Origin of the sequence: Sphingomonas endolithica, assembly GCF_025231525.1 — a bacterium.
Taxonomy (GTDB): domain Bacteria; phylum Pseudomonadota; class Alphaproteobacteria; order Sphingomonadales; family Sphingomonadaceae; genus Sphingomonas; species Sphingomonas endolithica.
The window spans coordinates 1,054,432-1,168,865 of record NZ_CP103057.1 but is presented as its reverse complement, the minus strand read 5'-3'; the positions used below and the strand labels follow the sequence as shown (position 1 = coordinate 1,168,865).

Below are 114,434 nucleotides of genomic sequence, written 5' to 3'. Positions count from 1 at the left end.
GAGATCGGCTGGGTCATGAAACGTCCTCAGGTGGCAAACAACATCGCATCATCGGCGAACGCCTTGAACTCCAATGCGTTGCCGGACGGATCGCGAAAGAACATCGTTGCCTGTTCACCCGGCTGGCCCTTGAAGCGGATATAAGGTGCGATGCCGAACGTGACGCCCGCCGCCGTGACACGATCTGCCAGCGCCTGCCAGTCCGGCATGGTCAGCACGACGCCGAAATGCGGCACCGGCACGGCGTGGCCATCGACGGCATTCTCCACCGCGACGGGCTTGGCCGAGGGATCGAGATGGGCAACGATCTGATGCCCGAACAGGTCGAAGTCGATCCAGCTGTCGGAGCTGCGGCCCTCGGCGCAGCCCATCGTGCTGCCATAAAACGCGCGCGCGGCGGCGAGGTCGTGGACGGGGAAGGCGAGGTGAAAGGGGCGTATCATGGCAGCATGATAGCCGCTAACACCCCCACGCGTCACCCCGGACTTGTTCCGGGGGCCAACGCACCGCATAGGCTGGCGCCTCACGTATTGGCGGCACGTTGGATGCCGGAACAAGTCCGGCATGACGGGTTGAGGTGAAGGTGATCCAGGAACGAACTCGCGTGGCAGCATCGCGCTACGCCTCCATTCTGTCGCTCGGCTTTGGTGCTCTCGCCGCCACCGGCTTCGCCCCGCTCGATTGGTGGCCGGTCGCGCTTGTCTCGCTCGCCGCCTGGATGTGGCTGGTGCATGACTCAGCGAGCCTGAAGCATGCCTTGTGGCGCGGCTGGCTGTTTGGGGTCGGCCACTTCGCCATCGGCAATGCGTGGATCCAACACGCCTTTACCTTCCAGGACAAGATGCCGCACGCGCTCGGCTACATTGCGGTCATCCTGGTCGCGCTGTATTTGGCGATCTATCCGGCACTGGCGGCCGGGCTGGCATGGCGGTTCGCCAGCCCACGGTCGGTGGGCGATCTCGCCTCTCCACCGGCACCAGGGTTCGCGTTGGTCTTTGCCGCGGCATGGATCGTCACCGAATGGCTCCGCGCCACCATGTTCAGCGGCTATGCCTGGAACCCGATCGGGGTCGTCTGGCTGCCGCTCGGCGGCGTTGCCAATATGGCGGCATGGATCGGGACCTATGCGCTGTCGGGCGTGACGATCCTGATTGCCGGCGCGCTCTTGCTGGCGGTGTTCAGGCGATGGCGGTTCGCGGTGGCCGTGCTTGGCGCGACCGCGCTGCTCGCGCTGTTCAATCATCATGCCGTCCCCGAGGCAGCGAGTGATCCTAGGGCGCCGCGCGTCCGCGTCGTCCAGCCGGACCTTGCGCAGGAGGAGCGGCCCGAGGATGATTATGCGGAGGAGAATTTACGCGCGCTGCTGGCGCTGAACGGCAAGCCCGGACCGGCACCGCGCCTCATCGTCTGGCCGGAAGGTGCGGTGCGCTACATGCTGGAGGATGGCTATCCGTCGGACGCGTATTGGCAGGCCAGCGCGGCGTTCACGCGACTACGGATCGCAGCTCGGCTCGGGCCGAACGATGTGGTGCTGACCGGCGGCACCGCATCGCAATTCGACCGCGCCGGCAACATGGTGTCGGCGTCGAACTCGATCTTCGGGCTCGATCGCAAGGCGCGGCTGATCGGCCGCTACGACAAGGCGCATCTGGTGCCGTACGGCGAATATCTGCCGGCGCGACCGTTACTGTCGCAACTCGGGCTCAGCCGACTCGTGCCCGGCGATATCGATTTCATCGACGGGGCCGGTCCTGGCGGCTTTGCGGTGCCGGGCTTCGGCCTGGTTGGCATGCAGATCTGCTATGAGATCATCTTCTCAGGCAATGTCGCCGATCGCGCGCACCGGCCTGCCTTCCTGTTCAATCCGTCGAACGACGCCTGGTTCGGCCCGTCCGGCCCGCCTCAGCATCTGGCGCAAGCACGGCTGCGCGCGATCGAGGAGGGATTGCCGGTCATCCGCGCCACGCCGACCGGTATCTCCGCGATCATCGGCCCCGATGGTGCGTTGCTGGCGACCATTCCGCTGAACGTCGCCGGCGCGATCGAACTGCCGCTGCCGCGCGCTTATGCGCCGACCCTGTTCGCACGCACGGGCAATATCATGGCGTTCGTCGTGGCGCTGGCGTTGCTGGCGTTGGCATTTGCGTTCCGTCTTCGCGCTCGTTAGGGCGCTATATAAGGAAAGCTTTATATCAGGCATGGCAACGGCCGAAGCTCTCCTCCAACCGTGAGGATCAAACATGCGTTCCAGTTTCCTATTTACGTCCGAGTCCGTGTCCGAAGGCCATCCCGATAAGGTCGCCGACCAGATCAGCGACTCGGTGGTCGACCTTTTCCTGTCCAAGGATCCAGAGGCGCGGATCGCGTGCGAGACGCTGACCACCACCAACCTGGTCGTGCTTGCCGGCGAAATCCGCTGCAAGGGCGTGTACGAGGACGGCAAATGGGCCGATGGCGCGCTCGAAGAGATCGAAGCGACCGTCCGCGCGACCGTGAAGCGCATTGGCTATGAGCAGGACCAGTTCCACTGGAACACGTTCGAGTTCATCAATCGCCTGCACGGCCAGTCCGCGCACATTGCGATGGGCGTCGATGAAAGCGGCAACAAGGACGAGGGCGCCGGCGACCAGGGCATCATGTTCGGCTATGCGACCGACGAGACGCCTGATTTGCTGCCTGCCACGCTGTATTACTCGCACCGCATTCTCGAGCGGATGGCGCGGGATCGCCACGACAAGGTCGTCCCCTTCCTCGAACCGGACGCCAAGAGCCAGGTAACGCTCGAATATCGGGACGAAAAGCCGGTCCGGGCGACGGCACTGGTCGTCTCGACGCAGCATGCGCCGGGCTATTTCTACCATGATGGCGAGGGCGATCCCGCGCTCTACAAGGAACTGCGCGACTATGTCGTCGGCGTTTTCAACGACGTGCTGCCGGATGGCTTCATCACCGATGATACGGCGATCTACGTCAACCCGACCGGTCGTTTCGAAATTGGCGGGCCGGACGGCGATGCCGGTGTTACCGGGCGCAAGATCATCGTCGACACTTATGGTGGTGCCGCGCCGCATGGCGGCGGCGCCTTCTCCGGCAAGGATCCGACGAAGGTCGATCGCTCGGCCGCCTATGTCGCGCGGTATCTGGCCAAGAACGTCGTTGCCGCAGGGCTCGCGCGCCGCTGCACGATCCAGCTGAGCTATGCGATCGGCATCGCCGAGCCGCTGTCGGTCTATGTCGACACGCACGGCACGGGCAGCGTTTCCGAAGCGAGGCTCGAAGAGGTCCTCCCGACACTCGTCCGGCTGACCCCGAAAGGCATCCGCGAGCATCTGAAGCTCAACGCGCCGATCTACCAGCAGACCGCGTCCTACGGTCACTTTGGCCGCAAGGCGGAAGGGGACAGCTTTACGTGGGAGAAGACGGATCTGGTCGATGCACTGAAGGCGGCAGTCGCCTGATCGCGCTGGCAAGCGCCGCTTCGCCGCGACTGAGCGCGGCGCTTGCCACCACTTCGCCGACATAGCCGACCACGGCGCCCGCGAGTGTGTCGAGCAGGTAATGCTTGCCGCTGGGCAATTGCGCCGCGGCAACCGCGCCGGCGGCGGCGTTGAGCGGTAACGCCATGCCCGGCGCATCGTGCGCCACCGCGCGGGCGATCGCTACCGCACCGGCGGTATGCCCGGACGGGAACGAGTTTTGATCGTGCTCGTGACTGTCGCCCTTTTCGAACCGCTCTTCGCCGGTATCCAGCGCCTTGGCGGGACGCGTGCGATCGACCGACCGCTTGATGACGGTTTTCAACCCCGTGGCGATCAAATGACTGGCAAGCATCCGCATGCCGCTGCGCACCACTACCGGCTGGCGGAGCACGGCGCCGGTCAATATCGTCACCACGCTCAGCACGATGAGCGGTGGTTGGTCGGCCACCTCGCTCGTCGCCTGGACACCCTTGACCAGCGGACTGTCGCGGTGCGCGGCCGCGCGGCGGCTAAGGTCGCGATCGGCCTTCACTGCCTTCTTGGCAGCCTGTTTGGTTTTGCTCATGACGCATCAACCATCGCGCGGCCCGATGGCTCCACTGGCTGGACGTAGCCCAAGGGAGCGCTAGAGAAGCCGCGATGAACGATCCGATCACTATCCGCAGGTTGTATGGCCGCCGCCAGGGGCACAAGCTCCGCCTGGGCCAGGCCGAACTCGTCGAGGAATTGCTGCCCCGCATCAGCGTGGCCGATACGGGGCCGCTCGACGCGCACACCCTGTTCGGCGCCGATCTGCCGCTGCAGCTGGAGATCGGCTTTGGCGCGGGCGAACATCTGGCCGGCCAGGCGACGGCGCATCCGGGCACCGGGTTTATCGGCTGCGAGCCGTTTCTCAACGGCGTGGTGGGTGCGCTGAGCCATGTGCGGGACGGGGAGCTCGGCAATGTCCGGCTGTACATGGGGGATGCGCTGGATGTGGTCGAGCGGTTGCCGGATGCGAGCCTGGAGCGCGTCTACCTCCTCCATCCGGATCCGTGGCGCAAGGCGCGGCATGCCAAGCGGCGGATGGTCAATCATGGTCCGCTCGACCTGATCGCCGCCAAGCTGAAGCCGGGTGCCGAGTTTCGATTGGGGACCGACGATCCGACCTATTGCCGCTGGGCGATGATGGTGATGAACCAGCGGCGCGACTTCGTGTGGCAGGCGAAACATCCGAGTGACTTCCTGACCCGTCCTGACGACTGGCCGGAGACCCGTTACGAACGCAAGGCGCGGCGGCAGGGGCACGAGGTGTGGTATTTCAGGTATCTGCGGGTGTGACCTCCGCGGCAGAGGCAGGTGCCTGGCCGCTGCGTTCCCACACCTGCCGTAGTGCGCGGCCGAGCATGGCGGGCAGGCCGGGGCGCAGCAGCAGCCAGTCGCGGATCGCGGGGCCTTTGGCGGCGCCGATGACCCGCTTGTATCCGCTGTCGCCTGCACCCCAGTCCACCGTGCGCATGCCATCGTCCAGTGCTCGCACGAGGTTGCGGTAGTAGAGCAATTTGCCCGGTGAATGCTTGGCGAAGGCGGGATCGTAGCTGTTGGCGATGGCGTATTTGAGCACGCCGGCATTGATGTCGAAGGAAAAGGCGGCAGGCGTTCCTTCGACCCGCAGCAGTGCTGCCCACATCATCCCAGCGAGCACGGGATCGATTGCCGCGGCGCGCCAAAAGGCGCCGTGGCCGCTCTGGGTGAACTTGGCGTCCGAGCCATCGGTGCGCGCCGCGATCCAGCTATTTTCCTCGACCGTGGCGAGCGCGTCGAAACCGCCTGCTTCCCAGTCGGGCCTTGACAGGAACTGCCAGTCGAGGCTGCCATGTTCGCCGAGATGCTTTTCGTGGAAGCGGTTCTTGCGCAGCGTGGAGTTGCGGGGCCAAGTGCCCTCCTCCTGCGCCGCTGCCATGTCGAGCAGGTAGCTGTCGGCCACGAAACGGCCGAGCACGGCCCAACCGCCGGCGCGCGCCGCCTGCAGCAGCGGCGTTAGCGAGGTGTCGCCGTCATAGACCGGGCCGATGCGCAGCGCGTTCACCTCACCTGCCAGCGCCGACAACAGCGCCGCAAAGGCCGGCGCATCAGCGGCCTGGCTCGCCGGGAAGCTGCGGAACGGCCAGTAGCAGCCGGGCACCGCCGCCAGCCGCGCCGGTCCGGGGCCGAAGCGCACCATGGGCAGCGCGATGACCGGATCGCTGTCGTGCTCCACGACGATGGTGCGTGCCCGCCCGCCATAGGCCGAGAGCGCGGCGGCATACCATTGGAAGCGCAGGAAGCGATGGCTGTCGGGGCCGTGTTCGGCGACCGCGTCGATCGAGCCGGACAGGCCATCCAGCGCGACCGCCCGCGTCACCGGATGACGGGCCGGCGGCAGGCGCTCGAAATCGGACAGCAGCATCGGCTTGGTCATAGCCGCGGCTATAGCGAGGAGGCGTTACCAACCGGTTCGCGCTTGACCATGAAGCGCTGCGCCCGCCACAAGGCTGACCATGTTCTCCTATGCTGCCGTCACCACGATCGCCCAGACGATCCAGCTGTCGCTGAGCCCGGTCTTCATGCTCGCCGGAATTGGGGCGTTGCTGAACGTCCTTGCCGGGCGGCTGTCGCGCGTGGTGGACCGCGCGCGGGCGGTGGAGGCACTGCATCCGCGCTCGTCCGGCCCCGAACATGTCCGTCATGTCTGGGAGCTGCGACTGCTCGACCGCCGCATGTCGGTGATCAACGCCTCGCTGGTGCTGGGCGTCTCCAGCGCGGTGATGACGTGCCTGCTGGTCGCGTTGCTGTTCGTCTCGGAACTCATCAAGCTGCACATCGGCACGATCGTCGCTTTGTCCTTCATCCTCGCCATGGCGCTGCTGATCGCCTCGTTGATCTCCTTCCTGGTCGAAGTCCGCATGTCGCTGATCGCGATCCACATCCGCCCCGAATTGCTCGAGAAGGGCGCGGATTAGCGGGCGCCGTCCAGCCCCGGCCCGGCATCCGCTACCGGCAGATAGCGCGGGGCCACCCGCGCGCGGCTCGCCTGTTCGTAGACATAGCCAGCGTCGAGCACGGCCTGGTCGCCGCCCGCGGTGGCAATGAACGACAGGCCGACCGGCAACCCTTTGACCAGCCCCATCGGCACGGTGAGGTGCGGGTAGCCGGCGACCGCGGGCAATTCGCTCGCGCTCGGCCCCTCGGCATGATCGCCGCTGACGCTGTCACTGAGCCACGGCAGCCCGTAGGTGGGCGAAACGAGGATCGTCGCCCTGGCCGTCTTGAGCATGGCATCCACGCCCTCGGCACCCGCCAGCCGCAACGACTTGGCGCGCACGCCGAGATACTCCGCATCGGATAGGCCCTTGGTCTTGGCCGCCTGTTCGAACAGCTCCTGCCCGAAGAACGGCATCTCGGTCGCCTTGTTGGCGGTGTTGAAGGCGATCACTTGGTCGAGCGTGCGCGTCTTCACGGCCGCCGGCGTGGTTGCGAGATAGGCGTCGAGATCGGCTTTCAGCTCCGTCTTGAGCACGTCGAGCTCGGTCTCGCCGAGACCGTCCAGCTTGGGCTGATCGGCATCGACCAGCACCGCGCCGGCGCGCTTGAGCACCAGAAGTTGCGCCTCGTAACGCTCCTTCAGCGCGTCCGGCATTGGCGGCCGCAAAACCGCCAGCCGCATCCCGCGAAGCGACGCACGGGTCAGGCGGCGATGGTAATCCGCCGCCGCACCGGTGCCGGACGCCATGTTCGACAGCATGATCGCTGCATCCATGACGCTGCGCGCCATCGGCCCCGGCGTGTCCTGGCTGTGGCTGATCGGCACGACATGCTGGCCGCTGATCAGGCCGAGCGTGGGCTTCAGCCCGACCAACCCGTTCATCGCGGCCGGGCAGACCACCGATCCATCAGTCTCGGTGCCGACGGCCGCCGCGGCGAAGCTGGCGGCGATCGCCGCGCCGGAGCCGCTCGACGAACCGCAAGCCGTGCGATCGAGCGCATAGGGGTTGCGCACGAGGCCGCCGACGGCGCTCCACCCGCTCATCGAGGCGGTGGAGCGGATATTGGCCCATTCGCTGAGGTTGGTCTTGCCGAGGATGACGGCGCCGGCGCCCCGCAGCTTCGCCACCACCGGCGCGTCGCGGTGCGTGACATTGTCTTTCAGCGCCAGGCTGCCGGCGGTGGTCGCCATCGGATCCAGCGTCTCGATATTGTCCTTGATCAGCACGGGCACGCCATCCAGTGGCCCCAACGTCTTGCCGGTCCGGCGTCGCGCATCGCTGGCACGCGCCTGTGCCAGCGCATCGGGGTTGGTGGCGATGATCGCGCGGAGGGTAGGGCCGGTGCGATCCATCGCCGCGACTCGCGCGAGATAGGCAGCAGTGATCGCAGCACTGCTCGTGCCGCTGGCCATCGCCGCCTGCAGATCGCCGATCGAGCGTTCCTCGACCATGGGTGTTTGCTGCGCGCCGACGGGGCCGGCAAGGGTGGCGAGGGCGGCAAAGTTGAGGAAGTTTCTCTGAAATCGCTTCATGTTTCGCCTTTCACCCTCGTTTGCAGGGTGGAGCGAGGCTGGCGTGGGCGCGAATGTTGAGAACGTTGAGCGATGCGCCGGGGCGTTCGGGACCTTCGCGATTGAACGCGGCGGTGGTGAGGATTGGGCTGGGGCGCTCATGCTCGGAGACTGGCATGGGATGGCTGTTGTAGGACAGCGAAATTGTGTCGGGCGATGTCGTTGATGGGAGGCGGGTACTTGCTGGGCCGGCTGATCCAGGCGGAACGGTTCTATTGCGGCAGCAGGGGGTACAGCACCCAAACGTCACCCCGGACTTGTTCCGGGGTCCACTGTGCCGCACGCTCAGTGCTCACATCATCATTCATATCGAAAGCCGCTTGGTGGAGCCCGGAACAAGTCGTTGATTGTACCGCTTGGACATGTCCCACCCGTCATCCCCGCGCAGGCGGGGATCCATACTGGCTTGCTTCGCGCCTAGAGCCCGGACGCCCGAGCTTATGGATCCCCGCCTGCGCGGGGATGACGAATCGTGCTTGAACGAGATCGTCGCCGAATAAGCCGGGCGTGATGGCGTGGGTTGATGCAAGTACGCCGAACGAAATAGCTCCGGGATGTGGCCGCGACGGCGCGCTACTGCGCCGCCCGCACCCGCCAGATCGTGTTGCCCACGTCGTCCGCGACCAGCAGCGCGCCGGTCTTGTCGGTGATCACCGCAACCGGGCGGCCCTGTGCGGCGCCGTCCTGGTCGAGGAAGCCGGCCAGCACGTCGATCGGCTTCACGTTCTTGGCCGGATAGCCATTGTCCGCGAACGGCACGTAGACCACCTTGTAGCCCGAAACCGGCGAGCGGTTCCACGAGCCGTGTTCGCCGACGAACGCGCCGTTGGCGAACCGCGCGCCGAGCTTGGCGTCCGCTGCAAAGCTCAGGCCCAAGGCCGCGACGTGCGGCCCGAGCGCGTAATCGGGCCGCTTGGAATATTCCTGCAGCGCCGGGTTGGGCGGATCGACGCGCGTGTCGGGATAGCCGCCCCAGTAGAACCATGGCCAGCCGAAGTGATCGCCCATCTCGACCTGCGTCAGGTAATCGGGCGCGAGATCGGAACCGAGCATGTCGCGTTCGTTGACGACCGTCCACAGCCGGCGGGTGTGCGGTTCGATCGCCATGCCGTTGGGGTTGCGCAGGCCCGCGGCATAGACGCGGTAGGTTTTCGCCTCAGGATAGACCTGCAGGATGTTGGCGCGGTATTTCTCGCGCTCGATGCCGTTCTCAGCGATATTGCTCGACGATCCGACGGTGACGTACAGCGTCTTGCCGTCCGGATTGGCGATCACGTTGCGCGCCCAGTGGTTGCCGCCGCCCTGCAGCTTGACCACCGTCTCCGGCTTGGCGGTGATCGTCGTGTCGCCGGCCTTGTAGCGCACCCTGACCAGGGCGTCGGTGTTGCCGATATAGAGCCAGTCGCCCATCAGCGTCATGCCGAACGGCGAGTTCAACCCGGTCATGAAGGTGGATTTCTGTTCCGCCACGCCGTCGCCATTCGCATCGCGCAGCAACGTGATGCGGTTGGCCGATGGCACGCCGGCACCCGCTCTCCCCATCAACACGCCCATCACCCAGCCGGTGATGCCACCGCCCTTGCGCGGCGGGCTGTTCGATTCGGCGACCAGCACGTCCCCATTGGGCAGGCGATAGAGCCAGCGCGGGTGATCGAGCCCGGCCGCGAACGCGGCGACCGACAGGCCGGCGGCGGGGGTGGGCTTGGCGCCCTGCGGCCAGCCGATCGCCTTGGCGACGGCGACCGTGGGGATCATCTGCGTGCGCGGTTCGGAGATGGTGGGGCGGGCGCCGCTGACCGCGGCAAGATCGAGCTTCGCGACGTCAGGGCGGCTGAGCCAGTAGAAGATGCCGCCAGCGACCAGGACGATCAGCAGCAGGACGATCAGGATGTGTTTGCGCATGAGGGCAAGGATAGTCGGGGCAGGGTGCGTGGGCAATGCCCCTCACCGTTACCTCAGCACAAGCCGGGGCGACGGAGAAGAGAGCGATCTTATGCTACGGCGAGTTCGCCCTCGACATGCCCGGAGGCGACATCGAAGCGACCGCGCGGACCCATGTCGCGGCGCGATTGGTGCGGCCGAGCAGGGTGCGGAGCGGCGCTGGCTCCTTGCTCGGATCGCTTATCGGCTGCCTTCGGTAGTGGCGTCCGTATCCTCACTCCTCGTCTACGTCTTTTCTCAATCCCGCCGAGCGCGATCGTTGCGGCACCTTGCTGGACCCCGCAGGCCGATCCGGCAATGACGTACGCATGCTTAAACTGATCTTACAGTGAGCGCGTCGATCAGCGATCAGCTTTGCATTTCTTCCGGCTCGGGGCGGGGCGGGTGGAGGCGCAATTTCGTGACGCGGCGCGTGTCGGCGTCGAGCACTTCGAGCCGCCAGCCACTGGGATGATCGAGGCATTCGCCTTTCTGCGGCACGTGCCCGGCAAGCAACGCGGCCAGACCGCCGAGCGTGTCGATATCTTCCTCGACTTCCGCCAGGCGGGGATCGATCGTCTCGCCGACATCTTCCAGCTCGACGCGCGCATCCGCATCCCAGGCGCCGCCATCCAGCGGCACGAGCAAGGCCTCGGGCGCTTCGTCATGCTCGTCCTCGATGTCGCCGACGATTTCCTCGATCAGATCCTCGATCGTCACCAGGCCTTCGGTGCCGAAATATTCGTCGAGCACCACCGCCAGATGCACGCGGCTGGCGCGCATGTCGGCCAGCAGATCGAGCACGCCGCGCGACATCGGCACGAACAAGGGCTGGCGGATCAGGCCTTCCAGCGTTGCGGGATAGTCGGCGCCGGTGGCGAGGATCGCGAACACGTCCTTGATATGGACCATGCCGATGATCGTATCGAGCTTCTCGCGATAGACCGGCAGGCGGCTATGGCCGGCCTCGGCGAAGATCTTGACCAGGTCGGCAAAGCGCGTCTGCTCTTCGATCGCGACGATATCCGCGCGCGGTACGCCGACATCGCCGGCGTCGCGCTCGCCGAAGTGCAGCAGGTTGCGCACCATCGTGCGTTCGAGCGGGGAGAGATCGCCCTTGGCGTCGGGCGCGGGATCATCCTCATGCGCATCGATCGCTTCCTCCAACTGGTGGCGCAGCGAATCGTCGCCCTGCTCGCCGAAGATCATGGCGCGCAGCGAGCGCCATATCGATCCCTCGTTATTGGTACCGGCGTCTCCGGCGTCGATCGTACTTTGGCCCTCGGGCATAGGAGCAGTTCAGTCCTCTTGTATAAAATAGGGGTCGGCAAGGCCGAGCGACTTCAGCGCATCGATCTCGATCGCCTCCATCGCTTCGCCCTCGTCGTCGTCCAGGTGATCATAGCCTAGCAGGTGGAGCGTGCCGTGCACGATCAAATGCGTTGCGTGATCCTCGACACTGATGCCTTTTTCCGCGGCCTCTGCCGCGCATACGCCGTGGGCGAGCACGATGTCGCCGAGCAGCACCTCGCCATCGTCCGAATTCTGCCCAACCGTGTCGAGCAGATCGGCCTGCACCATCGGGAAGCTGAGCACGTTGGTCGGCTTGTCCTTGTGGCGATATTGCGCGTTGAGCGTCTGGACCTCGGCGTCGGTGGTGAGCCGGACGGAGATCTCGACGGCGGCCGCGCCGGTGGCGAGTTCGCCGTGGGGGGTGCGCTCGACTGCGGCTTTGGCGGCACGTAACGCGAGTGCGTCCCAGTAAACAGTTTCGTCCCAAGGGAATTCGACAGACAGGGCGGTTTCAAGCATCAGGCGAGATCGGTCTGGGCAAAGTCGTTGCCTTTATAGAGTAGGTCGGCGTCGCTGGTTTTAGCGCTGGCATAGGCAAAACAATCGCCCATATTGAGGCCGGCAGGATCACGCCCCTTTCCATATCGTTTGTAGGCAGAAATCGCTTCCTGCGTCTCCAAAAACGATATTGGATTTATTCTGATCACGCGAGCGTCAATGAAATTTCTCACAACGTCGCTGGCTACGTCAGGAGCATAATTGTGCGAGCGGCTGAGTGCGACCACCGTTTCCCAATAAGCTATTGCCGACGTCATCTTTTCCTCGTGGGCATCGAGCCGCTCAGAGAGCGTTACGGCGTCTTCTTCGCCTGCGATCATCGAGACCATAGCCGACGCATCAAGAAAGATGCTCATAAGTCATCGGACAAGGCGTCAAAAAACGCTTTATCCGCCTTAAGTCCCGTCGGCGCGGGTAAGGGATGCTCACGCCAAAACTTTTTCAACCACGCTGGCGCTTCAGGATGGCGATCCGCACGATCGAGGTTTGCTTCAATTGCTTGTAGCGCTTGTTTCACAGCAGCAGTTTTACTGGTGCCCAAGCGCAGCGCCAAACGCGTGGCAAGCTCGGTGGTAGCTGTGTCTTTGATATATAGCGATGCCATTTCAACCTCGGTATATCCTTTGTCTAGAAATAATCTATACAACTAGTCCGCGATTTTCAAGCATCCACGCCCTCATATGCTTCGACGATCCGGCCGACGATCGGGTGACGTACGACGTCGCCCGAGCCGAAACGGCACATCGACATGCCCTCGACACCCTCCAATCGCACCACCGCATCGTTCAGGCCGGACGCATTCATGCCGCCGGGGAGATCGGTCTGCTTGGGATCGCCGCACACGACCATGCGGCTATTCTCGCCGAAGCGGGTCAGGAACATCTTCATCTGGCTCGGCGTGGTGTTCTGCGCTTCGTCGAGGATGATGAACGCATCGGCGAGCGTGCGGCCGCGCATGAAGGCGATCGGGGCGATCTCGATCTCGCCACTGGCGATGCGCCGCTCGACCTGCTCGGCGGGCAGGCAGTCGTTGAGCGCATCGTAGAGCGGACGCAGATAGGGATCGACCTTGTCCTTCATGTCGCCGGGCAGGAAGCCCAGTTTCTCGCCGGCCTCGACCGCAGGGCGCGACAGGATCAGGCGCTGCACGCTGCCGGTGATCAGCTGCGCCACGGCTTGCGCGACGGCGATATAGGTCTTGCCGGTACCTGCTGGCCCAAGCGCGAAGATGATGTCGTTATTGACCAGCTCGCGCATGTAATGCGCCTGCGCCAGCGTGCGCGGCACGATCGTCTTCTTGCGCGTGCGGATCATGATCTGTGGCGCACCGCTATCGGCGGAGATGATCCCGGCCAGTGTCGGTTCGGTCGACATCGCGATCACTGCGTCGACCATACCCTGATCGATCCGCTCGCCCCGCGAAATGCGATTGTACAGGCCCTGTAGCACGTCGCGGGCCTCGGCCACCGCCTCGGCGCGACCCTCCAGGCCGATGCGGTTGCCACGCGCGGTGATGTAGACGCCGAGCCGGCTTTCAAGTTGCAGAAGGTTCTGGTCGAATTCGCCAAACAGTTGCGACATGAGCTGCGGCCGGTCGAAGACGAGTTCGGCGCGGCTACGCTCGCCGGACTGGGCGGGAACGGGCTTTCTGCTCATGCAATTCCTTCGTGTCGGGGGCTGGCATGGAATGTGGGGAGGCGGCCCGCCGTCGCAAGGAAGGTGGGCAAAGTTACATCGCGGCTATGCCGGAGCCGCTTCGCCGACGGGCGGGCGCAGCGGTTGCCACCGCGAGACGTGCTGGAGAGACGAGTCGGCTGCATCCACGGCAAGTCTGGCAGAGCGGGGGCACGGAGGACAGCGGGAAATCGCGCGTCAGGCGGCGATCTTGATTCGCTCCACGCCCGACAGCGAATTGGGATCGCCGCGGACGATATCGACCTCGACCAGCGCGCCGATCGGCGCATCCGTCAGCAGATGGACCGATTGCAGCCAGGGCGATTTGCCGAGCATCTGCCCGGGCAGCTTGCCCTTGCGTTCGATAAGCACCTGGCAGCTGCGCCCGAACGTGTTCGCGTTGAACGCCGCCTGGTCGCGGTTGAGCGCCGCCTGCAATTGCTGCAGCCGTTCGTCCATCACATGCGGCTCGACCTGATCGGCCATGCCGGCCGCCGGCGTGCCGGGGCGCGGGCTGTACTTGAAGCTGAACGCCTGGGCGTAGCCGACCGCGTCGATGAGGCTCAGCGTCTCGGCGAAATCCGCATCGGTCTCGCCGGGGAAGCCGACGATGAAATCGCCCGACAGCGCGATATCCGGGCGGGCGGCGACGACGCGTTCCAGGAGGCGGAGATAGGAATCGCGGCTGTGGCTGCGGTTCATGGCCTTCAGGATACGATCGCTGCCGGATTGCACGGGGAGGTGCAGGAACGGCATTAGTTTTCCGACATCGCGGTGCGCATCGATCAGGCCCTGCGCCATGTCGTTGGGGTGGCTGGTGGTATAGCGGATGCGGGCCAGCCCCTCGATCTTGTCCAGTTCGGCGATCAGGTGATGCAGGCCGCGGGCGCCGTCTTCCCAGGCATTGACGTTTTGCCCGAGCAGCGTGAGTTCGCGCGCGCCGGCATCGACCAAGGCCTTGGCCTCGTCGACGATCTGGCCCCGGGGGCGGCTGACTTCGGCGCCGCGCGTGTAGGGCACGACGCAATAGGTGCAGAATTTGTCGCAGCCTTCCTGCACGGTAAGGAAGGCCGAAGGCCCGACGCGGCGACGGCCGGGCAAGTGGGCAAACTTGGTTTCGACCGGCATGTCGGTGTCGAGCGCGCTTTCGCCGCGCGCGGCCTTCGCCACCAGATCGGGCAGATTGTGATAGGCCTGCGGGCCGACGACGACATCTACCCCGGCGCGTCGCACGATCTCCGCACCTTCGGCCTGCGCGACGCAGCCGGCGATGGCGATCATCGGTGCACGTCCGAGCTTGCCGGCGTCCTTGCGGATGCGGCCGATGTCCGAATAGACCTTCTCGGTCGCCTTTTCGCGGATGTGGCAGGTGTTGAGCACGACGAGATCGGCGCTGGCGGGGTCGGCTGCGGTCAGCCCCTGCGCGGTCATCAATTCCGCCATGCGATCGCCGTCATAGGCGTTCATCTGGCAGCCGAAGGATTTGACGGCGAAGGTCTTGGGGGCGGGTTTCATGATCGAGGCGCTATAGCAGCGCCAGCGGCAATCGTCATCCCGGTGCAGGGTTGGACCTTATACATAGCCGTTCTCCTGCGCACGCAGGAGCCCAGAGCCGCAGGCGGTATCGTCTTTGATCCTGGGCTCCTGCGTTCGCAGCAGAACATCAAATGTCAGCACGCGACTTCTTGGACCTCGCTCAGGAAGGGGGCAGAGCCGCGTTTTCCGGCACGAACTTCACGGCTTCCACCGTAAATCCAAACGGCCGCAAGGGTTTGCCGAGCGTCGCGATCAGCGCTTCCTCGATCCGCCGCCGGCTCTCGGCGCCGATCGCCTTGCGGCCGGGGAAGTCGGCGGGCAGGAACGGATCGAGGAAATGCACGCGCAGCGGAAAGCTGCCCTTGCGGGCCAGCAGGCGCTTGGCATTGTTCACGCCGGATTCCTCGCCGATCCAGCCGATCTCTTCGGCGACCGCGCCGTAATCCAGCAGCACGGGTTGCACGAGCACGCCGGACGGCGGCGGCTCCAGCACGCGCAGCATCGATGTCTTGAACGGCAGCAATGATTGCCCGTCCGTAGTCGTGCCTTCGGGAAACACCGTCACCGACCAGTTTTCGGCGAGTGCATCGCGCAGTTCGTTGATCTGTTCGGCGACGCCCAGCCGGTTCTCGCGCTTGACGAACACCGTGCGGTTCAGCGTCGAGAGCCAGCCGACCACCGGCGCGGCGCGGATCTCCTCCTTGGCGACGAACGCGGTGCCGCTTTGCCCGGCGCTGGCCAGGATATCGATCCAGCTCAGGTGGTTGGAAATGAAGAACACGTCGCGCCTGAGCGGCACGCCGACCCGGCTGACGCGCGCGCCGGCCAGCCGCGCGGCCCAGCCGAGAAAGATCCTGGGCCAGGGGGAGGACAGCCGCAGCAAGCGCCAGAGATAGTGCAGTGGGACGGTGAGCAACAGCGACAGGATCAGCCCGGCAGCGCGGATCGTGATGCGCAGGCGACCGCGCGCGTCGATCGGGGGCGGGGTGCCGGCGGCGATCTGCGCGCGCTGTTCGGGGGTCAGCATCGTGCGACAGCCGGACGGATCAGACCTTGCGCTCGAGCGCCACGCCGTACAATTCCATGCGGTGATCGACCAGGCGGAAGCCCAGCCGTTCGGCGATCGCCTTCTGCATCTGTTCGAGTTCGGGATCGACGAATTCGATCACCTTGCCGCTTTCCACGTCGATCAGATGGTCGTGATGCGCCTCGGGTGCCGGTTCGTACCGCGCGCGGCCGTCGCCGAAATCGTGGCGGTCGAGGATCCCTGCTTCCTCGAACAGCCGGACCGTGCGGTACACGGTGGCGATCGAGATGCCGGGATCGACGGCGGACGCGCGGGCATAGACCTTCTCCACGTCGGGATGGTCTTCGGCCTCGGAAAGCACGCGGGCGATCACGCGGCGTTGCTCGGTGATGCGCAAGCCCTTTTCGTTACAAAGGGCTTCGAGGTCGATCTTGCGGGGCATGACCGCTATGTAGGCGCTCGCTCTTTATTGATAAAGGAGAGAGTTGTTCGCAATAAGCAATAGCGGCGGTGGTGCCTACCTCACTCAACCGTCACCCCGGACTTGTTCCGGGGCCACTGTACCGCACGCTCGGCCATCAGGTCAGGCAGCGCCTGCAAAGCCGCTTGGTGGACCCCGGAACAAGTCCGGGGTGACGGCAAGGAGGATCGAGTGCCAACGGGACAGATGAGGCGCCAGATCGGCACTCACGTATTCAAGATGCACCCAGCGCTCGTCAGGACAGCGCCAGGCGATAGGTGAACGCGTCCGACACCTGCCCGGCGGTGCCGCGGTAATAATCGCGGCGCTGGCCGACCTTGGCGAACCCGGCCTGCTGGTACAATTTCACCGCTTCGTTGCCGTCGCGGACCTCGAGATGCACCGCCGCAGCGGCCTTGTCGCGGGCATCGGCGATCACCGCGCGCAGCAGCGCCGCGCCGACGCCTTGCCGGCGATGGGACGGCGCGGTTGCCAGCAGCAGCAATTCGGCCTCGTCGACGACGATCCGCGACAGCGCGAAGCCCGCAGGCTCGTTGTCGACGCTCGCAACGGTGAGCCATACGCCGGGCAGCGCCATGATCCCCAGGCATTGGCCGCGCGTCCACGCCTCGCCGAAGCGGGGATCGAAGGCGTCGGCCATCAGCGCCTCGACCACCGCCAGATCGGCCGTCCCGCCGGTGTTGAGCTCGATCACGGTCTGGCGCCGGCTCATGCCGGTACCTTCCGTTCGCCGGGGATCTTCGCGTCGGGCGCGCGGCCGTAGATCGGGCGGGCGGGGAGTTCGGCCAAGTCGGGTGGCAGCAGGATCGCCGCCGCGGCATCGGGCAGCAGCTCGGTCAACGTGCCTGCGGAATCGAGCGGCGCCAACCGATGCACGCCGTTGCCGTAGGCGGGCAGGCCGGCGATAAAGGCGAGCGCCGGGGCGGGTTGCAAGGACGCGAAGGCACAGGTCGCGCGCAGCGGTGCGGCATCGAAGGACTGCACGAAGACCTCGCCATGCCCGCCTTCGAGCACGATCGCGACGCGTGGCGCGGGATCGTCGCGCAATGCCGCGGCGGCCAGGATCGCCAGTGAGGAGAAGCCGTACACTTCCGCCCCCCAGCCGAATGCCAGCCCGCGCGCCGCGGCGATGCCGACGCGCACGCCGGTGAAGCTGCCCGGCCCGCAATCGACCAGGATCCGCCCGGCGCGCCCGCCGTCCGGCAGCTCCGCGATCATCGGCACCAGCCGCTCGGCATGGCCGCGACCCACGACGTCATGCGCCGCGGCGATGACGGCGCCATGCTCCAGCAGCGCGACCGAACAGGCGGCGGTCGACGTCTCGATGACTAGGGTGCGTAAGGACGGCAAGATCTGAGGAGGCTGCCGGTCAAGCGATCGTGTTGAACTTCGCGAACGCCGGACGGGGCAGGCGGTCGTGGACCGATGCCGGATCGCCATGGCCGAGCGTCGAGATGAAGTTGCTGCGTACCGACGGCGTATCGGAGAAGAACGCCGCATCGACCTTGCCATTGTCGAAGCCGGACATCGGCCCGGTATCAAGCCCCAGCGCGCGGGCGGCGATGATCAGATAGGCACCCTGCAGCGTGGAGTTGCGCATCGCGGAGACAGCGCGCAGTTCGGCATTACCATCGAACCATGCCTTGGCATCGGTATGCGGGAACAGTTCGGGCAGATATTCGTGGAAGTTGGTGTCCATGCCGACGATCACCGTGACGGGCGCCTTCAGGATCTTGGGCGCGTTCGTGGCACTGGTGCAGTCGGCCAGCTTCTGCTTGGCTTCGTCGCTGACGCACCAGATGAGTCGCGCCGGCAATTGGTTGGCCGATGTCGGCCCCCACTTCATCAATTCCCAGATCGCTTCCAGCTCAGCCTGCTCGACCGGCTGGTCGGTATAGCCGTTATACGAGCGCGCGGTGCGGAAGATCGTATCGAGCGCCGCGTCGGACAGCTTCTCGGTCATGGCAGAACCTCGTGCGTAGTGGAGATCAGACGGCGCGGACTTCGGTCACTTCCGGCACGTAATATTTCAGCAACTGCTCGATACCGTTCTTGAGCGTCGCGGTCGAGGAGGGACAGCCGGCGCAGGCGCCCTGCATGCGCAGGAACACCTTGCCCTGGTCGAAGCCGCGATAGATGATGTCGCCGCCGTCATTGGCCACTGCGGGGCGCACGCGCGTATCGATCAACTCCTTGATCTGCGCGACGATGTCGGCATCCTCGGGGTTCTCGGCAAAGGCGCTGTCATCGGCCGGTACGCTGAAGCCGCCGGCGTTCCCGGGCTTGAACAGCGGCATGTTGGCGCTGAAATGATCGAGCAGCAACGCAAGCACGTCGCCCTTGAGGAACGACCAGTCGACGCCCGGTGCGGCGGTGACCGAGATGAAGTCGCTGCCGAAGAACACGCCGGTGACGTCGCCCAGGTCGAACAATTGTTCGGCAAGCGGGCTCGCCTCGGCCTCTTCGGGGGTCGCGAAGTCGCGCGTGCCGGCGTCCATCACGGCGCGGCCGGGGAGGAACTTCAGCGTTGCCGGGTTCGGCGTGGTTTCGGTTTCGATCAGCATGATCGTCATGTGGCGCGCGTCGCCGCCGCGCGCAAGTCGGAGAAGGCGAAACGAACGGTTGCCCATGCGGCGATGCAGATTTGCCGCTGTTACTGGCGGGTTCAGCGAAAGGAGGATAGTGAGGCGACATGCATGTCTCTTCGCGCGCTCTGCGCCGTCCGCTGATTCTCTCCCTGCTCATCGGTTTGACGCTGCCGGCCAGTGGCCAGATGGCGGCGCCGCAGCCGAACGCCGCGGCCAGCGCGCCGGTCCAGGTCGATCGCAAGAACTGGCTGTACGTCGGCAGTGACATCACGCCCGATCCCGAATGGCATTTCGGCACGCTCCCGAACGGCGTGCGGTACGCCGTGCGTCGCAACGGCGTGCCGCCGGGCCAGGTCGCGGTGCGCGTGCGGATGGACGCCGGGTCGCTGATGGAGAAGGACAGCGAGCGCGGCTATGCGCATCTGATCGAACATTTGTCGTTCCGCGGATCCGAATTCGTGCCGGACGGCGAGGCCAAGCGCATCTGGCAGCGCATGGGCACGACCTTCGGCTCCGATACCAACGCTCAGACCACCTCGACCGGCACGACCTACAAGCTCGATCTGCCGAGCGCGACCGAGGCAGGGCTCGACGAGAGCCTGAAGATCCTGGCCGGCATGGTCGACAAGCCCAACATCACCGCCGCCGCGCTCAACGCCGAGCGACCGGCGGTGCTGGCCGAACAGCGCGAGGCACCTGGCCCGCAGGTGCGCTACACCGAGGCGTTGCTGAAGACCTTCTTCGCCGGGCAGCCGCTCGCCGACCGCTCGCCGATCGGCACGGTCGAGATGCTGAACGCGGCGACCGCCGAGAGCGTGCGCGCCTTCCATGATCGCTGGTACCGCCCGGAGCGCGCGGTGGTGGTGATCTCGGGCGATTTCGACCCCGAGATGTTCGAACGGCTGGTGATCAAGAATTTCGCCGGTTGGCAGGGCACCGGGCCCAAGCCCGCCGAGCCCGATTTCGGCAAGCCCGATCCCAAGCAGCCGGCAACCGCGGTGATCTCCGAGCCGACTCTGCCGCCGGTCGTCTCGATGGCGGTGCTCAAGCCATGGTTCTACAAGGACGACACGATTCTGATGAACCAGAACCGGCTGGTCGATTCGGTCGCCGCCCGCGTGATCAGCCGCCGCCTGGAAACGCGCGCGCGCGCCGGTGGCAGCTTCCTGCAGGCGAGCGTCAACACCGATGACGAATCGCGTTCCGCGACGATGACCACCGTGTCGATCGTGCCGATCGGTGACGATTGGGCCGCCGCGCTGAAGGACGTGCGTGCGGTGATCGCGGACGCGCAGGCGGCACCGCCCAGCGCCGCCGAGGTGCAGCGCGAGCTGGCCGATTTCGACACGATCATGCGCACCCGCGTGGAGACCTCGCGTGCCGAGGCGGGCGCGGCGCAGGCCGACGACATGGTGCAGGCCGTCGACATCCGCGAGACGGTGACCGCGCCGGCGACGATCTACGCCGTGCTGAAGGACGCGATCGCCAAGAAGATGTTCACGCCGGCGACTGTGCTCGCGTCCACCAAGCGCATCTTCACCGGCGATGCCACGCGCGTGCTGGTCAACACGCCGACGCCCGACGAGGGCGCGGCGGCCAAGCTGGCGCTGGCGCTGAAGGCCGATGTCACCGGCCTTGCCGGCAAGCGCAGCGCGCAAGGCAAGGTCGATTTCTCCAAGCTGCCCAAGCTCGGCAAGCCGGCAACGGTGGTCAGCCGCGAAAAGGTGCCCGACTTCGACATCGAGAAAGTCGTGCTGTCGAATGGCGTGCGGCTGATGCTGCGCACCAGCCCGGCCGAGGCGACCCGCGTCTATGTGCGCATGCGCTTCGGCGGCGGCTACAATGCGCTGCCGGCGGATCGCCCGACTCCGGTCTGGGCGGGTGAGCTCGCGTTGGTCGATGGCGGCATCGGCACGTTGAAGCAGGGCGACATCGAACAGCTGACCGCGGGGCGCCGGATCGGTCTCGGCTTCGACGTGGACGAGGATGCGTTCGTCTATGGCGCGATGACCTCGCCCACTGATCTCGCCGATCAGTTGCGGCTGATGGCGGCGCGGATGGCGCAGCCGGGCTGGGATCCCAACCCGATCGCGCGTGCCAAATCGATGGTGCTGGCGGGCTATGCCGGGTTCGATGCGTCGCCGACCGGCGTGATCACGCGCGATCTGGAAGGGCTGCTGCATGACGGCGATCCGCGCTGGGGCACGCCGACCCGCGATCAGGTGAACGCGACCACCGCGCAAAGCTTCCGTGCCTTGTGGGAGCCGCTGCTGACGCAGGGGCCGATCGAGGTGCAGATTTTCGGCGACATCGATGCCGAAGCCGCGATCAAGGCAGTTGCATCGACGATCGGCACGCTGCCGCCCCGCGCCGCCCCGACGATGGCGGCACCGCCGGTGCGGTTCCCGGCACACAATACGACGCCGGTCGTGCTGACGCATGGCGGCCCGGACAGCCAGGCAGCGGCAGTGATCGTCTGGCCGACCGGCGGCGGGACCGAGCTCGAATCCGACAGCAATTATCTCGACGTGCTGGCGGCGGTGTTCAGCGACCGTCTGTTCGATCGCTTGCGGTCCGAAGCGGGTGCGAGCTATTCGCCGAGCGTGCAGAGCCAGTGGCCGGTCGGGATGACCGCCGGTGGCCGGCTGTTCGCGATCGGGCAGGTCGCGCCGCAGAATGTCGATCTGTTCTTCAAGATGTCGCGCGAGATCGCCGCCGATCTGGTCGCGCATCCGATCGGCGAGGACGAGCTGCAGCGGACGGTGAAGCCGATGAAGGAGCTGATCCTGCGCCAGGCGACGGGCAACCAGTTCTGGCTCAACCAGCTGCAGGGCGCGAGCTACGATCCGGGGCGTATCAAGGCGTTGCGCGACATGTTCCGCGAAGTCGCTCAGGTCACCGCGCCGCAGATCCAGGCCGTGGCGGAGCGCTACCTCCGTCCGGAGAAGGACTGGACGATGGCGGTGATGCCGCGCGGCAAGGACGGCAAGGCAGTTGCAATCCTGCCGGCGGCCGCGACCGGTGCGGCAGTAACGCCTGCTGCCGTGCCCGCCGCTAAGCCGAAGGCCAAATAGTCGGATCGATCACAGCCGTAACAGCTTCGAAACGATAAAGAATCCTGCGGTACCGGACCTTCTGGCGGGCATCCTCGTTTGATGCGGGCCCGCCACCGGGCTGAACGAAGGGATCGACAATGGCCGTCAAATTCGCCGGAACGATGAACGCGATCAATCGCGGTCTTGATGCGACCAAACCCGACAAGGGCGCGGACATGATCGAGGATTGGGAAGCCGCACTGGCCGACGTCGATGTGTCTGGTGCCAAGGGCATTCTGCGCGACCTGGGATCGTTGCGCAAACAGCTGGAAAAGCCGGAGCCCGACGCCGACCGCATCCATTCCTTGTTGCATCGCCTGGGCGTCGCCACGACCAAGATCGCCGACAAGGCCGACAAGTCGCAGGAAAAGTTGAAGGCGCTGGGCGAAGCGCTGACCGAAGCGGGCGAGGATTCGCCGGACGAAGCGGAAGACACCGAAGCTGCAGCAAACCCGAAGCGCGCTCGCAAGAAGTGATGTTGGCTGGGGGCGGGCTGCGGCTCGCCCCTGGTTGCTTGGGCGGAGCCCTCTTGATCTCAATACCCAAACCCCACTGCTCCCCGGCGAAGGCCGGGGTCCAGTAGCGGAACATGTGTGAGGAGTGGCGCGCGTCGTCACGGCGACCTGTCCTCCTGGGCCCCGGCCTCCGCCGGGAACGAAGCACCAACGATCAGTGACTTAGCCGCTCACGGACGGTCTGGTTTTACGGTGACCGGCTAAGGAAACGTTGTCCTACCCCTTGTACAACCCGTCCAGCCGCGCGCCGTAAACGTCCTTCAGCACATGACGCCGGATCTTCAGCGATGGCGTCAGCTGCTCATTCTCGATCGTGAAGCCGGAATCCGCCAGGATGAAGCGGCGGATTCGCTCCGTTACCGACAAATCCTTGTTCACCTGCTCGACGGCGTGGCCGATCGCGGTGCGATATTCGCTATTTTCTGCCAGCCGCTTGAAGTCGCACATGTCGCCATTTTTCGCGCACCATTGCTGCGTCCATTCCGGATCGGGCACGATGACCGCCACCATATACGGCTTGCGGTCGCCATAGATCATCGCCTGCACGATCTCGTCGCGCAGCGTCAGCATGCCTTCGACCTTTTGCGGCGCGACATTGTCGCCCTTGTCGTTGACGATGATGTCCTTCTTGCGATCGGTGATCTTGATGCGCCCGGCGGCATCGATCTCGCCGATGTCGCCGGTATGCAGCCAACCGTCCTGCAGCACGCGGGCGGTCTCCGCTTCGTTGCGCCAATAACCGTGCATGACGAGTTCGCCGCGCACCAGGATCTCGCCGTCCGCGGCGATCTTCACCTCGGTGTTGATCAGCGGCGGGCCGACCCCGTCCATGCGCACGCCCGCGGCGGGGCGATTGCAGGAGATGACCGGGGCCGCTTCGGTCTGGCCATAGCCTTGCAGGAAGGTGAGGCCGAGCGACTGGAAGAAGATGCCGATCTCCGGATTGAGCGGCGCGCCGCCCGACACCATCGCCTTCAACCGCCCGCCGAAGCGCTTGGCGATGCGCGGCTTGAAGATCGTGCGGATAAGGAGCTGCTTGGGGCGATCGCTCAGGCGCAGCGTGCCGGCATATTCGCGCGCGCCGACATCGAGTGCGATCCCCAGCATATAAGCGGACATGCCGCCCTGCTTCTCGATCGCCTTGCTGATCCGCGTACGCAGCACCTCGAACAGGCGCGGCACGACGAACATGATCGTCGGGCGCGTCTCCTCGATATTGGCCGCGAGCTTGTCCAGCCCTTCGGCATAATAGATCTGCCCGCCCAGGCTGATCGCGAAATGCTGTCCGCCGGTATGTTCGTAAGCGTGGCTGAGCGGCAGGAAGGACAGGAACACCTCGTCGGTCCAGCCGAAATCCTCCGAGATCACCGTGGCGCAGCCGGCGCAATTGTGCAGGATCGCGCCGTGATGCTGCATCACGCCGCGTGGGCTACCGCCGGTACCGCTGGTATAGATGATGCACGCGAGATCATCGCGGCCGAAATCGGCGGCGGCGGCGCAGGCATCGGCGGTGGCGGGATGCTGATCGATCAGCGCCTGCCAGCGGTAGAAGGTCGGGCCCTGCGTGACGCGGATCTCGTCGATGCCGATGACGATCTTCGGCTCCGATGCGCGCAGCACGGCGGGAAGCAGGGTGCGCGCGAGCTTGGCGGTGGACACGATGATCGCGCGCGCACCCGAATTCTCGATGATGTGCGCATGATCGCGTTCGGTGTTGGTGACATAGGTCGGCACGGTGACGCAGCCGGCCGCCATGATCGCGAGATCGCTGATGCACCATTCGGGGCGGTTTTCGCTGACCAGGATCACGCGGTCGCCGCGCTGCACGCCGATCGCCTTCAGCCCGGCGGCGAGGCTCGCGACCTTGGTCGCGGCATCGGCCCAGCTGAGCGACACCCAGCCGTCCCCCGATTTGTGCCACAGGAACGGCTTGTCGCCCTGGCTCTTCGCGCGCGTGAAGAACATGGAGACGAGGTTGGGGAAATATTCGAGGGCGCGTGGCGTGTTGGCCATGATCTCTCCTGATAGCGATTGCGGCCTTTGCGGCCTTTCTGCTCTTTTACCCCGTTCGTGGTGAGCTTGTCGAACCGCGTGCCCGTGGCACGTCCTTCGACAAGCTCAGGACGAACGGCGCTGGATGCTACTCGCTCAGCGCCGTTCCCACGCTCCGCGGGTCCGCCGCGCCGACCCAGCCGGATGGTGTCAGCTCGGCCGCGTTGGCCTTGAGCCCGAGTTTCGCGACGACGACCTTGTGCCCTAGCTTTTCCAAGGGAGCGAGCAGGCTTTCGCGCGCGGTGCCCTGTTCGAGGACGAGGCCGTCGGCGTTGAAGAACACCAAGCCCTCGCCGAGCGCGTCGCGCGCGCTCTCGTTCCAGTCGAGATGGGCGATCAATGCCTTGGCGACCTGCATGATGATAGTCTTGCCGCCGGCGGCGCCGACCGTGAAGATCGGCTTGCCTGTGGCATCATAGACGATCGTCGGCGCCATCGACGATAGCGGGCGCTTGCCAGGCTCGACCCGGTTGGCGACGGGCATGCCGTTCTTTTCGGGCGCGAAGGTGAAGTCGGTCAGTTCGTTGTTGAGCACATAGCCGTTGGCAAGCAGCTGGCTACCGAACGGTCCTTCCACGGTGGAGGTCATGGTGACGATGTCGCCGCCCTTGTCGATGGCGATGAAGTGCGTCGTGCCGGGCACTTCGGCCTGCACCGCGTTGGTGCGCGGCTCGGCCCCCTGCGGCGTGCCGGGTTCGTACTTCGTCAGCGTCCGCCCGGCCGAGATCAGCCGCGACCGGCTACGCACGTAAGCGGGATCGATCAGCCCGCTGACCGGCACGGACACGAAGTCGCGATCGCCCAGATATCTGTCGCGATCGGCGTAAGCGAGCTGCATCGCCTCGCCGATCAGATGCCAGGCGACCGGCGAATCCTTGCCGAGCTTCTTCATGTCGAAGCGCTCGAGCATGCCCAGGATCTGCAGCACAGTCGTCGCACCGGAAGAGGGCGGACCCATGCCGCAGATGCGGTAGACACGGTAGCGGCCGCATACCGCCGGCCGCTCCTTGGCCTGGTAGGCGGCGAGATCGGCCAGCGTCAGGTCGCTCGGCGCCACCTTGCTGCCAGTGGCGGCGGCGATGATCTCGCGTGCGTTGTCGCCGGTGTAGAATGCCTCGGCACCTTCATCGGCCAGCCTGCGCAGCATTCGGGCAAGCTTCGGGTTCTTGACTGTCGTGCCGATGGCGAGCGGCTTGCCGTCGTCGCTGTAGAGCTTGGCGATGTCGGGGAAATTCTTCCACAACGGCGCTGTCAGCGTCATGCCCGCGTTCATCGGCCGGGTGACCTGGTACCCATTCTCCGCCAGCTTGATCGCCGGCTGGAACAGGGCCTTCCATGGCAGCTTGCTCCAGCGCGCATAGGTCATCGCCATCAGCCGCATGTTGCCTGGCACGCCGACCGACTTGCCGCCGGGGAAAGCATTATAATAGCTGAGGGTCTTGCCGTCCGCGCCGACGAAGCGGGCAGGGGTGGCGGCGGCGGGCGCCGTCTCGCGGCCGTCGATCGTGTCGATCAGCCCGGTCGTGCCGTCGTGGTGGACCAGGAAGCCGCCGCCGCCGATCCCGCTCGATTGTGGCTCGACCACGGTCAGCGCGAGCATCATCGCCATCGCGGCGTCCGCCGCGCTGCCGCCCTGGCGCAGGATCTCCTGCCCGGCGAGCGTCGCGCGTGGATCGGCGGAGGTGACGACCCCCTGCGCGGTGGCGGCGACAGGAAGGACAAGGGCGGTGAGCGCGAGCAGCAATCTTTTCATCGCCGCCGACCGTAACGCGGTGGCCGCCCCGCGCAAGCGTCCGCTAGGCGCCGATCGCCTCGCCTAGTGCCGTGAAGCCGTCGCGGCGCAGCAATCGTGCAAGGCCGGTCGCCATTCGCCGCGGCAGGCCGGGCCCTTCGAACACCAATGCCGAATAAAGCTGTATTAGGCTCGCGCCCGCGCGGATGCGGGCATAGGCCTCCTCCGCACTGTTGATCCCGCCGACCGACACCAGCGGCAGGGCGGCGCCGGTGGCGGTACGGAAATCCGCCAGCCGGGCGCGTGCCAGCACGGCGAGCGGCGCGCCGGAAAGGCCGCCCGGCTCCTTGGCATTGGCCGAGCGCAGTGCCGGGCGCGACAGGGTCGTGTTGCTGACGATCAGCGCATCGACATGATGGTCGATCGCCGCCCGCGCGATGCCGTCGATCTCGCGCGTGGTGAGATCGGGCGCGACCTTCAGGAACAGCGGCCGTCGCACCGGCGCCTGCCGCGCGGCATCGGCCGCAGCGAGCAATTCTGTCAGCGCACTGCCATGCTGCAGGTCGCGGAGACCCGGCGTGTTGGGCGAGGAGATGTTGATCGTAATATAATCCGCCACGACCGCGGCCTTCGTCACGCCGTTCACATAGTCGGCGACCCGATCGGACGCATCCTTGTTCGCACCGACATTGATGCCGAGCATGCCCCGGCGCTCGGCAGCGGCGGCGCGTGGCAATGCGACGTCGATGCCACCATTGTTGAATCCCAGGCGATTGATGATCCCCCGGTCCTCCGCCAGGCGGAAGATGCGCGGGCGGGGGTTGCCCGGTTGGGCGACCGGGGTCAGCGTTCCGATCTCCACGCTGCCGAACCCTAGCCCGAAGAAGCCGCCGATCGCGTGGCCATCCTTGTCGACGCCGGCTGCCAGCCCGATCGGATTGGCGAAGTGGAGCCCCGCGACGGTGCCGTGCAGCACGGGATCGTCGACCGGCGCCCTGCCGCGGCCACCCCAGGCGGCCAGCATGGTGATCGTCAAGCCATGGGCGCGCTCGGCCTCCAGCGCGAACAAGGCAGGGCGGAGCAGGGGGAACAGCATGGTAGCTGCATGGCATTGGAGAACGGACTGGTCAAAGGCTGCTTTGTCGCCGGCAATCGTGGCGAAGCGCGAGCCTCGCGCGCGTGGGCGGTTGACTAATACCGCATCCTTCCCACATTAATCGGAACGATCCGATCCGATTTGAGAACGCCTCGCAACTATGCGCTTCCCGTCATGAAATTATCGAGCCTTGCCGACTATGCGATCATCATGATGTCCGCCTCGGCGCGTCATTGTGGTGGCGTGGCGCGGCTCAATGCGACGGCGCTAGCGGGCGAGACCGGTCTGCCGTTGCCGACGGTGCAGAAGCTCGTCAGCCGGTTGTCGTCGGCGGGGCTGATCGAAAGCACGCGCGGGATCGGTGGTGGGTTTCGCCTGTCGCGTCCCCCGGCGGCGATCTCGCTGGCCGATATCATCGAGGCGATTGAGGGGCCGATCGCGCTGACCAGTTGCGTCGACGAAACCCGGCACGATTGCCTGCTCGACGGCAGTTGCCGGGTGCGGCCGCATTGGCGGGTGGTGAACAACGCCGTGCGTGGTGCGCTGGCGGACGTGTCGCTGGCGACGCTTGCCGGGCTCGGTTCGGCGCCACGGCGCGAGCCGGTGGGCGCACACGACTTTACTCTAGTAGATGTGGCGCCTGGCGCTGTGGTTGGACATTGAACATGGCGACAAACCTTGAAGCACACGCTGCGGCGAACAAGGCGTATGAATGGGGCTTCCATTCGGACATCGAACAGGAATTCGCGCCCAAGGGATTGAGTGAGGATACGGTGCGCTTCATCTCGGCCAAGAAGGGCGAGCCGACATGGATGCTCGATTGGCGACTGAAGGCATATCGCCTGTGGCTGACGCTGGAGACGCCGGACTGGGCGAAGCTGCAGATCGATCCGATCGACTACCAGGACGCTTATTATTACGCCGAGCCCAAGGCCAGGCCCAAGCTCGGCAGCCTCGACGAGGTCGATCCCGAGATCCTGCGGGTGTACGAGAAGCTCGGCATCCCGATCTCCGAGCAGAAGATGCTCGCCGGCGTCGAGGAGACCGAGGCGGACGGCACGCCCAAGCGGCGCGTGGCGGTGGATGCGGTGTTCGACAGCGTGTCTGTCGCGACGACGTTCCGCAAGGAGCTGGAGGCCGCGGGGGTGATCTTCCGGTCGATCTCCGAGGCGATCAAGGAATATCCCGAGCTGGTGCGCAAGTGGCTGGGCCGGGTCGTGCCGATCCATGACAACTATTTCGCGGCGCTCAATGCCGCCGTGTTCAGCGACGGTACCTTTGTCTATATTCCCGAGGGCGTGCGCTGCCCGATGGAGCTGAGCACCTATTTCCGCATCAATGCCGAGAATACCGGGCAGTTCGAACGCACGCTGATCGTTGCCGACAAGGGCTCGTACGTGTCGTACCTCGAAGGCTGCACCGCGCCGATGCGCGACGAGAACCAGTTGCATGCCGCAGTGGTCGAACTGGTCGCGCTGGACGATGCCGAGATCAAATATTCGACCGTGCAGAACTGGTACCCCGGCGACGAGAACGGCAAGGGCGGGATCTACAATTTCGTCACCAAGCGCGCGTTGTGCTCGGGGCGGAATTCCAAGGTCAGCTGGACGCAGGTCGAGACGGGCAGCGCGATCACCTGGAAATATCCGTCCTGCGTGCTCTCGGGCGAGAACAGCGTCGGCGAATTCTATTCGGTGGCGGTGACCAACAATCGCCAGCAGGCCGATACCGGCACCAAGATGATCCATCTCGGCAAGGGTTCGCGCTCGACGATCGTGGCGAAGGGCATTTCGGCAGGGCGCTCGGACAACACGTATCGCGGGCTGGTCCGCGTCGCGCCAACGGCGGAGGGCGTGCGCAACTTCACGCAGTGCGACAGCCTGCTCTTGGGCGATCAGTGCGGCGCGCATACCGTGCCGTATATCGAGGTGCGCAATCCGAGCGCGCAGATCGAGCATGAGGCGACGACCTCGAAGATCAGCGACGACCAGATGTTCTACGCGATGCAGCGCGGGCTGGATTCGGAAAGCGCGGTGGCGCTGATCGTGAATGGCTTCGCGCGCGAAGTGCTACAGCAATTGCCGATGGAGTTTGCGGTTGAGGCGCAGAAGCTGCTGGGGATTTCGCTGGAAGGGTCTGTTGGGTGATCAAGGCATTTGTGCAGGCTGATGAAGACGGAAAGCCGCTGATCGCCGATCATTATGAATTTGAGGTTTTTCCTCGTGTTGGTGATGAAATCGTTGTCGACAACGATGATGGTGAACAGGTTATGCTTAAAGTAACAGCTGTTTTGCATTTTTCTCAACCGAAGGCAGGACAAAATGTCTTGCCGACGCCTTCAATACTTAACTGTGACGTGATCGGTTCTTATGCTTAAAATTGAAAACCTTCATGCCGAAATCGACGGCAAGGAAATCCTCAAGGGCCTGTCGCTCAGCGTCAATGCCGGCGAAGTCCATGCGATTATGGGTCCCAACGGCGCGGGCAAGTCGACGCTAGGCTATGTGTTGGGCGGTCGCCCCGGCTACGAAGTCACCGCCGGCTCGGTCGAGTTTGCAGGCCAGGACTTGCTCGAGATGGCGCCGCACGAGCGCGCCGCTGCCGGGCTGTTCCTGGGCTTCCAATATCCGGTCGAGATCCCCGGCGTGTCCAACGTGCAATTCCTGCGCGAGGCGCTGAACGCGCAGCGCCGGTTGCGTGACGAGAAGCCGCTGTCGGGCGCCGAGTTCCTCAAGCTCGCCCGCGCGCAGGCCGATGCGCTGAGCATGGACCAGGAGATGCTCAAGCGGCCGGTGAATGTTGGTTTCTCGGGCGGCGAGAAGAAGCGCAACGAGATGGTGCAAATGGGCATCATCGGCCCGAAGCTGGCGATCCTCGACGAGACGGACAGCGGGCTGGATATCGATGCGTTGCGCGTCGTCGGCGATGGCATCAACCGCATCATGCGCGCGCCGGACAAGGCGGTGCTGCTGATCACGCATTACCAGCGGTTGCTCGATTACGTGAAGCCGGACTTCGTGCATGTCCTGGCTGGTGGGCGGATCATCCGCAGCGGTGGCGCGGAATTGGCGCTGGCGCTGGAGAGCGAAGGCTATGCCGGGGTGATGGCGTGACCTTGCTTCACCAAATTCGCCGTCATGCCGGACTTGTTCCGGCATCCGCCGTGCCACAATGCCGGCTCGTTCGAGCGGACGAGTGGACCCCGGACCAAGTCCGGGGTGACGGTGTATATTGTGGCTGAGCTTCTGGAACTCCCCACCCGCCGAGACGAAACCTGGCGCTACAGCGATCTTGCGGCCGTCGCCTCGGTCTGGCCGGTTCCGGCCCCCGAACTGATCTACGTGCCCGCAGGTGAAAGCCTGTCGCGAGTCATCGTGCAGGATGCTGCGCTGGATGACGTGGCGATCCGAGACTTTCGGGTGATCCTCGAGGCCGGTGCGACCGCCACGTTCCATGTCCTCAACATTGGCGGCAAGCTCGGCCGCGTGGCGATCGATGTGGTGTGTCATGAAGGCGCGCATTTCGAGCTTGGCGGTGCGATCCTCGGCGGCGGGGAACAGACGCTGGAGATCGTCACCACGCTGAACCATATCGAACCCAATGCGACGTCCAACCAAGTCGTCCGCTCGGTGCTCGCGGGCAAGGCGACGGGGTCGTATCTTGGCAAGGTCGCGGTGGCGCGGCATGCGCAGAAGACCGATGCGTCGCAGAGTGTGAAGGCGATGCTGCTGTCGCGCACCGCGACGGCGAATGCCAAACCGGAACTGGAAATCTACGCCGACGACGTGAAGTGCGCGCACGGCGCGACGGTCGGCGAACTGGATGCGAATGCGTTGTTCTACCTCGCGTCGCGCGGGATCGCACCGGCCGAGGCCAAGGCGCTGCTGCTGCGCGCGTTCATCGCCAGCGTGTTCGACGGGATCGAGGATGCCGGCGAGCGGGAGCGGGTCGAGGCAGCGGCGCAGGCTGCGTTGGAGCGGATGTTGTGAGCACGACAGCTAGCCGTCACCCCGGACTTGTTCCGGGGTCTACTCCTCATCCCGGGAAGTCGCGCATTGTTGCACGGTGGACCCCGGAACAAGTCCGGGGTGACGGGTTGTGAGTGTGGCGCTCGACACCCGCCCGCTCGACCGCGTGGCCGATTTCCCCGCCATCCCCGCCGGCTGGGCGTACCTAGACACCGCCGCCACCGCGCAGAAACCGCAAGTCGTGATCGATGCGATCACCCGCGGTTACGACACCGATTACGCCACCGTGCATCGCGGCGTGTATCAGCGCTCTGCCGACATGACGCTGGCCTATGAGGCGGCGCGCAGGAAGGTGGCCAGCTTCATCGGCGCGGGCACGCCGGACGAGATCGTCTTCGTCCGCGGCGCGACCGAAGGGATCAATCTGGTCGCGCAATGCTGGGCCGGGACGCAGTTGCAGGCGGGCGACCGTATCCTGCTCTCGCAGCTCGAGCATCACAGCAATATCGTGCCTTGGCAGATGGTCGCCGAGCGCGTCGGCGCCGAGATCGACGTCATTCCGCTCACCGCCGACCATTGCATCGATCTCGACGCGATGGCACGCATGATCACGCCGGCGCACAAGCTGGTCGCGCTGGCGCATGTCTCCAACGTGCTCGGCTCGGTGCTGGACGCGCGCCAGGCGGCGGATATCGCGCATGCGGCTGGCGCGAAGATCCTGCTCGACGGGTGTCAGGCCGTACCGCGGATGGCGGTGGATGTTGCCGCGCTCGATTGCGACTTCTACGTCTTCTCCGGGCACAAGCTCTACGGCCCGACGGGGATCGGCGTGCTGTGGGGCAAAGCGGAATTGCTCGAGGTGATGCCGCCCTACCAGGGCGGCGGATCGATGATCGATCGCGTGACTTTTGAGAAGACCACCTACGCCCCGCCGCCGGGCCGATTCGAGGCGGGGACGCCGCACATCGTCGGCGTGCTCGGGCTGCACGCGGCGATCGATTATGTCGAAGGCATCGGGCTGGCGGCGATCCACGCGCATGAGACCGCCTTGGTCGCAAAGACACGCGCGGCACTGTCGCAGGTCAATTCGGTCACGCTGTTCGGGCCGGAAGACAGCGCCGGGATCGTCTCTTTCAGTATCGAGGGGGTGCATCCGCACGACATCGGCACCATCTTGGACGAAGCGAAGGTGGCGATCCGGGCAGGGCACCATTGCGCGCAGCCGCTGATGCAGGCGCTGGGCGTGGATGCGACGGCGCGGGCCAGCTTCGGCGTCTATAATTCGGCCGCCGACGTGGATGCGCTGGTTGCTGGCATTCATCGAGTAACGAGGATCTTCGGATGAACGAAGAACACAGCATTGCGATCGAAGAAGTAAGCGCGGTCGACGCGCCGCCGCGCGCGCGGGTCGAGGCAGCGGAGCCGTTCGCTGCGCCTGCCGAGCGCAAGCGCGACTATCTCGAGGGTTTCCTGGCGCAGAAGCCGGCGGGCGACGCGCCGGGCGAACCCGGCGGCGCGCTGTACGAGGCAGTGGTCGATGCGCTGAAGGAAATCTACGATCCGGAAATCCCGGTCAACATCTACGATCTCGGGCTGATCTATGGCGTCGACGTCACGACGGACGGCCATGCCGTGGTGACGATGACGCTGACCACGCCCAATTGCCCGGTCGCGGAATCGATGCCGATGGAAGTCGAGCTGCGCGTCGGCGCGGTGCCGGGGATCGGTACATCGGAGGTCAACCTGGTGTGGGATCCGGCCTGGGACCCACAGAAGATGTCCGACGATGCGAAGCTCGAACTGGGGATGTTGTAATGGCCACCACGCTTCGCCCGCGCCCAGCGGCGCTCAACTTGACGGCGTCCGCACATGCGCGGATCGCCGAACTGATGGGGCGCGCGCCCTCCGACGCGATCGGGGTGAAGCTGTCCACGCCGCGGCGTGGCTGTTCGGGCCTCGCTTATTCGGTCGATTACGTCACCGACGCCAAACCATTCGACGAGCGGATCGATACGCCGGGCGGCACCTTGTTCGTCGATGGCGGATCGATCCTGTACCTGATCGGCAGCACGATGGATTGGGTGGAGGACGATTTCGCCGCCGGCTTCGTGTTCCAGAATCCCAATGCCAAGGGCGCCTGCGGCTGCGGCGAGAGCTTTACGGTTTAGGCCGCCGTTGCAGCAAGGCGGTGCGCAGGCACTGGCAGACCACTTCGTCGCGCTGGTTGATCAGGTGATGCGCGAAGGTGACGATGCCGGCATTCGGGCGTGACTTGCTGTCCTTAAGGTCCGTCACTTCGCTCTTGGCGCGCATCGTGTCGCCGATGAACACCGGGTTCGGGTGGATGAGCTTGTCGTAGCCGAGATTGGCGACGAGCGTGCCGAGCGTGGTGTCTCCCACCGACAGGCCGACCATCAGCGCGAAGGTGAAGGTACCGTTGACGAGGATCTGGCCGAACTCGCTGGCTTTGGCAGCCTCGGCATCGAGGTGCAGCGGTTGCGGGTTGTGCGTCATGGTGGAGAAGAGGAGGTTGTCGGTCTCCGTCACCGTGCGGCGAATGTCGTGGGCGAGGCGGTCGCCTATCTGCCATTCGTCATAGTAGCGGCCGGCCATATTCTTGTTCCTTGCTTCGCTGGCCAAGGCTGGGCCTGGGCGGGAGGTGGTGGTACGAGGCGCGGCATCCGCCAACGCGCGTGCCGCGACTGGGCCTCGGCCTGCGCCGGGGAGCATTAGGCGGTGGCGGTGATCTTCGCCAGCACTGCGCCTTCCGATACCTGACCGCCGATCACCGCCGCGAGTGTCTCCACCGTGCCGTCGAACGGGGCGACGAGACTGTGTTCCATCTTCATCGCCTCCAGCGTAACGAGTTTCTGGCCCTTGGTGACGGTTTCGCCTTCGGTGACATCGACTGCGATGATGCGGCCGGGCATGGGCGAGAGGATCGCGCCGTCGGCGGCGGTGCCGGCGGCGGAGCCATATGCTCTGTCGCCGCCAATGACGAACGCCGCGCCATCCTCAAAATAGGTGGTGAGCGGTCCGTCTTTGACCGTCGTGCGAGTATGATCGTACCACAGCGCATGATCGCCGACCTCGACTGCGGAAACATGGCCATTAACGCTGAGTCGAACATCGCGACGCGGTGGTGCATTCAGGCGGAATCCAAACCGGGTTTGGGTCAGCTCGAAGAGAGCACTTCCGAACGCCGCCGACATGTTCGAGGCGTCGAAAGCCAGATCGTCTGCCGCATATTGCAGTAGCGCACCGGAGGGAAGTGGAGGTTCGCAAAGATCATCGATATGCTCAGCAATGAACCCGGTGGTGACATCTCCCACGCGAAACTCGGGATGACCGAGCAATCGCGCAAGGAACCAGGCGTTGGTCTTCACCGGTTCGCATTCGACAGCCCGGCAGGCTTTTTCGAGATCAATCAACGCAGTCTCGCGTGTGTCACCCCAGCTGACGATCTTGGCGATCATCGGATCGTAGAATGGTGAGATGGTGTCGCGCTCTTCTACTCCCGTCTCGATCCGCTCGTCCGATGGGATCATGAGATGGTCTAGCCGCCCTGTTGACGGCAGAAAGCCGGTAGCGGGATTTTCCGCATACAGCCGCGCTTCCATCGCCCAGCCGTTGATCTTGAGCTCCTCCTGCCGCTTGGGCAGTACTTCCCCACTCGCCACGCGGAGCTGCCACTCGACCAGATCCTGGCCGGTAATCTCCTCGGTGACCGGGTGCTCGACCTGTAGCCGGGTGTTCATTTCCATGAACCAGATGCGGTCGGCGCGCAGGCCTTCGCTGGTATCGGCGATGAACTCGATCGTGCCGGCGCCGACATAGTCCACCGCCTTGGCCGCTTTCACGGCTGCGTCGCAGATCGAGGCGCGGGTGGCCTCGTCCATGCCGGGCGCGGGGGCTTCCTCTATCACCTTCTGGTGGCGGCGCTGCAGGCTGCAATCGCGTTCGAACAGGTGGACGACGTTGCCATGGCGATCGCCGAACACCTGCACCTCGATATGGCGCGGCGAGAGGATATATTTCTCGATCAATACGTCCGTGTTGCCGAAGCTGGACGCGGCCTCGCGCTGGCAGCTGAGCAAGGCGTCGGCAAAGTCGGCGGGATCGTCGACGCGGCGCATGCCCTTGCCGCCGCCGCCGGCCACCGCCTTGATCAACACGGGATAGCCGACTTTATCGGCCTCTGCGGCCAGCCGCTCGGGCGATTGGTCCGCGCCGAGATAGCCGGGGGTCACCGGCACGCCGGCGGCGATCATGCGCTCCTTGGCGGCATCCTTCAGCCCCATGGCGCGGATGCTGTCGGGGTTGGGGCCGACCCAGATCAGGCCGGCGTCGAGCACGGCTTGCGCGAAATCGGCGTTCTCCGAAAGGAAGCCGTAGCCGGGATGGATCGCCTCGGCCCCCGTTTCGAGCGCAGCGGCGATGATCTTGTCGCCGACCAGATAGCTTTCGCGCGCCGGGGAGGGGCCGATATGCACCGCCTCATCGGCCTGCCGGACGTGCAGCGCCTTGGTATCGGCATCGGAATATACCGCGACCGTGCGAATTCCCATCTTCCGTGCGGTACGGATGATGCGGCAGGCGATCTCGCCACGATTGGCGATCAGCAACGATTTCAGCATCTTGGCTCCGCGAATGTTGAGAAGGTTGAGACGCGGGCAGGATTCCGGCCGAGCCTCTCAACATCCGCCGGGCATAGCGGCAGGCAGGCGAGAGGACGCGTGGCAGTCATCAAACCCGAGCCTAACGCGATTGCGGGTGTGTAGGACAGCGTCTTTATCACAGCGCCTCGCAGCCGGTGGTACGCATCGAATAGCTGAGGTTAGCGATCTTCCACCGTCCGCCGTCGCGCACCAGATCGACGTGATCGTAACCGCAATGCGCGATCTTGCCGTCCACGCGGAAGTCGTAGCGGCCCCATACCATCGCGACATCGCCGTCGATCTCTACCGCCGGATCGTAGAGGCGTTGTTCGTAGCGCTCCGTGCCCGGGGTGATGCTGGCGACCCAGGCCGCCCAGCCGGAACGGCGGACGGCGCGCGCGCCATCGGGCTTTTCGCTGGCGACCATGATACCACCGTCGGCGAGGACGTAGGGCAGCACGGCGGCACCGTTGCGCGTGGCAAGCGCGGCCAACAGCGCGTTGACGGGTGCCATGACGGCAGCTTCCTCGGTGCCGGGGGGCGGCAGCCCGGTACCCTTCGGCATTGGCTGGATCGGCGTGGTCTGGGCGAGGAGAAGGGCGAGCAGAAGACCCATGGCTTACCTTTCATTCCTCCCCGAGCTTGTCTCGGGGAGGGGGACCACGCGAAGCATGGTGGAGGGGTTGGTGCGGCGCTTGGGGGCGGGCAGATGATCAGGGGTACCGGCAAAGCCTATCACAGAGCGCGCGAACTGCGGCGGGAGATGACGCTGCCCGAAGTGTTGTTGTGGCAGCGGCTTCGCCGTTCGCAGACCGGGCTTAAATGGCGCAAGCAGCATGCCGCGGGACCGTATGCGCTCGATTTCTACTGCGATCGGGGGAAGCTTTGCATTGAAGTGGATGGCGAGGCGCACTCGCGGGGCGATCGGCCGGCTCGTGATGCTGCCCGGGATGCTTGGCTTGGCGCGCGCGGGATCGAGACGTTGCGCATTGCGGCTGCCGATATTTTGAACAACCTCGAGGGTGTTCTGCTCTTCATTGCGGAGCGTGTTGGGGAGCGCGCACCCCTCCACCCCCCGGCTGCGCCGGGCGGTCCCCCTCCCCGAGACGAGCTCGGGAAGGAATTTTAGGGGCGTGCTAAGCTTCACATCCGGAACACGCCGAACGCGGGGCGTTCGGGGATCGGAGCGTTTAGCGTCGCGGCGAAGGCCAGGCCCAAGACATCGCGGGTTTGCGCGGGGTCGATGATGCCGTCATCCCACAGGCGCGCCGTTGCGTACCAGGGGTTGCCTTCGTTTTCGTATTTCTGGCGGACCGGGGCCTTGAAGGCTTCGGCTTCCTGATCCGACCAGTTTTCCGCGTCGCGGTGCACCGTCGCCAACACGCTTGCGGCCTGTTCGCCGCCCATCACGCTGATGCGGCTGTTCGGCCAGCTGAACAGGAAGCGCGGGGAATAAGCGCGGCCGCACATGCCGTAATTGCCCGCGCCGAAGCTGCCACCGATCAGCACGGTGATCTTGGGCACGCTCGCCGTGGCGACGGCGGTGACGAGCTTGGCACCGTGCTTGGCGATGCCCTCCGCCTCGTATTTGCCGCCGACCATGAACCCGGAGATGTTCTGCAGGAAGAGGAGCGGGATACGGCGCTGGCAGGCCAGCTCGATGAAATGCGCGCCTTTCTGCGCACTCTCGCTGAACAATACGCCATTATTGGCGAGGATCGCGACCGGGACGCCCCAGATATGTGCAAAGCCGCAGACCAGGCTGGTGCCGTACAGCGCCTTGAACTCGTGGAACTCGCTGCCGTCGACGAGCCGCGCGATGATCTCATGCACGTCGTACGGCGCGCGGACGTCTTGCGGCACGATGCCGTACAGGTCCTCGGCGTCAAACTTCGGCGGCCGCGGGTCCTTGAGGTTCAGGTCTCCTCCGGCTTGCGGTTGCAGCGTGGAGACGATGTCGCGGACGATGGTCAGTGCGTGTTCGTCATTCTCGGCGACGTGATCGACCACACCCGATCTACGCCCGTGCGTGTCGGCGCCGCCCAGTTCCTCGGCACTGATCACTTCGCCGGTTGCGGCCTTCACTAGCGGCGGGCCGGCAAGGAAGATCGTGCCCTGGCCGCGGACGATGATCGTCTCGTCGGACATGGCAGGGACATAGGCGCCGCCGGCGGTGCAGCTGCCCATCACGCAGGCGATCTGCGGGATGCCCTTGGCGCTCATATTGGCCTGGTTGAAGAAGATGCGGCCGAAATGATCGCGGTCGGGGAACACTTCGGCCTGGTGCGGGAGGTTCGCGCCGCCCGAATCGACGAGGTAGATGCAGGGCAGCATGTTCTGCTCGGCGATCTCCTGCGCGCGGAGATGCTTCTTGACGGTCAGCGGGTAATAGGTGCCGCCCTTCACCGTCGCGTCGTTGCACAGGATCATCACCTGGCGGCCGGAGACGCGGCCAATGCCGGCGATCACCCCCGCGCCGGGCACCTCGTCGTCGTACAGGCCATTGGCCGCGAGTTGGCCGATTTCCAGGAACGGGCTGCCAGGATCGAGCAGCCGCTCGACACGATCGCGCGGGAGGAGCTTGCCGCGTGCCGTATGCCTGGCGCGGGACGCTTCGTTGCCGCCGAGTGCCGCGGTGGCGACATCGGTGCGCAGTGTCGCGGCGAGCGTGCGGTTATGCGCTGCATTGGCGCGGAACGTCGCGTCGTCGGGGTTCAGCTTGGTGTCGAGCACCGGGGCGCTCATCGGCGTTTTCCTCTTCCTAGGCCCTGCTGCCTAACGGGCCGGGAAGAGATTGGAAAGCGGGCAGGCACGTGCGCGCGTCGACGGGTTCCGGGCCGAGCGGGCACGGCGCCCCAGAAATCGTGCTGCTGCAGCGGAGCGACCATGCTCGATGGGTGGAGCGCCGTTGAGCAAAGCGGTTCAGTTTCCCTGCGAAAGCAGGGACCCAGAGCCCCAAAGGCGCCTGTTGTGGCCCCGAGCCTCTGCGTGCGCAGGGGAACAGGCGCGTTTATCGAGCTACGCTAATCCCGGCGGCGGCGGCCTGGTCGAATTCAGTCCGACGTTACCGACACCACATTGTCGTCGCCGTTGCGGTCCACGTACATGTTGTAGGGATCGATGCCGGCAAAGGCGGGCTTGCGCTTCGTCACGACCCGTATCGTCTGCACGCCCGAGACGATTGGCCGGCGTTCCTTCAGGATGACGTCGCGCGCGGCGAAATTGCCCAGCCCTGGGCGCTGATCGAAGACGCCGATGTCGATCGTGTCGGCGAGTGGCGCGGCCTTTTCGACACCGGTGCCGCTGGCATAGAATTTGGCGGCATCGACGGTCAGTGTGGTTTCGTACGTGCCGTTGGCCAGCTTGCGGGTCTGCGCGGTCTTTGTCTTCAGGTCGTACACCGTGATGCGATCGAGCAGGTCGCTCACCAACTGCCGTTCAGCGGGGGTACGGGCGAGCGACAGGAAGCCCTGGACGAGATCGAGCGAGCGCGGATACGGCTTGCCCTTGAAGCGATAGCGGTCGAGCAGCAGGCGCAACATGGCGTTGACCCGCGCCTCGCCAAGCCGATCCTGCAGCAGGTACATTACCAGCGAGCCCTTGCGGTAGTGAATGTACCCCTGGCCCTCGACACGATCGAGCGGCAGTTCCTCGATCACCTCGCCACCACGTGACCGGAGGTAGGAATCGAGTTCGTACTTGAGGAAGCGGCGGATCTTGTCCTCGCCATATTGGTGCTTCATCACCATCAGCGCAGAATATTGCGCCATCGTCTCGACCAGCATCGTGCCGCCCTGCATGTCGGCGCCGACCAGTTGGTGCCCCCAATATTGGTGGCCGAGCTCGTGCGCGGTGACGTAGCTGACATAATCGATCTTCTCGGCATCGCGCCCGTCCGCGATGAACCCGATCCGTTCCGAATAGGGGATCGTGCCGGCGAAGGCCTGCGCGTAGCTGGCGTAGCCGGGGAATTCGAGGATGCGCGCATAGTCGAACTGGTAGGGGCCGAAATTGGCGCGGTAGTAACGCAGCGAGCGCTGCATCGCATCCAGCATGCGATCCACGTTGAAGGCATGCTGCGGATCGTAGAAGACGGTAAGGTTGGTGCCGTCCGCCGTGCGCGATTTCTCGGCATAGGCTGCCGACTGCACCGAGAAGAAGGCGAGGATCGGCACCGTCGATACATAGCGTGCGGTGCGGCGACCGCCACTGGTCGTATCGCTCACCTTGCGACCCGGCGCGACCGGCACCTGGCCAGCGATCGTCGAGACGGTGATGTCGGAGCGCACCCACGGGGCATCGCCGATTTCGTTGCGCGCCTGTGCCGAGCGATCCTCGAGCTTGGCCATGCGCAGTTCGGGCGGCAGGCCGTATTTGCGGCGTTTGGCGCGATCCTGCAGCATGCCGTCGCGGCTCATGCCCAGTTGCGGCGCGAGTTCCTCGTTCTGCAGGAAAGTGCCGTTGCCGACCACGCGCGTATCGTCGTTATTGGCGACGATGCCGCGCTGCCAGCGCGTCGAGGCGAAGGTCAGCGTACCACGCGCGCCAGGTGTCAGCGGCGTGGCAAAGCGATAGATGCGATAATGCAGGTCGTCGTCGTTCATCACCAGCCGCGCGCCGGGGATGGTGACGGTGCCGAGCCGCGTCTGATCGTGCATCAGCCGGACGTGGAGGTCGCGCAGCGGCGCGCCGGTATCGTTGACGAAGACGTATGTGCCGCTTGCCTCCATCCGGCGCTGGTCGGGATAGAGCGCCACGTTCAGCCGCATGTCGGTAACCGACGGCTGCTTCAGCGCGGCATATTTGAGGTATTTCTTTTCATATTCGGCCAGGCGACGCTCGCCGTCCGGCGCGGTGCGGTACGTGTTGATCACGTTCATGTCGTGGTAGAGGTACGCGCCGCTCGCCGCCGTGACGAGCAGCGCGCCCGCCAGCACGGCGCCGGGCACGCCGATCAACCGACCCGGCAGCTGCAGCAGCCGTCGTTTCAGCCGGGTCTCGGTGCCGCGCCGCCACAGCAGGTGGGCGAACACGCACAAAGCGAGCGCCACGCCGCCCCAATAGAGCCGCAACCACCAGGCGCGCGGGCCACCGATCTGGTCGCCATTCATGTCCGACAGCTGGACGTTGCCGGTGCTGCCATATTGATACAGCGGGTGTTCGAACCCCATGCTGGTCAGCGTGATGGTCGCGACGAGGTAGATCACCATGATCGCCCAGCCGACATATTTGTTGGGCGACAGCGCCTGGATGAACACGGCGAGGATCGCGAGGATCAGCGCATCGGCGGTCATCGGCAGCACGTACCAGGCGAAATACTGGCCCAGCGCCAAATCGGTCTGGCCGCGCGCCAATTGGATCAGGCAGGCGGCTACCACCGAGACGATGGTGGTGGCGAACAGCACGCCGGTGATGGCGAGCACCTTGGGCACGAGATAGGCCCAATTGGGCAGCGACGTCGCGTCGACGATCTCGTGCATGCCGCGCTCGCGGTCTCGCCAGACCAGTTCGCCGGCATGATAGATCGCGATGATGATCGGGATGATCGAGAAGCTGCCCTGCAGCGTACCGATCACCGCAAAGGTCAGCTGGCGGATCGGCGTGCCATATTGCTCGCCCGAGAAGAGCAGCCCGGAAACGGCATTGAACAGCCCGATCAGCAACAGCACGAGAAAGGCCGGGCTGCGGAACACCAGAGCCATCTCGAACCGGCACCGCGCGAGGAGCCGTGTCCACGCCGCCTGGGCGGGTCGAGCGGCGGGCAGGGTGTCGACCAGCACCGGCGCCGTTGCCGCGAGCTTCGCCGTCTTGTGTTGCTGCCGGCGCAGCTTGCGCTTGGACAGGCCGCGTTCGGCAAAACTGAAGCGGGCATAGGCGATGGCGATCGCCAGCAGGCCGATCGCGATCGAGATCAGGCGGTTCCACACCAACACGCCGGCAAAGGCGGGCAGGCCGGCATTGGCGTCGCTTGCCGTCCAATAGCGCGTGGTCGTATTGAACGCGCCCAGGCCGAACAACTCGATGTAGCTGCCGAAGGTGCGCCATTCGGGCTTGGTGCGCAGGATCGTGCTCAGCGCCAGATACAGCACCAGGAAGACGATCACGCCGAGATAGGAATACATCATCGATCGCGTCATCGTCGCGACCGCGAAGAAGATCGCCGACGTCAGGAAGACGTTGGGCAAAGCGAGCAGGAAATAGGCATAGGCGTAATCGCCGAGGCGATTGGGCCCGAGTTTCTCGGGATCGATCCAGGGCATCAGCGAGCCGAGCCAGATCGCCAGCGGGATCGCCGCAAAGGCCACCGCCGCTGCGGCGAACGCGCCGAGGAAGCGGGCGAGCAGGTAATCCAACTTGCTCACGCGGGTCGATCGAACCATCGGGCCGAACCCGCTCTCATCGTCGCGCACGATCACGTTGGCGACGAACGCCGTCGTCACGAACATGAAGAACAGCGACATGATCAGGTGGATATTGGCGATCGCGACGGGCGCGTTCTTGTGGATGTTGGCGCCGCTGCCGATCTGGATCTGATCGACCGTCATCGCCCCGAAGGTCAGCAGGAAGAACAGGATCGAGACGGTCCAGAAGACCGGATTGCGCAACTGGTAGCGCAGCTCGAAGCGGGCGATCTGGCCGAACATCTGCGCTCAGGCCGCGACGGTGGAGGAGGTAGCTTCGGCCGCCGGCACGCGGCGCGACCGGGCGAGGGTGGAGAAATACACGTCCTCCAACCCGCCCTCGGCGCGCGTGAACCCGTCGCCGGGATCGTCGTTCGACAGGATGTGGATGATCGTCCGCCCGGCGAACAGCCGGGTGGAGATCACCTCGTACTGCCGCCGGCTGTCCTCCAGCTCGTCGCGCCCGATCGTCTTGGCCCAGACATTGCCGCGCGTCTGCTCGATCAGGTCGAGCGGGGCGCCCTCCAGCTGGATTCTCCCCGCCGCCAGCACCGCCATGCGCGGGCACAGATCGGCGACATCCTCGACGATATGGGTCGACAGGATCACCACCACGTTCTCGCCGATCTCGGCCAGCAGGTTGAGGAAGCGGTTGCGCTCTTCGGGATCGAGGCCGGCGGTCGGCTCGTCGACGATGATCAGGCCGGGATTGCCGATCAGCGCCTGGGCGATGCCGAAGCGCTGCCGCATGCCGCCGGAAAAACCCGCGATCGCCTTCTTGCGCACCGACCAGAGATTGGTCTGGTTGAGCAACGTCTCGACCGTTTCCTTGCGCTCGCGCGCCGAGGCGACGCCCTTTAGGACCGCCATGTGATCGAGCATGTCATAGGCCGATACGCGCGGGTAGACGCCGAAATCCTGCGGCAGATAGCCGAGTGATTCACGCAGCGCCTCGGGGTTGGCGATCACGTCGATCTCGCCGAAGCGGATCGTGCCCGACGTCGGCGTCTGCAACGTCGCCACGGTGCGCATCAGTGTTGATTTGCCGGCGCCATTGGGGCCGAGCAGCCCGAACATGCCGTTGGGGATGGTCAGGCTGACATCGTCGAGCGCGCGCGTTCCGTTGGCGTAGACATGCGTTACATGTGCCAGTTCGAGCATCTGTGATTCCCCCGTTACGAGGCAGAAATTATCAGCTGTGTTGCCGATGTAAAGCACGGTTGGATCGAGCCGTGAGCGGGCGGCAGAGGCGATGCGCGAGGCTGGCCGGGGTCAATGGGTGCCGCTTGAGCTGGGCAGAGGGAAAGCTTTCGGCATCCGTGCGTTCGGTTCGGCGAGCACAAGGAAATCAGCATGAAAACAGTTACGTTGCGGTCGCCCGGTGGGTTGGACCAGCTATCGATCAGCGACCGCGCGACACCGGGCGAACCGGCCGCGGGCGAGATCCGCGTCGCGCTGCACGGCAGCTCGCTCAACTATCACGATCTCGGCATCGTCACCGGGAACATGCCGAGCGACGACGGCCGCATACCGCTTGCCGATGGTGCCGGCGTGGTCGAGTCGGTCGGGGCGGGTGTCACCGAATTCGCGGTGGGCGACATGGTCGTATCCTGCTTCTTCCCCGATTGGCAGGATGGCACCCCCACGATCGGCGATTTCTCCCGAACGCCGGGCGACGGGATCGATGGCTTTGCGCGCGAACAGGTCGTGCTGCCGGCGACTGCCTTCACGCATGCGCCCAAGGGCTATGACGCGGTCGAGGCGGCGGCGATCACCACCGCAGGATTGACGGCGTGGCGCGCGCTGATCGTCGACGGCAAGCTGAAGGCGGGCGACACCGTGCTGTTGCTGGGCACGGGCGGCGTGTCGATCTGGGCGTTGCAGATCGCCAAGCTGATGGGGGCGACCGTCGCGATCACCTCCTCCTCGGACGAGAAGCTCGCGCGGGCAGAGGCGATGGGCGCCGATTTCACGCTCAACTATCGTGAGGACCCGGAGTGGGGCCAGAAGGTGCTCGACTGGGCCGGGCGCGGCGTCGATCATGTCGTCGAGGTCGGTGGGCCGGGTACGCTGGCGCAGTCGATCAAGGCCGTGCGCGTCGGCGGACATATCTCGCTGATCGGCGTGCTGACGGGTGCCAGCGGCGAGGTGCCGACGGCGGCGTTGATGAGCAAGCAGGCGCGGCTGCAGGGCCTGATTGTCGGCAGCCGGCGCGAACAGCAGGATTTCGTGCGCGCGCTGGAAACCAGCGGGATCAAGCCCGTCGTCGACCGCCGCTTCCCGCTCGATCAACTCGCCGACGCGTTCCGGATGCAGCAAGGCGGCGAGCATTTCGGCAAGATCGGGATCGAGTGGTAATGAGCCACTCACCGCTGACTGCTGCGATTTGCCGTTCTCCCGCGGAGGCGGAAGGCCAGGAGCCTCACAGCACAGCCGTTGTGACTCTGGACTCCCGCTTTCGCGGGAGAACGGGGTGGTCGCAATGACGGCCGGCACGGCGCTGGTCGCCGGCGCCGGCGGGATCATTGGCGATGCCGTAGTGCGTGAGCTGAAAGGCAACGACTGGACGGTGCGCGGACTCGCGCGCCGTCCGACGCGCGGCGGCTCGATCCAGGCCGACCTGACCGATGCCGAGGCAACGGCCGCGGCGCTCCGCAATGCCAAGGACACGACGCATGTGTTCTACGCGGCGCTGGCACCCGATGCGGATCTCGCCACCGAGGCAACACGCAATGCGGCAATGCTGGGCAATTTGCTGAACGGGCTCGAGGCGGCGGGTGCGCCGCTGCAGCGCGTGATCATCTATCAGGGCTTCAAGATCTACGGCATCCATCTGGGCGCGCATGTGCCGACGCCGGCGCGCGAGAGCGATCCGCCGCACATGCCGCCTAATCTGTATAGGGCGCAGGAGGCGGAACTGCGCGACCGCGCGGCCCGCAGCCGGTGGGATTACGTGGCTCTGCGCCCCGACGTGGTGGTCGGCGATATCTGGGGCAATCCCATGAACATCGCCCTGGTGGTCGGTGCGTTTGCGGAGATCAGCCGGACGCTTGGCGTGCCGTTGCGCTTTCCCGGCACCGACCGGGCGTTCAAGCAGCTCGTGCAGTTCACCGATTCCGGGCTGCTCGCGCGCGCCAGCCGCTGGGCGGCGACGAGCGAGCGGGCAGGGGGCGAGGCGTTCAACGTCACCAATGGCGATACCTTTCGCTGGGAGCGGATGTGGGACGATATCGCCCGTCACCTTGGCCTGGAAACGGCCGCACCGGTGCCGCTGAAGCTCGCCAAGCACATGGCCGACAAGGGGCCGCTATGGCGCACGCTCGCCGAGCGGCACGGGATGGTGCAGCCGGATTATGACGGCCTGATCGGCTGGGGCTTCGGCGATTTCATCTTCAACACCGAGACCGACGTCATTTCCGATGTGAACAAAATCTACGAGCACGGGTTTACCGAGCGCATGAACTCGACCGCGTCGCTGCTGACCGCAATCGACAGCCTGAAGCGCCAGCATATCCTGCCCTGAATCCGAGGACCTGACCGATGACCCATTTCGCTCCTCCGGGACCGCTCGGCTTTGGCGGCGCGCCGCTCGGCAACATGTTTGAGGTGGTCGATGAAGCGACCGCCGAGGCGGCGCTGACCGCGGCGTGGGACAGCGATGTGCGCTATTTCGACACCGCGCCGCACTATGGCAGTGGCCTGTCGGAGCATCGCTTCGGCAACATCCTGCGCCGCTACCCGCGCGAAGCGTTCGTGCTGTCGACCAAGGTCGGGCGGCTGTTGCGCCCCGACGCCAGTCGGCCGGACAATGGCCCGTTCGTCGAAGGGCTGCCGTTCCGCGTCAAGAGCGATTATTCCTATGACGCGACGATGCGTTCGGTGGACGACAGCCTTCAGCGGCTCGGTCTCGCGCAGATCGACATTGCCTTCGTTCACGATCTCGCCGCCGATCATCTTGGCGATGCATGGGAGGAGCAGTTCGAGATCGCGCGCACCGGCGCGTTCCGCGCTTTGACGGACCTGCGCGAGCAGGGCGTGATCAAGGGCTGGGGGCTGGGCGTCAACCTGACCGAGCCGTGCATCCGCACGATGGAGCAGGCGGATCCCGACGTGTTCCTGCTTGCCGGTCGATACAGCCTGCTCAACCAGCCGGCGCTCGATCGCATGTTCCCGATGTGCGCTGAGCGCGGCGTGCACGTCGTCGTCGGCGGGCCGTACAATTCGGGGCTACTCGCCGGCGGGCGGACTTTCGAATATGCCGAGGCGCCGCCCGAGATGATCGCCAAGCGCGACCGTATTGCCGACATCTGCGAGGCGCATGGCGCCGACATCCGCGCCGCTGCGCTGCAATTCTGCGCGGCGCACCCCGTGGTCGCGGCGATCATCCCCGGCGCCAAACGCCGCGAGAAGGTGGAGGAGAATGCGCGCCTCATGGCCGCCACCGTCGACCCCGCCGTGTGGCAGGAATTGAAGAGCGCGGGGTTGATCCCCGCCGATGCGCCAACGCCTGCCTGAGGACTTTCACATGACTGATCATCCGGCGATCGCCGCCGGTCGCGTTGCCGTGATCACCGGTGGCGCGAGCGGCATCGGCCTTGCCACCGCGCGCCGGCTCGGCGCGGCGGGCATGCGCATCCTGCTCGCCGACATCGCGGCGGAGCAACTCGCCGTGGCGGTGGTCGCCTTGCGCAGCGAGGGCATCGATGTGACGGCACTGCGCACCGATGTCAGCAACGCCGGCGACGTCCTTGCCCTGGCCAGGGCAGCGGAAGCGCTCGGCCAGGTCTCGCTGCTGATGAACAATGCCGGGCGCGAAGGCGGCGGCGGTATCCTTGCGGGGGCGGCGGTCTGGAAACAGACGCTTGCGACCAACCTGATGGGCGCCGTGTACGGCGTGCAAGCCTTCCTGCCGCCGATGCAGACTGCGGCCTGGCCGTGCGCGATCATTAACACGGGCTCCAAACAGGGCGTCACGCTGCCGCCCGGTGACACCGCCTTCAATGTCAGCAAGGCGGCGCTGAAGGCGCTGACCGAAAGCCTGGCGCACGATCTGCTCGCCACCGACGGCCGCATCACCGCGCACCTGCTGATCCCGGGCTTCACCTATACCGGCTTCACCCAGCGTCGCGGCGTTGCCGAAAAGCCCGACGCGGCGTGGAGCGCGGAAGAGGTCGTCGATTTCATGCTGCCCGCTTTGGCGCGCGGTGATTTCTACATCCTGTGCCCGGACAATGACGTCACGCGTGAGATGGACCTGCGGCGGATTGCCTGGGCCGCGGGCGACATCCTCGAAAACCGACCGGCGCTGTCGCGCTGGCACCCCGATCATGCCGACGCCTTTGCCGCGCATATGCAAGGCGATTCCTGACGTGAACGCATCTGCCACCACGATTGCCGACTCCACGCCGCCTGCGGTGCGCCGCCCGTTCGTGCTCGCCGCGGTGATGGCGGCATCGTTCATGATCGCGATCGAGGCGACGATCGTGTCGACCGCCATGCCGCAGATCGCCGGGCAGCTCGGCAACCTGCAGCTTTATTCCTGGGTCTTCTCATCCTTCCTGCTGGCGCAAACCGCCACCACCGTGGTGTTCGGCAAGCTGGCCGATCTTTACGGCAGGCGATCGGTGCTGCTGGCGGGCATCGGCATCTTCCTCATCGGTTCGGTGCTGTGCGGGCTGGCCTGGTCGATGCCGTCGCTGATCGCCTTCCGCCTGATCCAGGGGATCGGCGCGGGCGCGATCCAGCCGGTGTCGATCACCGTCATCGGCGACTTGTATCCGGCGCACGAGCGTGGCCGCGTGCAGGGCTGGCTGGCCAGCGTCTGGGGCGTTTCCTCGGTCGTCGGCCCGCTGGCGGGCGGGCTGATCATCCAGCATGTCAGCTGGGCATGGATCTTCTGGATCAACGTGCCGATCGGGCTGGCGGCAGCGGCCGGCTTCTTCCTGTTCCTGAAGGAGACGGTGTCCACCGAATCGCGCAGCGTCGATGTCGCGGGCGCGGGGCTGTTCACGGTCGCGGTCGCCGCACTGATGGTCGCGCTGACCGAGGCGGGCGCCGGGGCCGGGTCGATGACGCTGGCGGCCGGGCTGGTGTTCGTCGTCGCCGGGATATTGTTCGTCCTGCAGGAGCGCCGCGCGCGCGATCCGATGATCGCCTTTGGGCTATGGGCGCACCGTTCACTCGCCGCGACCAATGCGGCGACCTTGTTCAGCGGCATGGCGGTGATCGGGCTCACCACGTTCCTGCCGATGTATGTGCAGGCGGTGATGGGGCATTCGCCGCTGGTCGCTGGGTTCATGTTGACCGCGATGGTGCTCGGCTGGCCGATCGCCGCGACGCTCGGCGCGCGCAACTTCGCCCGCTTCGGCCTGCGCCCGATCCTGATCGTGGGTGCCGCCTTGCTGCCGCTGGGCGCCGTTGCCTTCGTCATCCTGTCGCCGACCATGTCGCCGCTGGTCGCAGGACTGGGCTCGCTGGTGATGGGGTTCGGCATGGGATTCTTCAGCACCGCCGCAATCGTGTTGATCCAGGACAGCGTCGGCTGGGCCGAGCGCGGCGCGGCCACCGCCTCCAACCTGTTCGCACGCAATCTTGGCAGCACATTGGGTGCGACGGTGCTGGGCGCCGTGCTCAACCTCAGCCTGGCACGCGGGCATGCCGGGTCGCTGGAACAGGTGCAGCAATTGCTCGTGGCGCACGGACCCGCAGTGGACGGCGCCGCCAGCCGCGCGGCGCTGGCCCACGGCCTGCACCTCACCTTCTGGGGTGTGTTCGTAATCGCCGCCGTGACGCTGGCGCTATCGGTGTTCGTGCCGCGAGTGGCATCGAGCCGCAAGGTCGCCGCGTAACCGACGGGGCGCGTGGGGGCATCCGATAAGGATGTCGATGGCGGCGCTGGTGACCGTTACGAGAATCTAACTCGCACTTACGCCGCTGCCGCTATCGGGTGATGTCGCTGGTGACCCCTACGAGAATCGAACTCGTGCTTACGCCGTGAGAGGGCGTCGTCCTAACCGCTAGACGAAGGGGCCATGCGAAGCGCGCGCTCTACGGTGCGGGGCGGCGGGCGTCAAGGTGGCGATGTGCCGGCTGTCCACTAGATTGCGATAGAGTTGGGCATAGGCGGCGGCCTGTACAAGGGTCGAATATAGCGCGGCGCGGCGCCTGGCGGCGCTCGCGAGCCGGGCGCGGAGGATCGGATTGGCAGCAAGGTGCCGGACGGCATCCGCGATTGCCGTTGGCGCGCGGCGGGGGATGAACAACGCTGTGTCCTGCACCAATGCCGGGACACCGCCGACATGGGTAGCGATGCAGGGGAGCCCGCACGCCATCGCCTCCAGCAGCGCGGCCGGGGTGCCTTCGTGATCGGATACGAGCAGGAAGGCGTCGAGACTGGCGAGCCATTCTGGCATGGCGGCAACGTCTCCGTCGAACGACGTTTAGGCCGCGGGCGAGGTGCGTGAGCCGGGCGGCCTCCGATCCTTGGCCGGCGATGCGCAGCCGGTACCGCACGCCGCGGTCTTGCAGGATTCGGCAGGCGGCGACCGCGTGCCCATGGCGTTTGACGGGATGCAGGCGTGCGGCGATGCCGATGGTGAAGTCGGCGGTGGGCACGCGATCGTGTGCAGGGGTAAAGCGGTCGAGATCGACACCGGTGGGTATGGTGGCGATCGGCTGGTTGGCCAGCGCGCGGTAGCGGCGCGCGAGGTCGTCCGATACGGCAGTGACGGCTGCTGCGGCGCGGAGTCCGCGCGCGACCGGCATCGCCCAGCGCCAGCCATTGCCGAGTGCGATGTGCAACGTGGCGAGCATCGGCACATCGCCCAACGCAGGCCGTGCGAGTGCCGCCGGGACATGGCCTTGGGCGTGGAGCACGTCGATGCGGCTCGTGGTGAGCCGGTCGCGCAATCGGGCGGTGAAGGCCGGATCGCGGCGATCGAGAGCGAAGACGGGGGTGTGGCCGAGATCGATCTGCGCGGCTTCGGCTGGGGGCGGATCGTAGGTGATGACGATCGGCTGGATACCCACCCCCGTTGCCTGCGCGCAGAGATCGGCGACGATCCGTTCGCGCCCTCCGGTGACCATGTTGGGGAGCAGATGGGCGACGCGGATCATGCCGGTCAGCGCGCCATCAGGCGGTCCGCTGCGTCCTTCGAATATTTGCGGAACGATGGCGCATGCTTCTCGACGCGCGACGCGGCCTCGCGATGGGCAATTGGGGCAGTTGAGCTGGAACGCATCACGCGCGGCCTGGTGGTGGGCCTCCTGGTAGAGGATCTCGCTCAGCCGCTTCTCGTGCAGATTGCCGAGCGGGAAGGTGACGTAGCACAGCATCACCGAGCCGTCGGCGCCGACCCACAGCAATTTGCGCGCGTCGCACGGGATTCGCATGTCCTGCTGCTTGAGCGCCCAGTCGGCGAAGGCGGCGATCGCGGTGGCGCTTTCGGTGAAGAGCTTGGGATCGGCCATCTTGAGCCTGAGCAAGTGGTTGATGACGAGATCGACCGCAGGCTTGTCCTCCGGGCGGAACTGCAACTCGCGATCCTCGCCTTCGTCGAAATAGGGCAGGGAGTAATGCACTACGTCGAAATGGATGCTGGCCTGGAAGCGGTGCGCGAACGCGGCCATCTCGTCGACCGCGGCGAGATTGGCGGCGGCGGCTCAGCAGGAAGTTCATCTGGATATCGAGCTCTTCCGGCCCGAACATCGCGCGGGTGTTTTCGAGACTCTCGATCAGCCGCGCGAAGCGGCCGGGGCGCTGCACGTAGTCGTCGAACGCGCCATCCTGCCCATAATAGCCGATTGTCACCTTGCGCAGGCCCGCGGCGTGGAGTGCCGCGATCTTCTTGTCGAGGATCGGCGCATTGGTGGTCATGTAGCAGCCAACGCCGAGATCGTTCGAGATCCGGACCATGTCGACGACGTTGGGGTGGAGCAGCGGCTCTCCGCCGTAAAGGCGCACCGCCGGCACCTTTGCGGCGGCGGCGTCTTCCAGCAACAGGCGGACGGTTTCTAGTGGCAGCTGTGCGCCCGGCATGAGGTCGCGACCATATTTGCAGCCCTTGCATCGCAGATTGCAATGTGCGGTGATGGCGATGGTGATCTTCTCGGTCCGTGCGCGGATCAATGACGGCCAATTGCCACCCAGCGTGCTGAGCATGCGTTCGCTGGCACGGTAACCTGCCTTCAGCGCAGGGGCGGAGGCGGGTACGCTGCGGGCGAGCGAACGGGCGATGCTTTCGATGGTCATGGATGGACTTCCTGCCGCAATTGCGGACACGGTGATGCCATCTGTGCGTTAAGATGTACTTATGCTGCGTCATGAAATACTCGCCGGCGCGGCGCTTCTGCTTAGTACCGGCCCCAGACGAAGCGCGACGACATGGCGTAATTCCACACGGCACCGACTAATACACCGATCGTCGCGGACAAGGCCCATTCGCGCGCCTGTACGCCGTGGAGAAATTCCGCGACGCCGACATTTGCGATGGCGCCCACCGAGCAGACGAGACAGAACGACACCCAGCCGCCGAGCAATTCCCGTACGCCCTTCAAGCGCAGCTCGCGGTAGGTGAGCGCGTTGTTGAGGAAGAAGTTGAACGTCATGGCGATGCCGGTCGCGACGATCGTGCCGGTGCGAAAGCTTTCGCCCAGGCCGACGAACAAGGTGCCGAGCACCGTCAAATGTATGAGCAGGCCGAGCAGCCCGATCGCCGAGAACATGGCAAAGCGCACCGGCACGACATGCCCGAACATCCGATCGTACAGCGCGATCAGGAATTCCATCGCGACGACATGGTCGAGCTTGCTCTCGCCCTGGGTGCGCACGCGGAACGTATAGGCGAACTCGCGGAAGACGAGCGGCCTGGGGCTGGTCGTCATGATGTCGAGCAGGATCTTGAAGCCGATCGCCGACATGTCGCGGGTGAGATCGCGCACGATGTGGGTGCGAATCATGAAATAGCCGCTCATCGGATCCTTCAGCTCCGCCTTCAGCACGCCGCGCGCGAGCCGGGTGGCGAAGGCGGATTTGGCGACCCGATCGCTGTCCCAGTCGCCGGTGCCGCCGCCGGCCACGAAGCGCGACCCGATCGCGAGGTCGAGCGTCGGATCGGCGTCGAGTGCTGCGAGCATGACGGGCAGGATCGTCTCGTCATGCTGCAGGTCGCCGTCGATCACCGCGACGATCGGTGCGGCGGTGGCGCAGATTCCCTCGATACAGGCAGACGATAGCCCGCGCCGGCCGATCCGCTGCACAACACGCACGCGGGTGTCGGCCTGGGCGATGGCGCGGGCGACGTCGGCAGTGCCGTCGGGGCTGTCGTCGTCGACGAAGATCGCTTCCCAGCGACGACCGACCAACGCCGCTTCGAGCCGCGCGATCAGTATCGGCACGTTGGCCGATTCGTTGAAGGTCGGCACGACGACGGCGAGTTCGAGACGGTCGTTCATCGCGGGCAGACTTTGCTTATTGGTATCGACAGGCACATCGGCTCGGGGTTGTGACGATCAGGCTGCTTCGGAGCGCCGCTGCCGCATCTCGACGTTCAGCATCTCGGCCAGCAGGAAGGCCAGCTCGAGGCTCTGCCCGGCATTGAGCCGCGGATCGCAATGCGTGTGATAGCGATCGGCCAGGCTCTGTTCGGTTACGTCGACCGCGCCGCCGGTGCATTCGGTCACGTTCTGCCCCGTCATCTCGGCGTGGATGCCACCGGCGATCGAGCCTTCCGCGCGGTGCACCGCGAAGAAGCCGCGCACTTCGGCCAGGATGCGATCGAACGGCCGCGTCTTGTAGCCAGTCACGGCTTTGACCGTGTTGCCATGCATCGGGTCGCAGCTCCACACCAGCGGATGCCCCTCGCGCAGCACCGCGCGGACGAGCTTGGGCAGGCCGGCCTCGATCTTGTCATGACCGTAGCGCGTGATCAGCGTCATGCGGCCGGGGACGCGATCGGGGTTGAGCGTGTCGAGCAGGCGCAGCAGCGCATCGGGTTCCAGGCTTGGCCCGCACTTCATGCCGATCGGGTTGCCGATGCCGCGGAGATATTCGACATGCGCACTGCCCTCGAAGCGGGTGCGGTCGCCGATCCACAGCATGTGCGCCGAGGTGTCGTACCAATCGCCGGTGAGCGAATCCTGCCGCGTCAGTGCTTGTTCGTAGCGCAGCAGCAAGGCTTCATGGCTGGTATAGAATTGCGTCTGGCTCAGCTGCGGCACCGTTTCCGGGCTGATCCCGCACGCCTCCATGAAGTCCAGCGCTTCGCCGATGCGGTCGGCGGTCTCGGTATATTTCTTCGCCCAGGGGCTGCGGCCCATGAAATCGTGCGTCCAGCGGTGCACCTGGTGGAGGTTGGCGTACCCCCCCGTCGCAAAGGCGCGCAGCAGGTTGAGCGTGGCGGCGCTCTGGCTGTAGGCGCGGATCATGCGCTGCGGATCCGGCAGGCGTGCCTCGGGCGTGAAATCGATGTCGTTGACGATGTCGCCGCGATAGCTCGGCAGCTCGACGCCGCCGATCGTCTCCATGTCGGTCGAGCGCGGCTTGGCGAATTGCCCCGCCATGCGGCCGAGCTTCACGACCGGCAGCTTGGAGGCGAAGGTCAGGACCACCGCCATCTGCAGCAAAACGCGAAACGTATCGCGGATGTTGTTTGCGCTATGCTCGGCAAAGCTTTCCGCGCAATCGCCGCCTTGCAGCAGGAACGCCTCGCCACGCGATACCTTCGCCAGGTCGGCGGTCAGGTTGCGCGCTTCGCCGGCGAAGACGAGCGGCGGGAACTTGCCCAGCGTCTCGGTCGCGGCGTCCAAGGCGGCGCCGTCGGGGTAGGTCGGGAGCTGACGCGCTTCGGCCTTCGTCCAGCTGTCGGGGGCCCAGCTACTCATGTCATTCTCCGTGCGAATCGTGATGAACCAGTCGGCGTGCGTGGCGATGCCGTTGGCGGCAATCTGGTTGAGCACCGGGCCGCTGGCACGCTTGCCATGTTCTTCCCAGCCCTGGACGGTGCTGCCGGGGCTGTCATACCAGGCGCCGAACGCGGCGCGGCTGAGCGTGCGTTCCTCGCGGAAGCGTTTGATCTTGAGGCCGGCGAGCGTCGTCATGCCGGGCGGCTTACCCTGATGGGGTAAAGGTGGCAAGTGGCCTTGGCGTGCCACGAGCCATTATACTGTTCCCCGGCGAAGGCCGGGCCCAGTAGTAGAGCAGAAGGAAACAGGCGTGGCGCACGATCATTGCCACGACCGCGACTGAGTCCCGGCCTTCGCCAGGGAGCTGCCTGCGTGGAAGGTGGCGCGGCTTCAATATCCCGCGTCGAGATCGACCACGTTCTTCATCGGCCTGCCCGCAAGGTACGCCTCCAGATTGTCGATGAACAATGTCGCCGCACGCACGAACATCTTGGTCTGGCTGCGTCCCGACAGATGCATCGAGTGCAGCACGTTCGGGGCGGTCCATAGCGGGTGATCGGCCGGCAGCGGTTCGGGATGGACCGTGTCGAGGAACGCGCCAGCGATGCGGCGGGCGGTGAGCGCGGCGATCAATGCGTCCTGTTCGACCATCTCGCCGCGTGCGATGTTGACCAGCCAGGCGCTGGATTTCATGGCGGCGAGTTGGTCCTTGCCGATCATCGCCTTGGTCGCATCGGTCGAGGGGGCGGCCAGGATCACCCAGTCGAAGTCGCCGATCCGTGCCTGCCATTGGTCGGCGGTCAACGTGCCGTCGCGGCCCGAGCGGGTGACGCCGGTCACGCCAACGCCGAACGCGGCGAGGCGCTCGGCGATCAGCGCGCCGATCGCGCCCATGCCGACGATCAGCGCCTTGGTCTCGTAGAGTTCGACTCGGCCCGGCGCGTTGGTCGGCCAATCGTGGCGGTCGGCAGCGCGAACGACCTCGTCATAGCGCTTGGCCGCGGCGAGCATGCCCATCACGGCATATTCGGCGACGGCAATGGCATTGATGCCGGTGCCGTTGGTGACGATCGTGCCCTGCGCCGCAAGCGCGCGCAGATCGAGCGAATCGAGGCCGGCAATGGCGGTGAACAGCCATTTGAGTTGGGGCGCGGCGCTGACCGCTTGTTCGGTCAGGCCCTGCGGCGGGAGATCGACCCAGGCGATATCGGCATCGGCGATCGCGGCCACCGCTTCGTCGACGGTGCCGACCCAGGCGATGTCGTGGCCGGCAGGGAGGCGCGCTTCGAGCAGCGGACGAGCGAGGGCGGGGAGGACGAGCTTCATGGGGATGTCCTATGACGAGGCCGGGCCAGTTCCCCGGCGAAGGGCGGGGCCCAGGCGGACAGGTTGCCGTGACGAAGCGCAGCGCCCGCCATTGCTGCCTCCCAACTGGACCCCGGCCTTCGCCGGGGAACGGCATGTAGCCACGCTGCGCCTCGGAACTCCAGTAAATCCTCCCCGTGCGGGCGGCGTTAGAGCGCCAGCTTCCAGTCCCAGCCGAGCGGATCGCCGTCCATCACCTCGACCCCCGCGGCGACGAGATCGTCGCGGATCGCGTCGGAGCGGGAAAAGTCCTTGGCCGCACGGGCCTCGCGGCGTTCGGCCAGGCGCGCATCGATCTCGGCCTCGGTCAGCGTGGCGTCGGCCGGCCGAAGGCGCAGCTCGGCGCGGGGCAGGGTGGCCAGGTCGAGCCCGAGCACCTCGTCGAAATGCGTCAGCAGGCCCAGTCGCTGTGCGGGCTTGAGCTTCTTGTCGGCGAGCATCTCATCCAGCAGCGGCAGCGCGCGCGGCGTGTTGAGGTCGTCGGCGACCGCCGCATCGAGCTGATCGAGCCACGGACTGGCATCGGGCGACTCGGCATCACCCTCAGCCCGGGCGCGCAGCGCCTGCACCACGATCACCAGCCGCTTGAGACGGGTGAAGGCGGCGGCGAGGTTCTCCAGGCTGAATTCCAACTCACTGCGATAATGCGCCTGCAGGCACATCAGCCGATAGGCGAGCGGATGCACGCCGAGATCGATCAGCGTCTGCAGCGTGGTGAAGCTGCCGCCTGACTTGCTCATCTTGCCGGATCGTTCGACCAGGAAGTTGTTGTGCAGCCAGAAGGTCGCACCGGTATCGGCGCAGCCGCAATGCGCCTGGTTCTGCGCGATTTCGTTGGGGTGGTGGATCTCGCGGTGATCGATGCCGCCGGTGTGGATGTCGAAATTGGCCCCCAGATACTTCTGGCTCATCACCGAGCATTCGAGATGCCAGCCGGGCGCGCCGCGGCCCCACGGCGAATCCCATTCCATCTGGCGTTGCTCGTGCGCCTCGCTCTTGCGCCAAATCGCGAAGTCCTGCGGATGGCGCTTGCCGGCGACCGGATCGATCCGCCCCTCACGCTCGTCCTCGCGCGTGCCGGCCAGGCGGCCGTAATCCGGCACGGAGCTGGTGTCGAAATAAAGTCCGCTGTCGAGTTCGTAGCAATTGGCGGCGATCTGCTGCGCAAAAGCGATCATCTCGAGGATGTGATCGGTGGCGAGCGGGAAGCGATCCGGCGAGCGGATGTTCAGATCCTGCAGGTTCTGCTTGAATGCCGCGGTGTAATGCGCGGCGATATCCCAGATGCTGGTCGCCTGCGCACGCGCTGCGGCCTCCATCTTGTCGTCGCCGGCGTCGGCGTCGGACGTCAGATGACCGACATCGGTGATGTTGATGATGTGGGTGAGCGGATAGCCTTTCCACCGCAGCACGCGCGAGAGCGTGTCGGTGAAGACATATGCCCTGAGGTTGCCGATATGCGCGTAATTGTAGACCGTCGGCCCGCACGAATAAACGCGCACGTTGGCGGGATCGAGCGGGACGAACGGCTCGAGCTGGCGGGTGAGGCTGTTATAGAGCGTAAGGGAGGTGCCGGTCATGCCCCCGCAATAGCGGGGTGGCGCGATGGTGCAAATCTCCCTCCTGTTGAAGTGGCGGGGGGTGGTTGCACCGTAAGGCAGTTCCCCGGCAAAGGTCGGGCCCCGGTCGCGACGGCAGAGGTAATGCAGCGTAGCGCCAGAAGATCGATCGCTCCGCAACTGGGCCCCGGCCTTCGCCGGGGAACAGCTTCGCCGGGCGTTTTGCCTTGAAACGGCGGGGGGGCACTGCTAGGGCGCTCGCCTTCGCGGCGCGGACCCTGTCTGCGACGGCGTTTATGTATTGATTCGGCCAGTTTACATTCGGAGCGTCTACACAACATGCAAATCATCGTTCGCGACAACAATGTCGACCAGGCGCTGCGCGCCCTGAAAAAGAAGCTGCAGCGCGAAGGTGTCTATCGCGAGATGAAGTTGCGCCGGCATTACGAGAAGCCGAGCGAGAAGCGTGCGCGCGAGCGCGCCGCGGCGATCCGCCGTGCGCGCAAGCTGGAGCGCAAGCGCCTGGAGCGTGACGGCGCACGGTAAGACCGTGATGGGCGGCCTTGTGCCGCCCTCCTGTTTTTCTCGACATATCTGACCGGCGGCGTGCCGTCGTTTCCTTAAGGCAGCCCCCGCATGTCGACCATCACCGCCGTTCCGTTGCAGCCGACCAAGCGGGGCGTGCTGGTGCTCCTCTGGATCGGCGTGATCATCGCCGCGCTGGCCGCGGCCGGGCTGGCGGCAATGGCGCCGGGCGATCCGGTGGTCGGACTGCTGGCCGCCAACAAGCGCCAGAAGGGCGTGATCGAAACACCCTCGGGCCTGCAATATCTGGTCATCGCGCCGGGCGCGGGTGGCGCACATCCGACCGATGCCGACATCGCTTTGGTCAATTACGAGGGCAAGCTGCCCGATGGCAGCACCTTCGACAAGTCGTCGCAGCCGCAGCCGATGCCCGTCACCGGCGTGGTGCCCGGCTTCTCCGAAGCGCTGAAGCTGATGTCCAAGGGCGCGAAGTACCGCTTCTGGATCAAGCCCACGCTCGGCTATGGCGCGCCGCGCCCGGCCGGGGCGCCGCCGCTCGATCCTGCCGCCGACAAGCTGGCCAAGAACGTCCTGATCTTCGACGTCGAGCTGATCGACTTCCTGCCCGAGGCGACGGTGCGCCAGATGCAGATGCAGCAGCAGATGATGCAGCAGGGCGGCGCGCCGGGCGCACCGGGTGCCCCTGGCGTGCAGGGCCCGCCACCGGGTGCCGCACCCGGTCGCTAAGTCCGACGGGCCGATGACGGCCCGCCCAGCCGCAGGATGCGTCGGATGACCACGCCTACAGCCGCACTGCCAGGCTCGTCGAACCGGGTGAAGATCCGTTACCTCCTGATCGGCATGCTGGTCGGGGCACTGGCGACCGCGGTGCTGGCCTTGCTGTTCCGCCCGGCGCCCGCAGGCGGCGTGCCGGTCTCCGCCTATCTCGCGCTCAATCGCACGACACCGGGCGTTACGCAGACGGCCACTGGCCTGCAGTACAAGCAGCTTGTCGCCGGCGCTGCCGGTGCACGGCCGGGTGACGGTGACGTCGCTTTGGTGGAATATAAGGGCAGGCTGGCCGACGGCACCGTGTTCGACCGATCTGCGCGCGCGACTCCGCTTGCCGTGGCAGGCGTGGTGCCCGGTTTTGCCGAGGCGTTGAAGCTGATGAACAAGGGCGCGCGCTACCGCGTGTGGATCCCGCCCACGCTCGGCTACGGCGCGGCAGGGGCAGGGCCGATCCCCGCCAATGCGCTGCTGGTGTTCGACATCACCCTGGTCGATTTCCAGCCGGCCGCCGCAGTAGATCGGGCACGCGCCGAGCAGCGGAAAGGCCGCTAAGCCTTCAAAAAATAGAAATCAAAGCGCGATCAATCACTCCTACCCGTTCGTGCTGAGTAGAGACCGAGTAGGCCGCAGGCCGTATCGAGGGCTCGTATCGAAGCACCTTGGAGCGCGGGATCGCGTGTCCTGCGATACGCGCTTCGCGCTACTCGATGCCTGTCCTGAGCGCCTGCCTTTGCAGGCAGTTGAAGGGGCTACTCAGGACGAACGGTTGGTTTCAGGGCATCAACCTCTAATAACGATATCGCACCCGCCCCCGCTCAGCGCAGCAAATCGACCGCAAAGGCGCGGACTGTCGCGCCGATATCCTCGCGGCCGACCGCCACGGCGAGATTGGCCTGCACATAGCCGGCCTTGTCGCCGCAATCGTACCGCCGACCATCGAATGTCAGCCCGTGGAACGGCTGCGTGCCGATCATCCGCGCCATCGCATCGGTCAGCTGGATCTCGCCGCCCGCGCCCTTCTCCTGCGTCTCCAGCACGCGCATCACTTCGGGCTGCAAGATGTAGCGGCCGATCACCGAAAGGTTGGACGGGGCGGTGCCCGGCGCTGGCTTTTCGACGAGACCGGTCACTTCGGTCAGCGCACCGTCGCGTGCGCCCGGGGTGATGACGCCGTACATGTGCGTCTGATCGTGCGGCACTTCCTGCGCGCAGATCATGTTGCCGCCAACCTTGGCATAGGCATCCACCATCTGTTTCAGGCAGCAGGGATCACCGACCATGAAATCGTCGGCCAGCAGCACCGCGAATGGCTCGTCACCGATGATATCGCGTGCACACCATACCGCGTGGCCCAGGCCCATCGGCTCCTGCTGGCGCACATAGGCAACGGCGCCGGGCTTGAGCCGCGTCTGGTTCAGGATCTCGAGCGACTTGCCACGATTGGCCATCGTCGTCTCGAGTTCGTAGGCGATGTCGAAATGGTCCTCGATCGCGGATTTGCCGCGGCCGGTGACGAAGATCATCTGCTCGATGCCCGCCGCGATCGCCTCGTCCACCGCATATTGGATCAGCGGGCGATCGACGATCGGCAGCATTTCCTTGGGGAGCGCCTTGGTCGCCGGCAGGAAGCGCGTGCCGAGGCCGCCAACGGGAAATACGGCCTTGCGGACCGGCTTGAAGGACATAGATTTGCTGACCAAAAACGAGCGGCGGAAATCGCCGAATTGCACAGCGCTTACCCGGCAGCTGTTTGATTGCAAGCGATTTTCGTGAGGCCGCGGCGGCGCCTCTCGGGCGCATCGGCGCCGTCTTGATCTGGATCAGCTGGCCAGGCGTAGCGGGACGGGCGGCGCCTTGATGCGGGGCTGGTCCGGCCAGATGCCGCGGGTGTCGTACACGATCTTGTCGACCCGTTCGTCGAGCGGCACCGACTTGAAGATCTCGTGGTCGACCAGCACGATCATCATCGGACAGGTCTCGATCGCGGTGTCGATGTCGATCAACTGCACCCCGGTGCCGTCGAACGCGGCGGGCAGTTGGTCGACATAGGGTTCGACGATGCGCACGCGCTCGCCGAAGCGGGTGGCGAGCGCCTGTGCGACGGCCAGTGCCGGGCTTTCACGGAAATCGTCGATATTGGCCTTGAACGCGAGGCCCAGGCACGCGACCGGGCCAGCATGCGCCTCGACCATGGCGATGGCGCGATCGATGACATAGTCGACCTTCGCGTCGTTCACTTCGCGCGCGGTGCGGATCAACGGCGTATTCGCGCGGTCGGCATGGACCAGGAACCACGGATCGACGGCAATGCAGTGCCCACCGACGCCCGGGCCGGGCGACAGGATGTTGACGCGCGGATGGCGATTGGCGAGCCGGATCACTTCCCACACGTCGACATCCATCGTGTCGGCTACGCGGCTGAGTTCGTTGGCAAAGGCGATGTTGACGTCGCGAAAGGCGTTTTCGGTCAGCTTGGTCATTTCCGCCGAGCGCGCGGTGGTGGTGACGCAGGCGCCGCGCACGAAGCGCCGGTAGAAGGCGAGCGCCTTGCGCGCGCACCGCGGAGTCACGCCGCCGATCACGCGATCATTGTCGATCAATTCGACCAGGATGCGCCCTGGAAGAACGCGTTCGGGGCAGTAAGCGATGGCAATGTCCGCGCCTTCGCTGGTCTTGCCGGGTACCTTCAGATCGGGGCGAAGCTGCGCCAGCAGGTCGCGCACCTTCTCTGTGGTGCCGACCGGCGAGGTGGATTCGAGGATCACCGTGTCGCCCGCCTTCAGCACCGTGGCGATGTTGGTCGCCGCCTGCAGGACATAGCCGATATTGGGTGCATGATCGTCGGCGAACGGGGTCGGCACGGCGATCACGAACACGTCGGCCGGCTCGATCTGCACCGAGGCGCGCAACGCGCCCCGTGCCACCACGCCCGAGACCAGGCCGTCGAGATCGACCTCCTCGATATGCACCTTGCCGGAATTGACCGTATCGACCACCGATTGGGTGACGTCGACGCCGAGCACGCTGGCGCCGGTCCGCGCGATGATCGCGGCGGTCGGCAAGCCGATATAGCCGAGGCCGACGACGACGACCTTCAATCCGTGATCCGGCGTCATGCGAAAACCATCCTTGTGCGCGCGCCCGACCGGCGCGGTCATGCGAAGCGCATCTGTCGCAAAAGGAGGTGAACATTCGGTAATCGCTGGGGAACACTGCCGCGAGCACCAGCGCGACGAATGCGGGAGAACCGCAACGGCGGCACTTGTTCCCCGGCGAAGGCCGGGGTCCAGTCGCGGAACGCAGATGGCGTGCGCAGCGCTCATTAACGACCACCTGTCCGCCTGGGCCCCGGCCTGCGCCGGGGAGCTGTTCAGCCCACAAAGCCCCTGTGCCGCCGCGAAGCAGCTCAGCCCAGTGCGATAACCCTCGCGATCCGCGCGCTCGCCTGCCCATCGCCAAACGGATTGTGGGCGCGCGACATGGCGGCGTAGCGCGTGTCGTCATCCAGCAGCGCGGACACTTCCGCGACGATCTGATCCGGGTCGGTGCCGATCAGCTTGGCGGTGCCGGCGGAAACTCCTTCGGGACGCTCGGTCGTCTCGCGCATCACCAGCACCGGCTTGCCGAGTGCCGGCGCTTCCTCCTGCACCCCGCCGGAATCGGTAAGGGCGATGTGGCACAAGCCGAGCGCACGCACGAAATGGGGATAATCGAGCGGGTCGATCCGCGCGATCGCATCGCGCTGCCCGAGCATCTCGTCCATCACCGAGACGACGTTGGGGTTGGGATGGACCGGGAACAGGATCGCGGTATCGCCGCGATCCGCGATCCGCCCGATCGCGCGCGCGATGTTCGCCATGCCGTCGCCGAAATTCTCGCGCCGGTGGGTGGTGACGAGGATGATCCGCTTGCCCGCAAACCGCGCCGCAATATCGTCGAGACCGGATGCCAGCCGCGGGTCGGCGGCAAGCTTGGCCTGGGTGGCGTACAGCGCGTCGATCACCGTATTGCCGGTGACGTGGATGCTGGCCGCCGCGATATTCTCGCGGCGCAGCGCCTCGGCCGAGGTTTCGGTCGGTGCGAAATGCAGATCGGCGATCGGCGCGACGATGCGGCGGTTCACTTCCTCGGGCCAGGGATGATAGATGTCGCCGGAGCGTAGCCCCGCCTCGACATGCGCGACCGGGATCTTGCGGTAATATGCCGCGAGCGCGCCGACCATCGCGGTAGCGGTGTCGCCCTGGACGATGACCCGGTCGGGCCGCTCGGCATCCATGATCTCGCCGAGGCCGGTGAGCAACCGTGCGGTCAGCCGATCGAGGCTCTGCCCCGGCTCCATCAGATCGAGATCGATATCCGGCACCAGCCCGGCGATCGCCAGCACCTGATCGAGCAACCCGCGATGCTGCGCGGTGACGCAGGTGCGCACGATCAGCCCCGGCGTGGCGGAGAGTGCGGCGATGACCGGGAACAGCTTGATTGCCTCCGGCCGGGTGCCGAAAATAACGAGGATCTTGCGGGGGTGTGCGTCGGACATGGGGGCAGGTTAGCGGAGATCGCTTAAAGGCGCGATAATTGCCGGCTGTTTCGGGGCTTTCCGGGAGCCGTCATCGCTCCCGCGAACGAACCCTTGCGTGAATGCGCCGGACCATCCCCCATCCGTCACCCCGGACTTGTTCCGGGGTCCACCGCTCCGCAAAGCCAGCGCCCTGTAAGAATGCGGTACGGTGACCCCAGAACAAGTTGGTAATTGTCTGCTCAGACATGCTCCACCTCGTCATCCCCGCGCAGGCGGGGATCCATACCGGCTTGCTTCGCGGCTGAAGTCCTGACGCCCGAGTTTATGGATCCCCGCCTGCGCGGGGATGACGAACCATGCGCGATCGGGATAGCCGCCCAACAAGTCGAGCCGACGGCTAATGATGCAAAGATCCTGCGAAGTACGCATGCAAGATCACAGGCATTAGACCTTGAACGTCTGGTTCTCGCCGCCCGACCGTGAACAAGCGCAGCCAGGGTCCTTGGGCAACGTGATCGTGCGAAACCGAAAAGCAAGCGCATCGACCAGCAGCAGCTTGCCCGCGACATCGTCGCCGAACCCGACGATCGCGCGCATCGTCTCCAGCGCGGCGAGGCTGCCCATCACCCCGGTCATCGCGCCGAGCACGCCCTGCTCGGCACAGCTTGCCTCGGCACGGTCGGGATCGCCGCCGACGAAGCAGCGATAGCACGGCTTGTCCGCCTCCCATCCACGGAAGGTGGCGAGCTGGCCCTCGAACTGGCCGACCGCGGCAGAGACGAGCGGGACATGCGCGGCAAACGCCGCATCGGCGACCGCCAGGCGGGTGGCGAAATTGTCGCAGCCGTCGAGCACGACATCGACACCTGCAATCAGTTCGGCGGCATTGCCGGCATCGATCCGGCGCGGATGCAGGCCGATCGCCACGCCCGGGTTCAGCCGCGCGATCGCCAGCGCGGCGCCGGCGACCTTCTGCTGCCCGATATCGTCGGTGCCGAAGATGGTCTGGCGCTGCAGGTTGGAGAGATCGACCCGGTCGTCGTCGATCAGCACGAGGCGACCGATCCCGGCGGCGGCGAGATACTGGATCGCCGGGCTGCCGATGCCGCCCGCCCCGATCACCGCAACGCTTGCCGCGCGCAACTTCGTCTGCCCCGCGCCGCCGACTTCCTTCAGCACGATGTGACGGGCATAGCGGTCGAGATCGTCGTCGGTCAGCGTCATCCCAGCCACTCGTACACGATCGTCGCGCGATACCATTGCTCGGTAGTGCCGCGCGGCAGATTGGCGCGGGCGAAGCTCAGCACCAGGCCCGCGCTATATTGCTCGACCGTCGGGCAATCGATCGCGCGCGGCACCGTGCGCCGGACGATGCCGTCCGCGCCGACCAGGGTCGCGACATCCACCTTGACGATATAGCGGCCATTGGCCGGCCTCGCGACTGCGCAGCGCCCGGCAGCGATCTCCCCGGCCACGAAGCTCGACAGTGTCGGCGGGATCTGCGGCGGGCTGACATAGGGCATCGGCGCCAGCACCGACCAGTCAGTAGGCACGGCTGGGGAGACCGCCTGCATGGCGGCCTGCAAGAGCAACATCTTCAGCATCATCGTCCGGGGGAGCCAGATCCTTCGCGTCCAGCCGCTATATCGTCCAAGCTGTCGATCTCGTCCAGCACGGCGCGTTGGAGCGGTGCCGGAACGAGTTGAGCGATCCGCTCGCGCGCACGACCGTCAAGGCCCGGTGCCTGGATGGGCGGGGGGCGCCGCCTTTAAGTTTGATGATTTGGACAAACTCACCCCCGTTCGTCCTGAGTAGGCCCTTCGACTGCCTGCAAGGGCGGGCGCTCAGGACAGGCATCGAGTAGCGCGAAGCGCGTATCGAGAGGGCGTATCGAAGGACACGCGATACCGCGCTCCGACGTGCTTCGATACGAGTCCTCGATACGGCCTGCGGCCTACTCGGTCTCTACTCAGCACGAACGGTAGAAGTGACGCCATCATGCTCTAAGCGCCGGCGGGGCGGCCTGCGTCCCGTACCTGCCCGCCCGTTGAGATCAGGTCCCCGTCCCGGTGGAGCCGAAGCCACCAAGCCCGCGGCCGGTCTGGGTGCTGAATTCCTCGACGACGTGGAATGTCGGCCGCAGGATCGGCACGAAGACTAATTGGGCGATCCGGTCGCCCGGCTGGATCGTCAGCGGCTCGGAGCCGGGCGGCGTGCGCAGCCAGGCGCTGATGAAGATCTGATCGCAATAATCGGCGTCGATCAGGCCGACCGACTGCCCCAGGATCAATCCTTTGCGATGCCCGAGCCCGGAGCGCGCGAGCACGATCGCTGCCATATGGGGGTCGTTCATCAGCACCGCGATGCCCGACGGGATGAGCAATGCGGGCGCCTGCGGCAGCAATTCGAGCGGCTCGTCGATGCAGGCATGCAGATCCAGGCCAGCGGCCATGTCGGTCTGGTAGCGCGGCAGGCCCCATTGCTGGAGCCGCTGATCCATGATCCGAAGCTCGATATGGGTAGCGGTCGTCATCATTCACCCTCGTAATTGCCGTCTGCTGCAGGACGCGACGGAAGCGACCGGCAACGCGCCGTATATAGCCGTCGTGCGCCGCCGCTGCCGGGCCGTTCGCCCCATGCCCTAGCGCAGCCAAATGACACCGGCACTTGGAATCCGCAGCACGGGAACGTGGTATCAGTCGATCCGCAATCCAGCGGTCAGGCAATCGAGCAGCGCGTTCACCTTTGGGCTGAGCTGGCGGCTTCTCGACCAGACGAGGTGCAATGGCAGCCCGGCAGTTGCCAGATCCGGGAGTATCTCGACCAGTTCGCCGCGGCCGAGCTCCTCCTTGATCAGCCAGGTCGCCAGCTGCGCGATCCCGAAGCCGGCCTTGACCGCGCCGACCTGGGCCTCGGCGCTGCCCAGGATGATGCGCGCCTCCATCGATCGCTCGGCGATGCGGCCGGCATCGGCGGCAAAGCGCCAATTGATCGTGCTGCCATCCGCGCGGCCATAGAGGATGCAGTCGAACCGCGCGAGATCGTCTGCCGATGACGGCGGCGCCCGCCGCTCGAGATAGGCCGGCGCAGCGCAGAAGATGACGCGTTCGTTGCCGAGATGGCGGTGGCCGAGGCTGTCCGCCCAGCTGTCGGACGCCCCGATGCGGATGGCGACGTCGATGCCTTCCTCCACGATATCGACCTTGCGGTCGGTAAAGGTGATGTTCGGGCGCAGGTTGGGATGGCGTTCGGCGAAGTCCAGCAGCAGCGGCAGCACACGCATGCGCCCGAACGCGACCGGCACGTCGACCTTCAGCCGGCCGACGATCTCGGAACGATGCGCCGCCAGCACCGCTTCGGCATCGGCCAACTCACCGAGCACCCGGACACAGGTCTCGTAGAATGCGGCACCGGCGTCGGTCAGTGTCAGGCGGCGGGTCGTGCGGTCGAACAGGCGGCTGCCAAGCCGCGCCTCCAGCCGCGCCACGCTCTTGCTGACCGCCGAATTGGTCAGGTTCAGCCGTGTGCCCGCTGCGGTGAAGCTCCCGGCATCCGCGGTGCAGACAAAGGCCTCGATGCCTTTCAGCCGTTCGGAGGGGATCATGCGTCGGGCTCCATTGTGGAATTTAGGTCGCGTTATACACGAATTATTGCCGCGCGACGCGAACATTCGTCGCGCGTAGGGCAGGGACAACAGGAGTCTGCCCCATGTCGTCCGTCGTTCGTCCTCTCTCCGCCGGTTCCCCCGGCGCCCAATCCGCCGGCCACGGCCTGGCGGTATTGCTGCTGGCGATCTCCGCCTTCGTGATCGTCACCACCGAGTTCATCATCGTCGGCTTGCTGCCGAGCCTCGCGCGCGATCTGGGGATCTCGATCTCCACCGCCGGTCAGCTCGTCACCTTGTTTGCGTTCACCGTCATGCTGGCGGGGCCGTTCCTCACCGCGATGCTCTCGCATTTCGAGCGCAAGAGGCTGTTCGTCGTGATCCTGCTGATCTTCGCTGGCGCCAACGCGCTTGCCGCCGCCGCGCCGGGCATCTGGATATTGGGCTTTGCGCGGTTCCTGCCGGCGCTGGCGTTGCCGGTATTCTGGGGCACGGCGAGCGAGACCGCAGGCGAACTCGCCGGCCCCGAAAAAGCGGGCAAGGCCGTCGCCAATGTCTATCTCGGCATTTCCGGCGCGATGGTGCTGGGCATCCCGCTCGGCACGCTCGCCTCGACCGCGTTCGGCTGGCGCGGCACCTTCTGGGGCTTGTCCGGGCTGTCGCTGCTGATGGCGGTGCTGCTGCTGGTGGTGATGCCGACGCTCGCCAAACCGGCGCGCGTCAAGCTGGCCGAGCAGGCGCGTATTCTCAAGGACACCTATTTCCTCGGCAACGTCGTGCTCTCGGTCATCGTGTTCACCGCCATGTTCACCGCTTATACCTATCTCGCCGATACGCTCGAGAAGATTGCCGGCATTCCCGTCGGTCAGGTTGGTTGGTGGCTGATGGGCTTCGGCATCGTTGGTCTGGGGGGTAACTGGCTGGGCGGACAATTCGTCGGGCGTGGGCCGCTGATGGTCACGGCGGTGGCATCGCTGGTGCTGGCGATCGGCATGGCCGCGACGACCCTAGTTGCCGGATCGCATGCGTGGCTGGCCGTGGCGCTCGCGGTATGGGGCATCGCCAATACCGCGCTCTACCCGATCTGCCAGGTGCGCGTGATGCAGTCGGCCAGCCATGCGCAGGCACTGGCGGGCACACTCAACGTCTCGATGGCCAATGCGGGTATCGGCCTCGGCGCGATCATCGGTGGATCGGTGATTCTGCATCTCGGGCTGGCCAATGTCGGCTATGTCGCGGCCGGTATTGCACTCCTCGCGGTGGTCGTCGCCCCGCTCGTCGGCCGGCTCAAGGCGCGGAACGTGGGCTGACAGCATAGAGACAGCGGCGAATCACTCCGCGAGAGATTGGTGTCCCGCTCCGGCGGTGACACGGGAACAGTTCGGAACCTCCCGGGATCACCCTATCTCGCTTAGATCGCAGCATATAAAAACACTGCAACAGCGTCACGAATGAATGCTCCCGCTTCTGGGCATCGTTGGGAACGCGCAGACCGGCCTGTAATCACCGGTTTTAGCTCGCTACGCCGGCACCGCGTTTCCAAAGCAGCAAGGCCATGCAAGCGAGCAGGGCGGTAGCGGCCAGCAGAACGGCCCAGAGCAGGATCTGACCTGATCTTTCGGCAGATCCGACGGGAGGCAGTCGCAGCACGGCGTTGCTCGTTGCAGCTTTTGCGGTCGCGAGCGGTCCGTCTGGCGCCTGGGTCATCATGCTGTGAAGCGGCAGATAATGGTCGCCTGCCGCCGCTCGCCCGGCGGCAAGGACGAATGGTGCCCGGCCGGCGGCAAGGAAGACGATCTCATGCGCCGCGAACCCGAGCTGGAGCTTCGGCGCGGAGGTGAATCCGGCGGATCGCCGATCCGCTTCGATCCGCAGCATTGGGTATGGGCCGCCGTTAAGCACGATGGCACCGCCCGCCGGCGTACCATTACCCGGCCGCACGGCAGTACCGTCCCCGATCGGCGTCCATGGTTGCTCGCGGTCGTTGCGCCCGAAGATGCGGACGGGGACGAGCACGTCGCTGCCCGTCGGCACGATGCGCATCGTCGTGAGGGCCGTGGCGAACGGCACGCCGAACTCGATCACATGATCATCGCTGATCGATGGCGGCAGCGCCTCGATGAAAGTACCTGCATCGGCGGTCGAAGGGCGTGTGATCAATGTACCACTACGCACTACTACCGGTGAGAGCAGCCGTGATGCTGCGCGCCACGTTATCCGGATATATGTCCGTTCCAGCGGTGCATCGCCCAAGGGAATGGGGCTCGCAGCCATGTCGGTCGACGGCATCCCTGCGCGATAGATCACCTTTTCGCCGATCGGTTGCCAGTCGCGCAGGTCGGTGCTCGCTTCGACGATGAAGGTGACTGGCTGCGCTTGCGGTATATCGGCATCGAGCGTCAGACTATGCGCTTCGCCTGCTATGCCGCGCGCATCGAAGAGGACACCCATAACGGCAGCGGTTGCCGGGCCGCCAGGGACCGTGCCCCCCCCCCTCGCGACCCGCGCATTCCCGGCGCCATCGAGCCGCAATGACATGCCCGTGATCGTAAACGCGTCGGCGGCACCGAGGATCGGCAGCGCTGGGAGCCTATCGCGTCGCAGCGCTCTCTCGGCTGGAGCGATGCGCGCGATTGGCATGGCCCTTCCCGTCGAGTCGAAGACGCGGACGTCGTTCAGGCCCGACGATCGCGACGCCGCGAGGATCTGGGCCGACAGCGGCAACCGCTGAAGCGGCGATCCGGGGGCGGCCGTAACCGCGACACGCACGGCATAAGTCGCGGGATCGTCTTCCGATCCGGCCGGGGCAGAGCCCGCCAGTGCCCATGCTGCCAACGCCAGGCAGGCGATCCGCCCGATGATCTTCACGCTGCTACGAGCTCCTCGTCGCGCTCGGCGGCTCCTTTTGGCGGCAGAGGTGCGAGATAGCCCACCGCCAGCATCAGCAAGCCGACGACGATAAAGGCGACGATGCGGGCGCCACCGCCGGCATTGTTGAGGTCGATTAGCAGCAGCTTGACGACCGTCAGCCCCAGCAGCCCGGCACCGATCAGCCACGGCACACGTTGCCCGCGACGGTGCGCCACCACCATCAAAGCCAGCGCGAGCGAGGTCCAGAGGATCGCCAGCCCTGTTTGCACCGTGAAGCTGGCAAGCAGGGCATCGCCGCTCCACGATACGCCCAGCAGGTGGTGCGCGATCCGCAACCAGACCGTGTTGACCATGACGAAGCCCAACACGCCGAGCGCGGCAGGAGCGCGGTGGCCGTGCAATATTCCAATACCCTGCGGGGCAGCATGGCCGGCCAAGAGGGTGCGACGCCACAGTACCAGCGTAGCCAGCGACAGGCCGAGGGCCAGATCGACCGGGTTGAGCAGCGGCAGGTAGGGTAGGGGGGCTGCGTTACCCGGCGACAGCGCCGCCGTCAGCAGCGCGCCGACGAACACCAATGCGGCGATCGGCAACGCGGCGTACCAGGCATAGTCGACATGGTGGCGGCTCAGTGGCCAGCGCAGAACACTCGTCGGGCGGGACATGGCACGCCCGCTCCATAGCGTCAGCCCGAGCAGGATCGCGACCGTCGCGGTAAGGAACGAGACCTCGGCCCACGCCGTCTGCCAAAGTCGCGCCCGATCGATGCCGACCCACAAGCAGTCCGCCAGCATCGCCGTCGCCAGCCATACGCCGCCCACATGGCTCGCGCGCAGAACGGCATCCAGCGCGTCGGTCGTAGGCGCCGCATCGTTGAGGTAGAGCAGGCGAAGATGCAGTGCGATCGCCACGATCCAGATCGCCCAATCCGGTGTGTACATAACATGGCGGCCCGATCCGACCGCGCTGACGAAGCCCAGTGCCAACGCTGCCAGCGTGGCATAACCCGGCCAACATGCGACCGGCCACCGCAGCCGCCGGCCGATCGCTCGTGCTCCCCATGCGCTCGCGACATAGGTCAGCATTGCCAGCAATTGCGGCACACCGGTGTCGAACACCGGCACGGGGGGGAGGCCGGCCAGCGCGGGCGGTACGTTGCGGGCAGCCTCCACCGCCCATGCCAGCCACCAGAAGCCGAACCCGAACAGAAAGGCCGCAGGCGCAAACGTCGCCTCCCAGGATGCATAGGCGCGGGCCAGGCGTGTCTCGCTCTGCGGCAACGGGCCACGCAGCCACCACGCGGTCGCCAGCCCGGCCATGGCGATCAGCATGGCGCCGACAAAGGCTGGATTGGCGAACGGAATGGCGGACACGTTCCCTTGCAAGCCGGTCAGATAAAGCAATGCCGCCACGACTTGCAGCAGGATGCCGAACAGCCGCGGCATCCACCGCGCCTGCCGCATGCCGACCCAAAACGCACCCGCGCCCTCCAGCGCCCAGGCCGCCGAGGTCCAGCGCGCGCCCAGTGCCAGCGGTACGGCAAGCGTGACGAAGCCGATGCCGATGGCCAGCAGCGCCTCGTTCATCACCCGGAAGCTGTCGCGTCGGTAACGCATCGTCCAGGCGGCAACGCCGAGATAAAGCGCCGCAAAGCCCAGAGCGGCAAAGGCGCTGCCGAACGGGCGATCGTGGACCAGCCCGACTTGCAAGCCGAACCCCGCCAACGCCGGGCCGAACAGCAAAGTCGTGTCGGCAACGTTGCCAAGCCGCCCCGGCGTGGCGCGCGTATAGAGCACGGCGGTCGCCACGTAGATCAGCACGGAGATGATGAGGAAAACCTGCGCGGCGAGGAAGTCCGTCGGCTGATAGCTGGTGGTGCCCCACAAGGTCGCCACGCCGAACGTGGCAAAAAAGCCGATAAGGTTGAGAACGCGCCAGGACTGACGGTGCGCGATGAACAGGATCGCGAGATTGAGGATGGTGTAATAGGCAAACGGGCCGACGATGTTCGCGCCACCGCCCGACAGCAGCAGCGGCACGGCAAAGCCGCCAGCGAAAGCCGTCGCCGCCAGCGCCTGCGATCGCTGCAGCAGCGCCAGCGCGCAACCGAGCGCGGACACCACGATCATCAGCACGAACGCCGCCGCGATCGGGACGGTGTCGTACAGCTTCGCGGCGGCGAACAAGGTAAGGTAGATCGTGGCGATACCCGCACCCTGCAACGCGAGACCGAAGGCTGGACGTGACAGACGCGTCCTGAAGCCGACGGTCAGCAACGCGATGCCGATCGCGATGATCAGTGCCAGTCTCAGTTCGATCGGGAACAACCCCGCCGACGCGGCGTAGCTGGCAAGGAACGACAGGCCCACGAACAGGATGATCAACCCGACACGGACGATGGTGTTGCCGCCGAACAGCCACGCCTTCCCACGCGCAAGCGCGCTTGCCATCGCCGTCGCGACGAACCCCGGATCGTTGCTGTGGACCGGCGGCGCATGCGGTGTGTCTGTTCGCGGCGCAATCGACACCGGCACGGCCGAAGCAGGGCGAAGCGCTGTGCGGTCGCGTAATGATGTGACGATCACGGCTTCAGTTTTGGCGGCTGCGTCCGTCGGCATCGTTGCTGCCGGGGAGCGCGGCACGCCGGGCTCGCGTGCGAGCAGCATGTCGATCTGCGCCTGAAGCGGGTAAGTCGCATCGGCGACTTGCGTGCGAATGTCCCGCTGAACGATCCATCCAGCAGCCAGCCCGAAGAGCCCGCCAATGATGATCCCGAAGCCGTCGAAATCGACGAGGCACCATCCGATCAGCGCGCCGATAGCACCTAGCCACAAGATCATTCGCCTCGCCCCCAGCGACGTGCCTTCATTATCCGCTTTCCATGCCGCATGCGGCCACGGAGGTCGATAGCTGATCGGGGCGGGGCGAAATCAACGCGCGGATCGCCCGATTGGCGATGCGCATCTCGCGGGATCAACCCGCTACTCGATCAACTCGCCAAGGCCACCTTGGCGGTATTGATCGTGATCGTAGTCGCGGCCAGACGCACGATCGCGCGTTATGGCAGCCGACGCCTATTTATTCTTCGATATCCGATCACGCTTTGCCGGCCGGACAATGCCATTCGCCTTTGCGAGTTGGGAGAGGTGCTCGGCGGCGCGTATGTGCATGGCCCGCACCTCCTCCACCGGGGACGTAACGGCCGCTGCGATATGGGCAGCCAATTGATCGTGGGGGTCGGTCAGGAACGGCGAGCGTGACATGGCTTCCTCTCTGGCTTTCTCTCGCCGAATGCGTGGTGGCTGTCGATCAAACGCTGCGATACGTGGTTCGGCCTCGCGCGCTGCCGAAAAAATGTGGACTTCAATCAAGTGGATACCGGACAGATCGAGGCTGCAAACTCAAAGCGGCGTGCCATCCTCGTCAAGCATCTCTAGCCGGTACGTGCAGCCATAGAAGGTCCTTCCCGGATGCGTCGTGGCATTGGAGATCGTCCGCGCGACGACGGTGCGGCTGCCGTAGCTTTCTCCTTTGCCTGCCGGATCGGTGATGTCCTTTATGATGCGTTCGCCCAAGAACTTGCGGAACGGTATTGCCGCCTCTGCCTCAGACCGGCTCATCTTGCCGGAGGTGACGAGAGCGTCGATCAATGGTTCGGCGGACATGGCATTGTCGACCTGCTCGCGACGACCCAGGACTGCCGGATCGGGCAGGTCGAGGATGGCAAGGATCGCGTCTCCGGTGAAGGCGATGCGGCGGGTGCTGTATGTGCCCGCGACCACGATCGGCTGCGGCAGGTCATATTCGTTCATGAACGTATTGCGCGAGGTGGTCTTCTTCCAGCGGCGCTTTTGAGCGAGTTTCTGCTCGCCGCCGATCGCCATGGCGAACTGCATGTAGCTGGGCACGTCGAGGCGGCAGTTTATCGCGTCGACCTCGGAAATACTTGCGGGATCGACATTCGAGCTTTCGAGCTGCTGCAGCGACACGGTCAGCATCAGGGTGTAAAACAGAGACATCATCGCGCCATAGACTCACCATCCGCATCTGTCAGGTGGATGCAATTAGCCCGTCAAGGCGACGGTTCGGCATTCCGATTATCGCACGTGGCCCTAAAAGGCGGTTCGGATCCCGGGCGATTGTCGCTGAATTCGGTGCGAGGCTGTTGACATGACACGTTGGTACACATCGAGCGCTGCCTTACTAATGGCGCTGGCGCCGACCGCGCTGGCTGCCTCCCCGGCGGTCTATACGCCCGCACCCGGCAGCGCCGAACGCACCGCGATCGCCAAGACGTTGCATGCGGGGGATGACAGCCCGCAGTCGCGTTTCACGTTCAGGCAATTCCGCGTTGCTCGTGCCGGACCGCGTACGATCGCCTATGTCCGGGCGGAAGGCCCCGTTGGCGACTTCCAGGCTCTCCTCGAGCGGCGCGGCCAAGCGCCCTGGCGCAAGGTCTGGGGCGAGGGAGACGGCGGCAGCAACAGCTGCGCTGCCGGCGCGCAGCATTTTGCCTGGGCCCTGCGCCTGCTTCAAACCTATACCGGCTCCCCCAATGCGATCTTCCCGGGCGTCGTCGCACGCACGGACGAGTTGAAGCGGATGGCGAAGAAGGATCCCGAACTGCAATGTGTCGGTGATCTGGACGGCGGCCCAGAGTGATCCGACGCCGCCGCGTCACTCGGAGGCAATGATCGACCCAGCCCGCTGGACGGCCGAGGCCTGTTCCGCCATCTGGTTGCACAGCAAGCGTTCGGAAGAATGTTGCGCTCGCGCATTGTCGGCCAGCGACATGGTCTGTCCCTCGCGAACCTCTCCCGGACGCGCCGGGTTACCGGACCCCATCAGACCGATGATCTGCGGCCCGACGATGTCGCCACGCCGGCCGACTTCCTGCTGCCCAAGCGCGACAGCGGTGACGCTCATGCCGGCGATCGTCGCAACGACCGTCTTGCGCGTATTGGCCACGTCGCCAGCATCGGCGAACCCTTTGCGCGTGCAATATTCCATCAGCCCAAGACGGTTGTAGACTGCTCCAAACGCCGCCTGGAGCTGGTCGTCGGTCGGTATGTCTTGCGCCTGCAACGGTGCAAACGAGAGTGTGCACGCGAGAGCGCAATACGCCCTGCATCTGGCAAGCGCGATGCGAAACCCAGTCACTCGATGCTCCTCATCCCCCTAGATACCTTAGACGCACCGCTAGGTGGCTGAATGGCAATCGACAACCGAGATCGCAAACGATGCTCCGTGCGGTGAGCAGTGCTAACGCCAGTAGCTGGACGCCCGCTTCTGAAAAGCCTTAGATATCAGAAAGTTGATAACAAATGAGCTGGTGGAGCTGAGGGGAATCGAACCCCTGACCTCTGCAGTGCGATTGCAGCGCTCTCCCATCTGAGCTACAGCCCCGCTCCACGCTCGGCAGCGCCGAACGGCGACGCCTTAGCGGCGCTTTTGTGCCGATGCAACTGGTGGGCGGGGGTCGGGGCGCCGAGTGGATCGGTACCCCGTCAGGCTCAGATCGCGCCGCTGAACGTGTCGCATTGTGCGGGATCGCCGCTGTCCAGCCCACGCTTCAGCCAGCTCTGGCGCTGGGCCGAGCTGCCATGGGTGAAGCTGTCCGGCACGACGCGGCCCTGGCTCTGCTGCTGCAGCGTATCGTCGCCGATCGCCTGTGCCGCGGTCATGCCTTCCTGCAGATCGCCCGGCTCCATGCGGTCGCGGTTCTGCGCTGCCCATACGCCGGCATAGCAGTCCGCCTGCAGCTCCAGCCGCACTGATGCCGCATTGCCCTCGGTGCGGCTGCCGCGCGCCTGCGCCTGCTGCACCTGTGCCGAGGTTCCGAGCAGGTTCTGGATGTGATGGCCGAATTCGTGCGCGATGACGTAATCCTGCGCGAAATCGCCCTTCGCGCCAAAACGGTTGGCGAGTTCGTCGAAGAAGCTGGTGTCGAGGAAGATGCCCCGGTCGCTCGGGCAGTAGAATGGCCCCATCGCACTCTGCGCGGCACCACAGCCCGACTGGCCGTTGCTGTCGAAGAACACCAATTTGGGCTGTTCGAAGCGCTGGCCGGATTTGGCGAAGATCGCCTCCCAGGTCTTGTCGGCCGAGCTGAAGGCATTGCAGGCGGCGCGCTTGGCAGGATCGCTGGCGCAGATCGATGCCGCGCCCGTGCCGGCACCCTGAGTCCGCGGCGCCGATTGCTGGGTAGGCGCGCCCAGCTGGCCGAGGCTGCCGAGGCCGCCGCCGAAGACCGCGAACACGATGAGCAGGACGACCACGCCGCCGCAGCCGAACTTGCTGAACACGAGCGGCAGGAAACCGAGCAGCATTCCGCCACCGCCTCCGCCGCCACCAAGGTTGAACCCGCCACCCCGGTTGCCCTGGTCCTCGACGTTGATGTTGGGATCGAAATCGTCGAGCCGCATGTACAAAGGCCTTTTCGTTGCTGTCCCGGCATGAATGCGCAGGGAAGCCCGTTGTTGCACGCAAGTGCGATTTCGCCGAACGGCGTTGATCCCGCGCGCTGCCGGGCGCATGGCCTTAGCGGATGGCCGACCTCGATCCCAAGCCCCGCCGCCGCGCCAAGGCGCTGCCTTTGCCTGATTGTGTCGCGCTCGTCCTGCAGGGCGGCGGGGCGCTGGGCAGCTATCAGGCCGGTGTGATCGAGGGGCTGGCGGATAGCGGGATCGAGATCGACTGGGTGTCGGGCATTTCGATCGGCGCGGTGAATGCGGCGATCTATGCCGGCAACTCGGCCGAGCGGAGGGTCGAGCGGTTGCATGCATTTTGGGATCTGCTCACCCAATCGCTGCCGAGCTTCCCGATCTTTCCGCACGATCAGATCCGCGAATGGCTGCACGAATGGTCGGCCGGCTATGTCATGATGGCGGGGGTGCCCGGCTTCTTCACGCCGCGCGCGACATCACCGATGTTCGCCGCGCCGGGCACGATGGAGGCGCTCAGCTTCTACGATTCGGCGCCGCTGCGCGAAACGCTGGATGCGATGATCGACTGGGATCTGCTGAATAACGGGCAGGTCCGGCTGTCGGTCGGCGCGGTCGATGTCGAAAGCGGCAACTTCCATTATTTCGATACCACCGAGACGCGGATCGACGCGCGCCACATCATGGCCTCGGGCGCGCTGCCGCCGGGCCTGCCGCCGATCGAGATCGACGGGCGGCTGTGGTGGGATGGGGGCTTGGTCTCGAACACGCCGTTGACGCATGTGCTGGATCACCAGCAGGGATCGCTGCTGGCCTTCCAGGTCGACCTATTCGCTGCCGCCACGGATCTGCCCAAGACGATCATGGATGTCGCCGCGCGCGAGAAGGAGATCCGCTTCTCCAGCCGCACCCGGCAGGTATCCGATCAGGTAATGCGCATCCGGCAGGATCGCGAGGCGGTGCGCAAGGTGCTCGCCAAGCTGGCCGCCGAGATGCTGGACGATCCCGACGTGCAGGCGCTCGCCGCGCGCTCGGCGGAGGATGCGGTCAACCTGGTGCATCTGATCTACCGCGCCAATGCGTGGGAGGGCGGCAGCCGCGATTACGAATTCTCGATGCGCACGATGCGCGAGCATTGGCAGGCGGGGCTGGAGGCGGTGGGTGAGACGATGGCCAATGCGCAGCTGGTCGCGGCGAACATCGAGACGGGCAAGAGCGCGGCGTTCGATCTCGGGCGCAAGGTCGTGCCGCAGGTCGATGCTTTGGAGACGACGCCGAACGTCGGGTGAAAGCGACAGTTAGATCATCGAGGATAAGGAGGTTTCTATGTTCCTGAAGGGCAAGAGCGCGATCATCACCGGGTCCACCTCCGGCATCGGGCTGGCTTATGCCAAGGCGCTGGCGGCGGAAGGGGCGAGCGTGGTGTTGAACGGCTTCGGCGATGCGGGCGAGATCGAGCGCGAACGCGCCGCGCTGGAGGCGACCAGCGGCGCGCGGGCGCTGTACGATGCTGCGGACATGACCAAGCCGGACGAGATCGCCGCGCTTGCCAAACGGTGTCACGACGAACTCGGCGGGCCGGACATCGTCATCAACAATGCCGGCATCCAGCATGTCGCGCCGATTGAGAGCTTCCCGGCCGACAAGTTCGAAGCGATCATCAAGATCAACCTGACGTCAGCCTGGTATCTTATCCGGGCGGTGGTGCCGTACATGAAGGCCGCCAAATGGGGCCGGATCATCTCGACGGCGTCCGCGCACTCGCTGGTCGCCAGCCCCAACAAATCGGCGTACGTGATGGCCAAGCACGGCCTTGTCGGGCTGACCAAGACGATTGCGCTGGAGACGGCGACCGACGGTATCACGGTCAATTGCATCTCGCCCGGTTATGTCTGGACCCCATTGGTCGAGGGGCAGATCCCCGATACGATGAAGGCCCGCGGATTGACGCGCGAGCAAGTGGTCAACGACGTGTTGCTCGACGCGCAGCCGACTAAGGAGTTCGTCACGCCCGAGCAGGTCGCCGCCTTCGCGCTGTTCCTGTGCGGCGATGCGGCCAAGTCGATCACCGGCGCCAACCTGTCGATGGATGGCGGCTGGACCGCCGCGTGAGCGGCACAGTGGACCGCGCAACAGGTCCGGGGTTACGGCCATGAGCTCCTACTAGGTATCAGCGGATCGGATGCAGATCCGCGCAAGATGGAAAGTGGTCGCACGATGGCAGTGAGAACGATGTTCGCGGTAGCGGCCTGTGCGCTGCTCGCAGGGTGCGGCGGCGGCGAGGACCGTCCGGCCTCCTTATCCTCGATCGCGCCCGACTGGCGGCAGGTGGCGACGAGTGCCGACCGGGAGCGGCTGCGCACCTGGCGGCAGGCGTGGGTCAGCGCGGTGGCCAAGGCGCAAGCCTCCGGCAACGGCAAGGCGATCGCCGCCGGCGGTGCCTTGTTCGAGCCGGATCTTGCCCTGTCCGAGCCGATGCCGCCGGCGGGCGACTATCGCTGCCGCGTGTTCAAGATCGGTGCGCATGGCAGCGCGATGCGCGACTTCACCGTCTATCCCTATTTCACCTGCCGCATCGCGAGCACGGCTGGCGGCGTGACTCGCTTCTACAAGACGGAGGGATCGCAGCGCGTGTCGGGTCGCGCTTACCCTGATGGTACCAGGCGGGCGGTGTTTCTCGGCACGATGATGCTCGGTGACGAGCGGAATGCGATTGCTTATGGGCGCGATCCCAATCGCGATCTTGCGGGGATCATCCAGCGGGTCGGGGACCGGCGCTGGCGGATGATGCTGCCTTATCCGCGTTTCGAATCGCTGCTCGACGTGGTCGAGATCGTGCCGGCCGGCTGAAACACCGCCGCATTCTCGCGCTTCTCCGGGCGGATATAGATCGACGACAGCATCGGAACGGCCGCGCGCAACTGGTCCTCGATCCCCTCGATCAGGCTTTCCGCCTCGCCCATGGTAACGCTGTCCTTGAAGTCGGCACTGATCGCGACGAAGATGCTGTCGGGCGCGGTGTGGATCGTGCGCACGTGCGCGACGCTGGTGATCGCAGGATTGCCATCGACGATCGCGCGGACCTTGGCGACGATCGCCGGATCCGCGCCTTCGCCGATCAGCAGCCCCTTCGCCTCACGGGCGAGCAGCACCGCGACCAGCGCCAGCACGCTGCCGATCGCGATCGATGCGATGCCGTCCAGCCGGGGATCGGCAAAATAGTGGCTCGCCCATACGCCCACCGCGGCGATCGCCAATCCGGCCAAGGCGGCTGAATCCTCGAACAGGATGATGAACCCGGCGGGATCCTTCGAGCGGTGCACCGCGGACCACCAGCCGGCGTCGCCCTTCACCGCGGCGAACTCGCGCATCGCGATCGTCCAGGATGCGCCTTCCATGAGGAAAGCGATGCCGAGCACGACATAGTTGATCGTCGGGCTCTGCAGCGGCTCGGGCTCGATGAAGTGGGTATACCCTTCATAGATCGACACACCGGCCCCGACCGCGAAGATCAGGATCGCCACGACAAACGACCAGAAATACAGCTCGCGGCCATAACCGAATGGATGGGCCTCGTCGGGCGCCTTCTTGCCGCGATGCTGGCCGTAGAGCAGCAGCACCTGGTTGAGGCTGTCGACCACCGAGTGGAACCCCTCGGTCAGCATCGACGACGATCCCGAGATGCCCGCGGCAATGAACTTGGCGATCGCGATGCCGAGATTGGCGGCCAGCGCCGCCACGATCACCAGCTTCGACCCGCCTTCTTTCGATGCCGACACGTGTCTTCCCTTTGTTGCGCCCAGGCCTGCTATGCGGGAAGGGCGGGGGGCACGTCCAGCGCTGCGCGTACGAACAAGGAAATGCCCGCCGAGATAACTCGGCGGGCATCCTTTCCTCCCCAGGAAACTCTCAAGGCGTCTGTCGCGGTGTCGCGCTGCAGAAAGTGCCGCACATCGCCGCGGCGCTGAGGCGGTAAAGCCATGGAGCGCCAGATTGCGCCAGCGGTCGTCGCTTCCGCTGGGGGTCATCGTGTCGTGCTGGTTCTTTCCCCGCTTGTCCTGTTGTAAAGACATGACAGTGAATTGCGGCATGGGACGAGTGGCAATGGCGGATCGCAAATTATTTGCCGGGCATGCGGTGCGAAGGCTGCGGCGTCAGGCCGGGCTGACCCAGGCGGCCATGGCCGAGGTGCTGACCATCTCGCCCAGCTACCTCAATCTGGTCGAGCGCAACCAGCGACCTTTGTCCGCCTCGTTGCTGGTCAAGCTCGCCGAATCGTTCGACTTCGATCCGCGGGCGCTGGCGGCGGGCGAGCCCGGCGGCGGCGAAGTCGCGATGCGGCGGCGGCTGGCGGACCCGATGTTCGCCGATCTCGAGATCGATCGCGCGCAGGTCGAGGAATGGCTGGCCGGTGCGCCCGGCGGTGCCGAGGCGTTCGCACGCGCTTTCGATCGCATAGGGGCGGGCGGCGGCGGCGAGGAGGTGGCGAACGATCCCGCGGCCGAAGTGCGGCGCGAGATCGAACGCTGGCGCAACCACTTCGCCGATCTCGATGGCATCGCCGAAACGCTGGCCGACGAGCTGCGGCTCGGCACGGGCGATCTGTACGGCGCGATCGCCGAACGGTTGCGTGTCAAGCACAGCCTGACGATCCGCATCCTGCCGGTCGACGTCCTGCCCGACATGCTGCGCCGGCTGGATCTGCACGCGCGGCAATTGCAATTGTCGGAAACACTGGACCCTGCCTCGCGCACTTTCGCCGCCGCATTCCAGCTGGCGCAGATCGAGGCGCGCGGCGAGATCGAGGCGCTGGCCAAGGGGGCGGGCTTTGGCGCCGACACGAACGGGCGTGCCGCGGAACGGCTCTACCGCCGGCACGTGACGAGCTATTTCGCCGCCGCGCTGATGATGCCCTATGCCCGCTTCCTGCGCGCCTGCGAGGCGACCGGCTACGATATCGAATTGCTGCAGCGGCGGTTCGGCGCTGGGTTCGAGCATGTCGCACATCGCCTGACGACCTTGCAACGCGTCGGGGCGCGCGGCCTGCCGTTCTTCATGATCCGCATCGACCGGGCCGGGCAGGCGTCGAAGCGCTATCCCGGCGCCAATGGCGCGGCACTGGCGAGCGCGGACGGGCGGTGCCCGTTATGGAAGCTGCACCACGCATTCGATCGCCCGGGCATGCTCGCCGTGCAATTGGTCGAACTGCAGGATGGTGCACGCTGGCTGACGATCGCGCGTACGGTGACGCCGCAAGGGCATCGCTACGGTGCGATTCAGGCCGAGTTCGTCGTGGGCTTAGGCGTCGAAGCAGCTTTGGCCGGCAGCATGGCGGCGGCACGCGGCTTCGATCTGGCGGGGCCGGCAACGCCGATCGGGCTCGGCTGCCGTGCCTGCTTCCGCCACGACTGCCCGCAGCGCTCGACCGCGCCCATGGGCCGCTCACTGACCATCAACGAACGCGAGCGCGGGGTGACGGCGCTGACATTCGCCGGCGATTAGGGCGGATCGCAGCGTTTGGGCCTTAGCATCATAAAGCTGGCACCCTGAAAGGGGTGGCTCCCCTGAGAACATGTCCTCTGTTCTCCCGCAAATGCGGGAGCCCAGGGTCACAAGCGGTACCGCTCGTAATCCTGGGCTCCCGCGTTCGCGGGAGAACAAGATCACAGAGCGGCTAACGTATCGACCGAATATCGATCTACCCTGCGCGAATCCCGTGCAGACTCCCCCGCTGGATACTGCTAAGCAGTTGAACATACGGGGAGATAGATCGATGTCGACAAGACCGCTTGGTGCTATTCTGGCAATGTCCGCAATGCTTTCTGCCTGTGGCGGGGGAGGCGGGGACGGCGCCATTGCCGGCGGCGGCATCGGCGCGACGCCTGTCCCCACGCCGACGCCCGTCGCCAGCACCGGTTGTTCTCTGCGCGAGCGGCAGGATTGGGCGGCGGCGCAGTTGCGCGAATGGTATCTGTTTCCGGAAACGTTGCCGACCAACCTCAACCCCGCCGGGTTCAGCACCGTCGATGACTATATCGACGGCCTGACGGCAACCGCGCGGGCGCAGCGCAAGGACCGCTATTTCACCTATCTGACGTCGATCAAGGAAGAGAACGCCTATTACAATTCGGGATCGAGCGCCGGTCTGGGCGTGCGGCTGGCGCTGGATACGTCGAACCGGCTGGTGATCGCCGAAGCGTTTGAGAATGCGCCTGCCGCCAATGCGGGCATCCAGCGCGGGACGGAAATCGTCGCGATCGGCACCACGGCCGGAAGCCTGCGCAGTGTGAGCGCGATCCTGGCGGCGCAAGGAACGGCCGGGCTGACCGACGCACTGGGCCCCGATACGGTCGGCACGTCGCGCGTGCTGCAATTATCGGGGGTCGCCGGCGACCGCACGGTCACCGTGGCCAAGGCCGATTTCGAGTTGCAGCCGGTATCGCCTACCTATGGGGCCAAGGTGATCGACGATGGCGGCACCAAGGTCGGCTATGTCAATCTGCGCACCTTCATCAACACGGCCGATCCGCAATTGCGCGCGGCGTTCGCCAATTTCCGCGCGCAGGGCATTACGCAGGTGATCGTCGACTTCCGCTACAATGGTGGCGGCCTGGTCTCGATCGCCGAACTGATGGGTAACCTGCTCGGCGGCAACCGCTCGACCGGCGAGGTGTTCAGCTACACCACGTTCCGCCCGGAAAAGTCGGCCGAGAACGATGTCAGCTATTTCGCGCCGCAGCCGCAATCGATCAACTCGACCAAAATCGCATTCATCGGGACGGGCGGTACCGCGTCGGCAAGCGAATTGGTGATCAACGCCTTCGTGCCATACCTGCGGGCAAATGTCGGGCTGATCGGCACCAACACCTATGGCAAGCCGGTCGGGCAGATCGCACTGGACAAGACCTCCTGCGACGACCGGTTGCGCGTGATCGCCTTTGCATTGCAGAACGCCGATCGACAGGGGGCCTATTATGACGGTCTCGCCACGACGGTGCAGGCGACCTGCCGCGCAGTGGACGACGTGTCGAAGCCACTCGGCGACCCAGCCGAAGCTTCCACGCGGCAGGCGCTGGATTATCTCGCCGGCCGCAGCTGCACGCCGATCACCGCCACCGCATCGTTGCAGAACGCACGCAGCGCATCCGTGGTCGAGAAGTCGGCATTGCTGTCGCCCGAGCGGCCGAACACCGCGCAGCGTGAAACTCCAGGACTGTTCTGATCTGTAAATACATTACAAGGTGACTGGTGACATAGGCGTTCTCCGGACAGGAAGACGCGTTGTTATCGGCACTGCGTCATGCGGTGATGTGTAAAGGTGTGTAGCTCGGTGGCATCCATTCGATGGGGACCACCGATGACCTACCAAACGCATATCGCGCAGACGACCGACCTGATCAGCCGCTATGCGGGCAGTTGGGACGGGATCGATCCGGAGGCGGTCGCGCGGATGCGGCTGCAGAACCGGTTCCAGACCGGGCTCGACATCGCACGCTATACAGCGGCGATCATGCGCCGCGACATGGCGGCCTATGATGCCGATCCGGCGCACTACACGCAGTCGCTCGGCTGCTGGCACGGCTTCATCGGCCAGCAGAAGATGATCAGCATCAAGAAGCATTTCGGCACGACGGAGCGGCGCTATCTCTATCTGTCGGGCTGGATGATCGCTGCGCTGCGCAGCGATTTCGGCCCGCTGCCCGATCAGTCGATGCATGAAAAGACCGCCGTGCCGGCCCTGATCGAGGAATTGTACACCTTCCTGCGCCAGGCCGATGCCCGCGAACTCGGCATGATGTTCCGTGAAATCGATGCCGCGCGCGATGCCGGCAATGCGCTTGAGGAACAGCGCCTGCTGAACGCTGTGGAGAATTACCAGACGCATGTCGTGCCGATCATCGCCGACATCGATGCCGGTTTCGGCAATGCCGAGGCCACGTACCTGCTCGCGCGCAAGATGATCGAGGCGGGCGCCTGCGCGCTGCAGATCGAGAACCAGGTGAGCGACGAGAAGCAATGCGGGCACCAGGACGGCAAGGTGACGGTGCCGCACGAGGACTTCCTCGCGAAGGTACGGGCGTGCCGTTATGCGTTTCTCGAGCTTGGCGTCGAGGATGGCATCATCGTCACACGCACCGACTCGCTGGGCGCGGGGCTGACCAAGCAGATCGCGGTGAGCAAGACGCCGGGTGATCTCGGCGACCAATATAACGGTTTCCTCGATTGCGAGGAGATCGACCCCGCCACGGCACAAAACGGTGACGTGATCCTCAATCGTGATGGCAAGCTGATGCGGCCCAGGCGCCTGCCGTCCAACCTGTTCCAGTTCCGCGCCGGCACCGGTGAAGATCGGTGCGTGATGGATTGTATCGCGTCGCTCCAGAACGGCGCCGACCTGTTGTGGATCGAGACCGAGAAGCCGCATATCGAGCAGATCGCCGGGATGGTCGACCGTATCCGCGCCGTCATCCCGAATGCCAAGTTGGTGTACAACAACTCGCCCTCGTTCAACTGGACGCTGAACTTCCGCCAGCAAGTATATGATGCTTGGGGCGCGGCGGGCAGGGACGTGTCCGCATTCGATCGCGCGCGGCTGATGTCGGTCGATTATGACAGCACCGAGCTTGCCGACGAGGCCGACGAGCGCATCCGCACCTTCCAGAAGGATGCGGCGGCCCGGGCGAGCATCTTCCACCACCTGATCACGCTGCCGACCTATCACACCGCGGCGCTATCGACCGACAACCTCGCCAAGGAGTATTTCGGTGAGCAAGGCATGCTGGGATATGTGAAGGGCGTGCAGCGCAAGGAAATCCGCGAGGGCATCGCCTGCGTGAAGCACCAGAACATGTCCGGCTCGGATCTGGGCGACGACCACAAGGAATATTTCGCGGGCGAGGCGGCGCTGAAGGCCGGCGGCGCGCACAATACGATGAACCAGTTCGCGGCGTGATGCAGTAGCCGCAGCGAAAGCTGCGGCACGCCCGCATCACGCCCAGCCGGCGGGGCCAGCAGCCCCGTCCGACGACGCGGCTTGGCCGCGGCGGCCCAATCGTCCGCAACGAGGCCCATCGCTCCCCGGCGAAGGCCGGGACCCAGTAGCGACCGGCAACCAATCAAGCGCCACGCCAGCTCCCATCTACGCCACTACGGGCCCAGGCCTCCGCAGGGGAATAGTCTAAGGCCCAGAGCGCGTCCCCCAGAACCGAGCATCCATCAAAACCGGCGTCCAGCCGCAAACACCCTGTCCTACACCGCCGCCTCATGCCACGCCCGCACAATGGCGCACCAGAATCCTCCACAACCCCATATTCAACTCGCGATGACAGTTTCGACGAAAACCTGCCCGCGTCTCAAAAGTCTCAACATTCGCGGCGCCGCACAATGCACCCGGATAGCTATCCTATCTTCCCCACGCGCCCAATTCTGATATCGCGCATGCGACACCAGAATACAGGAACACCACATGGGCTACAAAATCGTGGTCGCGGGCGCGACGGGCAATGTCGGGCGCGAGATGCTCAATATCCTGGCGGAGCGTGAATTTCCGGCGGACGAGATCGCCGTCGTCGCCTCGTCGCGCAGCCAGGGGCTGATGGTCGATTACGGCGACACGGGGAAGCAGTACAAGGTCCAGAATATCGAGAATTTCGACTGGACCGGCTGGGACATGGCGCTGTTCGCGATCGGCTCGGAAGCGACCGCCAAGTACGCGCCGATCGCCGCTGCCGCGGGCTGCACCGTGATCGACAATAGCTCGCTGTACCGCATGGATCCGGACGTGCCGCTGATCGTGCCGGAGGTGAATCCGGAAGCGATCGACGGCTACAAGGTGCGTAACATCATCGCCAACCCGAACTGCTCGACCGCGCAGATGGTGGTGGTGCTGAAGCCCCTGCACGACAAGGCCAAGATCACCCGCGTGGTGGTCGCGACCTATCAGTCGGTGTCGGGCGCGGGCAAGGAAGGCATGGACGAGCTGTTCGAGCAGAGCCGCAACATCTTCGTCGGCGACCCCGCCGAGCCCAAGAAGTTCACCAAGCAGATCGCCTTCAACGTGATCCCGCATATCGACAGCTTCCTCGACGATGGATCGACCAAGGAAGAGTGGAAGATGGTGGTCGAGACCAAGAAGATCCTCGATCCCAAGATCAAGGTGACGGCGACGTGCGTGCGCGTGCCGGTGTTCGTCGGCCATTCGGAAGCGATCAACATCGAGTTCCAGGACGAGATTTCGGCCAAGGAAGCGCAGGACATCCTGCGCGAGGCGCCGGGCGTGATGCTGTACGACAAGCGCGAGGATGGCGGGTATATCACGCCGGTCGAATGCGTCGGCGAGTTCGCCACGTTCGTCAGCCGCGTGCGCGAGGATTCGACGATCGAGAACGGCATCAACCTGTGGTGCGTCAGCGATAACCTGCGAAAAGGCGCGGCATTGAACGCAGTGCAGATCGCCGAGCTGCTCGGGCGCCGGCATCTGCAGAAGGGCGCCTGAGCTGATCGCGGGCTATCGCCGCCATTGGCTGATCGTGCCGCTTGCCCAGCGGCGCATGATCTGCGCGCTGGCGGTGGCGGTGCTCGCCGCCAATCTATGGCAGCCATACCCCGAGATCGCGCCGCTGCAGCATATCCCGACGGTCGCGCTGCTGCTCGCGTCGCCATGGCTGCTCAGGCGGTGGCCGCTGTCGGACGCGTCGGTCGGGGCGGTGGTGGCGTTCTTCCTGCTGCACACGCTGGCCGGGCGCTATGCTTATTCCAACGTGCCATACGACGCCTGGGGCAGGGTGCTGACCGGCGGCTCGATCGACGCGACCTTGGGCTGGACGCGCAACAATTTCGACCGGTTGGTGCACCTGTCCTTCGGCGTGTGCGCGGTGCCGCCGGTTGCCGAAGGACTGCGGCGGTACGGCGGCGTGTCGCTGCGGCTCAGCCTGTGGTTCGCCTTCCTGTTCGTCTGCGGCTTCAGTGCGCTGTATGAAAACTTCGAATGGCTGCTGACGATCGTTCTCGCGCCAGGCATGGCCGACGATTATAACGGCCAGCAACGCGATATGTGGGATGCGCAGAAGGACATGGCGATCGCCATCGCCGGCGCGTGCGGCTCGATCGCCTGGGCCGCAAGACGGATAATAACGGCAGGAGGGTGAGATGACCGACACCATGACCGGCGGCTGCCAGTGCGGGCAGGTGCGCTACAGCGTGCAGATTAACGATGACGACGCCTATCTGTGCCACTGCCGCATGTGCCAGCGCGCGACCGGCGGCGTGTCGATCGCGTTCAAGGGCGTGAAGCGCGCCGATGTAACGTGGCAACGCGAGCCGGATCGCTACCAATCCTCGCCGATCGCGAATCGCGGTTTCTGTGCCGCCTGCGGCACGCCGCTGACGTTCGAGTTCCTCGAGGGCAGCGACAAAATGGACCTGACCGTCGGCAGCTTCGACGAACCCGGCCGCTTCAAGCCGACGCATCATTTCTCGCCAGAAACGTGGCACGAGGCGTGGCTCGACACGAGCCCATTGCCTGCTACGCGAGTGGACGAGAACCCCTCCACTCGTGACCGTTGGATCCAGGCCATTGGCAAACTCCCCGATTGAACCGCTCTTCTTCGACAGCTTCGATGGCACACGGCTGGCGTATCGCGAGACTGGGGAGGGGCGCCCGGTTGTACTGCTGCATGGCTTCTTCTCCAATGCGATGACCAATTGGGTGCGCTACGGCCATGCCGCGGCGATCGCCGCCAAAGGCTTCCGCGTGATCATGTCGGACCTGCGCGCGCATGGCGACAGCGCCAAGCCACACGATGCCGCCAGCTATCCGCCCGACGTGCTGATGCGTGATGGTTTCGCATTGATCGAGCATCTTGGTATTAGCGATTACGATCTCGGCGGCTATTCGCTCGGCGGCCGAACGACCGCGCGGATGATGGCCAACGGCGCGACGCCGCGTCGGGTGGTGATTGCCGGCATGGGGCTGAAAGGCCTGACCGAAACGGCCGGGCGGGGCGGGCATTTCCGTAACATCCTGACCAATCTCGGTAGCTTCGCGCGGGGTACGCCCGAGTGGTTGGCGGAGGCGTTCCTGAAGACAACGGGCGGCGATCCGGTGGCGCTGCTGCAGATCCTCGACACGTTCGTCGACACGCCGATCGAGGCACTGCGCGAGATCGAGCAGCGCACGCTGATACTGTCGGGCGTCGAGGATCACGATAACGGTTCGGCTGCCGAGGTGGCGGCCGTGCTGCCCGCCGGCGTGCTGGTCGAAACACCGGGCGGCCATATGAGCGCGGTCACCAAGCCCGAACTCGGCGTGGCGATCGCGGACTTCCTTGCCGCCGCTTGACCGGCGCGTGGCGGCGGGACAGGTTGGGGCAAATCCGTTTTGTTGAGGTTTTACATGATCCGTACCGGTATCTCGTTCCTGGCACTGTCGCTCGCCACCGTGGCAATGCCGAGCGTCGCACAGACGGCAGCACCCGCATCAGCCGCAGCGCTAACCGCCGCGGATGCGGACGCGTTCATCGCTGCATCGGAAAAGACGCTGTACGACTTCGGCATCCAGTCGAGCCAGGTGAACTGGGTCAATGCGACCTACATCACCGACGACACCGACGCGATCGCCGCGCGGATCAATGCCGAGGGTACCGAATTGTCGGTCAAGCTGGCACTGGAAGCGGCCAAGTATGACAAGGTAGCCGGCCTGTCGTTCGACACGCGGCGCAAGCTGGACCTGCTGCGCGGCGGCATCACGCTGCCCGCGCCGACCACGCCCGGCGCGGCGACGGAATTGTCGACGCTGGTGACCAAGATGTCCTCCTCCTACGGCAAGGGCAAGGGCACGCTGGACGGCAAGCCGATCAACGGCAGCGACATCGAAGCGGCAATGGGCACCGAACGCGATCCGGCCAAGCTGAAGGAGATGTGGGTCAGCTGGCACGACAATGTCGGTGCGCCGATGCGCACGGATTATGCCCGCACGGTCGAGATCGCCAACCAGGGTGCCGCCGAGCTCGGTTATGCCGATACCGGCGCGATGTGGCGATCGGGTTATGACATGGATCCCGCCGCATTCGCCAAGCTGACCGATCGCCTCTGGGGCGAGGTCGAGCCGCTCTACAAGTCGCTGCACACCTATGTGCGGTGGAAGCTGAACGTGAAATACGGCGATGCGGTGCAGTCGAAGACCGGCCCGATCCGCAGCGACCTGCTGGGCAATATGTGGGCGCAGGAATGGGGCAACATCTACGACATCGTCGCGCCCAAGGGTGCTGGCGACCTGGGCTTCGACACGACGGAGTTGCTGAAGGCGAAGGGCTATGATCCGGTCAAGATGGTGAAGGCGGGCGAGGGCTTCTATTCCTCGCTCGGCTTCGCGCCGTTGCCCGAGACCTTCTGGGCGCGCTCGCAGATCACCAAGCCGGCCGACCGCGAGGTGATCTGCCACGCCTCGGCCTGGGATCTCGACAACAAGGACGATATCCGCGTCAAGATGTGCACCAAGGTGAATGGCGACGATTTCGTCACTATCCACCATGAATTGGGCCACAATTATTATCAGCGCGCCTACAAGAACCAGTCACCCGCCTATCTGAGCGGCGCCAATGACGGTTTCCACGAGGCGATTGGCGATTTCGTCGCGCTGTCGATCACGCCCGATTATCTCGTGCAGATCGGCCTGCTCGATCAATCCAGGGTGCCTAGCGCGGACAAGGATGTCGGCCTGTTGCTGCGCCAGGCGATGGACAAGGTGGCGTTCCTGCCGTTCGGCCTGCTGATCGATAAATGGCGCTGGGGGGTGTTCTCAGGCGAGATCAAGCCGACCGGTTATGAAGCGGGCTGGGATGCGCTGCGCCTCAAGTATCAAGGCATCGTGCCGCCCGTGGCGCGGGACGAGACCAGGTTCGATCCGGGCGCCAAGTATCACGTGCCGGCAAGCGTACCATACACGCGCTATTTCCTGGCGCGGCTGCTGCAGTTCCAGTTCTACCAGGCGGCGTGTAAGCAGGCCGGGTGGAAGGGGCCGCTGCATCGCTGCTCGTTCTACGGCAACAAGGAAGTCGGCGCGAAGCTGAACGCTATGTTGGAAATGGGCCAGTCCAAGCCCTGGCCAGACGCGCTGGAGAAGTTCACCGGCAGCCGTGAAATGTCCGGCAAGGCAATGGTCGCTTATTTCGCGCCGCTCAAGAAGTGGCTGGATATGCAAAACAAGGGGAAACCTAGCGGCTGGTAAGGGCTGACCGCCTAAATATCCTCTCATCTACTGTTCCCCGGCGAAGGCCGGGGCCCAGGCGGACAGGTCGCTGTGACGAAGCGCTTCTTAAGACAATCAGGTTCCGCAACTGGGCCCCGGCCTTCGCCGGGGAACAAGTTGAGCCACTCTCACCCAGGAATGGTACCCTCATCGGCAATGCCAGCCTCGAACGATGCCGAGGAGTCAGTGCCGTCCGCCTGATGCGCCTTCTCACCCTCGTGCGGCGTGAACGGGGTGTCCACCGGCGTGCTGCCGCGTAGCGCCAGCAGGCCTGCGGTCACTGCCGCACCGACGCCGCCAACCACGGCGGCAATGCCCCATTTCCGCCCCTTGCTCGTGGCAGCGCTCGTGGCAGGTGCCTTGGTGCTGGCGTTCCGCTTGGCTGCAGGCTTCCTGGCTGCCGTCGCCGGCTTCGCAGCAGCGGAGTTCGTGACGGTGTTGCGCGGTGTCGCAGGCTTGCGCGCGGGGGCCTTGGCCGCTCCGGTGGCTGGCGCCTTGCGCGTCGTCTTGCGCGGCGTTGCGGGCTTGCGGGGAGCGGGAGGCTGGGTGCCGTCGGTCGGATTCTTGGGCGGGGTGGCCATAGGATGACTCCTGAAGTCGTTGAGCTAGCGTAACGCACAACTCCGGAACGGTTTCCCTAAGGGCGATCCTGCCCGCGCCTAGGTCACCGGAAGGGCGGCTCGTTGAACGCGCGCAGCTTGCGGCTGTGCAGCTTGGCGCCTTCGCGACGCAGCTCCTCGCACGTCTCGATGCCGATCCGCATATGCTCGTTGATCGCCCGTTCGTAGAAGCGGTTGGCCTGGCCCGGCAGCTTCAATTCGCCGTGCAGCGGCTTGTCCGACACGCACAGCAAGGTGCCGTAGGGCACGCGGAAGCGATAGCCCTGGGCGGCGATGGTGGCGGATTCCATGTCGATCCCGACCGCGCGGCTGAGCGAAAAGCGCAGTGCCGACTTCGAGTAGCGTAGTTCCCAATTGCGATCGTCGGTGGTGACGATCGTGCCGGTGCGCAGGCGACGCTTGAGCTCGTCACCCGACTGGCCGGAGATCGTCTCCGCCGCACGCGCCATGGCGACCTGGACTTCGGCGATCGCGGGCACCGGAATCTCCGGCGGCAGCACGTCGTCGAGCACGTGATCGTCGCGCAGATAGGCGTGCGCGAGGACGTAGTCGCCGATCCGCTGGCTCGGGCGCAGGCCGCCGCAATGGCCGATCATCAGCCAAGCCTCTGGGCGCAGCACCGCCAAGTGATCGGTGATCGTCTTGGCGTTGGACGGGCCGACGCCGATATTGACCAATGTGATCCCGGTGCGATCGTCCGCCATCAGGTGATAGGCCGGCATCTGGTGCCGCCGCCAAGCGCTGTCACTGACGATCTTGTCGGCATCGTCGCCATGGTGGATCATGATCCCGCCCGCGCCGGACAGGCCGGTGAAGCGGCTGGGATTGCCATCCGCATCTGGGCCGAGTTGCCCCGCCGCCCAGCGGACGAACTCGTCGACATAGCGGTGATAGTTGGTGAACAGCACGAAGCGCTGCGAATGTTCGGCGGGCGTGCCCATGTAATGCCGCAGACGCGCGAGGCTGAAATCGGTCCGCAGGCCATCGAAAAGGGCCAACGGCCGTGTTTCGTCACTGGCGACCCACAGCCCGTCGGCAATCTCGTCGCCAATATTGGCCAGTTCGGTGGCCGGGAAGAACCGCGCTAGATCGGCAGCGGAGATTTCGTCCAGGCTGAGCGCATGGCCAGGATCGAGCACGTAGGGGAAGGGGATTTCCTGCCGCCCCTCCACCGCTTGCACTTCGACGTCGTAATCCTCGATCAGCAGGGTCAGCTGCTCGATCAGATAGTCGGCGAAAATTGCCGGCTTGGTCACGCTGATCTTGTATTCGCCCTCGGTACCGAGGCGACCAAACGAGCGCATGGGTGCGGGGCGATCGTTGCCGCCGCGATAGGTCAGCCGTATTTCGGGATAAGCAAAGCTGCCGTCACGACGACAGGCGGGGTCCGGTATAGTTCCGTTCGCGATAAAATCAGTCAGCGCGGCCTGCAGCCGTTCGACCGAGGCGCAATATAGGGTGTCGAGTTCGGCGACGATGTCGGCGGCAGTTGTCATCTGCTGTCGCTAAGCCACCTTCGTGACGCTGGCAAGACGGGGGCAGTCAGCAAGCAGCACGCACGAAGGGCGCGCTCTCGGGTAAGAACGCGCCCCCTAATCTGCTCTGCCGATTACGACTTTTTCGAGTTCGTCTTGGATGCCGTCTTGGGCTTGGCATCTGCCTCGAGCAGCTTGCTGACACCGAACGCAGCACCGGCAACGGCTGCCGCAGCACCAGCGGCAATCGCCGCCGCTGCTACAGGGTTGTTCTTGGCGGCTTCCACGGTCGAACCGAAGGCGGAGGTGACAGCCTCGGTGGCGGTCTGAACCGCCGCCGTCACCGTCTCTTGGGTCTGCTCGAGCACCGTCTTGTCGGTCGCGGTGTCGTTGTTGGTGTTTGCGGTGGTGTCGTTCATGACGGGCTCCTTGGAGATTGTTCGTTGCGTAAACGCAACCAGACGCCCCGCGTTCCAATCCCGTGTCAGATTTCGCTCAGCAGATGTTCCGCCGACGACACGTTGAATTCGCCTGGGGCTTCGACGTTCAACTGCCTGACCACGCCGTCCTCGACCAGCATCGAGTAACGCTGGCTGCGCTTGCCCATGCCGAACTTCGATCCGTCCATCGTCAGCCCGATTGCCTCGGCGAAGTCGCCATTGCCATCGGCCAGCATGGTGATGTCGCCCGCATCTGCGCTCTTGGCCCAGGCATCCATGACGAACGCGTCGTTGACCGAGGTGAAGGCGATCTCGTCCACGCCCTTGGCTTTCAGTTCATCGGCCTTGTCGACGAAGCTGGGGAGGTGTCGCGCGGAGCAGGTCGGCGTGAACGCGCCGGGCACGGCGACCAGTACGATCTTGCGGCCCTTGAAGAATTCGTCGGAGCTGACTTGGTCAGGACCGCTGGCGGTGACCTTGGTGAGGGTGGTGGTGGGAATACGGTCGCCGACGCTAATCGTCATCATTCAATCTCCTGCCGTCGCACAAGAGCGCGACCTCATCCCTAACTCGTATCAACTGATACTGATTTCAAGCATGGCGAGCCGTCGCGTGCGCCGTTACAATCGCAAGTCATGGAAAGCGCGCGATATCTCACCGGCCAGTTTCTGCTCGCCATGCCCGGGATCGGCGATCCCCGGTTCGAGCGTGCGGCTATCGCCGTGTGCGCGCATGACGAGCAGGGTGCGGTCGGGATCGGGCTGGGTACCGTCATTAACGGGCTCGGGCTGCACACGCTGCTTGAACAGTTCGCGATCGATCCTGGTGCGGCACCGAACGCGCCGGTGCATCTGGGCGGTCCGGTCGAGCCGCGCCGCGGCTTCGTGATCCATTCGACCGACTGGGGCGGGCAGGACACGATCGATGTCGCCGGGCGCTGGGCGATGTCCGGCACGATTGATGTATTGCGGGCGATTGCCGAGGGCGCCGGACCGAGCCGCTTCGTCGTCGCACTGGGCTATGCCGCGTGGGGCGACGGGCAGCTTGACGAGGAATTGACGCGACACGGCTGGTTCAACGTCAACGGTGACCTGGCATTGTTGTACGACACGCCCGCGAGCGAGCGCTGGGAGCGGGGCTTTGCCGAAGCAGGGGTGGATGCGCGCCTGTTGGCAAGCGGTGCAGGGACGGCCTAGGCAACATATAAAGACATCTTTATATTTGATTTTCAGCCGTGCCAGGCGTAAGGCGCGGCATCCATTCGTTTGACCGGAGATACCCTGTGGCCACCGCCCCTGTGCTCGACACCCAAGATTATGTCGTCGCCGACATCAGCCTCGCCGATTTCGGTCGCGCCGAGATCAACATCGCCGAGACCGAAATGCCGGGTCTGATGTCGCTCCGTTCGGAGTTCGGCCCGTCGCAGCCGCTGAAGGGCGCGCGGATCACCGGCTCGCTGCACATGACGATCCAGACTGCCGTGCTGATCGAGACGCTGACCGCCTTGGGCGCGGATGTGCGCTGGGCGACCTGCAACATCTTCTCGACCCAGGACCACGCCGCCGCCGCTATCGCTGCGACCGGCGTGCCAGTGTTCGCGATCAAGGGCGAAAGCCTGGCCGATTATTGGGATTATGTCGGCGACATCTTCAACTGGGGCGCTGATACGGACGGCCAGACCGCCAATATCATCCTTGACGACGGTGGCGACGCGACGATGTTCGCTTTGTGGGGCGCCAAGCTCGAAGCTGGCGCGACGCTCGGCGAGCCGGAGAATGACGAGGAAGTCGAGTTCCAGCGCGCGCTGAAGGCGTTCGTCGCCAAGTATCCGGGCTACCTGACCGAGACGGTCAAGAACCTGAAGGGCGTTTCGGAAGAGACAACGACCGGCGTGCACCGCCTGTACGAGATCGCGAAGAAGGGCGAGCTGCCGTTCCCGGCGATCAACGTCAACGACTCGGTGACCAAGTCGAAGTTCGACAACCTGTACGGTTGCAAGGAGTCGCTGGTCGACGCGATCCGTCGCGCCACCGACGTGATGCTCGCCGGCAAGGTCGCGGTCGTCGCCGGCTTCGGTGACGTCGGCAAGGGCTCGGCCCAGTCGCTGCGCAATGGTGGCGCGCGCGTGATGGTCACCGAGGTCGATCCGATCTGCGCTCTGCAGGCGGCGATGGAAGGCTTCGAAGTCGTTACGATGGAAGAGGCCGTCACTCGCGCCGACATCTTCGTGACCGCGACCGGCAATGCCGATGTCATCACCGCCGATCACATCAAGGCGATGAAGCCGATGTCGATCGTCTGCAACATCGGACACTTCGACAGCGAGATCCAGATCTCGGCTTTGTCCAACTATGAGTGGACCGAAGTGAAGCCGGGCACCGATCTGGTGAAGTTCCCGGACGGCAAGCAGATCATCATCCTCGCCAAGGGCCGCCTGGTGAACCTGGGCTGCGCAACCGGTCACCCGTCATTCGTGATGTCGGCCAGCTTCACCAACCAGACGCTGGCGCAGATCGAGCTCTTCACCAAGGGCGAGAACTACAAGAACGAAGTGTACGTCCTGCCCAAGCATCTCGACGAAAAGGTCGCCGCGCTGCATCTCGAAAAGCTCGGCGTAAAGCTGTCGCAGCTGACGCCGAAGCAGGCCGGATACATCGGCGTGCCGGTCGAGGGGCCGTTCAAGCCGGATCATTACCGCTACTGATCGAGCTACAATTTAGATGCAGAGGGGCGGCCGAAAGGCTGCCCCTCTTTTGTTGCCTACTATGACTGTTGCACCGGTGCAACACGAATTCCTTTTTGGTTTCAGAGGGTTGATTGTACGTCAGCAATAATGTCCTGATTTTGTCATATTATTCGGCTGACAAGGGCAGGACACATGATCAAGCTAAATTGGCGTCTCGGTACTGCGGCTCTGGCATTGGCGACGGCCATGATGTCGACGCCTGCGCTAGCGCAGCAGCAGGCGCTGCCAGGTGCCGAAGGTAACCTCCCGACCCCATCTGAGCCCTCGGCGCAGGCGAACCCTGCGTCTGCAGACGGCAGCACCGATGGCGATATTGTCGTAACTGGCTCTCGCATCCGCCGACCAGACTTTGATACACCAAGCCCAGTCGTGTCGCTCGGTGCGGCGAGCATTCAGCAGTCGGGTACGACCAACCTGACCGAATTCCTCACCGGCTTCCCAGCCCTGCAGGGGTCGTCGACGTCTGCGGACAATTCGGGCAGCCGTGCGGGCATCGGTGGTACGGGTCTCAACTTGCTCGACCTCCGCAATCTGGGGACAGAGCGCACGTTGACGCTGGTCGATGGTCGCCGGCACGTCGCTTCGGTGCCCGGTAGCCAGGCCGTCGATATCAACACCATTCCTGTCGACCTGGTGGAGCGCGTCGATGTGCTTACCGGCGGTGCTTCCGCAGTTTATGGTGCTGACGCGGTGACTGGCGTCGTCAATTTCGTGCTGAAGAAGAATTTCGAAGGCATTTCTGCTCGCGGCCAAGCCGGCATTTCTGAACAGGGCGATTCCGGCAAGCGCTTGATCAGCGTGACGGCTGGCAAGAACTTCGCTGGGGGTCGCGGCAACATCGCGGTCGCGTACGAATACGGCGAAGAAAGCCGGTTGGAATCGCGTGATCGGGATCGGCTAGTGGGCAGCAACCTGACCGGCTTCTATCGTAATCCCGCCGATCCTGAATTCCAGTCGGGCTATTCCGGCGGCGCGAGCAACGGCATCCCTGATCGCATTCCTACGCGGGATATCCGCTACAACGATACCGCGCGCGAAGGTGGGATCGACGTCACTGGCGATGGTGCGCCGGACTATATCGTCAACGGCGCGGGCCAATTGGTACCGTTCGACATCGGCACCGTCGTGCAACCCGGTTACTCGACCGGTGGCAATGGCACGCGCATTGCTGATTACCAGAATGACCTGTTGCCGCAGATCAAGCGCCACGTGGTCAACGTATTGGGCCATTTCGATGTCTCGCCGGCACTGACTGTGTTCGTCGAAGGCAAATATGCCAACAGCAAGACGTTCTCGCTCGGGCAGCCGTCGTTCGACTATTACCTGCAGATCGCCGACGACAACCCCTACCTCCCCGCAGCGCTTGCCGGGAATGGCGGCGTGTTGGTGACGCGCGACAATTTCGACATCGGGCAGCGTGGCGAAACCATCGAGCGCGAGACCTTCCGCACCGTCGTGGGTGCGCGCGGCGACGTGAGCGACCACGCCAAGTACGAGATCTCGTACGTGTTCGGCCAAACCAACGTGACCAACAATTACGTCAACGACGTCTATGACGACCGCTTCCTGTACGCCATCGATGCCGTGCGGAATCCGGCGAATGGCCAGACTACCTGCCGCATCAATGTCGATCCGACTGCGGTCATCGACCAGCCCTATGTCGATCCTACCACAGGCCGTTACACGGGTGCGCCGGCGACGTTCCGGCCGGGCGAGTGCGTGCCGTTCAACCTGTTCGGCGACAACGTCGCGAGCGCGGCCGCGTTCGACTTCGTGCGTGCGAACACCCAGGATCGCTCGCGTATTCGCCAGCACGTCGTCAGCGGGTCGTTGAGCGGTGATTTCGGACAATTCTTCCGGCTGCCCGGCGGCCCGGTCGGCTTCGCCGTGGGTGCCGAATACCGCAAGGAACAGAGCAGCTTCACACCCGATCCAATCGCCGCGCAGGGGCTGACCTTCACCAATGCACTGGGCCGAGACAAGGGCTCGTTCGACGTCAAGGAAGTGTTCGGCGAACTCAACGTCCCACTGCTCCGCGACATGCCTTTCGCCCATCGACTAGAATTTGGTGCGGCTGCGCGAGTCTCCGACTACTCGACCATCGGACGGACCACGACGTGGAAGGTGGACGGCACGTGGGCACCAGTGCGCGACATCACGTTCAACGGCACCTACTCCAAGGCTGTGCGTGCACCCAACATCGGTGAGTTGTTCGGCGCGTTGTCGCAGACGTTCCAGTTCATTACCGACCCTTGCGATCGTACGGAGATACAGAACGGTACGCAGTATCGTGCTGCCAATTGCCAAGCGCTGCTTGGCGGACTCGGTGTTGCAAACCCTGCGACCTATGTCGACGCGCGGAGTGCCAACATTTCGGGCTTCAGCGGCGGCAATCGCGATCTGAGCGAAGAAGAGGCGACGACCTGGACGGCAGGCGCAGTGGTGCAGCCACGCTTCCTGCCCGGCCTTACGCTTCGCGCGGATTGGTACGACATCAAGCTGAAGAACGCAATCAACACAGTGGCGCCGGAGCAGGTGGCCCAATTGTGCGTCGATCAGCCGACGTTGCAGAACGCATTCTGCGGACTCATCACGCGTACGCCGACGGAGACAAGCACAGCGGACGTAGGCAACATCACGAGCTTCACGGTTCTGCCGCAGAACGTTGCAAGCTTTGCGACATCCGGACTGGACGTCAACTTCAGCTATCGACTGGATGCTGGGTCGGTCGGTCTCTTCAACCTGCGCGTTATTGGTAATTACCTGAACAAGCTGGAGTTCTTCGGCACCCCGGGTGCAGACGCCACTGATAGCCGTGGTGAGCAGCGGGCGCCGAAGTATACCGTAAACACCGATCTCACGTGGCAATTGGGCAAACTCACACTGAACTATGGCCTGTCCTGGTTCGACAAGACGCTGCGCTATAGCAACCAGACGGTAGCCGGGAACCCTGATATCGTTGCTCCCGAGTACCTGAAGATGAAAGCGCTGTGGCAGCACGATCTCTACGCCAGCGTCGATGTGTCTGACCGGTTTCAGTTCTTCGGCGGCGTGAACAACGCGTTTGGCCAGAAGCCGGAACTCGGTTCCGACAACACTTATCCTGTGTCGTCGATCGGGCGTTACATCTTTGCCGGTGCACGGGTGAAGCTGCCCACCTTCTGAGCCTAAACGTCAGTCATGAAGGGGCTCAGCCGCTTTGAGCCCCTTCCTGCATCGCTTGATCAACTTTCTTTGCGATATTACGGTCGACCGGTTTCGCGATACCTCCTGACCGTAGTCGAGGGCTCTCTTCGCGCTCTTCGGCTGACGGAATTTAGGGAAGCGGTTCCAGCTATCGTGCGTCCCACCCAACGGCTATGGCAGTCAGCTGGGCCGGAGGGGCGACCGTGATCGAAGTTTCAGCGGGCGAGGGTGTTACAGCGGGTGTTTGCCTCGCCGTATTTATCGTCGGTACCGTTTACACGCTCTATATTGGGCTGCGGGCGCGGCGCGGCGCTGTCGATATTGTGGGACGCAATGCCCGGCTGGGCGCCTTGCTCTCATCCTCTCCCGCACTGGCGATGGTCGTGCGTACCGACGGGCGGGTCGAATTGTCCGAGCGGCTGGCCGATTGGTTCGGGCTGTCGCCCGTGCCGCGCTATGTCGGCGATCTGTCGAACGGTGCGGCTGGGTTGTCGGCAACCGACATGGCGCTGCTGAGCGAGGATCTCGCGGCGGCGCAAAAGGCGGGGCGGCCATTCGCGCGCCGGGTCAAGGTGCAGGGGTCGGAGCGATCGCTGATGATTCATGGTGCTCGCGCACCGCTCGGGCTGCAGGCACCCGGCGGCGTGGTGTTGTGGGTGCTCGATGCGACCGACAGCCATGCCGAAATCGCGCAATTGTCGGAAGAGAGCAGCGCGGCGCGGACGGCGTTCCAGGCGCTGACCGGGCTGATCGAGGCGGCACCCTTGCCGATGTGGTATCGTGGGCCGGACATGCGGCTGGCCATGGTCAATTCGGCCTATGTCGCGGCGGTTGAGGGGACCGATGCCGAGGAGGTGGTGCGGCGCGGCCTGGAACTCGTCGAGGGATCGGGAAAGGGCGGCGCGCTCACCGGGGCGGTGCTGGCGCGCGACCTGCGGGTGCCGCAGACGCAGGTGATGCCAGCGACGATCCGCGGCTCCAGGCGCATGCTGCGCGTGCATGATGTGCCACTGCCGACCGGCGGCGTGGCGGGTTATGCAGTGGATATCGAGGATCTCGAACAGGCGCGCAGTGGTATCAAGCGGTTTGGCGAGGCCCAGCGCGCGATGCTCGACCGGCTGTCCGCCGGCGTCGTGCAGTTTGCCGCGGACCGCACGCTCGTATTCTGCAACCAGCCGTTTCGCCGAATGTTCGCGATGAAGAACGAGTGGCTCTCGGATCGGCCGGAGTTCGAACGCGTTCTGGAACGGATGCGCGAGGCCAATCGGGTGCCCGAGGTGCGCGACTTTCCCGGCTGGAAGGCGGAGCGGCGCGACTGGTTTCTCGCGGCGGGCGGCGCGATCGAGGAGAATTGGTCGATCCCCGGCGGCGTTCATTTGCGTGTCGTGGCGCAGCCATTGCCCGACGGCGGGCTGCTGCTGATCTTCGAGGATCGTACCGAGCAGGTGCAGCTGGCCAGCGCGCGCGATACGCTGCTGCGCGTGCGCACCGCGACGTTCGACAATCTGTACGAAGCGATCGGCGTGTTCGCCGCAGATGGCCGGCTGCAGATCTGGAACAACAAGTTCCGCGCGCTGTGGGATTTCGAGGAGGCGTTTCTCGCCACTCACCCGCGTGTCGACGCGCTATCCGATGCCGCGGCGGGCAAGCTCGCCAACCCGGCACGTGCGGTGCTGATCGGCGAGCTGGTCCGCGCCGCGACGGTCGAGCGGCAGCAGCGGAGCGGCCGGGTGGCCTTTACCGACGGTCGGCACTTCGAATTCGCCGCCGTGCCGCTGCCCGATGGCAACGGGCTGTTCACGATGCTCGACATCTCCGACAGCCGGCGGATCGAGCGCGCGCTGCGCGACCGCAACGATGCGCTGGAGGCGGCGGACCGCGTGAAGACGGCGTTCGTGGCGAATATGAGCTACGAGCTGCGCACGCCGCTCACCTCGATCAGCGGCTTCGCCGAGATGTTGAGCGGCGGGTATGCCGGCAAGTTGAGCGCCACGGGTACGGACTATGTCGAGTCGATCCTGGAATCCGTCCAGCGCCTCAGCATGCTGGTCGACGAGGTGCTCGATCTGACGCAGAACGAGGCGCAGCCGCCGGTACTAGCGACCGCAGAGGTCGATCTGAACCGCGTCGTGCAAGCCGCCGCCGCAGCAGTCGCGCCAGCGGCAAAGCGCCGAAGGCAGGATCTGGCGATCGAGATATTGCCGTCGGCGGGTCGCATCGTCGGTGATGCGGAGCGCTTGCGCCAGGTAGTCGAGCATCTGCTGCGTCATGCCGTAGCGGGCACGCCGGAGGGTGGCCGCATCCTGCTGCACGCCGATGGATCGGCAGCGGCGGCGCGGATCGTGGTGTCGGACGATGGCGCGGGTATGAGCGAGGCGGCCGTCGCCCGCGCCTTCGATCGTTTCGAGCAGGGCAGCGAAGTACGCGGCGACGAGCGCGCGTTGAGCCTGGGTCTGCCGCTCGCCAAGCAGTTCGTGGAAGCGCATCGCGGCACGATCGAGCTGGTCTCCACGCCGGGCGAGGGAACGTTGATCACCGTGGCGCTGCCGCGGCGATGATCGTGCTGGCGAATGCCCAGGCGAGCGAGACGCTCGGCGCCGATCTCGCGGCGCTTGCGGTGGCGGGCGACGTCATCACCCTGGCCGGGCCATTGGGGGCGGGCAAGACGAGCATCGCACGCGGGCTCCTCGCGGCGTTGGGCTTGGCGGGCGAGGCGCCTAGTCCCAGCTTCGCGATCGTCCAGCCTTATGCGCCGCCCGAGGTGCGCCTGCCGGTGCTGCACGTCGATCTGTACCGCATCGGCGACCCCGACGAGTTGAAGGAGCTTGGGCTGGAGGAGGCGGCGTCGGACTCGCTGTTGATCGTCGAATGGCCCAAACGGGCGCCGGAATACTGGCCCGCGGCACTCGCCCTGACGCTGGAGATCCTGCCGGATGGGACGCGCGGCTTGACAGCCGAGGTCCCGGCGGCATGGAAGGCGCGATGGCCGCAGACATGATTCCGCCCGCCGGGGCAGCAGATTTCCTATCCGTTCAGGGCTGGGGCGGGGCGGTCCTGATACCGGTGGCGGGGGACGCCTCGTTCCGGCGCTATTTCCGTGCCGTGCAGGGTGGCCGCAACGCCATCCTGATGGATGCGCCGCCACCGCACGAGGATCCCCGGCCGTTCATCGCCGTGGCGCAGTGGCTCGCCGAGCGCGGGTTTGCGGCGCCGGCGATCCACGGCGTCGATCTCGACCAGGGCCTGGTGCTGATCGAGGATTTCGGTGACCAAAGGATGCGCGAGACGCTGGATGCCGAGCCGGCGCGCACCCGGCAGCTGTACGAGACGGCGATCGACATTCTGGTGCGGCTGCGGGGGCATGCGCCATCGGACGTACCGCCTTATGACAAAGCGGTGCTGCTCCGCGAGGCCAATTTGCTGACCGAATGGTATTGCCCGGCGGTGGGGATCGCGCCCGACACGGCCGGCTACACCGCGGCATGGGACGCGGTGTTCGACGTGGCCGTCGAGGGGCCGCAGGTGACCGTGCTGCGCGATTACCATGCCGAGAACCTGATGCTGATCGACATGAATGGCAGCGAGGCGCTTGGCCTGCTCGATTTCCAGGACGCGCTGGCCGGGCACCCGGCCTACGATCTGGTATCGCTGCTGCAGGATGCCAGGCGCGATGTCGCGCCCGATCTGGAGGCGGAAATGCTGGCACGGTACCGCGACATCACCGGCGCCGACGAGCGGTTCGACGCGGCGTATCACGTGCTCGGCGCGCAGCGGAATGCGAAGATCATCGGCATCTTCACGCGGCTGTGGAGGCGCGATGGCAAGACCCGCTATCCCACTTTGTGCCCCCGTGTGTGGGGCTATCTGGAACACGATCTCGCGCATCCCGCCCTCGCACCGGTCAAGGCATGGTTCGATATCAACATCCCGGCCGAGCGCCGCGGCGATCCGATGGCGTTGTCGGCATGAAGACGCTGGCGATCCGCCCCGACCCCGGCGGCAACGTGCCCGAAACGGCGATGGTGATGGCCGCGGGCCTGGGCAAACGCATGCGTCCGCTCACCGCGACGCGGCCCAAGCCGCTGGTCGAGGTAGCGGGACGGCCGCTGATCGACCATGTGTTCGATCGCTTGCGCAGCGCCGGCGTCAAGCGCGCCGTCGTCAACGTGCATTACATGGCCGACGCGCTGGAGGCGCATCTCGCCGCGCGGGTGAAGGGCATCGATCTGGTCGTGTCCGACGAGCGCCGTGCGCTGATGGAGACGGGCGGCGGGATCGTGCAGGCGCGCGACCTGATCGGCGGCGCGCCGTTCCTGGTGATCAATTCGGACAATCTGTGGATCGACGGGCCGACCGACGCGATCCGCGCGCTGGCGGCGCGGTGGGACGATGCGACGATGGATGCGCTGCTGCTGCTGGTGCCACTGGCGCAGGCGCATTGCCATGCCGGGCAGGGCGACTTCCGGATCGATCCGAACGGCCGGATCGTCGGGCGGCGCGTGCCGGGCAAGCCTGCCCCGTTCGTCTATACCGGCGTGCAGATCTTGTCGCCGCGGGTGATCGCCGATTGGCCGGAGGGGCCGTTCTCGACGATGCTGTTCTGGGAACGGGCGATCGCCGCGGGGCGCGCCTACGGGCTGGTGCACCAGGGGCTCTGGTTCGATGTCGGCACGCCGGGGGCGATCCCGCAGGTCGAGGCGATGCTGGCGGATGGCTGAGCGCGGCAAGCCGGCGCTCTTCACGATCCCGGCCCATCGGGCGTTTGCGGATGCCCTGGCCACCGGCTTGATCCGGCGGGCGGGCGGGGACCGCATGCGCCTTGCGCGCGGACTGGTGCTGCTGCCCAACAATCGCGCCAAGCGCGCGGTGACCGACGCCTTCGTGCGCGCGAGCGAGGGTGGGCTGCTGTTGCCGCGATTGGTGGCGATCGGCGATCCCGAGCTCGACGAGGCAGTGGGCTCGGCGATCGACCCAGCCGCCGGCGACGACACCGTGCCGCCCGCGGTGCCGCCGCTCCAGCGACGTATGATCCTGGCCCGCCTGGTTGCCGAGGAACGTGCCAAGGCCGGGCAACCGGTCGATGCGGCGGAGGCGGTACGGCTGGCGGGGGAACTCGCCCGGACGCTAGACCAGTTGCTGGTCGAGGAGGTGCGCCCAAGCCGCCTGCGCGAACTGGAATTGACCGAGGAATTGTCGAGCCACTGGCAGAAGTCTCTGGCGCTGTTCGGGATCGTGCTCGATCGCTGGCCCGGCGAATTGCAGCGGCTCGGCCGGATCGATCTGGCGACGCGGCGGGCATTGCTGCTCGATCGGCTGGCGGCAAGATGGCGGGTGGCGCCTCCCGATGGCTTTGTCTGCGCCGCCGGGGTGATCGACAGCGCGCCGTCGGTGGCGCGGCTGTTGCGCTGCGTGTCGGAACTCCCCGAGGGGATGGTGGTGCTGGCCGATCTGGCGACGGGCATGGACGACGACGAATGGGCGGCGCTCGGGCCCCATGCGCCCGACCCGGTCACTGCCCGGCGCAAGCGCTCGATCGAGACGCATCCGCAATTCCACCTGAAGCTGCTGCTGGAGCGGATGAGCGTCAACCGCGCCGAGTTCGCCACCTGGCGCGGCGGCAGCGATCATGACGCGACCGTCGACCGCGGCCGCGCCGTCGCCAATGCGCTGGCGCCGGCTGCATTCACCGGCAAGTGGACGACGCTGGAAGCGGACCAAAGGCGCCTGGCAGGCATCGCCGCAGCCGAGCTGGCGACGCCGGCCGAAGAGGCGCAGGCGATCGCGCTCGCCTTGCGCCAGGTACTGGAGACCGAACGGCGGACGGCCGCCCTCGTCACGCCGGATCGCGGCCTGGCGCGGCGCGTGGCGGCGCATATGCGGCGCTGGAACATCGAGATCGACGATACGGCTGGACGGCCGCTGTCGATCCTGCCGCCCGGCACCTTGCTGACCGCGCTGGCCGAGGCCGCGGTGCAGCGCTTCGCGCCCCTGGCGCTGCTGGCGCTGATCAAGCATCCGCTGGTGCAGACCGGCGCGCCGCGCGCGGCCTGGCTGGAAGGCGCACGAAGCCTCGACCGGGTGATGCGCGGGCCACGCCCGGCCGCCGGGCTCGCGGGCATCGATGCGCATCTTTCTCCTCCCCTCAATGGAAGGGAGGGGCCGGGGGTGGGGGCTGAGACTCAGGACCGTTCCGCACAGGACCAACCCACCCCCGGCGCCTCCCTTTCAGGGAGGGGGGCAAGATCGGCCGCAGCGGCCGCTTGGTGGCCCCAGGCCCGCGCGCTGCTCGCACCGGTCGAAGCGCTGTTCGCCGGGGGGGCGCAACCGCTGCCGGCGATGATCGCCGCGCTGCGCGAGACGGCGCAGACCTTGTGCGGCGATGAATTGTGGTCCGGCCCGGCCGGACGCGCGGCGGCGGAATTGCTGTCCGAACTGGAAGTGCAGGCAGCCGCCGGTCCAGCACTGGTCGAGCCGGAGAGCCTCGCGCCATTGCTCAAGACGCTGATGGACGAGGTGGCCGTACGGTTGCAGCAAGGCCGCCATCCGCGCCTGGCCATTTACGGTCTGATCGAGGCGCGGCTGCAGACCGCCGATCTGATGATTCTGGGCGGATTGAACGAAGGGACATGGCCGGGGCAACCGGCGCCCGACCCGTGGCTGGCGCCGCGCATCCGCAGCGAATTGGGCCTGCCCGGGCTGGAGCGACGCGTGGGGCTCGCCGCGCATGATCTGGCGGGTGCCCTCGGCGCACCGAACGCGCTGATGACGCGGGCGCGGCGGGATGCGAAATCGCCGGCGATCGCCTCGCGTTTCTGGTTGCGGTTGCAGGCCCTGGCCGCCGAGCGGTTCGATCGTGCACGCGATCTGGAAGGATGGACGCGCGCGCTGGACGATACCGGCGAGCATGTGCCGGCCGAGCATCCCCGGCCGTCGCCGCCGGCGGAGTTGCGACCGACGCGTATCGCGGTGACCGATGTCGATCGCCTGAAGGCCGATCCGTACGCGTTCTACGCCAAGCGCATCCTGCGGCTGGCGGCACTCGACCCGGTCGATGCCGATCCCAGCGCGGCGTGGCGCGGGACGGCGGTGCACGATGTGCTGGAAGCCTGGGCGCGCGAGGACAAGTGCGACCCCGCCGCGCTCCGGCCGCGCGCGCTGGCCATGCTGGCGGACGAGCGCACGCACCCGATGATGCGCGCCTTGTGGCAGCCGCGCCTGATGGAGGCGATCGACTGGATCTCCGCCAAGATCATCGAGGGCGCGGAGAGCGGGCGCAGCGTGCTGGCGGTCGAGCAGGAGGGGAAGATGTCGATCGCGGGGGTAACGCTCACCGGTAAGTTCGACCGTATCGATCGTATGCCGGGAGGCGGGCTGGCGGTGATCGATTACAAGACCGGGCAGCCGCCATCGGCCGCGGCGTTGCGGGCGGGGTTCAGCCTGCAACTCGGGTTGCTCGGGCTGATCGCGGAATATGGCGGGTATGACGGGATCAAGGGGACGGCCACCGCGTTCGAATATTGGTCGCTCGGGCGCAAGGGCGACGGTTTCGGCTATGTCACGACGCCGGTCGATCCCGTAGGCAAGCGCGACCGCATCCCGACCGCGGAATTCACGCAGACCGCCGCGCACCATTTTGCCGAAGCGGCCCGCGCATGGCTGACCGGCGATGCGCCGTTCGAGGCCAAGCTGCATCCGGAATTCGCGCCGTATGCCGAGTATGACCAATTGATGCGGCTCGATGAATGGTATGGCCGTGAGCGGCGGTAACCGTCCGCTGCCGCGGCTGATCGGTGCGCAAGCGCGGGCCAGCGCCCCCGATGCGCATGTCTGGCTATCGGCGTCGGCGGGCACGGGCAAGACGCAGGTGCTGGCGGCGCGCGTGTTTCGGCTGTTGCTGCGCGGTACCGATCCGGGCGCGATCCTGTGCCTGACCTTCACCAAGGCGGGCGCGGCCGAGATGGCAGGGCGGATCAGCCAGCGGCTGGCGGCATGGGTGCGCATGCCGCGACCGGCGTTGTTCAGCGACCTGGAAGCGCTGGGCGAGGCGCCGGATGATACGATGGTGGCTGCTGCCCGCACCTTGTTCGCCAAGGTGCTGGATGCGCCGGGCGGCGGCATCCGTATCCAGACGATCCATGGCTTCTGCCAGGGATTGCTCGCGGCCTTCCCGATCGAAGCGGGGCTGGTGCCGGGGTTCCGACCGCTGGAAGCGCGCGAGGAATCGCTGCTGGCGCGCGAGGCGCTGGCCGAGATGCTGGTCGCCGCCAGCGAGCGGGACATCGCGATCGTCGGCGCGCTGAGCCTGCGGTTGGGCGAAGGCGAGGCGGAGAATTTCCTGCGCGCTTGTGCGCGAGCGCCCGATGCGATGGCGGCGCTGCCGAGCGAGATCGGGCCGTTCCTGCGTGGCGCGATGGACTTGCCGCTGGGCGACATCGACGAAGAGATTGCCGGCGCGTGCGACGATTGCGCATTCGATCACGAGACGCTCGATGCGGTCGGCGGGTTCAATGCCGCGTGGGGCACGAAGGGTGGCGTGGAGCGCGCCGGCCTGGTGTCGGCCTGGCTGGATCGCGCGCCGGCCGAGCGCGCCGCGACACTGCACGATTTGCACAAGGTGTGGGCCAAGGCGGATGGTGACGTGCGCTCCTTCGGCAAGGGGCAGGCGCCGCAGCATCCCGACTATGCCGAGCTGGCCGGCGGCCTCTACGAAACTTGCGCGGCGTTGCTCTCGATGCGGACCCGTGCGGCCTATGCCGATCTGCTGGCCGACGCGCTGTCGGTAGGGCGCGATTATGCCGCGGCCTATGCCCTGGCCAAGCGGCGTATGGGGGCGGTCGATTTCGACGACCTGATCCGTGCGACCGTTGATCTGTTTGATCAGCCGGGCATGGGCGAGTGGATCCGCTACAAGCTCGACCAGGTGACAGAGCATGTGCTGATCGACGAGGCACAGGACACCAATGCGCACCAATGGCGCATCGTCCGCGCGCTCGCCGACGAGTTCTTCGCCGGACAGGGAGCGCATGCCCCGAACACGCGCACCTTGTTCACGGTCGGCGACCAGAAGCAGGCGATCTTCGGCTTCCAGGGCACCGATCCACGCAATTTCGAAGCGGCGGAGCTGTATTTCAGCCGGCGTGCGGAAGAGGCGCTGGGCGACGACGCAACGTCGCCCGAGGAGCGCGGCTTGCCGATGGCCCAGTTGTCGCTGACCCAGTCGTTCCGCTCGACCCGGCCGGTGCTGGAGTTCGTCGATGCCGTGATCGAGGCGATCGGTGCACCGGCGATGGGCGCGGCCGAGGTCGATACGCATGCCAGCGAAGTGCCGGGCCCGGGTGCGGTGGAATTGTGGCCGCCGGTGGTGACCGGCGGATCGGACGAGGAGGCCGAGGGCTGGGTGCCCGATGCCACGCGTGCGCTGGCCGCCAATATCGCGCGTCAGGTAAAGGCGTGGCTGTACGGGCCTACCCCGCTGATGCTGGACAGCAAGGGCCGTGCGCTCCGACCCGAGGACGTGATGATCCTGGTCAAGCGGCGCGGGGAGCTCGCCTCCCTGGTCGTGGCGCGGCTCTATGCCGAGCGCGTGCCAGTGGCGGGGGTGGACCGGCTGCGGCTGAACGCGCCGCTTTCGGTGCAGGATCTGCTCGCCGCGATCCGCTTCGTGCTGCAGCCCGGCGACGATCTGTCGCTCGCATCCTTGCTGGTCTCGCCGCTGATCGGCTGGACACAGGACGAGCTGATGGCGGCGGCACCGCGCGGTTCGGGCAGCCTGTGGCAGCATCTGTCGCGCACGCAGCCGCGCGAGCGGCTCGCCCCGCTGCTGCAAATCTTGTCGCGCGCCGACATTGCGACGCCATATCGCTTCCTCGAGGAGATGCTGTCCGGGCCGCTCGGCGGGCGGCGCAAGCTGCTGCGGCGGCTGGGACAGGAGGCGCGCGATCCGATCGAGGAATTGCTCAACGCCGCGCTCGATTTCGAAAGCGCCTCGACCCCGTCGCTGCAGCGCTTCCTCGACTGGTTCGATCGCGGCGACGTGGAGATCGTGCGCGATCCGTCGGCGCCGCTCGATGCCGTCCGCGTGATGACCGCGCATGGTGCCAAGGGGCTGCAGGCGCCGCTGGTGATCCTGGCCGATGCCACTGCCGATCCGACGCGCACCCCCGCGCGCGTGCTGAAATGGGCGCCGGAGGGCGTGGAGCTGCCCTTCCCGATCTTCCGTCCCCGCGGCGCCGAACGCGGCGGTACGCTGGGCGAGGTCATCGAGGCGGCGGAACGGCGCGAGTTGGAAGAGCATTGGCGGCTGTTCTACGTCGCGGCGACGCGGGCCGAAGAGCGGCTGGTGATCGCAGGTGCGCTCGGGCCGATGGCCAAAGGCGTGCCGCCGGAGCAGAGCTGGTACGCAGCCGCTGACCACGCCTTTACCGCCTTGCAGATCGACCCGGCCGAGGACGTCCGCACGTTCGGCGGGCGCGAGCGGCAGAAGCCGGTCGCATTGCAACGCGGGCCCGCCGAGACGAGCGCGGCAGCGGAGGCGGTGCCGGACTGGGCTCGCCGCGACGCTCCCGAGGAAGCTCGCCCGCCGCGGCCCCTGGCGCCGTCCTCACTTGGCGACGACGCGGTGGCGGATCCGCCGCCATCGCCCGCCATGCGTGCTGCAGCAGAGCGCGGGCGGCTGATCCACGCGCTGTTCGAACGTTTGCCGGCGGTGCCGGTGGAGGAGCGCGCGGCGGCGGCGGAGCGCTGGTTGGCCGGCGCTGGTGGCGTGGCGGATGCCACGGTGCGCGCGGAGATCGCCGCCACGGTAGTCGCGGTGCTCGCCGACCCTGCGCATGCCGACCTGTTTGGGCCGCAGTCGCTGGCCGAGGCGCCGATCGCCGCGGTGGTCGGCAATGGCGTCGTCGTATCGGGAACGGTCGATCGCCTGCTCGTGACCGACAGCCATGTCCGCGTGGTGGACTTCAAGACCGGCCGGCAGAGCCCCGCGGGGTTGGCGGACGTCCCGTCCTACCATCTGCGGCAGATGGCGGCCTATGTGCACGCGCTGGCGGTGATCTTCCCCGACCGGACGATCGAGGCGGCTTTGCTCTATACCTCGGGCCCGGTGCTGTTCGACCTGCCGGCCGCGCTGATCGAGGCGCACAAACCGGGCTTTGCCGACGTCTCGCCATAGCGCCGCTTCGCCCGTGGGGAGCAAAGCTTGCCCTCGCGCGCTTGAGGGTTGTGGCCCGCGTGCCTAGATTGGTGAAGACAAGGAGAATATCATGGCGACCAAGCAGATTACCGATACCAGCTGGGACAATGACGTGCTGAAGGCCGATGGCCCGGTGCTGGTCGATTTCTGGGCCGAATGGTGTGGCCCGTGCAAGATGATCGGGCCGAGCCTCGAAGAGATTTCCGAGGAACTAGGCGAGCAGGTGACGATCGCCAAGCTCAACATCGACGAGAATCCCGATGCGCCGGGCCGCTACGGCGTGCGCGGCATCCCGACGATGATCCTGTTCAAGGACGGCGTGCCTGCTGCGACCAAGGTCGGCGCCGAGCCCAAGGGCCGGATCAAGGCCTGGCTGGAAGGCGAACTGGCCTGAGTTGATTGGGCTTCTGCGCAGGCACGAGCCCAGGGTCGCAGGACGCCGTCTTTGCGACCCTGGGCTTCGGCGTTCGCGGGAGCACTGGCCGTTGCCTGATGCGGGCTAGCCTAGACCGGCCGTTCGCCCAAGGCAGTCCGGCTCCCTGATCGTCACCCCGGACTTGTTCCGGGGTCCACCGTGCAGCACGCTGTGCGTTCGAGGCACTATCCCCGTCGTAAGCGGCTTGGTGGACCCCGGACCAAGTCCGGGGTGACGATGGGGTTGATGCAAGCGCATTATGGACCACTGCATCCACAAACCACCGCGCAACGCGCCGTACCTGAGCGCGCGTCTTGCCCTACGACCGATAATCCGCGTTGATCGAGATGTAGCCGTGCGTCAGGTCGCAGGTCCACACCGTGGCACGGCCTTCGCCGAGCCCCAGCTCCACCCCGATCTCGACGTCGCTACCCTTCAGATGCGCCGCCACCGGTGCCTCGTCATATCCTTCCACCGCCAGCCCGCCTTCCGCCACTTGCGTCGCGCCGAAGCGGATGGCGAGCTTGTCGCGCTCTGCCGGTTCGCCGGCTTTGCCCACCGCCATGACGACGCGTCCCCAATTGGCGTCCTCGCCGGCGATGGCGGTCTTCACCAGTGGCGAATTGGCGACGGACATGGCGATGCGATGCGCGCTGCGGTCGCTCTCCGCGCCGTCGACATCGATGCGGATGAACTTGGTCGCCCCCTCGCCATCGCGCACGACGAGGTGCGCCAGTTGGCGGCATAGATCGGCAAGCGCCGCGGCAAAGGCATCTGCGCCGTCATTGTCCGACGAGGTCAGCGGCGTGTTGCCCGCGCGGCCCGTGGCGAAGGCAAGCACGGTGTCGCTGGTCGAGGTGTCGCTATCCACGGTGATGCACGAGAAGCTGGTGGCGTTTGCCGCGGCCAGGCACCCCTGCAGGAACGCGCCATCGACCGCCGCATCGGTGAAGATGAAGCCGAGCATCGTCGCCATGTCCGGCGCGATCATCCCCGAACCCTTGATGATGCCGACCAGGTTGATCGTCTTGCCATCGACGATCGCCGAGGTGGTGGCCGCCTTGGGGAAAGTGTCGGTCGTGCCGATCGTGTTGGTGGCGTCCTGCCAGCTGCATACGTCCGCGACGAATGCGGCATCCAGGCCGGCCTCGGCCTTGTCGATCGGCAGCGGCACGCCGATCACGCCCGTTGATGCGACATAGACGTCAGAGGGCTGGCAGCCGAGCGCTTGCGCCGTCCGCGCGGCGATCGCCTCGACCGCGCTACGCCCACGCGCGCCGGTAAAGGCGTTGGAGTTGCCCGCGTTCACCACCAGCGCGCGCGCATTGCCGAGCGTCAGCGCCTTGCGGCACCATTCTACTTCCGGCGACGGGCATTTGCTCTGCGTCAGCACGCCGGCGGCGGTGGTGCCCTCGGCGAACGTCACGAAGGTCAGGTCGCAGCGGTCCCAATTCTTGTACTGCGCGCGGGCGATGCGCGGCGTGACGCCGGCGATGGCCGGCAGCGTGGGAAAAAGCGAGGCAAGCGGGGAAATGGTCATGGCCATCCTCATAGATGGCGCGGGCGCCCACGCAAATAGTCAGCCGTCGGTACGCGCGTCGAATGCCGCGCGGCTTTTTTGAATACGCTCCAGATTTTCGGCCGCCCATTCCCAGACGCCACAGAACGCGCCGGCCAGGGTGTAACCGAGATCGGTCAGGCGATATTCCACCTTGGGCGGCACCACCGGGTGCACCGTGCGCACGATCAGCCCGTCGCGCTCCATCGCGCGCAGGGTCTGCGTCAGCATCTTCTGGCTGATCTTGCCGGTCAGCTGGCCCAATCGCGTGAACCGCAACTCGCCATGTTCCACCAGCACTTCCAGCACCAGCATGGTCCATTTGTCGGCAACGCGGCCGATCACGTCGGTGACGAGCGCATCGACCTCGGGATCGGCTTGCGGATAGCTCTCGAACGCGGCGACGGACATTGGTTTCCTCTTGGTGCGTATGGCACATTCCGGTGCCTACTTTCGGTCGGTAAGTGCCGCTCTATATCAGTGCTTACAGGCAATCACAGGAGCAGAAACGATGAACATCAGCGGCAACACCATTCTCATCACCGGCGGCGCATCGGGTATCGGGCGGGCACTCGCGGTGGCACTCCAGGCGGAGGGGAACGAGGTGATCGTCACCGGCCGGCGCGAAGCGGCGCTGAAGGAGACCGCCGCGGACAATCCGGGCATGCATTATGCCGTGCTCGATGTCGCCGATCCGCAGGCGATCACGAAGTTCGCAGCGCAGGTTACCGGGGATTATCCGGCACTCAACGTGGTGATCAACAATGCCGGCATTATGGTGGCGGAGGATCTGCTCGCCGAACCGTTCGATCTCGGCGTGGTCGAAGCCACCATCACCACGAACCTGCTGGGTCCGATCCGGCTGACGGCGGCGTTGCTCCCGCATCTCCGCCAGCAGCCGAGCGCCACGGTGATGACGGTGTCGTCCGGTTTGGCCTTCGTGCCGCTGGCCGCAACACCCACCTATAGCGCGACCAAGGCGGCGATCCATTCCTGGAGCCAGTCGCTGCGCCATCAACTGCGCGACACCAGCATCGACGTGATCGAAATCTCGCCGCCGGGCGTGGCGACCGATCTGATGCCGGGGCATGCGGAGAACCCGCAGTCGATGCCGCTGGATGCGTATATCGCCGAGACGGTGGCGCTGCTGAAGGCACATCCGACCGGGCCCGAGAATGGCGTCGAGCGCGTGCAGTTCCTGCGCACGGCGGAGGCGAGCGGGAATTACGACAGAGTCTTCGCGGCTGTGAACGGCTGACTTTTTGCCCCCCTCCCTTTCAGGGAGGGGGGCAGGTAATTGTCACCCCTGCGGCAAGATCAGATACTTCGCGCCCGTAGCGCGCCGATTATAGGCCGCGATGGTTGCGGGCTCGATCGCCAGCGCCAGCGTGATGCGGCTGGTATAGGTGCTGGCGAATGTCGTCTTCAGCTCGCGCGCGACCCGCGAGCGGAGCGCCGCCGTCTCCTCCTGCCCGACGCGCTGCATGAAATAGGTCAGCAGGAAGCCACCGATACCCCACGACATGCCGAAGCCGCGCGTGATCTCGGTCGCTGCGGTGTTGAGCCCGCCGTAGAGATAGACCTGCTTGTACTGCGTCGAGCCATAAGGGCCGTTTGCCTTTTGCGTCTTGAGCGCCGCCGCCTCCATCGCCGTCAGGATCTGTCCGGCAAGCCGTCCGCCGCCGATCGCATCGAACGCCAGGAAGGCCTGGGTCTCGGCGATCGCTTCGGTCAGTGCCTTCATGAAATCGGGCTGCGACGAATCGACCACGTGACGTGCGCCGAGTGACTTTAGCAGCGCGACCTGCTCTGCGCTGCGCACGATATTGACCAGCTCGATGCCTTCCGCGAGGCACAGCTTCACCAGCATCTGTCCCAGGTTGGAGGCGGCCGCGGTGTGGATCAGTGCCTTGTAACCGTCGAGCCGCATCGTGCCGACCATGGCCAGCGCGGTGAGCGGGTTGACGAAGGATGAGGCGGCTTCTTCGGCGGATGTGCCCTCCGGTACGACCATGCACGCACTTGCCTTGGCCACGCGATAGGTCGCGTACATGCCGCCACCCGCCAGCGCGACGGTTTTGCCGAGCAGGGCCTGCGCTGCGGGCGAGGAGCCTGCCTGGACGACCAGGCCTGCGCCTTCATTGCCGATCGGAATGGAGATACCCTTGCGCGCGGCGACGTGGCGCAGCATCGCCTCCGGGATTGCGGCAGACGCGCTGTCCTCCCCCGCTTCGAAGGCGTTGCTGTCGGCGACCGTCAGCATGACGCCTAGATCGGACGGATTGATCGGTGCGGCATCGACGCGGATCAGCACCTCGTCATCACCC

The 114,434-nt window shown here is 65.6% G+C and carries 100 protein-coding genes, 2 tRNA genes and 1 pseudogene (2 of these 103 only partly in view); 47 read left to right on the top strand and 56 right to left on the bottom strand.

What is annotated here, in order from left to right; genetic code table 11:
* Both NV382_RS05540 and NV382_RS05535 read right to left on the bottom strand, forming a co-directional pair.
* Positions 1-17 carry the 5' end (the start) of a polyhydroxyalkanoic acid system family protein gene (locus NV382_RS05540; RefSeq protein WP_260599521.1) on the bottom strand. It extends 286 nt beyond the left edge of the window, so the window shows 17 of its 303 coding nt (coding positions 1-17); the start codon lies at positions 15-17; its stop codon lies beyond the left edge, outside the window.
* Positions 18-26: 9 nt separating this feature from the next.
* Positions 27-443, bottom strand: coding sequence for a VOC family protein (locus tag NV382_RS05535; protein WP_260599520.1), 417 nt, complete (start codon positions 441-443; stop codon positions 27-29).
* 161 nt (positions 444-604) lie between these two features.
* Here NV382_RS05535 and lnt point away from each other — a divergent pair, with 161 nt between their 5' ends.
* Positions 605-2,167, top strand: coding sequence for an apolipoprotein N-acyltransferase (gene lnt / locus NV382_RS05530; RefSeq protein WP_260599519.1), 1,563 nt, complete (start codon positions 605-607; stop codon positions 2,165-2,167).
* 73 nt (positions 2,168-2,240) lie between these two features.
* On the top strand, positions 2,241-3,458 hold the full coding sequence (gene metK, locus NV382_RS05525; RefSeq protein WP_260599518.1) for a methionine adenosyltransferase: 1,218 nt from the start codon (positions 2,241-2,243) through the stop codon (positions 3,456-3,458).
* Here metK and NV382_RS05520 read toward each other — a convergent pair.
* Complete coding sequence (locus NV382_RS05520; RefSeq protein ID WP_260599517.1) at positions 3,406-4,044, bottom strand: phosphatase PAP2 family protein; 639 nt, start codon at positions 4,042-4,044, stop codon at positions 3,406-3,408. The two genes, metK and NV382_RS05520, sit on opposite strands and share 53 nt — an antisense overlap.
* Positions 4,045-4,118: 74 nt before the next feature.
* On the opposite strand from NV382_RS05520, the gene trmB reads away from it, so the two are divergent.
* Positions 4,119-4,799 carry a tRNA (guanine(46)-N(7))-methyltransferase TrmB gene (gene trmB / locus NV382_RS05515; RefSeq protein ID WP_260599516.1) on the top strand — a complete coding sequence of 227 codons (681 nt, stop codon included), beginning with the start codon at positions 4,119-4,121 and terminating at the stop codon, positions 4,797-4,799.
* Here trmB and NV382_RS05510 read toward each other — a convergent pair.
* A complete protein-coding gene (locus NV382_RS05510; RefSeq protein ID WP_260599515.1) occupies positions 4,780-5,919 on the bottom strand; it encodes a GNAT family N-acetyltransferase in 1,140 nt (379 codons plus the stop codon). The genes trmB and NV382_RS05510 overlap by 20 nt on opposite strands.
* A 79-nt stretch (positions 5,920-5,998) precedes the next feature.
* On the opposite strand from NV382_RS05510, the gene NV382_RS05505 reads away from it, so the two are divergent.
* Entirely contained in the window at positions 5,999-6,460 is a 462-nt protein-coding gene (locus NV382_RS05505) for a DUF2721 domain-containing protein (protein WP_260599514.1), read from the top strand.
* On the opposite strand, the gene NV382_RS05500 is transcribed toward NV382_RS05505, so the two are convergent.
* The 14 genes from NV382_RS05500 to NV382_RS05435 form a co-directional block, all read right to left on the bottom strand.
* Positions 6,457-8,016 (bottom strand): amidase, encoded by a 1,560-nt coding sequence (locus tag NV382_RS05500; protein ID WP_260599513.1) that lies wholly within the window; start codon positions 8,014-8,016, stop codon positions 6,457-6,459. The genes NV382_RS05505 and NV382_RS05500 overlap by 4 nt on opposite strands.
* Before the next feature lie 612 nt (positions 8,017-8,628).
* On the bottom strand, positions 8,629-9,957 hold the full coding sequence (locus tag NV382_RS05495; protein ID WP_260599512.1) for a PQQ-dependent sugar dehydrogenase: 1,329 nt from the start codon (positions 9,955-9,957) through the stop codon (positions 8,629-8,631).
* 387 nt (positions 9,958-10,344) lie between these two features.
* Positions 10,345-11,265: a hemolysin family protein gene (locus NV382_RS05490; RefSeq protein WP_260599511.1), complete on the bottom strand. Its 921-nt coding sequence runs from the start codon at positions 11,263-11,265 to the stop codon at positions 10,345-10,347.
* Positions 11,266-11,274: 9 nt separating this feature from the next.
* Entirely contained in the window at positions 11,275-11,787 is a 513-nt protein-coding gene (gene ybeY, locus NV382_RS05485; RefSeq protein WP_260599510.1) for an rRNA maturation RNase YbeY, read from the bottom strand.
* On the bottom strand, positions 11,787-12,182 hold the full coding sequence (locus NV382_RS05480; protein WP_260599509.1) for a type II toxin-antitoxin system VapC family toxin: 396 nt from the start codon (positions 12,180-12,182) through the stop codon (positions 11,787-11,789). The genes ybeY and NV382_RS05480 overlap by 1 nt, the downstream gene beginning before the upstream one ends.
* Entirely contained in the window at positions 12,179-12,430 is a 252-nt protein-coding gene (locus NV382_RS05475) for a type II toxin-antitoxin system VapB family antitoxin (RefSeq protein ID WP_260599508.1), read from the bottom strand. Before NV382_RS05475 ends, NV382_RS05480 begins: the two co-directional genes overlap by 4 nt.
* 56 nt (positions 12,431-12,486) lie before the next feature.
* The gene (locus NV382_RS05470; protein WP_260599507.1) at positions 12,487-13,482 is read right to left on the bottom strand and encodes a PhoH family protein; all 996 of its coding nucleotides are present in this window, start codon (positions 13,480-13,482) and stop codon (positions 12,487-12,489) included.
* A gap of 216 nt (positions 13,483-13,698) precedes the next feature.
* Complete coding sequence (gene miaB, locus NV382_RS05465) at positions 13,699-15,015, bottom strand: tRNA (N6-isopentenyl adenosine(37)-C2)-methylthiotransferase MiaB (RefSeq protein ID WP_260599506.1); 1,317 nt, start codon at positions 15,013-15,015, stop codon at positions 13,699-13,701.
* 181 nt (positions 15,016-15,196) lie between these two features.
* On the bottom strand, positions 15,197-16,063 hold the full coding sequence (locus tag NV382_RS05460) for a lysophospholipid acyltransferase family protein (protein WP_260599505.1): 867 nt from the start codon (positions 16,061-16,063) through the stop codon (positions 15,197-15,199).
* A gap of 19 nt (positions 16,064-16,082) precedes the next feature.
* Positions 16,083-16,505 (bottom strand): Fur family transcriptional regulator, encoded by a 423-nt coding sequence (locus NV382_RS05455; protein WP_260599504.1) that lies wholly within the window; start codon positions 16,503-16,505, stop codon positions 16,083-16,085.
* Positions 16,506-16,779: 274 nt separating this feature from the next.
* Positions 16,780-17,256 carry a GNAT family N-acetyltransferase gene (locus NV382_RS05450; protein ID WP_260599503.1) on the bottom strand — a complete coding sequence of 159 codons (477 nt, stop codon included), beginning with the start codon at positions 17,254-17,256 and terminating at the stop codon, positions 16,780-16,782.
* Positions 17,253-17,894: a tRNA (adenosine(37)-N6)-threonylcarbamoyltransferase complex dimerization subunit type 1 TsaB gene (gene tsaB / locus NV382_RS05445; protein WP_418066759.1), complete on the bottom strand. Its 642-nt coding sequence runs from the start codon at positions 17,892-17,894 to the stop codon at positions 17,253-17,255. The genes NV382_RS05450 and tsaB overlap by 4 nt, the downstream gene beginning before the upstream one ends.
* Positions 17,895-17,913: 19 nt before the next feature.
* Positions 17,914-18,507 carry a malonic semialdehyde reductase gene (locus tag NV382_RS05440; protein ID WP_260599502.1) on the bottom strand — a complete coding sequence of 198 codons (594 nt, stop codon included), beginning with the start codon at positions 18,505-18,507 and terminating at the stop codon, positions 17,914-17,916.
* A 25-nt stretch (positions 18,508-18,532) separates the two neighbouring features.
* Positions 18,533-19,108, bottom strand: coding sequence for a NifU family protein (locus tag NV382_RS05435; RefSeq protein WP_260600318.1), 576 nt, complete (start codon positions 19,106-19,108; stop codon positions 18,533-18,535).
* Positions 19,109-19,236: 128 nt separating this feature from the next.
* Here NV382_RS05435 and NV382_RS05430 point away from each other — a divergent pair, with 128 nt between their 5' ends.
* Both NV382_RS05430 and NV382_RS05425 read left to right on the top strand, forming a co-directional pair.
* Positions 19,237-22,206, top strand: coding sequence for a M16 family metallopeptidase (locus NV382_RS05430; RefSeq protein WP_260599501.1), 2,970 nt, complete (start codon positions 19,237-19,239; stop codon positions 22,204-22,206).
* A gap of 119 nt (positions 22,207-22,325) precedes the next feature.
* Entirely contained in the window at positions 22,326-22,703 is a 378-nt protein-coding gene (locus tag NV382_RS05425) for a hypothetical protein (RefSeq protein WP_260599500.1), read from the top strand.
* Between the two features lie 255 nt (positions 22,704-22,958).
* Here NV382_RS05425 and NV382_RS05420 read toward each other — a convergent pair whose 3' ends face one another.
* The 3 genes from NV382_RS05420 to NV382_RS05410 form a co-directional block, all read right to left on the bottom strand.
* Positions 22,959-24,755, bottom strand: a complete 1,797-nt coding sequence (locus NV382_RS05420) for an AMP-dependent synthetase/ligase (RefSeq protein ID WP_260599499.1) — start codon at positions 24,753-24,755, stop codon at positions 22,959-22,961.
* A gap of 127 nt (positions 24,756-24,882) precedes the next feature.
* A complete protein-coding gene (ggt, locus tag NV382_RS05415; RefSeq protein WP_260599498.1) occupies positions 24,883-26,547 on the bottom strand; it encodes a gamma-glutamyltransferase in 1,665 nt (554 codons plus the stop codon).
* Between the two features lie 43 nt (positions 26,548-26,590).
* Complete coding sequence (locus tag NV382_RS05410) at positions 26,591-27,622, bottom strand: quinone-dependent dihydroorotate dehydrogenase (RefSeq protein ID WP_260599497.1); 1,032 nt, start codon at positions 27,620-27,622, stop codon at positions 26,591-26,593.
* A 174-nt stretch (positions 27,623-27,796) separates the two neighbouring features.
* Here NV382_RS05410 and NV382_RS05405 point away from each other — a divergent pair, with 174 nt between their 5' ends.
* The 8 genes from NV382_RS05405 (at position 27,797) to NV382_RS05370 (ending at position 33,758) form a co-directional block, all read left to right on the top strand.
* The gene (locus NV382_RS05405; RefSeq protein ID WP_260599496.1) at positions 27,797-28,285 is read left to right on the top strand and encodes an SUF system Fe-S cluster assembly regulator; all 489 of its coding nucleotides are present in this window, start codon (positions 27,797-27,799) and stop codon (positions 28,283-28,285) included.
* Positions 28,286-28,287: 2 nt separating this feature from the next.
* Positions 28,288-29,769 (top strand): Fe-S cluster assembly protein SufB, encoded by a 1,482-nt coding sequence (sufB, locus tag NV382_RS05400; RefSeq protein WP_260599495.1) that lies wholly within the window; start codon positions 28,288-28,290, stop codon positions 29,767-29,769.
* On the top strand, positions 29,766-29,999 hold the full coding sequence (locus NV382_RS05395) for a hypothetical protein (protein ID WP_260599494.1): 234 nt from the start codon (positions 29,766-29,768) through the stop codon (positions 29,997-29,999). Before sufB ends, NV382_RS05395 begins: the two co-directional genes overlap by 4 nt.
* The gene (sufC, locus tag NV382_RS05390) at positions 29,992-30,735 is read left to right on the top strand and encodes a Fe-S cluster assembly ATPase SufC (protein WP_260599493.1); all 744 of its coding nucleotides are present in this window, start codon (positions 29,992-29,994) and stop codon (positions 30,733-30,735) included. The genes NV382_RS05395 and sufC overlap by 8 nt, the downstream gene beginning before the upstream one ends.
* Positions 30,736-30,855: 120 nt before the next feature.
* Positions 30,856-31,611: a SufD family Fe-S cluster assembly protein gene (locus NV382_RS05385; RefSeq protein WP_260599492.1), complete on the top strand. Its 756-nt coding sequence runs from the start codon at positions 30,856-30,858 to the stop codon at positions 31,609-31,611.
* A 115-nt stretch (positions 31,612-31,726) separates the two neighbouring features.
* Entirely contained in the window at positions 31,727-32,935 is a 1,209-nt protein-coding gene (locus tag NV382_RS05380) for a cysteine desulfurase (protein ID WP_418066758.1), read from the top strand.
* On the top strand, positions 32,932-33,405 hold the full coding sequence (locus tag NV382_RS05375) for an SUF system Fe-S cluster assembly protein (protein WP_260599490.1): 474 nt from the start codon (positions 32,932-32,934) through the stop codon (positions 33,403-33,405). The genes NV382_RS05380 and NV382_RS05375 overlap by 4 nt, the downstream gene beginning before the upstream one ends.
* Entirely contained in the window at positions 33,405-33,758 is a 354-nt protein-coding gene (locus tag NV382_RS05370) for a HesB/IscA family protein (RefSeq protein WP_260599489.1), read from the top strand. Before NV382_RS05375 ends, NV382_RS05370 begins: the two co-directional genes overlap by 1 nt.
* Here the strand turns inward: NV382_RS05370 and NV382_RS05365 are convergent.
* The 3 genes from NV382_RS05365 to NV382_RS05355 all read right to left on the bottom strand — a co-directional run bounded on the left by NV382_RS05365 (position 33,748) and on the right by NV382_RS05355 (position 36,864).
* Positions 33,748-34,203 (bottom strand): MaoC family dehydratase, encoded by a 456-nt coding sequence (locus NV382_RS05365; RefSeq protein ID WP_260599488.1) that lies wholly within the window; start codon positions 34,201-34,203, stop codon positions 33,748-33,750. The genes NV382_RS05370 and NV382_RS05365 overlap by 11 nt on opposite strands.
* A gap of 116 nt (positions 34,204-34,319) precedes the next feature.
* Positions 34,320-36,227, bottom strand: coding sequence for an acetyl/propionyl/methylcrotonyl-CoA carboxylase subunit alpha (locus NV382_RS05360; RefSeq protein ID WP_260599487.1), 1,908 nt, complete (start codon positions 36,225-36,227; stop codon positions 34,320-34,322).
* Between the two features lie 157 nt (positions 36,228-36,384).
* Positions 36,385-36,864, bottom strand: coding sequence for a nuclear transport factor 2 family protein (locus tag NV382_RS05355; protein WP_260599486.1), 480 nt, complete (start codon positions 36,862-36,864; stop codon positions 36,385-36,387).
* 93 nt (positions 36,865-36,957) lie between these two features.
* On the opposite strand from NV382_RS05355, the gene NV382_RS05350 reads away from it, so the two are divergent.
* Complete coding sequence (locus tag NV382_RS05350) at positions 36,958-37,377, top strand: endonuclease domain-containing protein (protein ID WP_260599485.1); 420 nt, start codon at positions 36,958-36,960, stop codon at positions 37,375-37,377.
* Between the two features lie 14 nt (positions 37,378-37,391).
* On the opposite strand, the gene NV382_RS05345 is transcribed toward NV382_RS05350, so the two are convergent.
* The 3 genes from NV382_RS05345 to NV382_RS05335 all read right to left on the bottom strand — a co-directional run bounded on the left by NV382_RS05345 (position 37,392) and on the right by NV382_RS05335 (position 43,810).
* Positions 37,392-38,993, bottom strand: coding sequence for a carboxyl transferase domain-containing protein (locus tag NV382_RS05345; RefSeq protein ID WP_260599484.1), 1,602 nt, complete (start codon positions 38,991-38,993; stop codon positions 37,392-37,394).
* Positions 38,994-39,301: 308 nt separating this feature from the next.
* The gene (locus NV382_RS05340; RefSeq protein WP_260599483.1) at positions 39,302-42,892 is read right to left on the bottom strand and encodes an ABC transporter permease/M1 family aminopeptidase; all 3,591 of its coding nucleotides are present in this window, start codon (positions 42,890-42,892) and stop codon (positions 39,302-39,304) included.
* A gap of 6 nt (positions 42,893-42,898) precedes the next feature.
* Positions 42,899-43,810: an ABC transporter ATP-binding protein gene (locus NV382_RS05335; RefSeq protein ID WP_260599482.1), complete on the bottom strand. Its 912-nt coding sequence runs from the start codon at positions 43,808-43,810 to the stop codon at positions 42,899-42,901.
* Between the two features lie 192 nt (positions 43,811-44,002).
* On the opposite strand from NV382_RS05335, the gene NV382_RS05330 reads away from it, so the two are divergent.
* The 5 genes from NV382_RS05330 to NV382_RS05310 all read left to right on the top strand — a co-directional run bounded on the left by NV382_RS05330 (position 44,003) and on the right by NV382_RS05310 (position 49,497).
* Complete coding sequence (locus NV382_RS05330; RefSeq protein WP_260599481.1) at positions 44,003-45,007, top strand: zinc-dependent alcohol dehydrogenase family protein; 1,005 nt, start codon at positions 44,003-44,005, stop codon at positions 45,005-45,007.
* Between the two features lie 124 nt (positions 45,008-45,131).
* Complete coding sequence (locus NV382_RS05325; RefSeq protein WP_260600317.1) at positions 45,132-46,172, top strand: SDR family oxidoreductase; 1,041 nt, start codon at positions 45,132-45,134, stop codon at positions 46,170-46,172.
* Between the two features lie 17 nt (positions 46,173-46,189).
* The gene (locus tag NV382_RS05320; protein WP_260599480.1) at positions 46,190-47,164 is read left to right on the top strand and encodes an aldo/keto reductase; all 975 of its coding nucleotides are present in this window, start codon (positions 46,190-46,192) and stop codon (positions 47,162-47,164) included.
* A 10-nt stretch (positions 47,165-47,174) separates the two neighbouring features.
* Positions 47,175-48,017: an SDR family NAD(P)-dependent oxidoreductase gene (locus tag NV382_RS05315; RefSeq protein ID WP_260599479.1), complete on the top strand. Its 843-nt coding sequence runs from the start codon at positions 47,175-47,177 to the stop codon at positions 48,015-48,017.
* A 1-nt stretch (position 48,018) separates the two neighbouring features.
* Complete coding sequence (locus NV382_RS05310; RefSeq protein WP_260599478.1) at positions 48,019-49,497, top strand: MDR family MFS transporter; 1,479 nt, start codon at positions 48,019-48,021, stop codon at positions 49,495-49,497.
* Between the two features lie 108 nt (positions 49,498-49,605).
* Here the strand turns inward: NV382_RS05310 and NV382_RS05305 are convergent.
* The 8 genes and pseudogenes from NV382_RS05305 to cysS all read right to left on the bottom strand — a co-directional run bounded on the left by NV382_RS05305 (position 49,606) and on the right by cysS (position 57,495).
* Positions 49,606-49,680: transfer RNA gene (locus tag NV382_RS05305), tRNA-Glu, on the bottom strand.
* Complete coding sequence (locus NV382_RS05300; RefSeq protein ID WP_260600316.1) at positions 49,666-50,061, bottom strand: glycosyltransferase; 396 nt, start codon at positions 50,059-50,061, stop codon at positions 49,666-49,668. Before NV382_RS05300 ends, NV382_RS05305 begins: the two co-directional genes overlap by 15 nt.
* A gap of 283 nt (positions 50,062-50,344) precedes the next feature.
* Positions 50,345-50,983: pseudogene (locus NV382_RS05295) on the bottom strand (glycosyltransferase family 4 protein); the annotation flags it as partial.
* Complete coding sequence (locus NV382_RS19625; protein ID WP_418066788.1) at positions 50,889-51,686, bottom strand: radical SAM protein; 798 nt, start codon at positions 51,684-51,686, stop codon at positions 50,889-50,891. The pseudogene NV382_RS05295 and the gene NV382_RS19625, both read right to left, overlap by 95 nt.
* Positions 51,687-52,000: 314 nt before the next feature.
* A complete protein-coding gene (locus NV382_RS05285) occupies positions 52,001-53,101 on the bottom strand; it encodes a glycosyltransferase (RefSeq protein WP_260599476.1) in 1,101 nt (366 codons plus the stop codon).
* Between the two features lie 57 nt (positions 53,102-53,158).
* Complete coding sequence (locus tag NV382_RS05280; RefSeq protein WP_260600315.1) at positions 53,159-54,529, bottom strand: class II 3-deoxy-7-phosphoheptulonate synthase; 1,371 nt, start codon at positions 54,527-54,529, stop codon at positions 53,159-53,161.
* 411 nt (positions 54,530-54,940) lie between these two features.
* The gene (locus NV382_RS05275) at positions 54,941-55,876 is read right to left on the bottom strand and encodes a D-2-hydroxyacid dehydrogenase (RefSeq protein ID WP_260599475.1); all 936 of its coding nucleotides are present in this window, start codon (positions 55,874-55,876) and stop codon (positions 54,941-54,943) included.
* A 188-nt stretch (positions 55,877-56,064) separates the two neighbouring features.
* A complete protein-coding gene (cysS, locus tag NV382_RS05270) occupies positions 56,065-57,495 on the bottom strand; it encodes a cysteine--tRNA ligase (RefSeq protein WP_260599474.1) in 1,431 nt (476 codons plus the stop codon).
* Positions 57,496-57,813: 318 nt separating this feature from the next.
* Between cysS and rpsU the strand changes: the two genes are divergently transcribed.
* The 3 genes from rpsU (at position 57,814) to NV382_RS05255 (ending at position 59,343) form a co-directional block, all read left to right on the top strand.
* The gene (gene rpsU, locus NV382_RS05265; RefSeq protein WP_069203433.1) at positions 57,814-58,020 is read left to right on the top strand and encodes a 30S ribosomal protein S21; all 207 of its coding nucleotides are present in this window, start codon (positions 57,814-57,816) and stop codon (positions 58,018-58,020) included.
* 90 nt (positions 58,021-58,110) lie between these two features.
* Positions 58,111-58,746, top strand: a complete 636-nt coding sequence (locus NV382_RS05260) for an FKBP-type peptidyl-prolyl cis-trans isomerase (protein ID WP_260599473.1) — start codon at positions 58,111-58,113, stop codon at positions 58,744-58,746.
* Positions 58,747-58,791: 45 nt separating this feature from the next.
* The gene (locus tag NV382_RS05255) at positions 58,792-59,343 is read left to right on the top strand and encodes an FKBP-type peptidyl-prolyl cis-trans isomerase (protein ID WP_260599472.1); all 552 of its coding nucleotides are present in this window, start codon (positions 58,792-58,794) and stop codon (positions 59,341-59,343) included.
* Between the two features lie 263 nt (positions 59,344-59,606).
* Here the strand turns inward: NV382_RS05255 and galU are convergent, their stop codons facing one another.
* The 7 genes from galU to NV382_RS05220 all read right to left on the bottom strand — a co-directional run bounded on the left by galU (position 59,607) and on the right by NV382_RS05220 (position 66,914).
* Entirely contained in the window at positions 59,607-60,476 is an 870-nt protein-coding gene (galU, locus tag NV382_RS05250) for a UTP--glucose-1-phosphate uridylyltransferase GalU (RefSeq protein WP_260599471.1), read from the bottom strand.
* 135 nt (positions 60,477-60,611) lie between these two features.
* The gene (gene wecC, locus NV382_RS05245; protein ID WP_260600314.1) at positions 60,612-61,907 is read right to left on the bottom strand and encodes a UDP-N-acetyl-D-mannosamine dehydrogenase; all 1,296 of its coding nucleotides are present in this window, start codon (positions 61,905-61,907) and stop codon (positions 60,612-60,614) included.
* A 290-nt stretch (positions 61,908-62,197) separates the two neighbouring features.
* Positions 62,198-63,328 (bottom strand): non-hydrolyzing UDP-N-acetylglucosamine 2-epimerase, encoded by a 1,131-nt coding sequence (gene wecB / locus NV382_RS05240; protein WP_260599470.1) that lies wholly within the window; start codon positions 63,326-63,328, stop codon positions 62,198-62,200.
* 426 nt (positions 63,329-63,754) lie between these two features.
* Positions 63,755-64,534 carry a HesA/MoeB/ThiF family protein gene (locus NV382_RS05235; RefSeq protein WP_260599469.1) on the bottom strand — a complete coding sequence of 260 codons (780 nt, stop codon included), beginning with the start codon at positions 64,532-64,534 and terminating at the stop codon, positions 63,755-63,757.
* Positions 64,531-64,905, bottom strand: a complete 375-nt coding sequence (locus NV382_RS05230; RefSeq protein ID WP_312026766.1) for a hypothetical protein — start codon at positions 64,903-64,905, stop codon at positions 64,531-64,533. Before NV382_RS05230 ends, NV382_RS05235 begins: the two co-directional genes overlap by 4 nt.
* Before the next feature lie 458 nt (positions 64,906-65,363).
* Positions 65,364-65,843 carry a dUTP diphosphatase gene (dut, locus tag NV382_RS05225; RefSeq protein ID WP_260599467.1) on the bottom strand — a complete coding sequence of 160 codons (480 nt, stop codon included), beginning with the start codon at positions 65,841-65,843 and terminating at the stop codon, positions 65,364-65,366.
* A gap of 162 nt (positions 65,844-66,005) precedes the next feature.
* The gene (locus NV382_RS05220; protein WP_260599466.1) at positions 66,006-66,914 is read right to left on the bottom strand and encodes a LysR family transcriptional regulator; all 909 of its coding nucleotides are present in this window, start codon (positions 66,912-66,914) and stop codon (positions 66,006-66,008) included.
* A 104-nt stretch (positions 66,915-67,018) separates the two neighbouring features.
* On the opposite strand from NV382_RS05220, the gene NV382_RS05215 reads away from it, so the two are divergent.
* Positions 67,019-68,224 carry an MFS transporter gene (locus NV382_RS05215; protein ID WP_260599465.1) on the top strand — a complete coding sequence of 402 codons (1,206 nt, stop codon included), beginning with the start codon at positions 67,019-67,021 and terminating at the stop codon, positions 68,222-68,224.
* 202 nt (positions 68,225-68,426) lie between these two features.
* On the opposite strand, the gene NV382_RS05210 is transcribed toward NV382_RS05215, so the two are convergent.
* The 3 genes from NV382_RS05210 to NV382_RS05200 all read right to left on the bottom strand — a co-directional run bounded on the left by NV382_RS05210 (position 68,427) and on the right by NV382_RS05200 (position 73,804).
* Positions 68,427-69,782: a DUF3999 domain-containing protein gene (locus tag NV382_RS05210; RefSeq protein ID WP_260599464.1), complete on the bottom strand. Its 1,356-nt coding sequence runs from the start codon at positions 69,780-69,782 to the stop codon at positions 68,427-68,429.
* Positions 69,779-72,625 (bottom strand): DUF2339 domain-containing protein, encoded by a 2,847-nt coding sequence (locus NV382_RS05205; protein WP_260599463.1) that lies wholly within the window; start codon positions 72,623-72,625, stop codon positions 69,779-69,781. Before NV382_RS05205 ends, NV382_RS05210 begins: the two co-directional genes overlap by 4 nt.
* 561 nt (positions 72,626-73,186) lie before the next feature.
* Positions 73,187-73,804 (bottom strand): hypothetical protein, encoded by a 618-nt coding sequence (locus NV382_RS05200; protein WP_260599462.1) that lies wholly within the window; start codon positions 73,802-73,804, stop codon positions 73,187-73,189.
* A 151-nt stretch (positions 73,805-73,955) separates the two neighbouring features.
* Here NV382_RS05200 and NV382_RS05195 point away from each other — a divergent pair, with 151 nt between their 5' ends.
* Positions 73,956-74,447 carry a hypothetical protein gene (locus NV382_RS05195; RefSeq protein WP_260599461.1) on the top strand — a complete coding sequence of 164 codons (492 nt, stop codon included), beginning with the start codon at positions 73,956-73,958 and terminating at the stop codon, positions 74,445-74,447.
* A gap of 15 nt (positions 74,448-74,462) precedes the next feature.
* Here NV382_RS05195 and NV382_RS05190 read toward each other — a convergent pair whose 3' ends face one another.
* From NV382_RS05190 to ypfJ, 3 genes are all read right to left on the bottom strand, one after another.
* The gene (locus tag NV382_RS05190; protein ID WP_260599460.1) at positions 74,463-74,945 is read right to left on the bottom strand and encodes a hypothetical protein; all 483 of its coding nucleotides are present in this window, start codon (positions 74,943-74,945) and stop codon (positions 74,463-74,465) included.
* Positions 74,946-75,115: 170 nt separating this feature from the next.
* Positions 75,116-75,191: transfer RNA gene (locus NV382_RS05185), tRNA-Ala, on the bottom strand.
* Positions 75,192-75,298: 107 nt separating this feature from the next.
* Positions 75,299-76,210, bottom strand: a complete 912-nt coding sequence (gene ypfJ, locus NV382_RS05180; protein WP_260599459.1) for a KPN_02809 family neutral zinc metallopeptidase — start codon at positions 76,208-76,210, stop codon at positions 75,299-75,301.
* 122 nt (positions 76,211-76,332) lie between these two features.
* Between ypfJ and NV382_RS05175 the strand changes: the two genes are divergently transcribed.
* The 3 genes from NV382_RS05175 to NV382_RS05165 all read left to right on the top strand — a co-directional run bounded on the left by NV382_RS05175 (position 76,333) and on the right by NV382_RS05165 (position 79,078).
* Positions 76,333-77,517: a patatin-like phospholipase family protein gene (locus NV382_RS05175; RefSeq protein WP_260599458.1), complete on the top strand. Its 1,185-nt coding sequence runs from the start codon at positions 76,333-76,335 to the stop codon at positions 77,515-77,517.
* Positions 77,518-77,554: 37 nt separating this feature from the next.
* The gene (locus NV382_RS05170) at positions 77,555-78,340 is read left to right on the top strand and encodes a 3-hydroxybutyrate dehydrogenase (RefSeq protein WP_260599457.1); all 786 of its coding nucleotides are present in this window, start codon (positions 77,555-77,557) and stop codon (positions 78,338-78,340) included.
* Positions 78,341-78,445: 105 nt separating this feature from the next.
* Positions 78,446-79,078: a DUF4893 domain-containing protein gene (locus NV382_RS05165; RefSeq protein WP_260599456.1), complete on the top strand. Its 633-nt coding sequence runs from the start codon at positions 78,446-78,448 to the stop codon at positions 79,076-79,078.
* Here NV382_RS05165 and NV382_RS05160 read toward each other — a convergent pair.
* Positions 79,024-80,007, bottom strand: a complete 984-nt coding sequence (locus NV382_RS05160) for a cation diffusion facilitator family transporter (RefSeq protein ID WP_260599455.1) — start codon at positions 80,005-80,007, stop codon at positions 79,024-79,026. The two genes, NV382_RS05165 and NV382_RS05160, sit on opposite strands and share 55 nt — an antisense overlap.
* A gap of 325 nt (positions 80,008-80,332) precedes the next feature.
* Here NV382_RS05160 and NV382_RS05155 point away from each other — a divergent pair, with 325 nt between their 5' ends.
* From NV382_RS05155 to NV382_RS05120, 8 genes are all read left to right on the top strand, one after another.
* The gene (locus tag NV382_RS05155; protein ID WP_260600313.1) at positions 80,333-81,730 is read left to right on the top strand and encodes a helix-turn-helix domain-containing protein; all 1,398 of its coding nucleotides are present in this window, start codon (positions 80,333-80,335) and stop codon (positions 81,728-81,730) included.
* 271 nt (positions 81,731-82,001) lie between these two features.
* Complete coding sequence (locus tag NV382_RS05150; RefSeq protein WP_260599454.1) at positions 82,002-83,450, top strand: S41 family peptidase; 1,449 nt, start codon at positions 82,002-82,004, stop codon at positions 83,448-83,450.
* Positions 83,451-83,585: 135 nt separating this feature from the next.
* A complete protein-coding gene (locus NV382_RS05145) occupies positions 83,586-85,181 on the top strand; it encodes an isocitrate lyase (RefSeq protein WP_260599453.1) in 1,596 nt (531 codons plus the stop codon).
* A 513-nt stretch (positions 85,182-85,694) separates the two neighbouring features.
* Positions 85,695-86,723 (top strand): aspartate-semialdehyde dehydrogenase, encoded by a 1,029-nt coding sequence (locus NV382_RS05140; protein ID WP_260599452.1) that lies wholly within the window; start codon positions 85,695-85,697, stop codon positions 86,721-86,723.
* A gap of 34 nt (positions 86,724-86,757) precedes the next feature.
* Positions 86,758-87,375 carry a DUF2238 domain-containing protein gene (locus NV382_RS05135; RefSeq protein WP_260599451.1) on the top strand — a complete coding sequence of 206 codons (618 nt, stop codon included), beginning with the start codon at positions 86,758-86,760 and terminating at the stop codon, positions 87,373-87,375.
* Position 87,376: 1 nt separating this feature from the next.
* Positions 87,377-87,823 (top strand): GFA family protein, encoded by a 447-nt coding sequence (locus NV382_RS05130; RefSeq protein ID WP_260599450.1) that lies wholly within the window; start codon positions 87,377-87,379, stop codon positions 87,821-87,823.
* Positions 87,804-88,568 carry an alpha/beta fold hydrolase gene (locus tag NV382_RS05125; protein WP_260599449.1) on the top strand — a complete coding sequence of 255 codons (765 nt, stop codon included), beginning with the start codon at positions 87,804-87,806 and terminating at the stop codon, positions 88,566-88,568. Before NV382_RS05130 ends, NV382_RS05125 begins: the two co-directional genes overlap by 20 nt.
* Before the next feature lie 54 nt (positions 88,569-88,622).
* Positions 88,623-90,455, top strand: coding sequence for a M2 family metallopeptidase (locus NV382_RS05120; RefSeq protein ID WP_260599448.1), 1,833 nt, complete (start codon positions 88,623-88,625; stop codon positions 90,453-90,455).
* A 149-nt stretch (positions 90,456-90,604) separates the two neighbouring features.
* Here NV382_RS05120 and NV382_RS05115 read toward each other — a convergent pair whose 3' ends face one another.
* The 4 genes from NV382_RS05115 to NV382_RS05100 form a co-directional block, all read right to left on the bottom strand.
* The gene (locus NV382_RS05115; RefSeq protein WP_260599447.1) at positions 90,605-91,057 is read right to left on the bottom strand and encodes a hypothetical protein; all 453 of its coding nucleotides are present in this window, start codon (positions 91,055-91,057) and stop codon (positions 90,605-90,607) included.
* Between the two features lie 83 nt (positions 91,058-91,140).
* Positions 91,141-92,592: an AMP nucleosidase gene (locus NV382_RS05110; RefSeq protein WP_260599446.1), complete on the bottom strand. Its 1,452-nt coding sequence runs from the start codon at positions 92,590-92,592 to the stop codon at positions 91,141-91,143.
* A 113-nt stretch (positions 92,593-92,705) separates the two neighbouring features.
* The gene (locus NV382_RS05105) at positions 92,706-92,990 is read right to left on the bottom strand and encodes a hypothetical protein (RefSeq protein WP_260599445.1); all 285 of its coding nucleotides are present in this window, start codon (positions 92,988-92,990) and stop codon (positions 92,706-92,708) included.
* Positions 92,991-93,055: 65 nt separating this feature from the next.
* Complete coding sequence (locus NV382_RS05100) at positions 93,056-93,535, bottom strand: peroxiredoxin (protein ID WP_260599444.1); 480 nt, start codon at positions 93,533-93,535, stop codon at positions 93,056-93,058.
* A gap of 111 nt (positions 93,536-93,646) precedes the next feature.
* On the opposite strand from NV382_RS05100, the gene NV382_RS05095 reads away from it, so the two are divergent.
* The 10 genes from NV382_RS05095 to trxA all read left to right on the top strand — a co-directional run bounded on the left by NV382_RS05095 (position 93,647) and on the right by trxA (position 110,528).
* Positions 93,647-94,207: a YqgE/AlgH family protein gene (locus NV382_RS05095; RefSeq protein ID WP_260599443.1), complete on the top strand. Its 561-nt coding sequence runs from the start codon at positions 93,647-93,649 to the stop codon at positions 94,205-94,207.
* Positions 94,208-94,293: 86 nt separating this feature from the next.
* Positions 94,294-95,715, top strand: coding sequence for an adenosylhomocysteinase (gene ahcY, locus NV382_RS05090; protein WP_260599442.1), 1,422 nt, complete (start codon positions 94,294-94,296; stop codon positions 95,713-95,715).
* 411 nt (positions 95,716-96,126) lie between these two features.
* Positions 96,127-98,922 carry a TonB-dependent receptor domain-containing protein gene (locus NV382_RS05085; RefSeq protein ID WP_260599441.1) on the top strand — a complete coding sequence of 932 codons (2,796 nt, stop codon included), beginning with the start codon at positions 96,127-96,129 and terminating at the stop codon, positions 98,920-98,922.
* Positions 98,923-99,146: 224 nt separating this feature from the next.
* Positions 99,147-101,501 carry a sensor histidine kinase gene (locus NV382_RS05080; protein ID WP_418066757.1) on the top strand — a complete coding sequence of 785 codons (2,355 nt, stop codon included), beginning with the start codon at positions 99,147-99,149 and terminating at the stop codon, positions 101,499-101,501.
* Positions 101,498-101,941, top strand: coding sequence for a tRNA (adenosine(37)-N6)-threonylcarbamoyltransferase complex ATPase subunit type 1 TsaE (gene tsaE, locus NV382_RS05075; RefSeq protein WP_260599439.1), 444 nt, complete (start codon positions 101,498-101,500; stop codon positions 101,939-101,941). The genes NV382_RS05080 and tsaE overlap by 4 nt, the downstream gene beginning before the upstream one ends.
* Positions 101,938-102,912 carry an aminoglycoside phosphotransferase family protein gene (locus tag NV382_RS05070; protein ID WP_260600312.1) on the top strand — a complete coding sequence of 325 codons (975 nt, stop codon included), beginning with the start codon at positions 101,938-101,940 and terminating at the stop codon, positions 102,910-102,912. Before tsaE ends, NV382_RS05070 begins: the two co-directional genes overlap by 4 nt.
* A complete protein-coding gene (locus NV382_RS05065) occupies positions 102,909-103,661 on the top strand; it encodes a nucleotidyltransferase family protein (RefSeq protein ID WP_260599438.1) in 753 nt (250 codons plus the stop codon). The genes NV382_RS05070 and NV382_RS05065 overlap by 4 nt, the downstream gene beginning before the upstream one ends.
* Positions 103,654-106,710: a double-strand break repair protein AddB gene (addB, locus tag NV382_RS05060; protein ID WP_260599437.1), complete on the top strand. Its 3,057-nt coding sequence runs from the start codon at positions 103,654-103,656 to the stop codon at positions 106,708-106,710. The genes NV382_RS05065 and addB overlap by 8 nt, the downstream gene beginning before the upstream one ends.
* Positions 106,691-110,113, top strand: a complete 3,423-nt coding sequence (gene addA, locus NV382_RS05055) for a double-strand break repair helicase AddA (protein ID WP_260600311.1) — start codon at positions 106,691-106,693, stop codon at positions 110,111-110,113. Before addB ends, addA begins: the two co-directional genes overlap by 20 nt.
* Before the next feature lie 91 nt (positions 110,114-110,204).
* A complete protein-coding gene (trxA, locus tag NV382_RS05050) occupies positions 110,205-110,528 on the top strand; it encodes a thioredoxin TrxA (RefSeq protein ID WP_260599436.1) in 324 nt (107 codons plus the stop codon).
* Positions 110,529-110,868: 340 nt separating this feature from the next.
* Here trxA and argJ read toward each other — a convergent pair whose 3' ends face one another.
* A complete protein-coding gene (gene argJ / locus NV382_RS05045; RefSeq protein WP_418066756.1) occupies positions 110,869-112,095 on the bottom strand; it encodes a bifunctional glutamate N-acetyltransferase/amino-acid acetyltransferase ArgJ in 1,227 nt (408 codons plus the stop codon).
* 33 nt (positions 112,096-112,128) lie between these two features.
* Entirely contained in the window at positions 112,129-112,518 is a 390-nt protein-coding gene (locus tag NV382_RS05040) for a winged helix-turn-helix transcriptional regulator (protein ID WP_260599434.1), read from the bottom strand.
* A gap of 100 nt (positions 112,519-112,618) precedes the next feature.
* Here NV382_RS05040 and NV382_RS05035 point away from each other — a divergent pair, with 100 nt between their 5' ends.
* Complete coding sequence (locus NV382_RS05035) at positions 112,619-113,365, top strand: SDR family oxidoreductase (protein ID WP_260599433.1); 747 nt, start codon at positions 112,619-112,621, stop codon at positions 113,363-113,365.
* Positions 113,366-113,407: 42 nt separating this feature from the next.
* On the opposite strand, the gene NV382_RS05030 is transcribed toward NV382_RS05035, so the two are convergent.
* Positions 113,408-114,434 carry the 3' portion of a zinc-binding dehydrogenase gene (locus NV382_RS05030; RefSeq protein ID WP_260599432.1) on the bottom strand. It continues 101 nt past the right edge of the window, so the window shows 1,027 of its 1,128 coding nt (coding positions 102-1,128); the start codon falls outside the window, past its right edge; the stop codon is at positions 113,408-113,410.

What these genes read in the sequence shown, in the direction of transcription:
- NV382_RS05505 (WP_260599514.1), top strand. Translation starts at nt 5,999, where the DNA reads ATGTTCTCCTATGCTGCCGTCACCACGATCGCCCAGACGATCCAGCTG.
- NV382_RS05170 (WP_260599457.1), top strand. Translation starts at nt 77,555, where the DNA reads ATGTTCCTGAAGGGCAAGAGCGCGATCATCACCGGGTCCACCTCCGGC.
- NV382_RS05280 (WP_260600315.1), bottom strand. Translation starts at nt 54,529, where the DNA reads ATGAGTAGCTGGGCCCCCGACAGCTGGACGAAGGCCGAAGCGCGTCAG.
- NV382_RS05120 (WP_260599448.1), top strand. Translation starts at nt 88,623, where the DNA reads ATGATCCGTACCGGTATCTCGTTCCTGGCACTGTCGCTCGCCACCGTG.
- NV382_RS05285 (WP_260599476.1), bottom strand. Translation starts at nt 53,101, where the DNA reads ATGAACGACCGTCTCGAACTCGCCGTCGTCGTGCCGACCTTCAACGAA.
- NV382_RS05035 (WP_260599433.1), top strand. Translation starts at nt 112,619, where the DNA reads ATGAACATCAGCGGCAACACCATTCTCATCACCGGCGGCGCATCGGGT.
- galU (WP_260599471.1), bottom strand. Translation starts at nt 60,476, where the DNA reads ATGTCCTTCAAGCCGGTCCGCAAGGCCGTATTTCCCGTTGGCGGCCTC.
- NV382_RS05425 (WP_260599500.1), top strand. Translation starts at nt 22,326, where the DNA reads ATGGCCGTCAAATTCGCCGGAACGATGAACGCGATCAATCGCGGTCTT.
- NV382_RS05150 (WP_260599454.1), top strand. Translation starts at nt 82,002, where the DNA reads ATGTCGACAAGACCGCTTGGTGCTATTCTGGCAATGTCCGCAATGCTT.
- NV382_RS05215 (WP_260599465.1), top strand. Translation starts at nt 67,019, where the DNA reads ATGTCGTCCGTCGTTCGTCCTCTCTCCGCCGGTTCCCCCGGCGCCCAA.
- NV382_RS05470 (WP_260599507.1), bottom strand. Translation starts at nt 13,482, where the DNA reads ATGAGCAGAAAGCCCGTTCCCGCCCAGTCCGGCGAGCGTAGCCGCGCC.
- NV382_RS05255 (WP_260599472.1), top strand. Translation starts at nt 58,792, where the DNA reads ATGACCACGCCTACAGCCGCACTGCCAGGCTCGTCGAACCGGGTGAAG.
- NV382_RS05430 (WP_260599501.1), top strand. Translation starts at nt 19,237, where the DNA reads ATGCATGTCTCTTCGCGCGCTCTGCGCCGTCCGCTGATTCTCTCCCTG.
- NV382_RS05350 (WP_260599485.1), top strand. Translation starts at nt 36,958, where the DNA reads ATGATCAGGGGTACCGGCAAAGCCTATCACAGAGCGCGCGAACTGCGG.
- NV382_RS05440 (WP_260599502.1), bottom strand. Translation starts at nt 18,507, where the DNA reads ATGACCGAGAAGCTGTCCGACGCGGCGCTCGATACGATCTTCCGCACC.
- NV382_RS05365 (WP_260599488.1), bottom strand. Translation starts at nt 34,203, where the DNA reads ATGGCCGGCCGCTACTATGACGAATGGCAGATAGGCGACCGCCTCGCC.
- trxA (WP_260599436.1), top strand. Translation starts at nt 110,205, where the DNA reads ATGGCGACCAAGCAGATTACCGATACCAGCTGGGACAATGACGTGCTG.
- NV382_RS05480 (WP_260599509.1), bottom strand. Translation starts at nt 12,182, where the DNA reads ATGAGCATCTTTCTTGATGCGTCGGCTATGGTCTCGATGATCGCAGGC.
- NV382_RS05275 (WP_260599475.1), bottom strand. Translation starts at nt 55,876, where the DNA reads ATGAAGCTCGTCCTCCCCGCCCTCGCTCGTCCGCTGCTCGAAGCGCGC.
- NV382_RS05460 (WP_260599505.1), bottom strand. Translation starts at nt 16,063, where the DNA reads ATGCTGACCCCCGAACAGCGCGCGCAGATCGCCGCCGGCACCCCGCCC.
- NV382_RS05520 (WP_260599517.1), bottom strand. Translation starts at nt 4,044, where the DNA reads ATGAGCAAAACCAAACAGGCTGCCAAGAAGGCAGTGAAGGCCGATCGC.
- NV382_RS05450 (WP_260599503.1), bottom strand. Translation starts at nt 17,256, where the DNA reads ATGAGCCGGCGCCAGACCGTGATCGAGCTCAACACCGGCGGGACGGCC.
- NV382_RS05490 (WP_260599511.1), bottom strand. Translation starts at nt 11,265, where the DNA reads ATGCCCGAGGGCCAAAGTACGATCGACGCCGGAGACGCCGGTACCAAT.
- NV382_RS05140 (WP_260599452.1), top strand. Translation starts at nt 85,695, where the DNA reads ATGGGCTACAAAATCGTGGTCGCGGGCGCGACGGGCAATGTCGGGCGC.
- NV382_RS05300 (WP_260600316.1), bottom strand. Translation starts at nt 50,061, where the DNA reads ATGCCAGAATGGCTCGCCAGTCTCGACGCCTTCCTGCTCGTATCCGAT.
- NV382_RS05105 (WP_260599445.1), bottom strand. Translation starts at nt 92,990, where the DNA reads ATGAACGACACCACCGCAAACACCAACAACGACACCGCGACCGACAAG.
- NV382_RS05495 (WP_260599512.1), bottom strand. Translation starts at nt 9,957, where the DNA reads ATGCGCAAACACATCCTGATCGTCCTGCTGCTGATCGTCCTGGTCGCT.
- NV382_RS05165 (WP_260599456.1), top strand. Translation starts at nt 78,446, where the DNA reads ATGGCAGTGAGAACGATGTTCGCGGTAGCGGCCTGTGCGCTGCTCGCA.
- metK (WP_260599518.1), top strand. Translation starts at nt 2,241, where the DNA reads ATGCGTTCCAGTTTCCTATTTACGTCCGAGTCCGTGTCCGAAGGCCAT.
- NV382_RS05195 (WP_260599461.1), top strand. Translation starts at nt 73,956, where the DNA reads ATGACACGTTGGTACACATCGAGCGCTGCCTTACTAATGGCGCTGGCG.
- NV382_RS05435 (WP_260600318.1), bottom strand. Translation starts at nt 19,108, where the DNA reads ATGCTGATCGAAACCGAAACCACGCCGAACCCGGCAACGCTGAAGTTC.
- ybeY (WP_260599510.1), bottom strand. Translation starts at nt 11,787, where the DNA reads ATGCTTGAAACCGCCCTGTCTGTCGAATTCCCTTGGGACGAAACTGTT.
- NV382_RS05100 (WP_260599444.1), bottom strand. Translation starts at nt 93,535, where the DNA reads ATGACGATTAGCGTCGGCGACCGTATTCCCACCACCACCCTCACCAAG.
- NV382_RS05405 (WP_260599496.1), top strand. Translation starts at nt 27,797, where the DNA reads ATGAAATTATCGAGCCTTGCCGACTATGCGATCATCATGATGTCCGCC.
- NV382_RS05220 (WP_260599466.1), bottom strand. Translation starts at nt 66,914, where the DNA reads ATGATCCCCTCCGAACGGCTGAAAGGCATCGAGGCCTTTGTCTGCACC.
- NV382_RS05355 (WP_260599486.1), bottom strand. Translation starts at nt 36,864, where the DNA reads ATGGGTCTTCTGCTCGCCCTTCTCCTCGCCCAGACCACGCCGATCCAG.
- NV382_RS05115 (WP_260599447.1), bottom strand. Translation starts at nt 91,057, where the DNA reads ATGGCCACCCCGCCCAAGAATCCGACCGACGGCACCCAGCCTCCCGCT.
- NV382_RS05335 (WP_260599482.1), bottom strand. Translation starts at nt 43,810, where the DNA reads ATGCTCGAACTGGCACATGTAACGCATGTCTACGCCAACGGAACGCGC.
- NV382_RS05325 (WP_260600317.1), top strand. Translation starts at nt 45,132, where the DNA reads ATGACGGCCGGCACGGCGCTGGTCGCCGGCGCCGGCGGGATCATTGGC.
- NV382_RS05110 (WP_260599446.1), bottom strand. Translation starts at nt 92,592, where the DNA reads ATGACAACTGCCGCCGACATCGTCGCCGAACTCGACACCCTATATTGC.
- sufB (WP_260599495.1), top strand. Translation starts at nt 28,288, where the DNA reads ATGGCGACAAACCTTGAAGCACACGCTGCGGCGAACAAGGCGTATGAA.
- NV382_RS05155 (WP_260600313.1), top strand. Translation starts at nt 80,333, where the DNA reads ATGGCGGATCGCAAATTATTTGCCGGGCATGCGGTGCGAAGGCTGCGG.
- wecB (WP_260599470.1), bottom strand. Translation starts at nt 63,328, where the DNA reads ATGTCCGACGCACACCCCCGCAAGATCCTCGTTATTTTCGGCACCCGG.
- cysS (WP_260599474.1), bottom strand. Translation starts at nt 57,495, where the DNA reads ATGACCGGCACCTCCCTTACGCTCTATAACAGCCTCACCCGCCAGCTC.
- addB (WP_260599437.1), top strand. Translation starts at nt 103,654, where the DNA reads ATGGCTGAGCGCGGCAAGCCGGCGCTCTTCACGATCCCGGCCCATCGG.
- addA (WP_260600311.1), top strand. Translation starts at nt 106,691, where the DNA reads ATGGCCGTGAGCGGCGGTAACCGTCCGCTGCCGCGGCTGATCGGTGCG.
- NV382_RS05095 (WP_260599443.1), top strand. Translation starts at nt 93,647, where the DNA reads ATGGAAAGCGCGCGATATCTCACCGGCCAGTTTCTGCTCGCCATGCCC.
- NV382_RS05315 (WP_260599479.1), top strand. Translation starts at nt 47,175, where the DNA reads ATGACTGATCATCCGGCGATCGCCGCCGGTCGCGTTGCCGTGATCACC.
- NV382_RS05375 (WP_260599490.1), top strand. Translation starts at nt 32,932, where the DNA reads ATGAACGAAGAACACAGCATTGCGATCGAAGAAGTAAGCGCGGTCGAC.
- NV382_RS19625 (WP_418066788.1), bottom strand. Translation starts at nt 51,686, where the DNA reads ATGCCGGGCGCACAGCTGCCACTAGAAACCGTCCGCCTGTTGCTGGAA.
- NV382_RS05230 (WP_312026766.1), bottom strand. Translation starts at nt 64,905, where the DNA reads ATGTTGCTCTTGCAGGCCGCCATGCAGGCGGTCTCCCCAGCCGTGCCT.
- wecC (WP_260600314.1), bottom strand. Translation starts at nt 61,907, where the DNA reads ATGACGCCGGATCACGGATTGAAGGTCGTCGTCGTCGGCCTCGGCTAT.
- NV382_RS05145 (WP_260599453.1), top strand. Translation starts at nt 83,586, where the DNA reads ATGACCTACCAAACGCATATCGCGCAGACGACCGACCTGATCAGCCGC.
- NV382_RS05345 (WP_260599484.1), bottom strand. Translation starts at nt 38,993, where the DNA reads ATGAGCGCCCCGGTGCTCGACACCAAGCTGAACCCCGACGACGCGACG.
- NV382_RS05320 (WP_260599480.1), top strand. Translation starts at nt 46,190, where the DNA reads ATGACCCATTTCGCTCCTCCGGGACCGCTCGGCTTTGGCGGCGCGCCG.
- NV382_RS05360 (WP_260599487.1), bottom strand. Translation starts at nt 36,227, where the DNA reads ATGCTGAAATCGTTGCTGATCGCCAATCGTGGCGAGATCGCCTGCCGC.
- NV382_RS05065 (WP_260599438.1), top strand. Translation starts at nt 102,909, where the DNA reads ATGAAGACGCTGGCGATCCGCCCCGACCCCGGCGGCAACGTGCCCGAA.
- NV382_RS05260 (WP_260599473.1), top strand. Translation starts at nt 58,111, where the DNA reads ATGTCGACCATCACCGCCGTTCCGTTGCAGCCGACCAAGCGGGGCGTG.
- dut (WP_260599467.1), bottom strand. Translation starts at nt 65,843, where the DNA reads ATGACGACCGCTACCCATATCGAGCTTCGGATCATGGATCAGCGGCTC.
- NV382_RS05420 (WP_260599499.1), bottom strand. Translation starts at nt 24,755, where the DNA reads ATGGCCAACACGCCACGCGCCCTCGAATATTTCCCCAACCTCGTCTCC.
- argJ (WP_418066756.1), bottom strand. Translation starts at nt 112,095, where the DNA reads ATGGCCATGACCATTTCCCCGCTTGCCTCGCTTTTTCCCACGCTGCCG.
- tsaE (WP_260599439.1), top strand. Translation starts at nt 101,498, where the DNA reads ATGATCGTGCTGGCGAATGCCCAGGCGAGCGAGACGCTCGGCGCCGAT.
- NV382_RS05040 (WP_260599434.1), bottom strand. Translation starts at nt 112,518, where the DNA reads ATGTCCGTCGCCGCGTTCGAGAGCTATCCGCAAGCCGATCCCGAGGTC.
- NV382_RS05175 (WP_260599458.1), top strand. Translation starts at nt 76,333, where the DNA reads ATGGCCGACCTCGATCCCAAGCCCCGCCGCCGCGCCAAGGCGCTGCCT.
- NV382_RS05070 (WP_260600312.1), top strand. Translation starts at nt 101,938, where the DNA reads ATGATTCCGCCCGCCGGGGCAGCAGATTTCCTATCCGTTCAGGGCTGG.
- ggt (WP_260599498.1), bottom strand. Translation starts at nt 26,547, where the DNA reads ATGAAAAGATTGCTGCTCGCGCTCACCGCCCTTGTCCTTCCTGTCGCC.
- rpsU (WP_069203433.1), top strand. Translation starts at nt 57,814, where the DNA reads ATGCAAATCATCGTTCGCGACAACAATGTCGACCAGGCGCTGCGCGCC.
- NV382_RS05410 (WP_260599497.1), bottom strand. Translation starts at nt 27,622, where the DNA reads ATGCTGTTCCCCCTGCTCCGCCCTGCCTTGTTCGCGCTGGAGGCCGAG.
- NV382_RS05205 (WP_260599463.1), bottom strand. Translation starts at nt 72,625, where the DNA reads ATGATCTTGTGGCTAGGTGCTATCGGCGCGCTGATCGGATGGTGCCTC.
- NV382_RS05370 (WP_260599489.1), top strand. Translation starts at nt 33,405, where the DNA reads ATGGCCACCACGCTTCGCCCGCGCCCAGCGGCGCTCAACTTGACGGCG.
- NV382_RS05235 (WP_260599469.1), bottom strand. Translation starts at nt 64,534, where the DNA reads ATGACGCTGACCGACGACGATCTCGACCGCTATGCCCGTCACATCGTG.
- sufC (WP_260599493.1), top strand. Translation starts at nt 29,992, where the DNA reads ATGCTTAAAATTGAAAACCTTCATGCCGAAATCGACGGCAAGGAAATC.
- NV382_RS05535 (WP_260599520.1), bottom strand. Translation starts at nt 443, where the DNA reads ATGATACGCCCCTTTCACCTCGCCTTCCCCGTCCACGACCTCGCCGCC.
- NV382_RS05475 (WP_260599508.1), bottom strand. Translation starts at nt 12,430, where the DNA reads ATGGCATCGCTATATATCAAAGACACAGCTACCACCGAGCTTGCCACG.
- NV382_RS05510 (WP_260599515.1), bottom strand. Translation starts at nt 5,919, where the DNA reads ATGACCAAGCCGATGCTGCTGTCCGATTTCGAGCGCCTGCCGCCGGCC.
- NV382_RS05500 (WP_260599513.1), bottom strand. Translation starts at nt 8,016, where the DNA reads ATGAAGCGATTTCAGAGAAACTTCCTCAACTTTGCCGCCCTCGCCACC.
- ypfJ (WP_260599459.1), bottom strand. Translation starts at nt 76,210, where the DNA reads ATGCGGCTCGACGATTTCGATCCCAACATCAACGTCGAGGACCAGGGC.
- NV382_RS05200 (WP_260599462.1), bottom strand. Translation starts at nt 73,804, where the DNA reads ATGTCTCTGTTTTACACCCTGATGCTGACCGTGTCGCTGCAGCAGCTC.
- miaB (WP_260599506.1), bottom strand. Translation starts at nt 15,015, where the DNA reads ATGAAACCCGCCCCCAAGACCTTCGCCGTCAAATCCTTCGGCTGCCAG.
- NV382_RS05330 (WP_260599481.1), top strand. Translation starts at nt 44,003, where the DNA reads ATGAAAACAGTTACGTTGCGGTCGCCCGGTGGGTTGGACCAGCTATCG.
- trmB (WP_260599516.1), top strand. Translation starts at nt 4,119, where the DNA reads ATGAACGATCCGATCACTATCCGCAGGTTGTATGGCCGCCGCCAGGGG.
- NV382_RS05455 (WP_260599504.1), bottom strand. Translation starts at nt 16,505, where the DNA reads ATGCCCCGCAAGATCGACCTCGAAGCCCTTTGTAACGAAAAGGGCTTG.
- NV382_RS05340 (WP_260599483.1), bottom strand. Translation starts at nt 42,892, where the DNA reads ATGTTCGGCCAGATCGCCCGCTTCGAGCTGCGCTACCAGTTGCGCAAT.
- NV382_RS05130 (WP_260599450.1), top strand. Translation starts at nt 87,377, where the DNA reads ATGACCGACACCATGACCGGCGGCTGCCAGTGCGGGCAGGTGCGCTAC.